This window comes from Natrinema sp. H-ect4, from assembly GCF_041894845.1.
GTDB lineage: Archaea > Halobacteriota > Halobacteria > Halobacteriales > Natrialbaceae > Natrinema.
Genome location: NZ_JBHDYC010000015.1, coordinates 1 through 105,630, shown reverse-complemented (window position 1 = coordinate 105,630; position 105,630 = coordinate 1). Strand labels below are relative to the sequence as shown.

Genomic DNA, 105,630 nt, shown 5'->3' with positions numbered 1-105,630 from the left:
CTCGGAAAGGAATTCTTCTTTCGTGATTTGCGTATCTGGATCATCTCGGATAGGAAGGCCGTATCCCAATTCGCGGTTCAGAACAGAAAACTCATCAGATTCTATCGGTTACTCTGTTGGCGGTGCATCTAGTGTACTGAGCGATGTGTATAGAGCAGGCTACGTGAAGCGAAGAGAAGTTGAGAACAAAGAGAACATAGATTGCGGATATCAATTGAAGTCAAACGTCAGTGTCCGATAAGTGAGACAGAGTCGGACGAAATCCTCATTGGCTACTCCTCAAGTAGCACCGAAAATACTAGATTTCAGCTGTCATTGTCCGAGACGCACCCGATCCGGACACTGTGAATCTAAACGAGAAGGAGATCACGACGGACAATATGAGTCAATTACAGATAGCTACGACCCTGGCATTAGTTCCTGTCGTGGTCGAATCCTATTCTCCGTTCTCGGTTGTCTCGTCGACAGAGGATTCCGTTGCATCCTCGCTCGTATCGAGTTCGCCGTCGAGATACGCTTCGCCGCGCTCCGTAATTACATAGACGCCGTTTCCGAGGTGTGTGAGCAAATCGTGCTCTGCCAGCGTCCGAAGACGCCGAGAGATGTGGGATTTTGAAACCCGCACGTAGCCGCTCTCCTCGAGTTTCTTCGGCGAACCGGAGTCCTCGTTTCTAATGTACTCGAGTATACGGTCGTCCCAGATCGTCATCCATGACCCAGATTTTCGCATTCCTGTCTCCCTTACACCGTTTGCTCCCCTATTTGCCTCGTATAGTGTCTTTTAGACACAAGAATGCATTTATGCAATATCAGGGCATTAGTGGCCAGTGTGGAGCGACCGACTTGGCGAGGATGACTCTCGTCAGTTAGTGAGACCGAACGGCGTTGCAGCGCCGTCCGGCAGAAGCTCCGTGATCCAGAATGAATCTCGAGCGTTCCGTGGGACAAAAAACCCACACACGGCAGGAGGTATCGCCAGCACAAAGATTTGGGGTTCCCGCTCGCTGTAACACTCGAGCCCCAACCCCCACTAGCACCACCTCAACAGCGCAGGAGGTGATCCCAATTGCTCCCTGACCCGCGACCGCCGACGTGGATCGAACTCACCGCCTTCCAGCGCGACTGTCTCGAGGCCGTCGCCCGCCGCGAGCGGACCGGACGGCCCTGCGACGAGCGCGGTATTATCCACGCCCTCGAGCGCCGATATCCCAGCGTCACCCGAACCAGACTCGAGCCGAACCTGCGGACCCTCGTCGGGCGCGGCCTCCTCGCGAAACGCGCGGGAGCCGACGACCGGCCGACCTACGCCCTGACCGACGAGGGGCGCGCCCTCCTTATCCAGCGCGCCGAGCGCTTCGCGGTCACCTGCGGGATCGGCGCGATCGATCGCGACGCCGGGGCCGGAGCCACCTCGAGCGGGCTCCGGAGACGAACTCTCGAGACTCGAGACGAGAAGCCGAAACGGTGTCCCGACTGCGGCGCAACGGTGCCCGAACGCGATCCGCTGGTCGGCTGGTGGTGCTGTGACGACTGCGGGATCCTCCTCGACGACGACGGCGAGCGGCTGACGTGACGATCGACTGCTGTCGCCCGACGCATTCGAACTCCGGCCGCCATCCGGGCGGTCGAACCCATCTCGGAAGCTGACTACCACGGACACCAACCTGTACGCCCTCGTTTCAGCGCCGGTCCGGCGGACAGTGCGTCCCTACTGCGGCGGAACGTTCTCGAGGAGACGACCGTCACACAACGCGATGGAGCGGCGCTGACGCTCGCATCTCGGAGTGGCTACCCGACCGTTGCCGTGACCGGGAACGGGGTTAACGGGTGTCTTTCAGGGGTAGCCGGGTCGAAACAATGTGTCGGTGCGCCGTCTGCTGGCAGTGAGACCCCTGTGAGGATGTTCAACCGATCAGTTCAGGATTCGCGATCGCCGGCGAGGGACCGAACGGACGAGCGCGAATCGACGACGGCCGTTCGCCTCGAGGGAGTTACCCACCGCTACGGCTCGAGCGGGGGCCGGTTCCGATCGGGTGACGAGCGCACGGTGACCGCGCTCCGCGACGTCTCCTTCGACGTCCCGACGGGGACCATCGTCGGACTCGAGGGCCCCAGCGGCAGCGGAAAGTCGACGATCCTGCACGCGGTCGCGGGGCTGCTGGTGCCGACGGAGGGCAGCGTGGAACTGCGCGACACCGACCTCGCGGCGCTGTCCGACGGGGAGCGAACCCGGATGCGGCGACACCACATCGGGATCGTGTTCCAGCGGTTCCACCTCCTGCCGTCGCTATCCGCCCGCGCGAACGTCGCATTGCCGCTCGTGCAGGCGGGCGTTCCCCGATCCGATCGGCGGGAGCGCGCGACCGACCTGCTCGAGGCGGTCGGCCTGGGCGACCGCACCACGCACCTGCCCGGCGAACTCAGCGGCGGCGAGCGACAGCGGGTCGCGATCGCGCGGGCGCTCTCGACGGATCCGGACGTGATCGTCGCCGACGAGCCGACGGGCGAACTCGACACGGCGACCGGCGGCGACGTCCTCGAGCTCCTGACCGATATCGGGCGTGACCGGGCGGTGCTGGTGGCCTCGCACGACGCGGCCACGCTGTCCGTTGCGGACCGCGTCATCACGCTTCGCGACGGGCGGGTGGACGATGTCCGATGAGACCGACGAGTTACCCGAGGGCGTCGAGACGCGGCGACGAACGCGGTGGTCGGGCCTCGTCGGAGTGACGCTCGCGAGGTGGCGCCAGCGGGCGACGGGAACGACGGCGGGCCGGATCGCGTCGACCGTCGGCGCCGTCGCACTGACGATCGCGTTCCTGCTCGTCGTGACGGGCATCGCGCTGGCGCTGGCCGACGGCGGCGCGACGAGCAGGGACGACGCGGACGTCCGTATTACGCCGACCGAGGGGAGCACGCTCTCGTCCGTCGACGGGGTCGAAGGCCCCCGACTCGGAGCGACGAACGAACGGGCCGGGACGATCCGCTCGCACGACGGCGTCGAGCACGCGTCGCCGGTACTCGTCGAGACGGCGCGACTCGAGTCGACCGACGGCGACCCGCGGACCGTCCGTCTCGTCGGCGTCGTTCCCGACGGCGAATCGCGGACCGTCGCGGGACTGCCGATGGACCGCCTCGAGCCGGGCGATTCCCACTACGCAAACGGATCGTACGACGGCCCGCGAAACGGTGAGATCGTGCTCTCTCACACCGCTGCCGACCGACTCGGCGCGTCCGACGGCGATGAGTTGGCCGTCTCGAGGGGACCGATGCAGTCGAACGAGACGGCAGTAACGGTGACGGTAGCGGCTGTCGGGGACGCTGGCGGCGAGGGCGGCGAGGGCGGTGCTCCGATCGCGCTCGTGCACGCGAGCGAACTCCAGTCGCTTTCCGGGGCCGCGGACGGCCAACTCGCCGATCGGGTGTTAGTCTGGGGCGAGACCGACGCCGCGCAGTCGGCCGCCACTGACGCGTATCCTGACGCGTCGGTCGAGGTCGCCGGACGTTCTGATCCCACCGCGTTATTCGAGGACGGCCTGGCGTTCGCGACCAGCGTGATCGCGCTGATCGTCGGCGTGACGATCTGTGCGTCGTTCGTCGCGACGACCATGGGCATGACCGTCGACGAGGACCGGCGGACGCTGGCCGTCCTCGAGTCGATCGGCGTCCCCACCCGCGGCCGACTCGCCGTCGTCGCGATCTCGACGGGGATCACCACGTTCGTCGGCTCGCTCGTGGGAATCGCCCTCGGCGCGGGGGGGATCATAGGCGTCAACGCGATCGCCAGCGCGACCATCGCGCCGGGGGCAGTCGCACAGTTTCATCCGTTGTTCGTCCCGTACGCAATCGCCGTTGCCCTTCTGTCGGGCCTCGTCGCCGTCCCCTATCCCCTCGCGGTGGCTGCGCGAACGTCCGTCCTCTCGGAGGTGGGACGATGAGCGTCGGCGGAGCAATCGTTCGAACGCGAGCCGTCATCGGACTCGCGCTCGCCCAGCTTCGGCGCTCGCCCGGTCGAACCGTCCTCACCGTGCTCGCGGTCACCCTGGCCGTCCTCTCGGTGACCGTTCTCGCGAGCCTCGGCGTGGGCGTCGTCGAGAAGGGAGAGCAGGGACTGGACAGCGCCGATCGGGACATCTGGATCTCTCGCTCCCCGGTCGATCCGGGGGCCAGCGGGACGGAGAACCCGATTTCCGGCGCTCACGGCACGGCAGCCGAGCTCACCGCGCGGGACGATATCGCCTCGGCCTCGCCGATCGCGATGTACGACGTCTACCTCGGAACGGACCCGTCGAACCTCCAGCGCAGACCCGCGGTCGGCGTCCAGGAGACCCACGACGGCTTCGACTTCGAGGCGGGCCAGGGGTTCGAGGTGGACAGGGAGACCGCCGCGAGTCCCCCGCCCGACGAGCCCCAGCGCGACGAGATAATCCTCGATCCACGGGTCGCCGACGAACTGGGCGTCTCGGTCGGCGACACGATCTACGTCGGGACCAGCCGACACACGGCGGAGACGAACGAGCTCACCGTTATCGGGATCTCGGGCTACTACTCGCAGTATCTCGGCTCGCCGGCGGTGACGGTCCCGCTGGGCGACCTGCAGGCCATCGCCGGCACATCGGGGACCGATCGGGCAACGTACCTCACCGCCGACGTGGCGGACGGCGCCGACCGCGACGCCGTCGCGGCCGACCTCGGCGAGGCGTATCCCGAGTACGACGTTCGGACCAGCGACAACCAGGTACAGTCGATGCTCGAGGAGCGCACGATGGTGCTCGCGAGCGGCGCGACGCTGGTCGGGCTCGCCGTCCTCGGCGGGATCGTCCTGACGGCCAACCTGTTCGCGCTCGTGGCCCACCAGCAGCGCGAGGAGCTGGCGGCGCTTCGCGCGATCGGCCTCTCTCGCCGGCTGCTCGCCGGCACGATCGGCACGCAGGGACTCGTCATCGGCCTGGTCGGCGGCCTGCTCGCCGTCGCGGTGACGCCGCTGGCCGTGCTCGGGTTGAACCGGTTCTCGGCGTCGGTGCTCGGCTTCGAGGGACTCCTCCGGACGCCACCCGAGATCTACGCCGGCGGGTTCGCGCTCGCGCTCGGTGCCGGAACGATCGTCGCGATCGTCGCCGGCTGGCGCGCCGGCCGCTACGCTCGTATCGAGCATCTCCAGGCCTGATACGGTCTGGTGTGACGATGTCCCGGAGCAACCGGTGACGGTTCGCGGTTGCTCCGGAACGGACTGACAACAGTCCGTATGAGCGCCTCGAGACCTGAACCCGAACCAGCGGTACCGACCGAGTCCCGTCGACGCTGCCGGCTTTCGCACGCCGAACCCACTTGCCGGCCGGTCCCGTACGTCTCGTGATGCGACTACGAACACCTGCTCGAGATCGATCGCCCTCGCCGGCGCGCGGATCCGAATCGACGGCTGACCACTCGCCGACGGCCGGCCTCGTCAAACACCTTCTCACCGCCGTCGGGATCCTCGCGTTCGCGTACGCCGTATCGCGGCTTCTGGACTCGAGGGAGTCGATCTCCACGGTCGACGAGGTTCGATGACGAGCCGCGGAGACCGTCCCGGACGAGGTCCGGAGCCGAACCGTCGACGCCGTCCCCGACGACCGGACCGAGCCGAAAGCGAAACGATAGTGTGAGGATAGCGAAACGGAAGCGGAACGAAAGTGAGGCGAAAGCGGAACGATAGTGTGAGGATAGCGAAACGGAAGCGGAACGAAAGTGAGGCGAAAGCGGAACGATAGCGTGAGGATAGCGAAGAGAAACCCACGGCGTCGATCGGGAGTAACTGACCGGAAACGTGGTCCTTATCCGCCGTTCGTCCCTAGCGCGTTTCGATGACTGACGGGGATGTCGCGGCGTTTACGCACCTCGGGGCGACGGTTCGGGGAGCGCTCTCCGAACGCGGCTTCTCGCAACCGACGGCGCCACAGCGACTGGCGATTCCGCCGCTGTCGGCCGGCGAGAACACGCTCGTGATCGCGCCCACCGGAAGCGGCAAGACCGAGACGGCGATGTTGCCCGTCTTCGACCACCTCGTGGCAGGCGACGGTGAGCCGAGCACACCGAGGCGATCCTCGTCGGAGAGTCCCGCCGACGGCGGTCCACCGGAGGGGTTCGGCGTACTCTATATTACCCCGCTACGGGCGCTCAACCGCGACATGCGCGAGCGACTCGAGTGGTGGGGCGACTACCTCGACCTCGAGGTCGACGTTCGCCACGGCGACACGACCCAGTACCAGCGCGGGAAACAGGCCGAGGACCCCCCGGACGTACTGATCACGACGCCCGAAACCGTGCAAGCGATGCTCACCGGCAAGCGGCTGCGGGAGGCGCTCGCGGACGTCTCTCACGTCGTGATCGACGAAGTGCACGAACTCGCCGCCTCGAAGCGGGGCGCGCAGTTGGCGATCGGTCTCGAGCGACTCCGGGACCTCGCCGGCCCGTTCCAGCGGATCGGGCTTTCGGCGACCGTCGGCGATCCGGGCGAGGTGGGGCAGTTCCTCACGGGCGGCCGCCCTTGCGAGATTCGCGAGATCGACGTCGGGAGCAACGTCGACGTGACGGTCCGCGAGCCCGCGGTGACCGAGGAAGACGAACGGCTGGCCGGCGAACTCATGACCGAGGCCGACACGGCCAGTCACGTCCGGCTGATCCGTGACCTGGTCGAGGATCACGAATCGACGCTCATTTTCGTCAACACGCGCCAGACCGCCGAAGCGCTGGGCTCGCGGTTCAAGGAACTCGACCTCCCGATCGGCGTCCACCACGGCTCGCTCTCGAAGGAGGCCCGGATCGACGTCGAGGACCGGTTCAAGGCCGGCGGGATCGACGGCCTCCTCTGTACGTCCTCGATGGAACTCGGGATCGACGTGGGGCAGGTCGATCACGTGATCCAGTACAAGAGTCCCCGACAGGTCACCCGCCTCCTCCAGCGGATCGGTCGCGCGGGCCACCGACAGGACGAGGTCTCGAGTGGCACGATCGTCACGACGCGGCCCGACGACACGTTCGAGGCGCTTTCAATCGCTCGCCGGGCCCGCGACGGCGAGGTCGAGCCGGCGGCGATCCACGAGGGGAGCCTGGACGTGGTCGCAAATCAGCTGCCGGCGATCATCCAGAGCCGCGGCGACACGTACGTCGACGACGCCGTCGAGACGGTCACGCGGTCGTACCCCTTCCGGACCGTCCCAGCGGAGACGATCCGCGAGATCATTTCCGAACTCCACCGGAATCGAATTCTCTGGTTCGACGAGGCCGAGGATCGCATCGAGACCACCGGCGGCACCTGGCAGTACGTCTACGCCAATCTCTCGATGATCCCGGACGAGGAGACCTACGAGGTCCACGACATCGCCTCTGGGAGCCAGATCGGGACCTTAGACGAGCGCTTCGTCGTCAACTTCGCCCAGCCGGGGGAGGTGTTCATCCAGCGCGGCGAGATGTGGCGGATCGCCGAGATCGACGACGAGGAGGCCCGAGTCAAGGTCAGTCCCATCGAGGATCCCGCGGGCGAGGTCCCCTCGTGGATCGGCCAGGAAATTCCCGTCCCCGCCGCAGTCGCGGGCGAGGTCGGCGAAATTCGCGCAGTCGCGGAACCACAACTCGAAAGCGGTGCCGACGCCGCCGCGGTCGGCCGCGAACTCGCTCACCGCTATCCCGCCGACGAGTACACCCTGACCGAGGCCTGCGCGCAACTCGAGGCCCAGATCGACGCCGACGCGCCGATGCCGACGGCGGATCGACTGGTCCTCGAGCGACAGGGTCGAACGATCGTGCTCAACGCCCCCTTCGGCCACATGGCAAACGAGACGCTCGGTCGGATCCTCTCTGCGCTGTTGGGACAGCGCGCGGGGTCCTCGGTCGGCCTCGAGACCGATCCCTACCGGATCGAACTCGAGGTACCGAACTCGATCGCGACGAGCGACGTGCTCGCGGTGCTCGAGGAGACCGATCCCGACCACGTCGAGGCGATCGTCGAACTCGGGCTCAAGCGCTCCGACGCGCTGGCCTTTCGGCTCGCGCAGGTCTCCGCGAAGTTCGGCGCGCTCAAGCGCTGGCAGAATCAAGGGTCGGGTCGCATCTCGAACGACCGCTTGCTTGCCGCGCTCGAGGAGACGCCGATGTACGAGGAGGCGATTCGAGAGGTGTTCCACGAGGACCTCGATATCGAACGCGCGAGTTCGGTGCTCGAGCGGGTCCAGTCGGGGGATCTCGAGCTGGTGACTCACCGCGGGCGCACGCCGGTCGGACTGGGCGGTCGTTCGTCGGGCGGCAAGGAACTCCTCGCACCCGAAAACGCCGACGCGAGCGTCATCAAGACGGTCAAGGAGCGGATTCAGGACGATCGGGTCATCCTGCTGTGTACCCACTGCACCGAGTGGAAGGTGAAAACGAAAGTCAAGCGAGTGCCCGACCAACCCGAGTGTCCCGAGTGCGGGTCGACGCGGATCGCCTCCCTGAACCCATGGGCTGACGAAGTCGTGCAGGCGGTCCGATCGCAAGAAAAAGACGACGAGCAACGAGAGATGACCGAACGCGCGTTCCGGGCCGCAGGCCTCGTCCAGAGCCACGGCAAACAGGCCGTCATCGCGATGGCCGCACGCGGCGTCGGACCGCACAACGCCGCCCAGATCATCAACAAACTTCGCGAGGACGAGGCCGAGTTCTATCGGGACATTCTCTCGAAGGAGCGCGAATACGCCCGGACGCAGGCGTTCTGGGACTAACGGGAGATTGACTGGAGATCTGGAACCGCTGTCGGCGCATCGTCGAGCGCCAGGGCGTCCGGCCGAACAGCGTGAAGCCGGGCTCGACAGACGAGCGACGTGAGTCTGTCGGCGGCCACAGCTGGGTCGACGCCGAACCCGGCGAAGGCTCGACGGTCACCGTCACGATTCCCGTCGACGGATCGCGGTAGCGACTCGAGGGAGGGCCGCCGTTCCGACCCGTCGATCCGTAACGGCCATACGCCTCGCTCACGTCATTTCGCCCATGAAATTCGCGCCGGGGGCCTGGAAGTACGCCATCGTTCCGCTGCTCGCCGCCCCGTTTGCTCTTCTCATTAGCGTGACGGCGAGCCTCGTCGCGCTCGCGGCCGGTGCCGGGACCCTCGCGTTCTTTCGCGATCCCGAGCGCTCCCCGCCGCCGACGGGCGTCGTCTCGCCGGCCGACGGAAACGTCTCCGTTCTCCGCGAGGAAGGCGATCGAGTTCGGCTGGGCGTCTTTATGAACGTCTGGCACGTCCACGTCGTCCGTTCTCCCTTCGCGGGCCGGGTCACTGACGTCGAACACGTCTCCGGTGCGAACCGCCCGGCCTTCTCGAAGGAGTCCGACCGAAACGAGCGCGTCCACGTCCGCCTCGAGACCGACTCCCCGAACCTGCCGTCCGACGCAGGCACCGACGGGGCTGCAGCGATCGCGGACGACGGCGGGGAGCCCATCGGAGACGAACCCGAAGAGTCAGCCGGCGACGACCCGAACGCACACCCCGACGAACCGGACCACGACGCCGACGTTACGCTCATCGCCGGCGCGTTCGCCCGCCGCATCCACCCCTACGCCGAGCGCGGCGACGACCTCGAGCGGGGCGAACGGATCGGTCACATCGCCTTCGGCAGCCGCGTCGACCTGCTTTTTCCGCCGACGGTCGACCTCGAGGACGTCGCCGTCGATATCGGGGACTCGATGACCGCCGGCGAGAGCGTCGTGCTCGAGTCGTCGGCCGGCACCCTGGCTGGCGAGTTCGACCTCGAGACCTGATTCGGCGATCCTTTATACGATATCGAGCGGCCAACACGACCGTGATCGAACTCGACTGGGTAATCGACCGGATCGAGGGAGTGACGCTGGTTTCCGCGACCGTCGTGACCACCGCGACGACGCCACAACGGGTTCGTATCGAGAGCCGACTCGACGGCCCCCTCTGGCATCCAGGTCGCGGACCGCATCCAGACCCCGAGTGGACCGACGCAGGCTGGGACGGGATCGTGGAACCGAACCAGCACCGCGGTATCGGCTTCGCGAGTCCCGCAGCGCCCGCTGAGCCACCGCTCGAAGTAGTTGCCGCTCGGCGGGCCTCGACCGATCGGTCGGCGAGCGAGGCCGAGGCGCTCGCGTCACTGACCGAGTGGAAACCGACGCCCGACGTTCTCGAACGGCAGCGATGATCGTCGCCGTCAGCGGCGGCAAAGGCGGCGTCGGTAAATCGACGATCGCGTTGAACCTCGGTCGCGAACTGGACGCGGTCGTCGTCGACGGCGACCTCACGACCGCCGACCTCCCGCGCGGTCACGGCCCGAACCTCCACGATGTGCTCGCCGGTCGCGCCGACCCACTCGAGGCGATCGACCGCCGCGATGCGGTGCGCGTCCTTCCGTGCGGGCGAACCCTCGCCGGCGCTCGCGCTGCGGACCTGACCGCGTTCGCGCGAGTGATCGACCGGATCGAACGCGCATTCGGTCGCGTCCTCGTCGACTGTCCCGCCGGGCTGGCGCGTGACGTGGGCCGACAACTCGCAAGCGCCCAGCTGACCGTCCTCGTGACGACGCCGACCGAGCCGGCCCTGACCGATGCGCTCCGGACGAAGCGGCTCGCCCTCGCTCTCGAGACGCCGGTCGCAGCCGTCGTCCTCAACAGGGCCGACACTGCGGCCATCGATCGGATCGGTGACCACGTCGAGCGGTACTTCGGCGCGCCGGCGATCGGGCTCGAGGAACTGCCGGCGGTCGCCGACGCGCAGGCCCACCGGCGTCCCGTTCGCGACGTCCATCCCGACTGTTCGGCCGTCGACGCCGTTCGGACGGTCGCCCGGCGGATCGAACGCTGCGAGAAACGGCTGACCGATCGAATCGGTGTCCACTGATCGGTACGATACCGGAGATCAGGTATGAGTCGGCTACGTCTCAGAGAGCGAGTCAGAACGCGTCACTAGTCGGGGCAACCGTCTCCTCTCCGAACTCGAGTTCGATCGCCTCCGTGGTCGCCCCGTCGGCTCTATACTTCGGAACCGACAGATAGTGTTCGACGTTCGCTCCTGTCTCGGGCGTGACCGCCGTTATCTCGAAAACCGCATCGGCTGCGTGCGTCGTCACTGTTCGATTCGACGGAATCGTATGACCCTTTAGACAGTGTAACAGGCCGATGCTCCCGGTTTCGACCAGTTGCTCTTTGAGGTCGTCGAGAAACGAGACGTACTCGTCACGACCGTCCCGCTCGAGTGCGTTCACGGGATCGACGATCAGCGTGGACGACGCCGGGAGTTTATCGGCCATCGATCTCGCCTCAGCGAGCCCGTTCTCAGCACTGAGACGGCGGACTGTCGGATTTCCAGTCGCCGTCGGAACGGACTCGAGCGCTCGCTGAACGTTGTCCGACGACCGTTCAGTCGACAGATAGAGCGTGCCGCGGACGGCAGTCGCCTCGGAGAGAAACCGTTCGGAGCGACTGGCCGGGGCCGCCACGACCGCAACCATGGATCCCGGTTCCAGCCCGCCACCGAGCGCCCGATCGAGTGGATCGTACCCGGTCCGCAGCAGATCGTCGTCGTACGGTGGAGCCGATCCATCCATCGCGGTTCTCGTCGCTATCGTCGCCGCAATCTCGTCGTAGGCCGCTCGAGTCGCCTCGTCCGTCAGCGGTGCCGTTCCGTCGGGCACCCGGCCCAGAACCGGCACGTCGGTCCACGACCTGACCGTCTTCGGGACGCTCTCGCATCTGTTTACCACCGTTCCGACAATCGGCACCTCGAGTCGGCGGGCCATCTCGATCGTCGTTTCCGCAGCGGAGATGCTGCGCTCGCTATCAGTCGTGACGACGATCACTCCCTTGGCCGCCGAGAGCGGTTCGACGACATCGATCCCCGCCCCCGACGGACAGTCCACGAACGTTCGGATGGTGTCGGACTCGAGCCGGTCGAGCGCCACCTCGAAGTTCACCTCGTTCGACGATTTGGGGGCCGACAACAGCCCAACGTTCGACGTTCGGGGACTCCGTTGGACGACCGATTCGACGTCGGCGTCAGACTCGAGTGCGGCGAGCGTCGGCGTCCGATCAACGCCGCCCACAACGTGCAAGTTCGGCAGTTGGCAATCGGCGTCGACCGCGATCGATGTCGTTCCACGTCTCCCGACGGCCTCCGCAAGTCCGATCGTCGTTACCGTCTTTCCACAGCCACCCTTCGCGCCGGCGATAGCGATCATACTGAGGGTGGTGCGTCATCCTTTTTGAACCTCCGTCCCGGTCCTGAAAGTCGGTCTCTCTGTTTGTCGGGATGACTGTCGCTCGAGGGGCGAATCCGATGATGGTCAACTACTACTCCGCGATTGATCCGATTCGATACCGGTGTTTCTGATCGAGACAGTATCCTAAGAATTATACTTTGCTGAAGTAAAGTAACCGTACATAACATGGGTCGGAAATCGATTCGGACGCGCCGGAACTGGTTGGCGAGTTGTGCGAGCGTTACTGCGGGGCTTGCAACGCTGGCTGGGTGTACGAATAGTGACGAGACGAGTGACGAACCTGAAAACAGCGAGGAACTCTCACCTACCAGATGGCCGATGTACGGCGTCGACCCACAGAATACTGGCCATCATCCGACGGCGACTGGACCGAGTGGTGAAGAGGTAGAACTGCGGACCGTCTTTGAATCGGAAGGAGTGATTAGTAACAGTCCGGCAATCGTTGACGGGACGTTGTACGTCGCTGCAGACAACCATCTCCACGCAGTCGACCTTGCGACTGAGGAGCTTGAATGGAAGAAACAAGTGAATGCATCTCCTAGTGCTCATCCTGCTGTTTCTGATAAAGCGGTGTACGCCGGAACGAAAGACGGGATTGTCGCAGTAGAGCGTGGGGGCGATTCGGTGATCTGGCGGAATGATGTAGGAATCAGTAGCGTAAACCCTGTGATCGCTGACAATGCAGTAGTCGGTACGCAGAATCTGATTCTCCATCGCTTTGATCCGGAATCTGGTGACGAAAAACCCCTGCATAATATGCGAAATTATCAGGGCGGAGGACCGCATACAAATGTTCCTGCCGTTGCTGGTGGAACTGTGTATTTTGCGGGTGAAAATACCCTATATGCGGTAGATCTCGAGACTGGCGAGGTCGAGTGGGAATTCGAAAATCCAGCAGGAGAACCATTAGGTGAGAGTAATCCAGCAGTCAAAGACGGGACGGTTTATGTTGGTGGCGAAGACCAACGCCTGTATGCGATCGATACTCAGAATGGATCTGAAGAGTGGTCAATAGAAATTAATGCAAGCGTAGAATGTAGTCCATCAATAGCAGATGGGACGATCTATTTCGGTGGAGCTGGTGCGGGTGCTCAGAAGTTTTTTGCTATTGATCGAGATTCTCAAGATCATGTTTGGGGACCGAAGGACCTTCGATACAGTGTACGCTCAAAGCCAATAGTTGCTAATGGGATTGTCTATGTTTCTAGTTATCATGATCTATTTGCTCTGAATTCAGGAAATGGATCCATCAAGTGGAAGTTTGAAAATCTTGGAGAAGATGAAGGTGAATCAATTAGAGCGTCACCTGCTGTCTCCGATGGCACTCTCTATATTCCAACAGCTGAAGGCAATATATACGCCATAAACTCTATGAATTAGAAATATAGTTAAAATATTGTTTAACTATTAGCTGGGAGATTCCCATTTGAGATACAATTTGTATTAGTAGTATCAGGATTAGGCCCAGTATTGTTCCACCCAACCGTACACTCTTCCTGTGGCGAGTTTGATTTTTTATATCGCCATGTATCTCCAACACCAGGAGATCCTTTAGCTATCAGTTGTGGACTGGGAACAACAATTGGAATTACAAGGGTATTATCGAATGAAATAGATTCAACAGATCCAACAGCAAGTTCGTCTGCCTTGGCCCAAGGTGGTGTATCAATCGCCACGTTCAAATTTTGTCGAACATAGGCCATTTCACCTGTGTTTGTTGGATCTCCACTATTTGAACGTACTTCGAACCGAGCATATTCTCCCTGTACCTCGAGATAATACGCATCGAGTTGCAGATAGAACAGTGACGGCCACGGCATGAGAGGAAAACCTGGGTGTCCGACGCTATTGAGATAGCCAGCACCCATTGGAGTATGTTTCGTTTCATTTATATTAGAAATGCCAAGAGTATTCCCATCTTTCGGCCTAACTGCAGGAATATCGGTCCGATTAACAGTCTCTAACGATAGATACGTTGGTGATGCTTCAACCTGATATTTTACGTCATCCATCAGTGGTGAATTCTTGAGTGATGCTTGTGCATCCTCAGGACGTGTTTCGGGGTCCATCATCTGATCAATGAAGTTCATGGGACCACCGAGGAGATCGTTACTGGTATCGAGAAAGCCACCAAGGAGATCATTAAGTACACCACTACTCTCGCCGAGTGTCTCGTCGTGCCAGCCGCTGATCAGATCAATATTATTGTAAGTGTTCTCGAAGTATCGTTTCCGAACCTCCGATCGGAGAAGGTCAGCTGTGTTTTCATAGGGTACAGAGGTATTTTGATATACTAATTGATATTCTTTCTGACGGATATTTCCTTCGACTCTATCGAGTGGACTCGGCTTTTCAACCATATTCCAGAGATCAGTCTGATGTGGCTCAACAGTTGTTATAATTTCATAATGGGTCTGATTGAGTTTGGATAATACCCACTCGTACAATTCTTTCTCATTCCGAGGCTTGACATGTATATCTGGATCTGAGGAGTATGGAATCGCCCTCTCGAAATCGTTCTCCGTGATTATCGAGTGGCTGGATTGTTCTATTTTACGCTCGAGTTCCTGTTCTTGTGACTGTACAGATGTTGAACTTAGATCGAATGTCTTTCTCACTGCTCTTGTTTCAACATCTTTGAAATTATCTACGACACTGTACCCTTCCTTCCAAGTATCCTCCTCAATAAGCGATTGAATACCACGAGACTCATGATCAACCGCGAGATCATCAGAAACGAAGTTTCCACTGATTTCATAGCTAGCACTATACGTCGCGTTCTCTTCCCAATCCCAGGATATGTATGACGACCTGTTTTCCTCCTCATGTTCCCATTCTGCTTCAACACCGATCGAATTCTTATATGATATACTGACTTCGGCGAGATCTCGATTATCAAACCCGGTATCGCCGTTATCGGATACTGTATGGATTGAGACTTCAGCTTCTGCCGGCGAGATACCAGCATGATAGGTAATATTAACCGGTCCAGACCAGTTGTTGGGATTCTGAGCCCATTCACTCGGAGGAGTTGGATCCGGCAATCCAGTATGTTTATTTGGTCCAATCTCTGCCGTTGTTATATCTGCGCTATACACATCTTCTATAGACTTTGATAATATATCTTGTTGAGGAGCACTACTCAGAAATTCCTCTTCTATATCCCCCATAACACCCCCATTATCATCACGAAGGTTGCCAACTCTGTCAGCGATATCTTGATTGTTTAAACTATCTGAATAATAGCTAATAAGGTAATCTTTGTCAAACCTATTGGTTTTCATGAGCGAGTCATTGAATTCCGATTCCACTTGCTCCATAGTCATTCCACTCGCCATCTGCATATACGCGACATCGGCGAACGGATGCGCTTGAATCTCGACATCAGTCTCGACATTGTCCTCGAGCATCGTCAGCACAATATCCTGTACAGTCGGCGGATCCGGAAGTTCCCCTTCCTGATCGATCAGATCGCATCACAGAGATTCGTCCGATTAGAGAGGGTACTCGCCTCGCCGTCCGGGAGGAAGTCCGAGGTTTCGATGTCGCCCGCGCTCGAGGCGAGATCACCGGCCATACAGAGCGTCGGCAAAAGCATAGCCCGGTCCTTGTACGGGTCAGTGGTACCGAAGGTTTTCTCCTGAAGCCCGAAGACGGCATCGTTGACCATGACTTCAGTGTGCTCGTTGGGTGTGAGATTGTGGAAGGCGCGATCACCGCTGGCGAGGCGGTCGTAGTAGGCTTTCCCCCACGCGTACGGGTACATCCGAGCGGCGAAGTATCGCCCGAAGCCGTCGTACTGGCCGTCGCTTTCGAAAAAGCCCGTGTTAAGCTGTGATTGGAACTCGTCGGTCCGGTTTTTGAGCTGGTAGAGCGGCGTGCCGACAGTCACCGACAGCTCCCGTCGCTCGGTAACTGGCTGACCCTCCGTTTCGTCGACGGTGAGTTCGATGCCGTCGACCGCAACGGTGAGAACGCCCGATTCGCCTTTCTCGAGCGAAACGCGATCGATCGCCGCTTCGAGGTCGTCGCTGTCGCTCCAGTCGATCCGTTCGACGGAGGCCTCCGCGGTCGTCTCCCCATCGAATTGCTGGTGGGCGCTCGCGAACGACTCCGAGACCTCTCGGTAGATGAGGAGTTTGAGATACTGGTCGAAGACGGCCTCGTCGTCGTCCATTGCGGCGCTGACGGGAGCATCTGCTCCGTCGGTCGACGTGACGGGGGCACCGGCGGCGTCTTCGGTCGCGCGGACGACCGCCTGCCGCAGTTCGGCGATCGCAACCGACTCGGCGCGATCCATGGCGAGCGCCTGATCGGTGTCGACATCCGGGGTTTCTCTAGACTCCAGCACGCCGACAATCGCGATGCTACTGACCAGTAGCAATACGGCGATCAGGGCGAACGGAATCCGGGCTCGGTCGTCGTCTGCGATCGAAACTGTGTGTGGTCTGCGTGTCATACGTACCAGGTTTGAATCGTAATCGTGACCTCGTCAGTCGAGACTTCGTCGGCGAGCAACGCCGCGATCTCCTCGTCGCGTCGCTCGCCGTCGTACTGCTCATCGATCGCCGCGATTTCGTCTGCCAGCGCCGTTTGCAGGTCCTCCCCGAGCCAGTGTCCCAGCCCGTTCCGGCCGAACGTGTCCGCGTCCGCGATCCCGCGAACCACCTGCGCGTTCGCTTCGACCGCGTCCGCCTCCTCGCGCTTGAGCGGGCCGTGGTGAGCCGGAGCCGTCGTCCCCGTGAACTCGTACTCGAGCGATTTCACCAGCCGCTCGTACTGTGAAACGGTGAGTTCGTGGGAGAGCCCCTGACTCTCGAGGGATCGTTGGGTTGCCGCGGGCGGGAAGTAGCCGTCGACGATCGCGTTCCCGATGACCATTCCGGCCGCTTCGAACGACGCGTTCTCCGGGCTCTCGACGAAGTCGGTTCGATCGCCAAGGTAGTCGTTCCAGTACGTATCGGCGTTCAGATACGCGGATTCGATCTCGTCCGAATCGACGGCAGGAATCCCGCTCGAGGCCGTCAGCGTGACGCTCGAGACATCCTCGTTCGGCGGCGGTCGTTCGCCGGCTGTCGCCGTGCCGTTGATCGCCGCGTCGTCGTAGGGTTCCCACTCGGCGGTGACGTAGAAATGGCGGTTCGACCCGATGAGGGCGCTTTCGACGGACGCACCGACGGCCGTTTCGAACTCGTCGCCTGTAGAGCGAATTCGAGTGCCGTCGACATGGACGTTCGCGACGGCCGCGTCCGCGAGGAGTCCGGTGGCCGAGCCGTACTCGGTTCGGTGGTACACTCCCTCCCGATCTGCGATCGGCTCGGCGTCTTCGAGGCTGTACTGAACGCTGATGGTCGATTCGCCGAGAAGTTCGGCCGTCCGGTCGGCTCGATTCTCGTCGAACTTGTCGTCCGAGTTGTGCAGGTGGATCCCGATCAGCAGGACGCTGGCGCTAATGAACAGGAGGGCCATCGCGACGTCCATGACCGTACTCACGGCGCGGTCGGCGCTCATCCGTTCCACACCCCAACGAGTAGCGTTCCACCGCGGACCGCACCGGGTCTCGTGGCGACGGCGATGGGACGGGTGGCAACGCCGGCTTCGGCCGGCGGCCCCTCTAGCTCGCCGCTCTCGATCGGATCGCGATTCGGTTGCCCGTCAGTTCCGAACAACGCGTCGGCGACGACGGTCTCACGGCCGTCATCGATGACCGTCACCTGCACGTAGACGTTCCGTCCGTGAGGGAGCGATTCCGTCTCGATCAGAGTCTCGAGTTCGTCGTGATCAGAACTGCGAACGACGCCATCGGTCTCGATGTCCCCTTTGATCCGAGTCACTGCCGTCTCTTCGGTCGTCCGGTCGGTGGTTCCTGGAAGCGTATCCGTCAGATAGAGACCGTAGAGTCCGATACCGACGATGAGCGCCGAGACGGCGACGAGCGCGGCGAGCGGCTCGGTCTGCCCGCGCTGTCCGTTAGACGGTGACGAGCGTGACATAGTACGACTCCGATTCGCGATTTCGGTTCACGTATCCGTGGGTCTCGACGGTTTCGTCCGAGACGTCGATTGTTTCTCCCCCGGACTCACAGATGGGTACCATCTCACTGCCGCGGTCTGCTCGGATAGTCTCCTCACAGAGTTCGGTGTTTTCGGCGGTAATATTGACGTGGATTGGGAATTCTAACCAGCTGTTCTTCTGGAAATCGTACGGTCCAGCGGGCGCGGTTTCTCTCGAGGGAGTCGCTTCGACGGTTTTCTCGATGTACGCGTCCTGTTCCTCACTTTGGATGTCAAAGGTCAGCTTCGTGTCAGTGTTTGCCTCGTACGCGAACGTGACGTCGTGGGTCGAGTGCCCCGCAGAGATCGCTTCGACAGACGCGCGTATCGTCGGAACTGGCGTCGTACTGACCGTTCGGACCCGTAACTGGTCGTCCGCGGTCCGCCATTCACCGGAGTTGTCCGCGTAGGCGTCTTCGACGTCCTCGAGAAATACCTCGAGCGCGTTCGTCTCCGTCTCATCGAGTTCCGCTTCATACTCCGCTTCGAAGGGGCGTCCTTCGGAGAGGTTCTCGAGGCGTTCGTGCCCCATCACGGGGACGACGTGGCCGTAGCTGAGACTCGCGCGGGAAGTACCGTGCTCGTTTCGCATCGCGATCGTTCGGCCATCGAACTTGATCTCGGTCGCGTCGTGATCGTACGTGGCACTCGCGTCGTACGAGCTCCCTGCGGTTCGCTCGATGGTGTTTACGGCTCGGTTCGTGTCCGGGGGTGGTCCGGTCGGTAGCCCGAGTGCGATACCGGCGACGGCGGCGCTGATAATCGAGACCGCCAGCCAGACGTACCACGCGTCGGCCGGGGCTTCCAGATCCATGCTGCTGGTGGCCGCGTATTCGTATTTAAATCTGAGTCCGAATCGAAACGAGGCCGGATCGAGAGCCGCGACGCGACGAGCGCGGGACCGAACTGATCAGAGCAAGACGCCGATGACGGCGACGGTCAGGACGTAGAGGATCATCGCCGAGACGAGCGTACGACCGACGTGATACCCGACGAGGGCCCGGTCGAGACCGTGACGAAGTCCGATCGAGAGCGGGGTAATGATGAAACAGAGCGCGATCAGGTAGAGACCGACGACGACCGCGAGCGATTCCGCGGGGAATGCAGCGGCTTCCACCTCTCCCGAAGCGATGATATCCTCGCTCGACATCATGGCGGCCATGCCGACGGTCGCGCCGGCGACGAGCGGAGCGAAATACGCCGCCGTGTTGTCGAGCGTCCCGGTAACCTGCTCGAGGTTTCGTTTCGTCTCGGCTTCGACGGCCTCGAGTTCCTCCAGATGGTCGGCCATGGAGACGATTGCTCGGCCGGCGGGTTTCCCCTCTTCCGAGGCGATCGCGAGCAACGCGGCGGTCCCTCGAGTCCGGGGACTCGGAACGTTTCGAAGGGCACCGTACCGACCGAGAAATGCCTCTCGAACGCCCGTATGGAGCCGCCGCTGAATCCCGGCGGCGTCTTCGAAGACGGCACCGGTCTCTGCGGGGACGCGGTCGCCAGCGAGTTCGACCGCCGACTCCACGGACTCGCCTTCGGCGACCTGCCGGCCGACGATGTAGAGCGCGTCGGTCAGGTGGGCTTCAACGTCGCGGACGTACTGCCGAACCGCGAGGACGGGACGATACGTTGCGACCAATGCGACGCCGACGCCGAGGCCGATTGCCGCGACCGGTGCGAGGTGGCCGGGGCCGATCGTAGCAATCGTTACGTACCCACAAACGCCAGCGAGGATTCCCCATAGCAGCCGCAATCGGAGTCGATCGGGAACATCCGGATGCCTGTGGTTGATCGCGGGGGGCGGAAACGCGACCGGTCGACGGACGAGCAGCCAGAGGCTCGCCGCGATCAGGGTTCCGGGGAGAACAACGTTGTACAGCAGCACGAACAGCCAGATGTTGACGGAATAGCCGACCATTGGCACCGTCGGAACGAGCGAGACGAGCGCGAGCGGAAGCATGATCCCGAAGGCGAACAGCCCGGTCGCCGGTGCGCGGATCGCCGACGTAAAATCCGCCATCTGGCTGCGAGTACCGTTGAGAACGGCCGAGAGCGATCGATCGAGCGTCCGGACACGTTCGGCATCGGGTGCGTCCTGGGCGGCAACGAGCAGATGCGAGGACCGCCGAAGCGCCGGGAACCACTCGGCCCATTCCTCGGCGAATGAGAGCAGACCCGTCCCGGACGTTCCAATCGATCGATCGATGTGGCCGGAGAGACTCGTGGACAACGGGCCGGAGCCGGTCTCGGCCGCAAACCGAACCGCGCTCTCCAGCGCCGGCTGTACCTGCATGCGCAACACCGCCCGTCCGACGAGGTTCGGCGTCTCGCCGAGCGCCTCGGTTCTGCGGAACGCCGCCTGCAAGTGCGGCATCGAATGGACGCTGTGAATCGCCGCGAGCGGGAACACGAGCACGAAAAACAGGACGAACGAAATCGGAGCCGACGTCAGCAACAACGGCAGCGGCATGACGGCGGCGACGATACCGGCTCCGTATCCCGCTCGGACGATCGTCTCGCCATCATAGCGAGAGTCGGTAAACGACAGCGACTCCGCGAGGGCATCACTGACGGCGACATCGGCCGGGTACAGTGCGGCGAGCGACTGAACGAGAAACGGTACCAACGGCATCTCGAGATCACCCGCCGCCCCAATCGGTAGCCGGTGGCTCACCGCCCTTATTGGGAGCTGGTGGCTCGTCGGTCCGATCGGTGTGAGCCGTCTCGTCGCTCCGAGAGAGATCTCCTCTCTCGTCTCCGCGACCGGTGTACGCTGTCGCGACCGCCTGTGGGCTCGTTCGGCCGTCGTTCACGAGCGTCGACAGGAGTTCGGTTCGCGAGGAAATCGCCCGCCGAACGGCAGCGTAGTCCTCGGTCGGCCCGGCGAGTCGGTTCACGATCCGACTCTCGCCACGATCGATCCGCCCCGTCGCGACGGCGCGGTCGCCCTCGAGTTCGTACAGCGGTTCGAATCGGATGTCATCGCCGTTCTCGATGACTTCCTCGACTCTGGCGAGTCGTCGATTTCGTCCATCGGGGGCCCGATAGGCCTGAACGGTGACGACGACGTCCGTTGCGCCGAACGACGACGGTTCGACGCCGAGGTCAGAAACGACCCGCTCGTAGACATCGTCGGCACCGTCGCCGTGTATCGTTCCCACCACTGCGTTGGCGTTCGCACCGACCCGCATGGCCTCATAAAGGACCTGTGCTTCCTCACCGCGGATTTCGCCGACAACGAGGGCTCCGTCGCCGAGCCGAAGCGCAGTCCTGAGCGCTTCCGCAGCCGATATTTCGGGACCGTCGCCGGTTCCGGTTCGAAGCGCCTGCACGTCGCGGCCGACCGACTGCAACGCCGCTACCGGGAGTTCGGGCGTATCTTCGATCAGGACCGTTCTCGTTTCGGGGGCGAGTTCGTACAGGAGCGTTCCCAGCAGCGTCGTCTTCCCCGATCCCCGGGTACCAGCGATGAGGGTCGCGGCGTTACGTTCGACAGCAACCGAGAGAAACGCCGCGACCGCTGCAGGGACGGTTCCGTTCGCGACGAGCGCCGGGAGTGTGAACTCGTCGGCGGGCTGCTCCCGGAAGGCGAAGGCGATTCCGTCCGCGACCGGATCGGTGACACCGGCGACCCGGATCCCGGTGCCATCCCCGAGCGAGGCCGTCGCGTCGACCGTCGGACTCGCCCGGGAGAACGCCCGCCCGCTGGTGCGGCGAACCCGCGAGGCGAGTGCTCGTGCACCATTTGGCGTGAGCTGGACGTTCGTCGGCATCGACTCTCCGTCGACGACGACGCGAATCGGGTTCGCTGCCACCGGTGACGTGACGTACACGTCGGTGACGCGCGGATCGGCGAACAGGTCCTCGAGAATCCCGTACCCGCTCGTGTGTTTCGTCAGAATATCCGTCAAGAGCCGGTCGGCCGGCCCGCCGCTGGCGTACTCGATCGCTCGAGAGGGCGCGCGGTCGCCCTCGACGACTCCCTCGGCGATCGCCTCGTATCCCTCGAGGAGCCGTCGCCGATCGGTGTCGGAGAGGGCCGTATCGACCACGTCGAGAGCATAGCGCGGAACGTCGCCAGATCGGCCGTAGATCCGCGCTTCGCTACCCGTCCGTAACGACTGGAGGTCTCTGAGATGCGCGCCGTCGTCGATCGTTCGGTCGATGAAGTACTGGCCAATAGTGAGCCCGACGGTGGCGGGCAGGACCGTCTCGTTGCGCTCGAGACCGGTCGCCGCCGCGATCAGCCCCGATTCGACGCCGATATCGGCGATCGGTCCGGCTCTCGTTCGGACCTCCGAAGCGACGGCGATCGGGTCCCGCGCAGCGGCCGCGGCCAGCCGCTCGTCGCGCTCGCCAAGAAGCGAGATGAACCGCCCGGCAGACTCGAGGAGGTCGACGCCGCGGTCGGCGTACCGGCGTTCGAGGCCGTTCGATCTGACGATAATCCGTGTGGCCGCTCGCTCGGCCAGCGCTTCGATCGCCGTTCGACGGCAGGCGGTCGCGTTCTCGAGGTCGCCATCGCAGTCGGTCGCGTCGAGAACGAGCGTCTCGTCGTCGAACGATGCGGTGCAGCCACACGACGAGGCAGTGTCGGTTCGATTTCCGAACACGCCGCCGAGGCCCAGGTCGTCGATGACCGATCGAAGGCGCGTGGTCCCGTGCGGAGACATACCGATGGTGGCAGCGGCATCCAATTTAAACTCGAGCACGGGTGGCGACGACGATCGGCGTTCGGTTCTCGTCAGTTCGGAGCGACAATACGAGTTGTACCTCACCAGCTCCGTCGAGTTCGACCGATTCGTTGCCATGTGGATCGTTCCAGACTACCGGTTCGTCGATCACTCCGGTCCGCGTCGTTCCGTCCGCGAGAACGTACCGAACGGAGCTATACCGTCCGGTTTCCGCCACAGTGATCTCGAAATGAGTGACGGCTTCGGTCGTGAGCGAGCCTCGAGGCAATCGCACGTCGACGACTCGCCTGGGGTTCGGATGGTCGTCGGGAGAGATCTCTTCCGTTTCTACGAGGGACGTCGCCGCATCGTCGATCGCCGTAATGCTTGTTTCGACCTGCCGTTGCGTGTTCAGCGATGCACCCCGCTCGATCGCCGGGATGGCGAGGACGATGAGGGCAATCGCGAGCAAAACGGCAACGACGATCCGGATCACGGGAGCTTCGACCGAAGTGACTCAAAGATGCCGCTTCCGGGTTCGTCGTCCTCGGTCGACGCCGATTCCTCGGTCGAGCGGTCGCCGTTCGCCGGGTCCGCGAGCCGACAATCGAGCGCGTCCTGCGTGGCTTGCCTTCCGCTCCAGGTGCTATCGGCGCTCGTTGCCGTCGAGTCCGCTCGATCGTCGGAACCGGGCCCGTCCTGTCGGTTCGGGCTCTCGCCTTCGCCGGTCGGTGCTGCGACGATTTCCGTGGCAGTCTGCTCGACGGAGAGCGAGCCATCGGTTTGCTCGTTCGCAGTGATTGGCGGTAGTGCCCCGCGACCGTCTCCACCGGTGGCCGAGTCGGGTGCCGCGGCCGTCTTCCCTCGGATCCCCGATCCGTCGCTATCGGACGGTTCCCCTCCGCCATCTGGTGTCTCAGTTCCACGTTCGAGCGCGACGCCCTCTCGGTCGTTGGGGGCAGCCCTCACACCGTCGGAATCGCCGGTATCGCGAGAGCCAAGGACGCGCTCGAGTTCGTCGAGACGGTACTCGAGCCGATCGACAGCTGCGACGGCCCCGTTAGCCCGCTTCTCGACGGTCTCGTTAACGGATTCGACGGAGCCGACGAGTCCGTCGAATGCGTCGATTCGTCCCTCGAGATCGGCGATCCGTCGCTCGTGTGCGTCGACCCGTTCGGTGAGAGCCGCGAGATCCTCGGTGAGGGACGCAGCGTCGCCGACGGCAGCCAGTTCGAGGTCGCCGTCGACGACCGCGCGTTCGACGGTCGACAGCCGCCGTTCGATGCGTTCGATATCGCTCATGGCGAGCGTTGCCGTCCCTTCCCATTTAAACACTGATCCGAATCGGGTTCGGATCGGTTGCCTAATTGCGGCTATCACTATCGTTTCGATCGGTAAACCGCTCGTTCACTGCGGACGATTCCGGTGAATCAGTCGCGATTGTTCGAAACGGTCGGACCGATATTTGCGTCGTCGCCGAGAATACACACCTCCCCCAATGGCGAGCCCACCCTCTGCCACCGACCGTCGATCCGCCGACTCGAGCCCGCCGAGCGAACGTCGTGACGATGAGGATGGCATGCTCGAGCGAGCGACACCGGGGCTCGCCACCCCGATCCGCGCCGCGGGATTCTGGGCGGCGATCGCAATGCCGATTCTGTACGTCCCCGTGCTCGCGACCGGGTTGTCGTCCTCGTTCGACGGCGTTCTGTTTCTCGGACTGATCGTCGGCAACCTCCTCGCGCTGTACGTCGGCCACGCCCATCGCCAGTAGCGGCGCGTGGACTACTCGCTCGAGCCTCGCGATCGAACGTGGCCGAACTCCCGTCGGATCGCCCGTCGTTTGACGAGGCAGAAGCTGACCGCGATGAGCCCGAATCCGATCAGCGTCGCGGTATCGACCACTTCGCCGAGATAGAGCCAGCCGACCACCGCGGTGACGATCGGTGCGACGTACGAGACCATGTTGATCTCGACGGCCCCCAGTCGCTCGAGCAGGTCGAAGTAGACGAGAAAGCCGATCGCGCTCGCGCCGAGCGATAGGTAGGCCAGCGCACCGATTGCCTCGGGGTGGGTCCACGCGGTCGGCTCGAGCGGCTCGCCGATCGCGACGCTGACGAGGTGTAACACGAGCGCGCCGCCGAGCATCGACCAGGCTTCCATCGTCTCGATCGGCAGCGAGGTATCGAAACGGCGGGTGAGGACGCTGCCGAGCGCGAACGCCGCCGCAGCACAGAAAACGAGCCCCTTCGCCACGATGCCGGTCGCGAGTAGGTTCGACGGATCCGGCCGAACGATGACCGCGACGCCGGCGAGGCCGACGACGACGCCGACGATGCCGACCGGGGAGAGGGCGTCTGCGGGGACGAGCGCTCGAGCGAACCCGGTGCTCAGAACCGGCGAGAGACTCACCAGGATAGCGGCGGCCGCCGCCGTGGTGTGCTGCTGGCCGACGAACAGGAAGGCGTGGTAGGCCGCGATCAGGAGCACGGCGCCGACGGCGACCTGCCGCCACTCGGCCCCGGTACGAGGCCGCCATCGATCGACGGCGACCGCGGCGTAGCCGAGCATCACGATACCGGCGATGTCGTAGCGCAACGCGGCGAACAGGATCGGCGGGATATATGAAAGCCCCGCACTGATCGCGACGAACGCCGCGCCCCACAGCGTTGCGAGCATCAGAAAGAGACCGAGATTTCGATACCGGGACACGGTGATCGTCTCGGGAGAAATCGCCTATGCGTTTCGGTTCGAAACGCCGAGAGCGGGCAGCCATTGAGCCGTCTCCGTCGTGGTCGAAAGAACCGAGATCCGTCGCTGCCGGATCGCAGCCTCGGCCAGCCGTGTTACAGCGGGCCAGTCGTGTTACAGCGGCTCAGAATATGCGCCCCTCAGAGCGGCGGCCGTTCGCGAATCTCGGGTTCGTCCTCGGTCTGCCGGAACTGCTCGAGGAGGGGTTTGACGTCCTCGAATCCCGTTGCCAGCACGATGTCGCCGCTTCGCAGGTCGTATTCGATGATGTCGTAATCCTCGAGTCGCGGCAAGTGATTGTGGACTAACGAGACGTACACTCGCTGTCTGCGCTCCTTGTCGACCGCGTCGGCGTGGACGTCGAGTTTCCAAGCCGCGACCTGCGCGACGAGATCCTCGAGGTTCGCAGTTCGGTCGTCCGCTAACTGGTAGAGAAGGTACCGTCGTTCGGATTCCGCGAGGAGAGAGCACGCCGCTTCCATCCGACTGGCGTTCGTCTGGTTCATACTTCGACCAAGTACCAAGTGGTATTACACCTACCGCCAACACAGATAGGGTCCGGACCGATCGGTCGAAACCGGGATCCCCCGCTGATCGGTAGTTCGACTGTCTCAGCCTCAAAATACTCGAAATAGTCACTTTTAACTGATGTTCACATGTAGTTAGTTTTTCCCGAGGGGGGGGGGCGTACCCATATAGCGTCGAACGGGTGACTCCCATGTGAAACAGTGCCATCTGTTACCACGGGCGGTATCGTTAAGTGTCCAAATAACCTACGCGTTTCTATGGCCGCTCACGGCCGGCCCGCACTGCGGGACTTGTTCGACGAGTCGCCCACGCCCCACATCGCCCACCCCCCGCGGACCCACCATCGTGATTTCTACGTCGCAACCGACGGGTCCTTCCGAGACTCCGGTGGCGGGCTGGGTGCCGTTATCGAAACGCGCGACGGCACGCGCGTCGCACGCGTCGCGACCGCGGATACGCCGCCGGACAACAACGTCGCCGAGTATCGGGCGTTGCATCTCGGACTTGACGTCCTCGCTGCAAGAGCGCCGCGAGACGCCGCCGTCGGCGTCCTCATCGATCACGACGCGCTCGCCAGCAACGTCAACAACGCCATCCTTGCGACCCGCCATCCCGACGGGAAATCGCCCCGTCCGGTCACCGTCCCGACCGCGACGCAGTATCACTGGCGCGGCATCCGGGCCCGACTCAACGGGTTCGACGAGGTCCGGGCCGCCCGTATCGACAGCGATCAGAACCCCGCACACCCCCTCGCGAACACGCCGGAACGGTACTATCACGTCAATCGGGAACCCGACCGCTGCGTCCTGCCCGAAACGCCGGAGGCAACCGCCACCGAGTTCCCGCCGCCGTCCCGAGCCGACCGCAACGGCGGCAGTGGTGGCAGCGGCGGCGGTCGCGCCTCGGACTGATCGCGGGCCGACGTGCAGTGGCGCGCGCTGTCCGCCGACCGTGATTTCGGAGACGAGCGCCGCCCGGAACCGCCATCGTTTTCTCACCGCTCGAGCAAGTCGTCTCCGATGAGCCTTCGCGTCGCGGTCGCCGCTCCGTTCATCCAGCACGGCGCGCGTCGCCTCAAGGAAAACGAGGTCGTCGTCGCCCTCTCGCTCGATCGGGACTGGTTCTCCCCCGATCAGGCCAAACGGTTGATCGACATTGCTACACAAGAAGGGCTCCTCGAGCGCGGTGACGACGGCCTCGAGATCACGTTCAACCCGTCGGAGGTGACGGTGCCGGAGGAGTTCGTCCCCGACGAGGACCTCCTGCGGGAACGCTCTGCGTTCGAACGCGTGCTCGATTCGCTGGTCGCCGAAGGGATGGAGAAACACGAGGCCGTCGGCGCGATCAATACGCTACAGCAGGAACTCGGCCTGACCATCGAGGCCGCCGCGGTCGTCTACGCCCGCCGTCAGGGGATCGACGTCGGTGACCTCGCCCCGATCGCCCGGGAGGCCGTGCTCGACACCGAAGACGGTTAATCCCGCCACCCCGACCGACCGGTATGGTCGAAAACCGGATCACCGACGGCCGCCGGATCGCCGAACTCCTCTCGAGCGAAATCGACGGCCGCGAGGACGGCGAACTCGCACACTTCGCCGTGACCAACGCCGATCGAGACGTCGAACCGACGGCCGACGGCGCTCGCGCCTACGACGTCACTCGCCACGACGAGCGGATCGCTCGCGTGTTCATTCACGAAGACAGGGCGCACCTCGAACTCGAGGCCGGGCAGGACGTCGCGGCTGAGGCGGCAGCCGACGTGGATCTTCGGGTGCGGCCGAAGGCGACGCAGCCGCCGAGAACGCTCGTGTTCGTCGAGAGCGGCGCCGAGGTTAAGCGAGCCACGGACGTGTTACAGGCAGTGAGCCGGCGGCTCGAGGAACCCGACGCGTAGAACGAATACCGCTAAATTGGGTGTACCACAAGCGGTGGCGCGCGCTGTCGCCCGACCGAGTGCGAGCGAGGGCGGCCGACACCATTGCACGAGGGATGAGCGAACGCAGTGAGTGAATCGGCCGGGGAGGGCGTGGCGATTCCGTGTGGCCACGATAGCAGGACACGTTGTCATACCCCATTCTATCAGAATACACGGTTCCATACACCTACCGGCGCATTGGTTGGTGAGAGTATAGTTGGTAAGACAACCGTCTGATAGTTCTATAACGACTTCACCTGGCAACTAGGAGGGCCGCACCCTCCCCAGCCGATTCGCTCGTTCGCTCTGCTCACTCGCTCATCCCTCGCGCAGCGTCGTGCCGCGGTTCATTGGCATTCACCGCGGCCCAGCGCGCGCCACCGCACGCCGGTCGACCAGTCTCGAGTGATACGCCCTTCTCCTGTACTGAACGATTCCGGGGAGAGCGCAATAGCTCACCGAAAGAAAACGTCCGTCGGGCTGAAAAGGTATCACAGGGGCCGTTTCACTCGAGCGTCGCAACGAGTTCCGGAATCGTCGCTGCGATCTCCCGCTGGTCGACGTGTGTGATCGCGCGCGAATCGGGCTCGGGACCGTCCTCGAGCAGCACCTGAATCGCTCGCATCCCCGCCTCAGTCGCGCCCCGAATATCGGCCTCGACCTCGTCGCCAATGTAGACCGCGTCGGCCGGGTCGACGCCGAGTTCGCCGGTGATCGCCTCGAACGCGCGCGGATCGGGCTTCCCGGCCTCGAGTTCGCCCGTCACGAGCGCGGCGTCGAAGGCATCCTCCCAGCCCAGCGTCTCGAGTTTGTCCCGCTGGGCGCGGACGGGGCCGTTGGTGAGCAGGCCGACCCGGTACTCGCCGCGCAGGTCCGCGAGCATGGCTTCGACCCCGGGGAGCGCCTCGAGGTCGTCGGCGATCGTCTCGCGGTAGGCCGTCGCGACCGCGGCCGGGTCGGCGTCGCTCTCGCTGTCCGCGAGCAGGTCGGCGAAGATTGGCTCGCGCGTCTCGGTGGTGAGGTTCCGGCGGTGGGCCGCGAGATACGCGTCACGAGTGAGCGACGGCGCACCGGTTGCGGTCGTGGCATCCTCGAGAATCGTCGCTCGATCCCGCTGGGGAACGGCGAGCGTGTAATCGAGATCGAAGACGACCGCCTGTGGCATAGGTGTGAAAGGGGACTCGAACGGGTTGAAGCTATCCCTTCGGAGACGGCATCACGCTCTCACTCCTGTACCGGTTCGGTAGCGCCGGAGCGCCGCCGCTCGAGCGCCGAGACGACGACGGGTTCGATCCGGCTCGAGTACTGCATGAGCGACGTGCCGAGGATGCTCATGACGAGGACGTAGCCGACGGTGAAGGCGTAGATCGTCTGTGCCGTTTCAGCGGCGATACCGCTGCCGGCCCCTGAGAGCGCGAGGCTTGCGATGATCAGGGAGAACTCGCCGCGGGTGGCCATCCCGAAGCCCACCCGGAGCGAGCGACGGTCGTCGAGACCGTAGATCCGGCCGCCCAGAAAACCGCTGACGAGTTTCGTCGGCGTCGTCACGACGACGGCGGCGACGATCATCCCGAGAATCGAGAGCGTGAACAGTCCCGGATCGGTGACGAGGCCGATCCAGAAGAAGAAGATCGCCGCGAAGGCGTCCCGGAGCGGCTCGAGCAGTCGCTCGAGGTCGTGGACGTGGTCGGTCGACGAGAAAGTCATGCCGACGAAGAACGCGGCAACGGCCTCGCTAACGCCCAGCGCGAGCGCGATTCCGGCGACGAGGATCGTGACGCCGAGCGCCCGGACGACGATGAACTCGTTGGTATCGGCGTCCAGAAAGCGCTGGAAGAAGCCGGTCCCGAAGGTGACGAGTGCGAGCAAGGCGAGGATGACGCCGATCGCGATGCCGATCTGGCCGGCGGCCGCTCCGACATCGCCGCCGCCCAGGACCAGCGCGGACGCGATCGTCAGGTAGACCGCGATGAACAGGTCCTCGTAGACGAGCGTCCCGAGCAGCGGTTCCGCCTCGTCGTTGGCAATCCAGCCCAGATCGATCAGCGACTTCGTGATGATCGCGCTCGAGGAGATGTAGACGATCCCGGCGGTGAGAAAGGCCGCGAGGAAACTCCCGAAGACGAGGTAGCCAAAGACCAGCCCGGTCCCAAAGTTGATCGCGAGATCGACGCTCCCCGCCTTGCCGATCCGGTCCCTGCTCGCGAGCAGTCGGTCCAGATTGAACTCGAGGCCCAGAAAGAACAACAGGAGGACGATCCCGATCTCGGCCCCGACGACGATGAAGTCCGTCTCACCGAGCGCGAGTCCGCCCAGCGCTGCCAGGAGGTCCATCCCGCCGATCGTCACCTCGGGAACGGTGACAGTGACACCGCCGATGCCGACATCGGTCCCGGCGAGCGCGGGGAGTTCACCCAGCACGTTCGATCCCAGCACCATCCCGATGATGATATAGAACGGGATCACCGACTGATCGATCCAACTCGAGAGAATGCCGGCGAACGCGACCGCGGTAAAAAGGATCCCGACGTCGACGAGCGCCGTTTCAGTCGCCACTACCGATCACCCCCGCGGCGGTACTCGTCCCGTTCACTCCTCGAACCCTGCTCCAAGCAGTTTCTCGAACTGGGCGCAGTCCTCGCGGTCGCCGATGACGACCAGCGTATCGCCGACCTCGAGGATCGTCTCCGGCGTCGGCGGCGAGATCAACGTCTCACCGCGCTGGATGGCGACGATCGAGACACCCGTCCGCTCGCGGATGTTCGCCTCGGCGAGACTCTGGCCGGCGACTTCGGCTTCCTCGGCGACGCCGTACCACTCGAGGTACGTATCATCGGAGAGCATCGTCTCCACCTGTTCGGCTTGCACCGGCTGGAAGTACGCCCCCTCCAGGATCGTGCCGATCTTCCGGGCGAGCCGGTCAGATGCTTCGAACATCTTCTCGCTGTCTGCATCCCCGTCCGCCTTCAGATAGACCTCTCGTTTCCCCGTATTGTGCGTCACGATGACGAGTCGCTCCCCGTTCTCGAGTTCGACCTCGAACTTCTTCCCGACGCCGGGGAGGTCGCTCTCGTAGACAGTCATACCAGTATGTACGAAGCCGACGCATTAAATAGCGTGTCCTCGCGGAGATGCGAGATCGGTGCTCCCTCCGCAGTGATCGCTCCTCGGAGCCGACGACGAACTACTCTGCGAGCACTCGAGAAACCTACTCCGCGAGCACCCGAGAAACCTACTCCGCGAGCACCCGATGAAACTACTCTGCGAGCCCCTCGATGAGGAACGCTGTGGAGGCGAGGTTCGTCGCGAGCGCCGTGTCGCGAACGTCACAGATCCGCAACAGCGCCGAGATATCGGGCTCGTGTGGCTGGGCTCCAGCGGATCCCGGAGGAGGACGATCCCGTCGAGTTTCCCCGCCGCGACCTCCGAACCGATCATCAGGTCCCCGCCGAGCGGTCCTGACTCCGTGCGTTCGACCTCGAGGTCGGTCTCGTCTACGAGCCGCTGCCCGGTGGTTCCGGTCGCGATCAGCTCGTCGGTTCGCAGTTGTTCCTCGTGCGCTCGAGCGAATTCGAGGAGGTCCGGCTTCTTCGCGTCGTGGGCGATCAGTGCAATCCGAGTCATACCCGGTCCGTCCACCCCGCGGAAAATAAGCGCTCGCTCGCGGAGGCCTTCGATTTCGGGTCAGAACTCCTCGACGTGGGGCCGAACGTCGAGCTCGAGCGTCCACGCCGACCGATCCTGCGTCACGAGGTGCCAGTAGGAGTCGGCGATGGCGTCCGGATCGAGGTATTCGTCCTCGTCGCGGTCGGGCTGTAATTCCCGAACCTCCGGGGTTTCGATCTGGCCGTCGATCACGACGTGGGCGACGTGGATCCCCGCGGGACCGAGCTCCCTTGCCATGGATTCCGCCATCCCGCGGACGGCGAACTTGGCCGCGCTGAATCCGAGCGCGCCGCCGCGGCCGCGAACCGCCGAGGTCGCACCGGTGAAAATGATCGTCCCGCCGTCCGCAGCGAGCATGTCGTCGACGGCCTCCTGCGAGCACAGCAGGGAGCCGTACGCCGACGTCCGCCACGCCCGTTCGAACTGGTCCGGTGAAATCTCCTGCAGTCCCGTCCACGAACCGCCGCTGGCGTGATTGACGAGGATATCGACGGAGCCGAACGCGTCGCGGACCTCCCGAAAGCCCGCCTCAACTGCGTCGGGATCCGTGACGTCCGTCGGAACGCCGAGCGCGTCGTCGCCGAGGTCGTCCGCGAGTTCCTCGAGGTAGTCTGCCGAACGGGCGAACAGCCCGACCTGACAGCCCTCGTCGACGAATTTTCGGGCGATCGATGCGCCGAGGCCGGGACCGACGCCGGCGATGACGGCCGTTTGCGTCATAGCGATAGCACGAGCGCGCGCCACAAAACAGTGGTCGTGGATCGGTTCGGAAGTCGCAGCGATCGACAGACGGCTCGAGGCGGCTATCGACTTTTGGCACTGGCGACCGACCGCCAACTATGGACGATCCCACCGAGCCCGACGATCGATCGGCGAGACACGTCTGGTCGGCCGGTCGGTATCCCGCGATGGCACCGAACATGCTGCCCGCCATCGCGCGACTGGTCAACACCGCGGGGATCGATCCGGGCAACCGCGTCCTCGACGTCGGCTGCGGGACCGGCAACGCTGCGTTGACAGCCCGTCGAGCGGGCGCGAACGTCGTCGGCCTCGATCTCGCTCACGGAATGCTCGAGTTGGCCCGTGACAACGCCTCGCTCGCCGCCGAAGCCGATATCGGCTGGCTCACCGGCGACGCCGAGGCCCTGCCCGTCCCGGACGACGCGTTCGACGTGGTCCTCTCGAACTTCGGTCACGTCTTCGCGCCGGACTCGACCCGCGCCGGCGCGGAACTCCGACGCGTGACGAAACCCGGCGGTCGAGTCTGTTTCACCGCGTGGTCGCCCAACGGCGTCGTCGGGGACCTCACGGAAGTCTTGACCGACCACGTCGCCGAAGCGCCGAGCGATCCGTGGTCGCACCTGCAGTGGGGCGAGCCTGCTTTCGTCCGCGACCAGTTTGCCGACGTCACCGACTGCTCGTTCCAGCGCCGACTGCTCGAGTTCCGATACGCCACGCCACATCACTTCTGGCGGGAGTTCGCCGAGGAGTCCGGCCCGCTTTCGCCCGTCCTCCGGCGCATGAACGACGACGACGCGCGCGCCGCGCTCCGCCGGGACGCGGTCGCCGCGCTCGAGGACTGGTTCGGTGACAACGCGATCCGCGTCGAGTACCTTCAGGTACGAGCCGTGATCGAGTAACACCGTCAGCGCGATCGCTCGCCGTCGGCGAGCGCCGAGACTCGCACGAAGTTCCTCGAGCTGACGGTCACGCATCGAGTACCGTTTCACTTTCCGGAACGGGCGTTTTTGGCGCTCACTCCTGTGGCAGTGACCATGGGCGTGTTCGACAGTTGGGACGGCAAGCGCGTCGCCTGGGTCGTGCTCGGAGCAGTCCTCGCGGCGCTGATCGGCCTCGCTCTCTTCAGGTACATCGGTCCGTTCCTCTTCGCGATCTTCCTGTACTACGCGACGCGGCCGCTCTACCGACAGCTCGATCGAGTCATCGACCATCCGAACGTGACCACGACGGCCACGATCCTATTCGTTATCCTGCCGATGATCGCCGTCGTCGCCTACGCGGCCGTCGTCGGGCTCAGGGAACTCGATCAGCTCCTCGCCGCGAGCGACCTCGAGGCCTACCGGTCGACCCTCGAACCGTATCTGCAGCCGATTCGTCAGGGAAACGTCGGCGAGCTTCGAGACGCGATCGGGAGCGGAGGCGGTGGCTCGTTCGCGGGCGCGCTTCGACAGGGCGTCCCAGGAGCCGTCGGTCGACTGCTGTCGGTCGCCGGCGAGGTGTTTTCGGTCCTCGCCCGGTTCTTTCTCATGCTCACGATTCTCTTCTACCTCCTGCGGGACGACGGGAAACTGCGTCGGTGGTTCTACGAGAGTATCGACCACGACGACGACATCGTCTCGTACACCCAGGCGGTCGACGACGACCTCGAGACGGTCTTCCTCAGCAATCTAGCGGTTATCCTGGTGGCAGCCACCGCCGCCGCCGTCACGTACTACGGGCTCAATTTCGTCGCCTCGGGCGGGACCGTCGTCGGGACGCCGGTGTTGCTCTCCCTGCTCATCGGGATCGGGACGCTGATCCCGGCCGTCGGGATGAAAATCGTCTACGTCCCCTACGGGTTGGTTCTCCTCGGCGTCGCGCTGACGACCCCGAAGCCGCTCTGGCATCCGATCGCGTTCTTCGCGCTCACGTTCGTCGTCGTCGACACCATCCCCGACTTCTTCGCGCGGTCGTTCCTCTCCGCGCGCAGCGGCGTCCACATGGGTCTCGTCCTCCTCGGCTACTTCCTCGGCACGCTCGCGTTCGGCTGGTGGGGGCTGTTCCTCGGTCCGATCGTCGTCGTCCTCGCGGTCCACTTCGGGGAGACGGTCTTCCCCGGACTCGCGAGCGATTTCCTCCGGGAGTGACGCTGCCGATGACTCAGCGAGGGCTCCGATACGACCGCTGGTTCAACGATGCGGATTGCAAGACATCATTAAAGACGGTTCGCGGCGAGAGGGACAATACATGAGTGACCAGGTCGTTCTCACCGCGGAAACCGCCCCGGACGCCGTCGACGAGACCCCGCCGAGTGCCAAACTCGTGCTGACGGTCCTCGCACACGAGGGAAGCCTCACCCAGTCTCGACTCGCCGAGGAGACGATGCTCCCCGCTCGAACGGTCCGTTACGCGTTACAGCAACTCGAGGAACACGACCTTGTCGACTCGCAGATATCGTTCGCGGACGCCAGACAGCACGTGTATTCTCTCAATGACGATCTGTTCCCGAAGGCGGACGCCCGAGACTAGCGTTCGTGAGACCCGAGGGCAGCCTCGACGAGCGCCCCGTTCGTTCCCGGGTGTATTGACACTGACTCGCATACGTCCGCGTATGCCCGAAGACATTCGCCACGAAGGAGTCGGGATACACCGTCGACGAGGGCCTCCAGGAACTCGGCGAGCGCCTCGTTTTCCCCGAGTGGCTGGAGGACCGACGCGACGAGATCGAGGCCGGCCTGCCGGAACTCCAGCCGGAGGAGTAACGGCTCGATCCCGTTCTCACGACCGGCTCACGCGACCGAACTATCCTCGTCGGATGCTGCCACGAGGTGTTCGCTCCCCCAGTCTCGCATCTCCACGATGACCGGCTCGAGCGATTCGCCGAGTTCGGTCAACGAGTACTCGACGCGGACGGGCTTTTCACTGACGATCTCGCGGGTCACGAGCCGCTTCTCCTCGAGGTCGTCCAGTGCGTCCGAAAGGACCTTGCTCGAGATGCCGTCGACCTCCTCCTCGAGCGCGTTGAACCCGAGCGGTCCGTTCTCGAGCAGTCGATGGATGATGACGGTGTGCCACTTTTTCCCGATCAGCGTTGCCGTGGAGGTGATCGGACACCAGTCCTCGCCCGAACACCAGACTTCGACTCCCCGTGTCGACTCATCCATAGTCGGCAGTGAGGGCCCGCCGCACCATATAGTTACATCTTGTAACCTACTTACATTCAGTTACCCCTGAGTGAACAGCCGAATGGCGCTCTCGCTACCGAACCGCCGTCACCGGGAGGCGCTTACCATCTCGTAACCGAGTAACGCCATCGTTAGCTGACGTTTATGGGTGAGGGAGCGTTACCGGGTTACTATGAGTAACTCCAAAGGAACGACTCCCGAGTCGAGTACGGACGATGACCGGTACGCCGTCGCCGTCGTCGGTGGCGGCCCGGCGGGGCTGACGACCGCACTGTACGCCGCGCGTCTCGGTCACAAGACCGTCGTCTTCGACCGCGGCGGCGGCCGCGCCGCGATGATGCAGGACACGCACAACGTCATCGGGACCCCCGAATCGGTGTCGGGGGCCGACTTCCTCTCTACGGCCGTCGACCAGCTCCGGTCGTACGGCGCCGACTACCGACGGGAGTTCGTGACGGGGATCGAACGAGTCGACGACTCGTTCGCGCTCGAGACGACCGACGGCTCGGCCGTCGCGGAGCGAGTCGTCCTCGCGACTGGCTTTACCGACGAGCGACCTGAGCCGCCGCTGCCCCGAACCGGGCGCGGGCTCCACTACTGTCTACACTGTGACGCGTACATGTTCGTCGGCGAGTCGGTTTACGTGATGGGCCACAGCGAGAGCGCGGCGCACGTCGCGATGATCATGCTCAACTTCACCGACGATGTTGATCTGTTGCTCCGCGGTGACGAGCCGACCTGGAGCGATGAGACGGCGACGCTGCTCGAGGGACACCCCGTCGATATCGTCCACGAGGACGTTACCGGTGTCCGAAACGGCGACGACGGCTGGCTCGAGGCACTGGAATTCGCCGACGAAACGGTGCGGGAGTACAGAGGTGGCTTCGCGATGTACGGCAGCGAGTACAACAACGGCCTCGCAGCGTCGCTCGGTGCGGATCTGAACGACGACGGCACGGTCGCGGTCGACGACCACGGCCGAACCTCGGTCGACGGCCTCTCTGCCGTCGGCGACCTGACTCCCGGCCACAACCAGATCCCCGTCGCGATGGGACAGGGGGCGAAGGCGGGGCTCGCGATTCACAAGGGGCTCCGCACGTTCCCAAAGTCCCTCGCCGAACTCGAGGCGGAGGGCCCCGTCTCGACGAGCGACGCGCCGACGATGGCCGCCGGTCCGGGAACGGAGACGAGCGAGCAGGCCTCGACCGGGGACGATTGACGGAGCCGCGTCGGCGATGCGGTTCGCGTCTCGAATCCGGCATCGGCTGCGTTCGACCGGTAGACATCATTGGACGGTCGTTCGGGAGAAACGTTGTCCTCGGAGATATCTCGGAAGCTATCGTAGTCACTGAAGGTCAATGCGTACCTGATCGCACGACTGCGTTGCGATCAGCGTGTAAATCGTTTCAGTGGCTACTATAGGATTCGGCTCGGCGACCCGGTCGGAACTCCCATGAATTGATTCGCATCCACCGCACGGTCCCGGCAGACCGCCGGACGTGACCGACCGCACAGACGGAAGCGTTTTTCGCTCGCGCTCACACGCCCTACACATGACAGCGCTCAGCGCACATCACGTCGGGATCACCGTCGCCAACCTCGAGGAGACGCTCGCGTTCTACCGCGACGTGCTCGATCTGCCGGTCGCCGACCGATTCAGCGTCGGCGGCGAGGCGTTCTCCGACGCCGTCGGCGTCGAGGGTGCGAGCGCGGAGTTCGCACATCTCGAGGCGGACGGTGCCCGGATCGAACTCGTCGAATACGAGCCCGAAGCGAGGGGGTCCCCGACGGCGGGGCTCAATCAACCGGGCGCTTCCCACGTCGGTCTCTCGGTCGACGACCTCGAGTCCTTCGCCGAAGCGCTCCCCGAGGACGTACCGACGCTCAGCGAGCCCCGAACGACCGAGAGCGGCACCACGATCATGTTTCTGCGAGATCCTGAAGGGAACCTGATCGAAGTGCTCGAGGCGTAACGAGTCGGAACCAGAATCGACGTTCGAACACGGCGCGAGAGGGTATCCGAGGTCGGTAGCGCCCCTTCAGGCCAGCGTCGATCGGACCTGTTCGACTTCCATGTCACATCCCGAGCAGATGCGTTTCTCGGTGGCGATATAGACGTCACCACATCGCGAGCAGTGAAAGAGATTTCCGAACGAACTCGAGACGTGATCCGCGTCCCCGTGTTCACTGTGTGGAGACTCGTCGTCCGCCGTCCCCGTCTCGTTCGTCAGCGTCGATCGGACCCGTTCGCGAAGCTGCCGCGAAAACGACATCGCGTTCTGTTGAATTCCCATACAGTGGCAAACGATTATAGGAACGAAGTAGCTGATGTCTAAAGTATTTGGAACGGTTCGGTGTAGCGTGGCACGCCACTGCTCGTCCGCTGTCGGGCCGATGGCACCAATACCGATCCCCTACCGGCCGTTGAACAGCGGATAGCAACCTTTTCGACTGTCGCGTGACCACTCTCGATATGAACTTCTTCGACCGCTTGCACGACCGCATCCGAACGGTCGACAGCGTCGTCTCGGTCGGCCTCGATCCCGACCAATCGCGCATTCCCGATCACCTGCACGAACACGACCTCCCCAGGTGGGCGTTCAACCGGCGCATCATCGACGCGACCCACGAGCACGCCGCGGTCTTCAAGCCGAACGCGGCCTTCTACGAGGACCCCGACGGCTGGCGCGCCCTCGAGGAGACCGTCGCCTACGCCCACGGGAAGGGCGTTCCCGTCCTGCTCGACGCCAAGCGCGCCGATATCGGGAACACGACGCGGCAGTACGCACGGCTGCTCGAAACCGTCGACGCGATCACCGTCAACCCCTACATGGGACGCGATTCGTTGCAGCCGTTCCTGGCGAACGAGGAGGCCGGCGTCTTCGTTCTCTGTCGGACCTCGAACCCGGGCGGCGCGGATCTACAGGACCTCGAACTCGAGACCGGCGAGTCCGTCTACGAGCGAGTGGCCGCGCTGGCGGATCTCTGGAACGAAAACGACAACGTCGGGCTCGTCGTCGGCGCGACCCAGCCCGAGGAACTCGAGGACCTCCGCGAGCAGGTGCCGGATCTCCCCTTCCTCGTCCCCGGAATCGGGGCACAGGGCGGCGACGCCGAAGCGGCGATCGAGTACGGGCTGGCCGACGGCGTCGGACTGGTCAACTCCTCGCGCGGAATCATTTTCGCCGGCGAGGATCGTGGTGAAGAGTTCGCTACTGCCAGCGGGCAAGCCGCGAAGCGACTCAAAAAGCGGCTCAATCAGTACCGAGACGAGTAGCAGTCCGTCGATATCGAGACGAGTAATAGTTCGTCGCCTGCTCGCTGGCGTTCTACCGGTGGTCCGAATCGGCATCGACTACCCGCCCCGCGATCCGACCGTCGACCACTCGAGCGACGACTTCCACCGTGACTGGCTCCGCCGGCGGCCGCTCCTCGAGTCCGTCCAACCCCTCGACGACGGCGATGTCCATCGGACTCGAGTCGTTCGGGTGGTCGGCGACGAGGGTTCCGTCGTGCTCCTCGAGTCGGAGCCGATACGTCTCGCCGACGCCGAGTGACTCGCCGAGCAGGTCGCGTATCGAGGTCACGAGATTGCTGTCTTCGGTTTCGTCGGTCGGGTCAGAGCTGGTTGATCTCTACGTCGTCGTTCCCGGGGCCCGGCTGTGCCTGCGAGGCGCAGTCGGCACACAACCCCATGCTGTCCTCGTAGTGAATCGCACACACGAGCGTCCCGCAGTTGGAACACCGCTCCTGGGCCGGACGTGATTCACAGATCTGACAGAGACCACTGACGCTCATGACTCGAGGGACGGACTCGAGGGGCTTGAAAGCGGCCCCGGCACGTTCGGCTCGGGCGCGCGGCCACGCGACGATATCGGACACTGCAGGGCGCTTTCGCGGCGCTCGAGTCCCTACCGGCGTAGTTTTCTTCGGTTCAGGAGTTGTACCATGTCAAACATTGTCAATACACGGGAAGGCTTTTGCCATGTGCCCCGCTACCAGGGGGTATGAGCCGTGACCGGGCTCTCCTCGAGCGAGCCCTGGACCGTGGCGAACAGGACGGTGGCAACGTCGAGTTCAAGGAACGACTGTCACGAGACGTCCACCTCGAGGGTGGACGACGGGAGAGCCTGGCCGCGCAACTCCGACACCGACTCCTTTCGGGCGACGGCGAGGCGACGTACGTCGTCGGCGTTACCGACGACGGCGGCCTCGCCGGGATCGATCCCGACACCTTCTCCGAGACGATGGACGTCCTCTCCCTGCTGGCCGAGGAGGCCGACGCACACATCGAAGACGTGCAGACCTGGGGGATTAACGAGGGTATCGTCGGCGTCGCTCAGGTTCAGGAGGGCGGCGTCCTCGAGACGGACGACGAACACGTCGTCGTCGGGACGGCGGGCCACGTCGATCACGGAAAGAGTACCCTGGTAGGCTCGCTCGTAACGGGCAAACCCGACGATGGGGACGGTGCGACGCGCGCATTCCTCGACGTACAGCCCCACGAGGTCGAACGCGGCCTTTCGGCCGATCTCTCCTACGCCGTCTACGGCTTCGACGACGACGGACCCGTTCGAGTGCGGAATCCGAACCGAAAGGCCGACCGCGCCGAAGTCGTCCAAGAGGCCGATCGACTCGTCTCCTTCGTCGACACCGTCGGCCACGAGCCGTGGCTTCGGACGACGATCCGCGGCCTCGTCGGGCAGAAACTCGACTACGGCCTGCTGGTCGTCGATGCCGACGACGGGCCGACCCGGACGACCCGCGAACATCTCGGCGTCCTGCTCGCCACGGACCTCCCGACGATCGTCGCGATCACGAAAACCGACACCGTCGACGAGGAGCGCATCGAGGAAGTCGAACGCGAGGTCGAGCGACTCCTCCGGGAGGTCGACAAATCGCCGCTACGGGTCGCCCGCCACGGCATCGACGCCGCCGTCGAGGAGGTTAGCGAGCGCGTCGTTCCCATCGTCGAAACCAGTGCGATCACGATGGACGGCCTCGAGACGCTGGACGAACTGTTCGATCGGCTCCCGAAAACGTCCCAGGACACCGGCGAGTTCCGGATGTACGTCGACCGAAGCTACTCGGTGACTGGCGTCGGTGCGGTCGCCTCGGGGACGGTCATGGCCGGCGAGGTCGAGGCCGGCGACGAACTCCTGCTCGGCCCGATGGCCGACGGCCGGTTCCAGGAGGTCGAGGTTCGCTCGATCGAGATGCACTATCACCGGGTCGACAAGGCCCAGGCCGGCCGGATCGTCGGGATCGCACTCAAGGGAATCACGGAGAGCGCGGTCGAGCGCGGCATGGTCCTCCTGCCCCGCGACGCTGATCCGGACCCCGTCCGGGAGTTCGAGGCCGAAGTCATGGTGCTCAATCACCCCACCCGAATCGGCGAGGGGTACGAACCGGTCGTCCACCTCGAGACGATCGGCGAGGCCGCGGCCTTCTACCCCGAAAACGGCCGACTCCTGCCGGGTGATACGGGCGAGACCACCGTCCGGTTCAAGTTCCGCCCGTACCTCGTCGAGGAGGGCCAGAAGTTCGTCTTCCGCGAGGGCCGCAGCAAGGGCGTGGGGACGGTAACCGACGTCCATCCCGCTGACTGACAGTCACTGCACACCCGATCACACGAGAGGAGCGCGGTTCGAAGCGATTGTTCCGAATTACAGAGCGTCGAGTCCGAGCAGGTCGTCCTGTTCCCGCTCTCCGACCCGGATCTCGCTGTCCGCTCGCGGGTACGAACAACACAGCAACACGTAGCCGTCGTCCGCCTGTTCGGGGGTGAGCGCCGTCCACTCGCGCCCGTCGAGGTCACCCTCGAGTAACTCGCCCGCACAGGAGGTACACATCCCGTTTCGACAGGAGTGGGGTAGCTCGAGGCCGGCACGCTCGGCCGCGTCGAGGACGTACTCGTCCGAGCCGACCGCGACGGTCTCCGAGCCGACCGCGACGGTCTCCGTCCCGTCCTCGAGGTGGAACGTGATCTCGTACATCTATATCCGCTGGCGGAGCTTGTACAGTTCCAGCGCTTCCAGACGGGGGTCGCCGGTGCCGACCTCGTCGTGCTCGAGGCTGGCACCGCTAATGCTCTCGTTGAACGAGGTGCTGACGCCCTCCTCCTCGAACGTCGAGTCCATGATGTAGGCGACGTTACCGCGCACCGTCTCGAAGCTCTGGCCGAGTTCGTCGGCGGCGTCCTCGATCGCGTCGATTACCCCGTCCTCCGAGGCGGTGAACTCCGCACCGCGGGACAGTTCCTGCAGTACTCCGACGCGGCGGTCGACCTCGCCGAAATTTCGGCCGACGTCGACTCCCGGTTCATCTTCTGATTCCGCTCGACGGCGGGCGGTCTTCCAGCCACCGATCGGCGGCGATCCGGTGGCATTTCGCTGTGATCGCTCGTAACCGCTCGAGTTCTACAACCTGAGTCAGCCCTCTCCTTCATCAGCGCCGTCGAGACCGTATCCTCGCGGTATCGCGACTGGTGCGTCTTTGCACAGTTCGACCAGACGGGGGAGTCAGTTTGCGGCTCGCGATGAGGTCGGGGGTAGTGAACGGCTACCGGGACAGGTAACTGATGAGCAAAAAGGCTGCCGCCACTCCGAAGACGCCCGGAAGCGCCCAGACGAACTCCGTGACGACCCGTTCCGGATCGAGGAAGGCGTTGAGAGTGAGATTCGCCCACCCCACTACCATGAAAATGAGTAGTGCCAGTAGACTCACCTGGAGAACGAGAAGGAGGTAGGACATGTCACCCTCCAGATTGTCCGTGCGAGACTCACTGTCCGTCTGGTTCGTAGACATACCTGTTCGAAGGTGAATGATCCATTTAACAGTTGTCGTGCTAACGTACCACATGGTATGGGTTCCATATGCACACCGACAGACCGAGTAATTCTGCCAGATTTTCCCGAAAACACCCGTCGCGACCCACTGTATGGGACGGCTGTCAGACGCTGGCTGGCTGTAATATCCGCTGACCAGTGCGAATCAGTACTCGAGGATCAGTCCGTACACCAGCCCGAGCGTCCCGCCGTAGAGGGCCCACGCGACGACGCCGACGAGGCCGCCGACCGTGACGTTGGGAATCGCCATCGGCACACCCATCGCGACCGTCAACCAGACGGGCACCAGAAAGAGGGAGAGGATCACGCCCACGACGACCCCGTAGCCGTTGCCGAGCGCGAGCGTCGTCGTCGTGAGCGCGGACCGCTTGAGCAGCGGGACGAGGACTTTCCGTAGGAGTCGGTTGCGACTCGAGAGCAGCATGACCGTCGAGACGAACGCGTCGATCGAACTCGAGACGAAGACGCTGAACGGCAGCGCGAACAGCACCCCGAGCGCGAACATCGCGAGCCAGCCGCCGTTCAGGGTCGGGACGCCGAAGATCGCACCGACCCGCCTGATCGCGTCGGTATCGTACAGCTGGATCACCAGCGCGGCCTGAAAGCCGCCGGCGAGCCCGCCCGCGACGGCGGCTTCGGTCTCTCGAGCGTCGAACTCGAGGGACTCGATCGTCTCGATGAGCGAGGCCGGCGCGAGGCGAGACGACGGCTCGTCGGGGTCGGCGTTCGAGCCAGCGTCGGGCCCGGTGCTGGCGTTGGAATCTGCCATCGTCGATGCCTATCCATCGGTCATCGGTGACGTGCCTCAGCCTTGTTCCGCGTATCCGCGGTGGTTTATACCGTCACGCGCGGTTGCCGGACATGATATCTAAACTAAGTTTATCGACTGGGAGACCAAAATCATTTACTACGGGATGTGGGCCGAAACCATATGAGCGAATTATTCGCGCGACGTCTCAGCGGCAAACCGATCGTCGGAATCGACGGCACCGACTACGGGACGCTCGCTACCATCACGATGGATCCCAAATCCGGCTCCCTCCGCGACCTCGTCGTCGACTCCGACAGCGGCCCGTCGTCCGTGATCACCAGCCTCTCTGACGATGACGGTCGACTGCGGATCCCCGTCAGCAACATCGAAACGGTGAACGATCGGATCGTCGTTCGATCCGACGGCTGACACGGTCTGTTGGAACGATGTCCCCGGAGCAACCGCAGGACGGTTCGCGATCGCTCCGGAAATGACTTACAACGGTCCGTGTGAGGGTCCAAGCAGCTCGCGGCATCGCAGCCGACGGGGCCGATGAAACCGAGAAAACCGATCGGAACCGAATCGCGAGCGAGCCGACCGCTCAGTAGGCGCTCATTCCGGTCAGCTCCTTGCCGACGATGAGCTTCTGGATTTCGGTGGTTCCGTCCGGGATCGTCATCACGCGGGCGTCCCGATAGTAGCGCTCCATGCGGTTCTCGAGGTCCAGCCCCGACGCGCCCAGCACCTGCAGCGCGTCGCTGGTCGCGTCGATCGACTGTTCGCAGGCGTACCCCTTCGCGAGCGAGGAGCGGAGTCGAGCGTCCGGATCCCCGTCGACGAGCGCTTCGGCGGCGCTGCGGGAGAGGCCGCGCGAGGTCTCGATCGCCGTCCGAACGTCGTAGAGCTTCTCCTGAACCAGCTGGTGCTGGCCGATCGGTTCGCCGAACGTCTCGCGCTCTTGGGCGTACGCCAGCGCGTCCTCGAACGCCGCCTCCATGATCCCGACCGCCATGAACGCCATCCCCGTTCGCATGAACGAGAACATGACGACTCGCTCGACCGGACCGAAGAGACGGTCAGCGATACCGTCGACCACACCGACGGAACGGTCAACGAAACGGTTGACCACGTCGAGAACACCACCGGAGACGTGACGGAGACGGTCACCAGCGAACCGAGCGAGTCAGACGAACGGCTCGTCGAATCGACCGAAGAGACGGGCGATCAGACGGCGGAGACCGTCAATGAGACCGGTGATCAAGTCGAAGAGACGGCCACCGAAACCGGTGATCACCTCGAGGAAACGACTGTGGAATCGACCGACTTCCTTCGAGAAACGACCGAGCCGCTGAGCTATAGTAGTCGTTGAAACGATTTACTCACCGCTTGCACTCGAGCGGCCAGCACCGTTCGTGCTGGCCGCTGATTCGCGAGCGGGGGTGCTGTTTCGTTAAGCGTGAAAAGTGAGGCGGTACGATTTTGTGGTGCTCTATGCCAAAAATCCACCGCCTCAGTGGATGTAGCGACTGGATCGATTTGAGTTTTGTGGAGCGAGAGCGGACACCGCGTCAGCTGATGGAGCTCGGTATTCGGCTCCATCTTGCAGGTCTCTCGCTTTCGAATACAGTTCGAGAATTAGAGAAGTTTGGTGTCGAACGGAGTCGCAAGGCAGTCCACGATTGGGTTCATAAGTGCGATCTACAGCCGGCAGAGGATGAGAAGCCGAATCACGTTGCGCTCGACGAGACAGTGATTCAACTCAACGAACATCGGTATTGGCTGTACACTGCTGTTGATCCGGAAACGAACAATATCCTTCATACACGGCTGTATTCGACGACTACGACCGCGTTGACAGAGCGATTCCTGCAGGAACTCACTGAGAAACATGACCTCGACGATGCCATGTTTCTCGTCGATGGAGCAAAACACCTCCAGACTGCACTCCGTCGATCTGGGCTCCGATTTCGATACGAAAAACATGGAAACCGGAACGCTGCTGAACGTGTCTTTCGTGAGATAAAACGACGTACCTCTTCGTTCTCAAACTGCTTCAGTCACACAAAACCATCAACAGCAGAGTCATGGCTCCAAGCCTTCGCCGTCTGGTACAATGCTACAAACTAAACACGACCCGAGCGGGAGTGCAATGACTTTCAACGACTACTATAGTATGCAGACGCACGCAATCGGAAGCGACGTTCAGAAACGTGGTGAGAGTGTGAGATGAGCGAATACGAGACGGTCGGCGTCGAAGCGAACGACACATCGATCGAGGCGGTCGACACGTGGATCGTCGTCGGTACCGCCACAGTCGGCGTTCTCGTCAATCTCACCGGACTGATGGTCCCGCTACTCACTCGTATCAGTGGGGGTGTCGTCGCCGGGTTCATCGCCGCGTACGCCGTCGGTCGAATCGTCCCCGGCATCGGTCACGCGGTGATCGCGAGCGCGATCGTCGGCGGAGTCGCTGGAACGGTGACGGCGTTCCTCGGGACGCTTCTCGGACTGTACAACGAACTGCCGCTGCTGGTACTCACGTCGATCGGCCCGATCAGCCCGATGCTCACGGGACTCGGACTGCCGAGCGTCGTTCTGATCGTGCTCGCCTTCTCGGTGCTGACCGCCATCGACGGGTTCGTCGGCGGACTGGTCGGTAGCGGGCTGCGAGCGCTTCTCCCCTGGTGAGACGGATCACAACGCGTCCATCGCTACCGCTCGACTCCCGTGTCGAAACCGGACTAGGCGACCCGCCCGACGGTGACGAAAAACGGGACCGTTTCCGCGCGACGATACTCCTTCGCCCCCATCTGCTCGACGACGGTTCGCCCCATCTCCCGCCACGAACTGCGGAGGTCGTCGTACTCCGACTCGGTCACCGCCCCCGAGAGGATGGTCTCCCGGTCGTCGGCCAGCCCGTCGCCGGTCGCCTTCCGGCGGGCCGCCATCAGCGCGCCGTCGCTGTACGGCGGTTCGACCGTTCGAACGTGGTCGTACCGGCGAGTTTCGAGCACCTCGAGCCCCGCCGTCTCGAACGCGTCGCGAGCGCCGGCCCCGAGCGCCACGTCCGTGTCCACGCCCTCGAGGTAGGCCCGCCGCGCCCGTCGCTCGAGTCGGCCTTCCGCGTCGACGCTCGAGTCGATCTCGACCGCGGCGTTGTCGGGTTCGACGGCCGCGACGAGGTCGGTGGAGACGCGTACGAACTCCTCGAGCGCGGCCGCGGGATCGGGGAGGTTGATCAGGAGTGCCTGACAGACCACGAGATCGAAGGTATCGTCGGGAAACGGTAGCTGAACGGCGTCGCCGGCAACGGTGGGAACGTGCTCGCTCGCGACCGCGAGCAGGTCGGAATCCGCGTCACAGCCGATCACCTCGCCCGGCGACTCTGTCGCGAGGACGCGGCTCAACTCGCCGGTTCCACAGCCCACGTCCAGAACCCGGTCGCGAGAGTCGAGGGCGAGCGGCTCGAGCGCGTCGCGGGAATCGGCCCACATCCCCTCGCGGGTCCGACTGAGATAGGATTCGGAGAACTCGCGCACGGACGGCGTTTCGAGCGTCTCGAGTAAAAACGGGTCGATTTCTCGGATCCGCTGCAAGTCTGTGACGTTCGGCGCTACCCTGGCGATTTTGGCTACTCGTCGTCGCGAAGCTCTTTGACCCGCTGAATGTTCCACGCGAAGCCGCGGCCGTCCTCCGTCGGCGTCTCGAGCGCGAAGGGGAGCTCCCGAAGATCCGGATGGTTCACGATGGCCTTCATCCCGTCCTCGCCGATGTAGCCCTCGCCGATGTGGGCGTGCTCGTCCTTGTGCGTGCCCACGTCGTGTTTCGAGTCGTTGAGGTGGATGTACTCGAGGTGCTCGAGTCCGACTACGTCGTCGAAGCGGCCGATGGTCTCGTCGACAGCCTCGGGCGTCGTCAGGTCGTTGCCCGCGACGAGCGTGTGGGCGGTGTCGATGCAGATGCCAATATCGGTCTCGGTGCGGTCGATGATCCCCGCGAGGTGCGCGAACTCGCCGCCCAGCTTGGTCCCGCTGCCCGCGTCGGACTCGATGAGGATCCGAACGTCGTCGGGCACCTCGAGGTCGTCGATGACGCTCGCGGCGTTGTCCAGTCCGCCCTCGACGCCCGCGCCGGTGTGGGCTCCGAGGTGGACGTTGACGTACGGAATCCCGAGTCGTTCGGCGGCGTCGAGTTCCGCCTGCATGCTCTCCATGGATTTCCGGCGGAGGTCGTCTTTCGGCGTGCAGAGATTGACGAGGTAAGCCGAGTGGATGACCCACGGCCCCTCGAGTCGGTCGTCGCTCGCTTCCCGGAAGCCCGCGGCCGCCTCGTCGCTGATCTCGGGCTGTGCCCAGACCTGCGGCGAGGTGGTAAACACCTGCCCACAGTTGCCGCCAAAGGCGGTCTGGCGGTGGACCGCGTTGCGGAGATCGTCATAGGGCGGTGTTTCCTCGTCGGACGAGACGCGCGAACCGGAGATCGAAACGTGTGCGCCGACCTTCATCGTCATGGATTCCCGTCAGTACCGGGTCGTGATAGGTATAACGGAGCGCCTCGAGTTCGGACGGCATCTCCATATCGGCCAATAGACGTGCGGTGGCGCGTGCCGCGCTACGGTTCGCCACTGGCGAACCGTCGATCGAATCCGCGCGAGGTCTTCGTGAACGAGTGAACGAAGGCGTGGAAGACGGAAGCGTCTTCCTGTGGATGAGCGAGGGATGTATGACCGAGCGAATCGGCTGGGGAGGGTGTGGAAATACCTATAGTAGTCGTTGAAAGTCATTGCACTCCCGCTCGCGAATCAGCGGCCAGCACGAACGGTGCTGGCCGCTCGAGTGCAAGCGGTGAGTAAATCGTTTCAACGACTACTATAGCTGCCAGTATGAGAACCGGTGATCGATTCCGAACTGCCTGGTTAAATCATACCGGAGTAACGGCTGTCACCTGCTTCTGGCAACTAGGGATACCACGTCCACCCCAGCCGATTCGCTCACTCCGTTCGCTCATCCCTCGCGCGGTGTTCTCCTGCGATTCACTGATCGTTCATCGCAGGACAGCACGCGCCACCGCAGCAATCGTTCGAGCCCGTCTACGAGACGCCGGTCGATCGCCGACGGTCACTGGTTGTCCACCTCGAGCACCTCCCGATTCCGAACCCACGCATCAGAACCGAACTTCCGGTCGGCGAGGTCCCGAGCAGCCTCGAGTTCGCCGTCGTTCCAAGTCGACTCCCCGGCGTCACACCAGTCCTGCAGTGCCCCGGCGATCGTCGCAACCGCGTCGTCGCGATCAATCCCCACTTCGTCATGAATGCTCATCACCCGATCGGTGAACGTCGATTCCGCGAGTTCGGTATCGAAGACACCGACGTGTTTCCGGGGCTCGAGATCGTAGCTGATCGACCCGTGCTGGATGACGACATCGCGCTGGCGGTACTGGGCGTTGCCGCTGATCTTTCCCGCGCTCGCGTTTGCGCCCGCCCCCGCGGGCGCGACGATGTCGTGTGCCGGATTGATGTCCCGCAGATAGCACGAGGGCTGATAGATCGCGTCCTGTTCGGCCGACGCGAAGGCGGCGTCGACGCCCATCCGGTCGAACGCCTCGAGAATGGGTTTGCAGAACAGTTCGTAACAGTCCATCAGGTTCCCCGGAACCTCGTCGGCGGGAGCCACGATCGTGTACGAAATATCGGCGTCCCGATCATGATAGATGCCGCCGCCACCGGTCTGGCGACGGGTAACGTCGATCCCCTCCCGTTCGCAGAACGCCCAGTCGACCGTGTCGGCATCCTGCCGGTACCCCAACGAGAGCGTGCTCGGCTCCCACGAGTACGTGCGGACGGTTCGAACGTCGTCCTCGAGAGCCGTTCGTGCGGCGATCTCCTCGAGGGCCATCTGCGTCGCTCCATTCCGGGGTTCATCCCGGATCAGTCGCCAGTCCCGATCCGCGAGGTCCGTATCGGTCGAACGGTCTGTGGCGTCGCTCATACCTCCCAGTCGCACTCGAGGGGGTTAGAGGTAGGGTTCGGACGGCCCGTGGACCTGGCTCCGGAACGGAACTGTGTCCGCAGACGGGTCACCTGCGTGTTCGATTCCCAGTTCCCAAGAACAGCTCGAGGTGTTTATTTTCTGCCGTGAATTCGGTCAGCGTATCGATGGCGATGATCTCGGAACGCGTTGCGGACGGCGTCTACCGGTGCGGAAGCAAGCGAGTGAACTGGTACCTCCTGGAGACGGCCGACGGCATCACGGTCGTCGATACCGGCTTTCCGGCACACTGGGAACAGTTCGACAGTCAACTCGAGACGATGGGCTACGGCGTGGCGGACGTCGACGCCTGCATACTGACGCACGCCCATCCCGATCACGCGGGGTTCGCCGAGCGACTCCACAGGGAAGCCGGGGTCCCGGTGTGGGTCCACGAAGCCGACGTCGCACACGCTCGAGGCGACGCCGAGGTGCCCCTCACCGAGGGACTCGTTCGCCTCTGGCGGCCGGAACTCGCCCGATACGCGGTCGAATTCGTGCGCTCGGGTGGCCTCTCTGTCCCGCCACTGACGACGTTTCGGACGGTCGTGGACGGCGAGACGCTCGACGTGCCGGGTTCGCCGCGAGTCGTTCACACCCCCGGTCACAGCGAGGGACACGTCGCGTACCACTTCCCGGAGCAGGAGGCCCTCTTCTGCGGCGATGAACTCGTCACGACCGATTTCGTCGCCGGTCGCGGCCACCGGCCGCAACTGCTCGCCGACTGGTTCAACCCGGATCACGACCGCGCGTATGAGTCGCTGTCCCGACTCGAGTCGATCGGCGAGGTCCTTATCCTGCCGGGCCATGGCGAGCCGTGGCACGGTCACACCGAGACGGCCGTCGAACTCGCTCGAGAGCGAGAAAAACGGAAGTAACGATTCATCCGCGAACAGCGATACCCGTCAAACCGACGCCCGTTCGTCGAGAGCACGCTGAAATCCGACACGAACACGCACAGTGAACGGACTGCCATCCGGAGGAAGGAGGACGGTAGGTGGCTGATTTGGTATACCGGTATATGATTTATAGTATGATGGCGTGTCAGTAGCCCAGCCGACGAGAGCGATGGACACGACTCCCTCGCCGACTGTGACGCACTCGGGCGCTCGTCACGCCGTTTTTACGTACCCGGCGGCTATCCACCCGTATGGTGCGCAACGTCGCCGGGTTACTCCCGGAACTCGAGGCGGAGGACTTCTATCTCCTCTCGGGGGTCGAACAGGGGATGCGGTTCTCCGAGTGGGTCCAGCGGGAGAAGCTCCCGAAGTTCTCCGATCTGAGCGAGGAGGAAGTCGAGTATCGACTCGGGCGCTGTCTCGAGCGCGGACTGATCGAGAAGAAGACGATCCAGTACGAGGGGTACACCCTCCAGTTCGAGGGCTACGATACCCTGGCCCTGCGAGCGCTCGTCGAACAGGACATCATTTCCGAGTTCGGCTCGCCGCTGGGCGTCGGCAAGGAGAGCGACGTCTACGAGGTCAAGTCGTACAAGCCACTGGCGCTGAAGTATCACCGCGAGGGCTATACGAACTTCCGGAAGGTCCACAAGGAGCGCGATTACACATCGGAGAACGACCACGTCTCCTGGATGTACACCGCCCGAAAGGCCGCCGAGCGCGAACACGGCATCCTCGAGGAACTCTATCCCGATGTCGCGGTGCCACAGCCGATCGGCCAGAACCGCCACGCCATCGTGATGGAGAAGATGGACGGCGTCGAGCTTTCCCAGACCCGACTCGAGGACGAGCAAGTCCTGGGCGTCCTCGATCTCCTGCTCTCTGAGGTCTCGCGCGCGTACGCGAAGGGGTATGTCCACGCCGACATGAGCGAGTACAACGTCTTCGTCAACGAAGAGGGCGTGACGGTCTTCGACTGGCCCCAGGCAGTTCCGACGGACCACGAGAACGCCGACGAGTTCCTCCGGCGCGATCTGACCAACATCGTCGGTTACTTCCGGCGCAAGTACCCCCAGCACGTCCCCGACGAACTCGAGAGCGACGAACTCGCCGAAGCAATCGACGACGACTCGTTCGAGACAGTCGCCGAATTCGTCTGAGACCCCTGATTTTCTGCAAGTGGCGGTTCGAGCTGATTCCCCCCGATACCGGAGCCGTGCGTCTCGACTCCGTCTACGGGGTGTCGGAGTCGGGGTATCGGACGGATACCGCCGGAAACGACAGTGAGTGGACGATCGCCGCGAAAAGCGCTCTCCGCCCCAATCAGTACACGGCTCGCCCACCCGACGGCTTCGAGCAGCGTTTCGAAATCGGTCGCGCAGCGTGAATCGACGGAATTCGGCTCTCCATTCGGGCCAATAAATTTCATATCGCTATATGAAATCCGGAAACGGGTGATACTCGCCCGTTCGAGCAGCGGGCGTTCGAAACGCTCGAGTACCGTCTCAGGCTGCCATCCCGGCGGACCCCGGTCGTGGCTCCGGATTAGCGGGGTGCTCGAGACCGCGAAGCTGGTCGGACGCGCGGGCGGTAGTCGCGATGGTGTACACTGTGACGACTGCAGCGATTCCGAGGCCGAACAGGCGAAGGCGACTTCCCCGGGTCAGCGTCCAGCTGCTTCACGCCCGGACGACGTTCTGATCTTCGATCGTGACGAACGCGCTCCAGTAGCAGCGGCTGACGAAAGACACGTGAGAAATACGCACCAGCCCGTATATAGTGGCTACTACACAAACCCCGAATATCGGCGCCCCAACCGCTTTATCAGTCCAAAACAAGATATAGAGAGCTGTACTGTCGGATCGGTTTTGGGTAAATAGTAACAACTGCAACTAGTTACACACTGATCGCACAGCTGTCGTGCGATCAGGTGTGCATTGACTTGCAGTGGCTACTATAATTAGCGGCACTATCGCTATGAGAGACGCCCGACTACACGTTCGTCCGCGGCGGCGGTTTACGCGACACTCACACGGAAGACAGGACGATCAGACGGAACCGCTTCCGTGTGCATCCGTGTAAGAAGTCCGCTCTCGGTTCCTGGCAGCCGGTCACTTCCAGTGTGTGTCTCGAAACCCGATGAATGGAGACCTTGATCAGGATCAGCTCCGTAGCCCAACATATGAGTGGCACTCACAAGCAAGATATCGACAGCATCGGTATCTGGGGCGGTGGCGTCACGAGTGGACTCATCGCCGGTATCGCTATGGGGCTGGTCCTTCACCTGGGCGGGAACCAGATCGAACTACTCGGCGGACTCGCAACGGAGCCCAGCACGGCGATCGGCGTCGGCTGGACGATTCACCTGATGATCAGCGTCGTTTTCGGGCTGCTGTTCGCCGCCGTCGCCTCGAGGTCGTTCGTCCGGCAGCAGATCGGCTCGTTCGGCGATTACATCATCATGGGGCTCGTCTTCGGTGCGGTCATCGGGCTCTTCGCCGGCGGCGTCGTGTTTCCACTGGCGATGGAACGGGCCGGCGTCGCGGCATTGCCGCTGCCGTTCCTCCCCGTTTCGGGAGCCACAGGAGAACTCGTCAGCGCGCTCGTGTTCGGCCTCGGCCATCTCGTCTACGGGCTGGTCCTTGGAGTCGTCTTCGCGACGATCAACGGGATTACGCCCGGCGGCGTTCGCGAGCGCGTCCCGGTGCGGTAATCCGTCGGCGCGATAGGCGGGCGTTCGCCCGTCTCGCTGGAACCATTCCGGATCGGAGTTCGAAGCCCTTATACTCGAGAGTTGGGTAGGTTCGGTAGACTCGCTGGTTCGCGCGGGCATCAGCGGGCACCTGTACGACGTCACGTCACAGGTCGGGATGTGATCCGCGGGGCGCGCGCCCCGGTCAGGATTGAACCACGCAACGCCCGCGGGTGAATACAATGGCAAAAAGCTTCTATTCCCACATCAAGGACGCATGGAAGGACCCCGACGACGGCAAGCTCGGGGAACTGCAGTGGCAGCGCAAGCAGGAGTGGCGCGATCAGGGCGCGATCGAACGGATCGATCGCCCGACGCGACTCGACAAGGCGCGCGAACTCGGCTACAAGGCGAAACAGGGCATCATCGTGACCCGGGTCTCGGTCCGCAAAGGGACCGCCCGGAAACAGCGACATAAGGCCGGTCGGCGCTCGAAGCGCCAGGGTGTCAACCGCATCGGGCGGCGCAAGAACATCCAGCGCATCGGTGAAGAGCGCGTCTCCCGGAAATATCCCAACCTGCGCGTACTCAACAGTTACTGGGTCGGGGAAGACGGCTCGCAGAAGTGGTTCGAGATGATCCTCGTGGATCCGAACCACCCCGCGATCGAGAACGACGACGATCTCAACTGGATCTGCGACGACGACCACACGAACCGCGCGTTCCGCGGACTCACCAACGCCGGCAAATCGAACCGAGGCCTCAACAACCGCGGTAAAGGCGCAGAGAAGGTCCGCCCGTCCAACAACGGCGGCAAAGGCCGCGCGAAGTAACGCGGACAGTCATCGCAGCCGATTTCACGTCGATTTTTCTGCGCTTCGACTCGAGCGCGATCGCACAGTCACCAGTTCGCCGACCCCGACAGCATCGCCGAGCGCCGGCCACGCGATGGTCGAGACGGGCACTACGTGACCCACTGTCGTGCCAGCAATATGCCGTGTTCTCAGGTCGCCGCGTTCTCGATCGATCGCGTCCAGGTGCTCGATCAGGAGGGCCGGGTCGACGAGTCCGTTGGGGCACCCATCGAACGGGTAACGGGGATCGAATTTGGACGGCAATCGAATGCGTACTCGCTCCGTCGGAGTATCCGATTCCCAACTCGCCGGGTCCAGAGGTGGACTTATTCCATCAGCGCGCGTACCATCTCGTATGGCACAACACGTTCTCGTGGCGGTCGACGACTCGAATCAGTCTACTGAAGCGCTCGAGTTCGCCTGTACGGAGTATCCGGAGGCAACGATCACCGCGCTCTACGTCCTCGATCCGGGCGATTTCTACGCGGTCAGCGGCATCGAAGGGACCGCGATGGCGAACTACGACGAGGTACAGGGCCACCACGAGGAGCGAGCCGAAAACATCCTCGAGACGGCGCGCGAACAGGCGGCCGAACACGGCGTCGAACTCGAGACGGAGCACATCCTCGGGGGCGTTTCGCGATCGATCGTGGATTACGCCGCCGAACACGACATCGACCACATCGTCGTCGGCAGCCACGGCCGGACGGGCGCGAGTCGAATCCTCCTCGGCAGCGTCGCGGAGACGGTCGCCCGCCGGTCGCCGGTGCCAGTGACGATCGTTCGGTGATCGTTCGTCGCCGTCGGAGTCCGTACTGCAAACACTGACAGCGAATATACGGCGTAGCGGGCGCAGCAACTGCTGGTCAAGTAGTGTGACGTGAAACGGAACGATAAGAGACGGGGCCGATTAGACCGAGACGGTCTGGCCTTCCTGTTCGGATTCGGTCGAGCGCATGTCCAGATCGGCCTTCAGGGCCTCGATGGCCTCCTCGGGGTCGGTTTCGGAGTCAAAGACCCGATCGAAGCCCATCTTCCGGAAGAACGACCGCGTCTCGTCGAAGTCGTCCTGTCCGACGGCGAGATTGCCGCCGATGTAGGTCGTGACATCGATGTCGGATTCGGCAATTCGCTGGTGGAAGCCCTCGCAGTCCTGTTTGGCGTGGCCGTAGAGCGATGAGACGAGTACAGCCTCGGCGTCGTTGGCGGACGCGGCTTCGACGAACTCCTCCTGGGAGCTCTGCACGCCCAGGTTGACAACGTCAAATCCGGCTGCCTCCAGCGCCTGTTCCAGGATGGTAATCCCGACGACGTGTGCGTCGGACCCGATCACGCCGAGGATAACTGTCTTCGTCATGTGCGTACCTCCACTAACTGGCGGCACCACTATAAACCTAATGATTAATAATGTGCTAACCGTTCGCACGGTTCCCCTCGGGCGATTACTCGGCAGCTGTTGACGAACGAATCGATCGACGAGCCGTCCGTTCGGTCTCGAGGATGATCGCCGTCCGATCGTCACGTCGGGGATCGAAACTCGAGTCACTCGGGCACCCGGTCGGGCGGATTGCCGTACCGGGTTCCTGGCGCAACTGCGGCCGTCCGACTGCGGCTTCCGACTGCGGCCGTCCAACGACTGAACTGAACACGATGGACAGCAGTCCGTATCAGACGCTGACGAGCGAGCCGATCGGGGCGTCGGTGCGTTCGCGGGCGCGCCGAATGCCGTCCTCGCCGGCAGCGATGAGCGCGAAGACGCCGGCGACCTCGGCCTCGGCGGTGTGGGCGATGTCCAAGAGGAGTTCCTGAGTCTCGCCCGAGCGAATGAGGTCGTCGACGACCAGTACCGATTCGCCCGGATCGATCGCGGAGGCGGGCAGATAGTAGGTGAGTTCGATTCCGGACTGGAGTCGCTGGCGGGCCTCGATGAACTCCTCGACGGCGGTCTCCTTTTGCTTTTTCGCGTAGGCACACCGGACGCCGTAGTAGCTCGCGAGCGCGGCCGCGAGCGTGATCCCGTCGGTCGCGGCGGTGAGGACGACGTCGGGTCGCTCGAAGTCGAAACCGTTGGCCACGACCGGGGCGGCCAGATCGAGGAAGGGCTGATCGAAGACGGTCGCCGAATTGTCCACGTATCCCTCGTCGTCGACGCGGATGCGCGCGTCGAGCTCCTCGGCTAACGCCTCCCGGCCGAGCTCGTCGACGACCTCGCGCGCGCGATCGGTACCGGGAAGGACGTGCCCGTTGACGTATCGGTTGAGATCGCCCGCAGGCAGCCCCGTCGTCTCGGCGAGTTCGTCGTAGGTCCGCGTCTCCTTCAACATCCGCAACACGTCGACGGCCCGCAACTGGAGGGCTGCCTTCTCGGCTCTGTTCATACGGATATGCACGATTCCGCAACTATGGGTATTACGATCGAATTCCACTCGTGAAATCAGCACGAATGTGGTTCGTACTCAGGCGGGGAGTGTCTCACTCGAGTGATTCCGAACGAGCGACCGAGAGGGCCGAACGAACCGCCGATGCTTCAGAACGAGCGGCTACTGTGGTACCACACTGGGAGACAAAAACCGAAAAACGGGGTAGTGGTCGTTACTGCAGGAAGTCCGGTTCGGTCCGCTGTTCCTCGATTTCGTCCTCGAGATGGCTCTGGAACGCCTCGATCGCAACATCGTACTCCTGGTCCTCGAAGCGGTCCCGGACCGAGATATTACCGTCGTCTTCCTCGTTGTCGCCGACGATGATCTGATAGGGCACTCGATCGTCGTGGGCGGCGCGGATCTTCCGCTCTAGGGTGCTGTCGCGGCCGTCGACCTCGACGCGGAAGTCGTCGAACTCGTTGGCGACGCGGTGGGCGTAACCAAGATTGTCGTCGGAGATGGGCAGCACGCGGACCTGTTCGGGCGCGAGCCAGAGCGGGAACCGACCCTCGTAGTGCTCGATGAGCATCATGAAGAACCGCTCGTAGCTGCCGTACAGCGCGCGGTGGATCATGACGGGGCGGTGTTCCTCGTTGTCCTCGCCGACGTAGTTCAGGTCGAAGCGCTCGGGCATGTTGAAGTCCAACTGGACCGTCGGGCCGTCCCACGAGCGGCCGATCGCATCCTCGAACGCGAAGTCGATCTTCGGCCCGTAGAACGCCCCGTCACCCTCCTCGATCTCGTACTCGTGGCCGTGAGAGTCGAGGACGCTCTCGAGTTGCTCCTCGGCGCGGTCCCAGATTTCGTCGCTCCCGACCGACTTCTCGGGGCGCGTGGCCAGTGCCATCTCGTACTCGAGGTCGAACGTATCCAGTACGTCCGTGATCATGTCCATGATCTGTTCGACTTCCGACTTGATCTGCTCGGGGCGGACGAAGAGGTGGCCGTCGTCGATCGTGAAGGCCCAGACCCGCGAGAGCCCGGAGAGTTCGCCGCGTTGCTCTTTGCGATAGACCTTCCCGTTTTCCGCATAGCGGATCGGCAGGTCGCGGTAGCTCCAGGAGTGATCCTGAAAGATGGCGGCGTGGCCGGGACAGTTCATCGGCTTCAGGCCGAACTCGTCGTCGCCGACGTCGAAGATGAACATGTCGTCCTGATAGTTCTCGTAGTGACCCGAGCGGTGCCAGAGGTCCGTCTTGAAGACGTGGGGCGTCTCAACGTAATCGTAGCCTGCGTCTTCGTTGAGATCCTCGACGAATCCCTCGAGTTCCTTGAGCACGGTCTTCCCGGCGGGATGATAGAGCGGCAGGCCGGGCCCCGTCACGTCCTGAATCGAGAAGAGATCCATTTCGTTTCCGATCCGGCGGTGATCGCGCTTCTCGGCTTCTTGCTTGCGATTGAGGAAGTCTTCGAGGTCGCTCTCGTCCTCGAAGGCGGTGCCGTAGATGCGCGTCTGCATCGTGTTCTCCTCGTCGCCGCGCCAGTAGGCGCCCGCGATCTCGAGCAGTTCGACGGCACCGATCTCGCCCGTCGACTCGACGTGTGGGCCGGCACAGAGGTCCTCCCACTCGCCCTGCCTGTAAAACGTGACCGTGTCTCCCTCCTCGGCGAACTCAGCGAGGAGTTCGAGCTTGTAGGACTCGTCGGCCAGTCGTTCCTCGGCCTCCTCGATCGAGACGACCTCACGCTCGATCTCGAAGTCCTCGGCGATGATCTCTTCCATTTCGTCCTCGAGGTCGGCGAGATCTTCCTCGTCGATATCGAGGTTGTCGAAGTCGTAGTAGAAGCCCTCGTCCGTCGGCGGGCCGATGGCGAGGTCGACGTCGTCGTAGTGGCGTTCGACGGCCTGGGCGAGACAGTGCGAGGCGGAGTGGCGCATGACCTGCAGGTACTCCTCGGATTGGTCCGTGACGATCTCGAGTTCGGCGCCGTCGTAGACCGGTTGCTCCTTGGCGACGAGTTCGCCGTCGAGTTTGCCGGCGACCGTGTCGCTGCCGAGTCCGGGGCCGATCTCGTAGGCGCAGTCCTCGACCGTCGCGTCTTCGGCGACCTCGAGTTCCGATCCGTCGGGTAGTACGACCGCTATCTGCCGCTGTGAATCTGATTCTGACATGACTGTGGATGTGGTGAAAATCCCGGTGGCGTGTCCGCGCCGTCCCGCACATGGTCGGCCGTGGCCGACACAATACGCGGTAGGTGGGAATTAGAAACGGGCAAACGCCCCTGTAAAGCGGACACCTACCATCGTGGCTACGGCTACTCTCGAACGGAATAAAAGCGTTGTGATGGGGCTTGGACGGCGATGTGGTTGCCGTCGCTCGAATGGGAGTCGGCGGCGAACTACCGCACTCGACCGCAGACTGTCAGTACGCAATCGAATTCCAACGGAGGCGAAGCGGGCGAGCGAACGAGAACGCAACTCGGAGTGTGCGGTCACCGGTCATCGACGGAGAGACGTATCCGGTTCCGTTCCGGTATCGGACGCTCGTTCCGATGCTCGTCTATCAGTTCGAGAAGCGGCCTCATGTCCTCGAATCGCTGGCCTCGCGTGACGACGTGATCGTCCCGATCCCACTCGATAAAGCCGTCCGAAGCCAGTTTCGGCAGGTGAACGTGGTGCTTCCGGAGCAGTTCCACGTCCGCGTCCACGTTCTCGCCGGATCCGGAGAGATACGTGCGGAGCAATCCCCCGTCTGCTTCGGCGATCTGTCGAGAAATGCCAGTCAGTTTGGAGATGCGGAGCCGATCTCGGTCCAGTAACTCGACTAATAGCTCACGCCGGCGAACGTCCGCCAACGCCTCGAACATCTCGTCATCGTCGATCATCAAGTATCCCCTCGAGTTCCGTTTAGAGCCGGCGTTATCTTAAAAATATGATGTTTTCACGAACCCACGTCGTTTTGATTAACAGAGTAACAGAACCGCGGCGACCAGTTCCCGCTGAACGTGCCAGTCCGGACGTCTGCCGATCCGATTCGGCCGTGGAATCGCCTTCGCGCCCCCTCATCGCCGCATCGCTCTCGGGACCGGTACTCGTTTTTCGCGTCCCGTCGATAGGCCGGTATGAGCGTCAACGCCGTTCTCTTCGACTTCGACGATACGTTCTATCCCTACTCGCCGTGTAACGAGGCGGGAAAGGACGCCGCTCGAGCGACCGCACGGGACCGCGGCTACGAGTTCGACCGCGAGTCGTTCGAAGCGTTCTACCAGATGGGACGCCGCGCGACGAAGCGCGAGTTCCCCGGGACGGCGGCCTCCCACGAGCGCGTCCTCTACTTCAAACGCGCCCTCGAGCGCCGCGTCGGTCGCCCGAGACCGGCGGACGCGCTCGCGCTCGGTGAGGCCTACTGGGGGGCGTATATCGACGAAATGGCGCTCTATCCCGGGGTCGAGCGAACCCTCGAGACGCTGCGCGAAAACGGGATCGACGTCGCCGTCGTCACGAATCTCACGACGCGCGTCCAACTCGAGAAGCTCGCCGCGCTGGGACTCGAGTCCTCCATCGACCTGTTGCTCACCTCCGAAGAGACCGGCCGGGAGAAGCCGGGGTCGGTCATGTTCACGCTGTCCCTGTCGCGACTCGAGCGGCGGCCGTCGGAGGCGGTGATGGTGGGCGACGATATCGAGGCGGACATCGCGGGCGGGAACGCCGTCGGACTGGAGACGGTGCTGTTCGACCCCGACGGCGACCGCGACGGCGAGGCGCTCGAGGGGAATCGCCGGCCGGATCACAGGATAGATTCGTTCGCGGCGCTACCGGAGGTGATACTGTGATCCTCGAGTCCCAGCGGCGAGCGGTGGTCGAGCACGCGACGGAACTCGCCGCGCTGACGCCCGGCCGGACGGGGAATCTGAGCGTCCGCGACGGTGCCGACGGCGACGCCTTCGCGGTCACGCCCACCGGCGTCCCCTACGACAGTTTCGACGTCGACGACGTCCCGGTCGTCGGCGTCGACGGCGACCGGCGCGGCGGCGAGATGGCCCCGAGCAGCGAGGTCCCGATGCACGCCGCGATCTACCGGCGCGAAGACGTCGGCGCGATCGTCCACACCCACTCGCCGTGGTCGACCGCGATGGCCGTCGCACACGAGCCGCTGCCGCCGATTCACTATATGATCGTCGCGGTCGGCAAGCGCGTCCCGGTCGCCGAGTACGCGCCGTACGGCACCGACGAACTGGCCGAACGTATCGTCCGCGCGATGGACGAGGCCGACGCGACGGCGACGTTCGTCGAGAACCACGGCCTCGTCGTCACCGCGTCGGACGTCGAGACCGCCCTCGAGAACACCCACCACGTCGAGAGCCTCGCTCGACTCTACCTCGAGACCCGAGCGGCCGGACTCGAGCCCCAGACGCTGTCGGACGAGCAGTTGGAGACGGTGCTCGAGCAGTTCGAATCCTACGGGCAGTGAACGGCCGTTCCGCTCGCCGCCGGGACGCCGGTCGGTCAGTCGCGGTCGGCGAGTAGCTCGCTCGCGGTCACCAGCGCTTCCATCTCGACGCTGGCGTCCGCGATGTTCTCGCGGCCGCCCTCCTCGCGGTCGACGACGACCAGCGCGCGCTCGACGGTCGCGCCCGCCTCGCGGAGCGCCTCGACGGCCTCGACGACGCTCGTGCCCGTGGTCACGATGTCCTCGACGATGACGACCTCCTCGCCCTCGGCGAGTCGTCCCTCGATCAGGTTGCCGGTGCCGTACTCCTTGCGCTGTTTGCGCGCGATGACGTAGGGGACGCCGGCCGCGACGCTCGTCGCGGCGGCGAGGGGCACCCCACCGAGCGCGACGCCGCCGAGTTTGTCGTCGGCCGACACGCGGTCCGCGAAGGCCTCGGCGACCAGCTCGAGGCAGTCCGGATCGGTCTCGAAGAGGTATTTGTCGACGTAATACTCGCTGGTGCCGCCGTGGGAGAGCTCGAACTCGCCGAACTGGACGGCCTCGGCCGCGCGAAGGGCGTCGATGAGGTCCTGATTCGTCATTGCTCGAGAGAGCGCGCCGAACCGAAATAAGCGGTGTGGAACGGGACTGGGAGGGAACGAGCGGAGAGTGCCAGTACATATACATTTTTATAGCTGCCAGCGCGTGTGTTCCCTGATGACACCATCCAGTGCAGCCGAGCCGCATCCGGACGTGCAGGGGTTTCTCGAACTCTACGAATCGCTCGACACCCCGGAGTTCAGCGAGATCACGCCCGAGGAGGCCCGACGGATGTTCGAGGAGATGCGCGTCGTCGAGGAGCCCGACATCGAACTCGCATCCGTCGAGGACCACACCATCGACGGGCCACACGGCGACCTCGCGGTGCGGAGCTACGACCCCGGGACCGAGGGCGAGGACCGGCCGCTGCTCCTGTACTTTCACGGGGGTGGATGGGTCGTCGGCAGCATCGACACCCACGACGGTGTCTGTCGAAAGCTGGCCGACGACACCGGCTATCCCGTCGTCAGCGTCGACTACGGGCTCGCGCCGGACCACCCCTTCCCCGAGGGATTACAGGACTGTTACGCCGCCCTCGAGTGGGCGGCTGCGGAAGCCGACGAACTGAACGCGGATCCCGACAAGATCGTCGTGGGTGGCGACAGCGCCGGTGGCGGCCTCGCGTCGGGACTGTCGCTGCTCGCTCGAGACCGGGGCGGCCCCGAGATCGCGTATCAGCTGTTGCTCTACCCCAGCGTCGGCGACGCGACCGTGACCGAGGCCTACGAGGAGAACAAGGAGGGCTACTTCCTCACGGAAGACGACATGGAGTGGTTCCGCGGCCACCTCTACGAAACCGATATCGACCTCGGAAACGTCTACGCGCTGCCGTTGCGCGCGAACGACCTCTCGGAACTCCCGCCGGCGACGATCATCACCGCCGGCTTCGATCCGCTGCGCGACATCGGTGCGAACTACGCCGACCGACTCGCGGACGCCGGCGTCCCCGTCGAGTACCACAACTACGACGACATGATCCACGGCTTCTTCAGCATGATCTCGGATCCGATCGATCTGGATCGAGCGCACGAAGCCCACGAGGACGCAGTCGCGGACATGGACGCGGCGCTCGAGTGAGTAGCGATATCGCTCGAGACTGTGTTCAGCAGCGGACCCGTTCAGTAGAGGAACGATCGGACCGGTACCGGCACACAGCGATCGATCGACGAGTTAGCCGTCAGGGACGAACTGCTCTGCCGCCGTGAGCCGGTCGGCGAGGGTCGCCAGAAATCGGGCCGCGTCGGCACCGTCGACGATTCGATGGTCGAAGCTCAGATCGACGTTCATCCGGTTCCGGAACTCGATGCCGTCGTCGCCTCGCTGCGGGCGTTCCCGGATCCGATTCACGCCGAGAATCGCGATCTCGGGCGGATTGATGATCGGCGTGAACGAGTCGATACCGAGCACGCCGAGGTTCGTGACGGTAAACGTACCGCCGCGGAGGTCGCTCATCGAATGCTCGCCCGACTGGACGGACTCCGTGACCCGCCGCCGTTCGGCTGCGATCTCGTCGAGGGGTTTCGACCCGATATCGCGGAGCACGGGAGCCACGAGCCCCGCTTCGGTATCGACTGCGATGCCGACGTTGTGCTCCTCGTAGAGCCGATGCGTTTCGTCTTCGAACGTCGCGTTGAACGCGGGGTGTTCCTCGAGGGTCGCCGAGACCGCACAGAGCACGAGATCGATGACCGAAACGTCTCTCTCGAGTTGCGCGTCGGCGGTCTCGGTCGCTCGCACCAGCGCCTCCGCGTCGACATCTCGACTCGCGGTCACGTGGACCGCGTTCCGATAGCTCTCCTGTAGGCGGTTCGCGATCGTCCGTCGCGTTCGAGAGAGCGATCGCGCTTCGCGGACGGTACGACCCGATCCGCCGTCGGTCTCGGACGACTGTTCCTCGCTCCGGTCGGACTCCGTATCGGTGGGTGGCATAGATGTGAGAGGGTATTCCGTGTGCGCGTTCGAGGGGCCGGACGCCGCTACTCCGGGCGAATCCAGGCGAGGACGTCGCCCCGCTCGAACTCGTCGTCTTCCTCGAGGACGATCTCGTCGAGCGTGCCCGTCACCGGTGCGGGGACGTCGACGCTCACCTTTTCGACCTGGTATTCACAGAGGGCGTCGCCTTCCTCGACGCGACTCCCGTCGCTGAGGAACCAATTGACGACGACTCCCTCGTCTTCGTCCGCATCGTCGGGCCAGACGTCGGCCGTATCGACGGCGACGCGCTCGTCGTTCGCGCTCATTCGTTCGATCGAACGGTTCGAATCGCGTTCGTAATGTCGTCCGCGTCGGGAACGACCTCGTCCTCCATCGACCGCGCGTACGGGATCGGGACGTCGGGAACGGCGACCCGCTCGACGGCCTCGAGGTCGTCGAGGCCGCCTTCGGCCACGCGCGCGATGATCTCACCGGTGACGCCGTAGGACTGGTAGTCCTCGTCGACGACGACCAGATGGCCGGTCTTGGCCACTGATTCACGGACGGTCTCGGTGTCGAGGGGAACGAGCGTTCGGAGGTCGACTACCTCGACGTCGATCCCGTCGTCGGCGAGCGATTCGGCGGCCTCGAGCGCACGGTGGACGTGTAGTCCGAGCGTGACGACGGTCACGTCAGCTCCCTCGCGTTTGACGTCGGCGCTGCCGAAGGGAATCGTGTACTCGTCTTCGGGAACACCGGTCTTCGGGCCGTCCGGTGCGGGGAGCCAGCCGATCCCCATCAGCCGCTTGTGGAACAGGTAGACGACCGGATCGTCGTCGCGGATGGCGTTGTGCATCAGCCCCTTCGCGTCGTAGGCGGTCGACGGCACGATGACTTTCATTCCCGGGAGGTGCGCGAAGGTTCCGTACAGGGTCTGGGAGTGCTGGGCGGCGTCGTTATACGTTCCCCCGACGGCGGCGGTCAGCACCATCGGGACGTTCACGTTCCCGCCGCTCATGTAGGTGTTCTTGGCCAGCTGGTTGTAGATCTGATCCATGCCGACGCCGAAGAAGTCGACGAACATGAGCTCCGCAATCGGCCGCATTCCCGCCTGCGCCGCCCCGACGGCGGCGCCGATGTAGGCCGTCTCGCTGATGGGGACGTCCATGATGCGGTCGCGGCCGAACTCCTCGAGCAGGCCCTCGGTGCTGTCGAAGATCCCGCCGTAGTCCGCGACGTCCTCGCCCATGTAGAAGACCTCGTCGTCGTCGCGCATCTCGTGGGCGATCGCCTCGACCATCGCCCGGCTCATCGTGAGCGATCGATCCGTCTGCCGTCCTCGTCGTTCCGGTTCCTCTTGCGCCATCAGTCGTCACCTCCGGTCTCCGCGGCGGACGGTTCGCTCTCGGTCGCGCCCGACGGCGGGTTCACGAACACGTCCTCGTAGGCCGCGTCCGGCTCGGGTTCGGGCTGGTCTTTCGCCCACTCGATCGCCTCCTCGACGCGCTCGCGGGCGCTCGAGCGAAGGTCGTCGATCGTCTCGTCGGATACGTCGTGGGCCCGAAGCTCGCTCGCCAGTCGCTCGATCGAGTCCCGCTGCTCGGCCGCCGCCTTGTCCTCGTCGGGACGGTACCCCTCCGCGTCGCCCATGAAGTGACCCATGCGTCGGTGAACCTGGACCTCGAGCAGCGTCGGTCCGTTTCCGTCGCGGGCGCGGCCGATAGCCTTCCCGGCGGCCTCGTAGATCGCGACGGCGTCGTCGACGTCGACGCGAGCGCCAGGGAGGTCGAACCCGCCAGCGCGCTGTGCACCGTTCTCGACGTCGGTGACGCGCTCTTTTGGCATGCTGATGGCCCAGTCGTTGTCCTCGATTACGAAGACGACGGGGAGGTTTTGAACGCTCGCCAGGTTCAGCGACTCGAGGAACGCGCCCTGATCGATCGCGCCCTCGCCGAGGAACGCGACGGCGACGCTGTCGGTGTTGCGCTTCTTCGCGGCCAGTCCGGCGCCGACCGCTGGCGGACAACCCTCGGCGATGATCCCGCTGCACGCGAAGTTGACGTCGGGATCGAAGAGATGCATGTGGCCGCCTTTCCCCTTGCTGAGGCCGGTCTCGCGGCCGAAGATCTCGGCGGTCATCCGCTCCAAGTCGACGCCCTTCGCGATGGCGATGTGGTGGGGTCGGTGGGGAGCCGTGACCGTGTCGTCGTCCCGCAAGTGCTGGCAGACGCCCGCGCCGGACGCCTCGTGACCCGCGGCGAGGTGCAACTCGCCGGGAATCGGCCCGGCGGAGATGTCGAACGCGGGCTGTTTCCCCTCGAGATACTCCTCCTGAAGGCGCTCTTCGTAGTGACGCGCTGTCACCATCTCCTCGTACATCCCTTGTAGTTTGCTAACAGCTACCATGTGGCTCTGTAGAGGTGTCGTCACGAACCGATATATAGCTATTCACGCCTCGAGTCACCGATAGAACCGTTTTATGATTTTTCATACATGTCTCTAAATTCACTGTTCCGAAGGGGGTTCGAGAAACTCCTCGAGGAAACCCTGGTCAGTACCAAACTCGACAACTACGAGACGAGCGTGAATCGACGGACAGAAAGTCGAACGATCGCCGTTCCTCGCTGATCGGATACTGTCGGAACGCGTTCGAGAGAAACAGACGGGATCGCGTGCGTTCTCCGAGCCGTTCGTGGCGACTACCAGGGCTCGTTCTTCAGCCCCAGTTTGTACGCGATCATGTTTGTCGTCACGTGGAGGATCGGCGTGAGCACCACGACGACGAGGATGACCTCGAGCGTGAACCACTCGCTGAACCACTCGAAATCGAGCAGGGCGACCAGCGGGAGGGAGACGACGACGAAATCCAGTTGATCGAGACCCGGAAACATCGCGCCGCGCTGGCGGCCGCTTCGGCGTTTGAGGAACGACGCGAGGATGTCCCCGAGCATCGCGCCGCCGGCGAGTCCGAGCGCCGCGAGCGGCGTGAACTCGGGAACTGCGAAGCCGAGCGCGTCGCTGACGGCCGGCTTGACGAGGGTGAGCACGGCGGCGAGCGCGAGACCCGCGAGAATGCCCATCGCCGTCCCGCGCCAGGTCTTCCCGTCGCCCAGTACGCGCTTGTCGCCCCACGTCCGGCCGCCGTCGATCGGCCGGCCGCCGCCGGCCAGCACCGCGGCGTTGTTGGGGACGTAGGCGGGCAACATCGCCCAGAACGCGATCACGATTGTCTCGAGGATTGCCATATCCGCCGGGACGAACCGACGTGTCTTAACCGGCGGTGGTTTGGCGGAAACGATTCGGTGGGACTCGAGTCGAACGGTCCCAGATGGCGCTCGACGCGTACCGATCGGTCACAATCGCATCAAAACAGCATTGTAAACAGTATCTGTATCTTCTGTACACGAAAAGCTTTTAGTTCTCCTGATTGATGCTCCTCGTAGAAGCCCTGTTATCATGCCACGAGAGCATATCTTCGACGAGGCCGAGTACGAGCGCCGGGTCGCTCGGACCAAAGAGCGGGTGCGCGAGGAAGACCTCGACGCGATCGTTGTCGCCGATCCGGCGAACATGAACTACCTGACGGGGTACGACGGCTGGTCGTTCTACGTCCATCAGGCAGTGGTGGTCACCCCCGATCGCGACGAACCCGTCTGGATCGGCCGGGATATGGACGGCGGGGGCGCGCGCGCAACGACCCATCTCGGCGAGGAGAGCATCCGCGCGTACAGCGACGATCACGTCCACTCGCCCCACGACCTCCACCCGATGGACTACGTCGCGGGCGTCCTCGAGGAACTCGAGGTCGCAGACGGCCGAATCGGCCTCGAGATGGACGCCGCCTACTTCACCGCGAAATCCTACACGCGCCTGCAGGAGAACCTCCCCGAAGCGGAGTTCGAGGACGCGACGCTGCTAGTCGGCTGGGTCCGGATCAAAAAGTCCGAGCAAGAACTCGAGTACATGCGCGAGGCCGCGCGAATCTCCGAGAACGCGATGCAGGTCGGACTCGACGTCATCGAGGAAGGGGTCCCGGAGTACGAGGCTGCGGCCGCGATCTACGAGCAACTGATCACCGGGACCGAGGAGTACGGCGGCGACTACCCCTCGATCGTCCCGCTGATGCCGTCGGGCGATCACACCGGGACGCCCCACCTGACCTGGACCGATCGCGAGTTCGAGGACGGCGACCCGGTCATCATCGAACTCTCGGGCTGTCGCCACCGGTATCACTCCCCGCTGGCCCGCACCACGTTCGTCGGCGACCCGCCCGACGAACTCCAGGAAACCGCCGACATCGTCGTCGAGGGGCTCGAGGCCGCGCTCGACGCCGCCGAACCCGGCGTCACCTGCGAGTCGGTCGAGAAAGCGTGGCGCGACACCATCGCGCAGTACGGCCTCGAGAAGGAAGACCGAATCGGCTACTCGATGGGACTGGGCTACCCGCCGGACTGGGGCGAGCACACCGCGAGCATTCGACCGGGCGACGAGACTATCCTCGAGGAGGACATGACGTTCCATATGATCCCCGGGATCTGGACCGACGAGATCGGCATGGAGATCAGCGAGACGTTCCACGTCACGAGTAACGGCGCCGAAACCTTGGCCGACTTCCCGCGACGACTGTTCACGGCCTGACGCCGCCGGCCGCCACGACTTCCCACCACTGCAAACAGATACTCATGAGCACGACACCATCCGCGGACGAGACTGTATCGGACGACGACCTCGACTCGGCATTAATCACCGCCCGCAGGCAACTCGAGCGAGCCGCGACACACGTCGACGTCGATCCCGGCGTCGTCGAGCGGCTGAAACACCCGACGCGGGTTCAGCAGGTTTCGGTGCCCCTCGAGCGCGAGGACGGCAACGTCGAGGTCTTCACCGGCTACCGAGCCCAGCACGACGACGTTCGCGGGCCCTACAAGGGCGGTCTGCGCTACCATCCCGAGGTCAGCGCGGAGGAGTGTACCGGGCTCTCGATGTGGATGACCTGGAAGTGCGCGGTGATGGACCTCCCCTTCGGCGGCGGGAAGGGCGGCATCGCCGTCGACCCGAAATCGTTGACCGACGACGAGACGGAACGGCTCACCCGCCGGTTCGCCGAGGAACTGCGCGACGCCGTCGGGCCGACGAAGGACGTTCCCGCGCCGGACATGGGCACCGACGCCCAGACGATGGCCTGGTTCATGGACGCCTACTCGATGCAACAGGGCGAGACGATCCCCGGCGTCGTCACCGGCAAGCCGCCGGTCATCGGCGGCTCCTACGGCCGCGAGGAGGCCCCCGGCCGCTCGACGGCGATCGCCGCACGAGAAGCCATCCAGTACTACGATCGCGAGATTTCGGACACGACAGTCGCCGTCCAGGGCTTCGGCAGTGTCGGTGCCAACGCCGCGCGCCTGCTCGAGGACTGGGGCGCGACCGTCGTCGCCGTGAGCGACGTCAACGGCGCGATCTACGATCCCGAGGGGATCGACGTCGATGCGATCCCATCGCACGACGAGGAGCCGGAAGCGGTCACCAGCTTCGCGAAGGAACTCGACGACGGTGACAGCGTCCGTCGGCTCTCGAACGCCGAACTGCTCGAGTTGGATGTCGACGTCCTGATCCCGGCGGCCGTCGGCAACGTCATCACGGCAGACAACGCCGACGCGATCTCGGCCGACATCGTCGTCGAAGGCGCGAACGGCCCGACGACGTTCGCCGCCGACACAATCCTCGAGGAGCGAGACGTCCCGGTGATCCCGGACATCCTGGCGAACGCGGGCGGCGTGACGGTGAGCTACTTCGAGTGGCTGCAAGACATCAACCGCCGCCAGTGGACGCTCGAACGGGTCAACGAGGAACTCGAGGAGCACATGCTCGACGCCTGGGACGATGTCCGCGCAGAGGTCGACGCCGAAGGACTGACGTGGCGGGACGCAGCCTACGTCGTGGCGCTGTCACGGATCGCAGAGGCAAAGGAGACGCGCGGACTCTGGCCGTAGCGGACGGGCCGGCCGTCACGATCGGAGCGCGACGCAACGCGGCCGCCGTCGACGCCGCTCTCCTCATCGCCCGCGTTCGAACGAAAGGAAGGTATCATGTCCCAGCAGTTGTACGCTAGAGACATGAGGTCGTGGAAGCGTGTCTTTGCGAGCGGACTGATCGTTATCGGTCCGATACTCGTCACGCTGTACGTCGTCTATCGGGTTTACGCGATCATCGCGGGGGTCGTGCCAGTGTTCGTCTTCGATAGCGAACTGTTAGGCGGCCTGATCGGTCACGAGCCGACACGCGAGTTCGCGGTCTATCTTCTTCGCGTCGTTGTTCCGCTCGGAGTGTTCGTCCTGATAGCGACCGTCGTCGGCTCGTTCACCCGAACGACGGTCGGCGACGTGTTCTCGCGGAGCGTCGACGGCGTCGTGAACCGCGTTCCGGGGCTTCGCGTCCTCTACAACGCGTCGAAGGTCGCCGCCGAGACCACGTTCGGCGAGGAACAGGCGCTGCAGGAATCGGTCAGCGTCGAGAGCTGGGATGGGACCCAGATGCCGGCGTTCAAGACCGGACACACCACGAGTGACGGACGAGTCGTCCTGTTCATCCCGACGGCGCCGAACATCTCTTCGGGGTTCACGGTCGAGGCCGACCCAGACCAGGTCACCGAAACCGACGAGTCCGTCGAAGAGACGCTCGCACGTGTCTTGAGCGGCGGGTTCGGGGAGTCAAAACATCCGAAAACGGAGCGGCCGCGAGCACCGCTCGACACGTCCGACGAACGGTCGACGAACGGCGAGCGGTCGACGGACGACGAGCGGTCGACGAGCAACGAGTGACCGCATGCCGGTAGATGGACGACGAGTAACTGCGCCCCGCTCGACGGACAAAGAGTAACTGCACCCTGCTCGAGGGCGTGACAGCGCGTTACCGCGAGAGGCTGGCCGCGACGCTCTCGATCGGATGGGGCGGATCGTCACAGCCATCGTACTCCGAGAGCTGCGTCCGACAGGACGCGCCCGGCGCGACGACGGTCTCGCCCTCGCTGTCGTCGACCTGATCGAAGAGGATCTGCCCGATCGATCGGCTCAGCGAGTAGTGCTCGGCCTCGTAGCCGAAGGAGCCCGCCATCCCACAGCAGCCCGAATCAAGCGCGTCGACCTCGTAGCCGACCGTCCGAAGGACCGCGGCCGCGTGACCGTCCTTCTTCGTCGCTTTCTGGTGACAGTGGCCGTGATAGGTCAGCCGTTCGTCGAGTTCGGCGGTCGGGAGTCCGGCCGCCAGGTCGAACCGATCGAGATACTCCATGACGCCGTAGGTGTTCGCCGCGACCCGCTCGGCGTCGCGTCCGGAGAGGAGGTCGAGGTAGTCCGACTGGAGCATCACCGCGTCCGAGGGCTCGACCAGGACGACCTCCCAGCCGTCCTCGACTCGCGGAGCCAGCGCCTCGACGTTGGTTCGGGCGCGCTCGCGCGAGCGGTCGAGGAACCCCTTCGAGTGGGCCGGCCGGCCGGTCGAGGTGACGCCATCGGGGATTTCGACGTGAATCCCCGCCGTCTCGAGCACCTGCACGGCCGCCTTCCCCGCTCGCGGGTGGTTGTAGTTCGTGTACGTGTCGGGGAAGAGCAGGACTTTCCGGGTGGCTTCCTCGAGCGGAATCCGAGAGCCGCCTCGCGCTGCTCGCGGCTTCGCCGCTCGCTTGTCCGAGGCGATTTCCTCGCCTCGCGCCTCGAACCAGTCCTCGAAGCTCTCGCCGGCGAAGGTCGGGAGGTCGCGCTCGCGGGCGATGCCGACCGTCTTTTCGGCGATCGTCCCGGCACCGGGCAGCGACGCGGCCCAGTTCGAGAGCGGGGCGAGCGCGGAGCCGACGGCGTTCAGCCGGTCGACGTTCGCGAACAGCTTGTCGCGGAGGCTCGAGCCGTTTTCCTGATGGTTCGCGTGCTCGACTTCCGCTTTGAGTTTCGCCATGTCGACCTCGCTCGGGCAGTCCCGCGCACAGCCCTTGCAGCCGATGCAGAGATCCATTACTTCGGCCAGAAACTCCGGATCGGTCGACTCGGCGTCGAGTTCGCCGTTCATTGCCCCGCGGAGCATGTTCGCCCGGCCGCGGGTGCTCAGGCTCTCTTCCTCGGCCGCGCGATACGTCGGGCACATGACGCCGCCGGTCGTCTCCTGCGAGCCGCGACAGCCACCGCAGCCGTGACAGAGTTCGACCATCCCCTGCATGCCGTTGTCGTTTGCCCACTCGAGGGCGGGCTCGAAGCCCGCATCGAACTCGTACTCCGGCGAGAACCGCAGGTGTTCGGTCATGTCGTGGTCGCCACAGACGGTGCCGGGATTCAGGAGCCAGTCGGGGTCGAACGCGGTCTTCACGTCGCGGAAGAGCGACCAGACGTCCTCGCCGTAGAGTTTGCGGTTCCACTGGGTTCGGGCGCGGCCGTCGCCGTGCTCGCCCGAGACCGAGCCACCGTACTCGACGACAAGATCGGTCACGGCGTCGGAAATCGCCTCGAACTGGTTCAGCCCCGCCGGGCTCTTGGTGTCGACCAGCGGCCGCATGTGCATGCAGCCCGGTCCCGCGTGGGCGTAGAAGCTCGCGAACGTGTCCTGTTCCTCGAGCACGTCCTGAAAGTCAGCCACGTAGTCCGCGAGGTTCTCGGTCGGGACGGCCGTATCCTCGATGAAGGAGATGTGCTTGGCGTCCGAGGTTCGGGAGAGCAGGATCGGTGCCGCGCTCTTGCGGAGCTTCCAGAGTTCGGCGCGGTCGTCGGGCGCGTAGGCCTCGAGGGCGTCGAACGCGCGGACGGGGTCCGAATCGGGAGTCGACTCAGTTGCAGTCGCGCCGCCGTCGGATTCCGGCGCGCTCGAGTCGGGCAATCGATCCGCGAGCATCGCCGCCACTTTCTCGCGAGCGTCGTCCTCGCTCTCGGCGTAGAACTCGACGAGCAGCGCCGTCTCGGTTCCCTCGGGAAGGTTCGCCGCGACGTCGGCAAACTCCTCGGTATTCCGGGCGAGCTCGAGCAACACGTCGTCGATCGCCTCGATCGCCGCGGGGTCGAAGTGCCGGACGATGGTGTCGACGTCGGCCATCGCCTCGAGCAGATCCTCGTAGGTCAACAGGACGACGCCCGTCGTCTCGGGGACCGGCTCGAGCGAGACGGTCGCCTCCGTCACCACGCCGAGCGTTCCCTCGCTCCCGGCGAAGACGCGGGCGAGGTTGACCGTCGCGTTGGGGTCGGGTTCGCCGTCGATTGCAACCGTCTCGTCCGTGTTTTCGTCGAACGCCTCCGGGTCGCCGTAGGCTTCCGCAACGAGTCGGTCGAGGTTGTAGCCGGAGACGTTCCGCTTGAGTTGCGGGAAGACCTCGCTGATCGCCGCGGCTTCCTCGTCGACGACCCGGCGCAATGCGTCGTAGATCCGCTCGAGCAGCTCTCCCTCCGGATCGGCCCGCTCGCGGAGTTCGGCCACTGTCACCTCGCCGAAGCACTCGACGGAGCCGTCGGCGAGGACGACTTCGACGTCCTCCACGTAAGCGTCGGTCTTGCCGTACTGTAGCGAGTGTGCGCCGGTGGAGTTGTTGCCGATCGCGCCGCCGATCGTGCTGCGGTTTCCGGCCGCCGGATCGGGCGCGAACTTCAGGTCGTGTGGCTCGAGCGCGCCGTTCAGGTCCGCGAGGACGGTCCCCGCCTGCACCGTCGCGTGGCGATCGTCGGCCGACAGCTCGCGTAGCCCGTCCATGTGCGTCGTGAGATCGAGCACGACGGCTTCGTTGACTGCCTGTCCGGCGAGGCTGGTGCCGCCGCCGCGCGGGAGGACCGGAATCCCGTTATCTGCGCAGTAGTCGACGACTGCAGCGACGTCGTCGGTCGAACGCGGGAGGACGACGCCGACCGGCGTCACCTCGTAGGCGCTCGCGTCGGTCGCGTAGAGTCGTCGGGAGTACTCGTCGAAGCGGACCTCGCCGTCGATGCGTTCCTCGAGCGCCGAGACGAGTTCGGGGCGATCGATATCGCCGCCGACGTAGTCGTACTCGGCGCGGGGATCCGCTGCGGGATCGTCCGCTCGCGGATCCGACTGCGGCCCGAGAGCGCTCTCGTCCGAGGTCGCGGTCTGGTCGCTGTGGTCGGTCGTGGAACGCGAGTTATCAGCTGCCATCTTACGCTCCGCTCGAGTCGGGCTGATAGACGGCGTTTTCGAGGTCGCCGCCGGTCTCGAGCGCGTCGACGTTGCCCGCGACGATGTCGGCCAGTCGGTCCCAGTGTTTCGGCGTGTGACCGCCCGTGTGGGGCGTAATGAGACAGTTCTCGAGGTCCCAGAGCGGGTGATCGGCGGGGAGCGGTTCGGGATCGGTAACGTCGAGTGCGGCCCCGCGGATGCCCTCGAACTGCAGCGCCGAAACGAGCGCGTCGGTGTCGACGATGCCGCCGCGAGCGGCGTTGACGACGACCGCATTCGGCGGGAGCGTGGCGAGTTCGTCTTCGCCGACGAGCCCGCGGGTCAGGTCGTTGAGCGGGCACGCGAGGACGACATAGTCGCTCCGGGAGAACGCCTCGTGGATATCGTCCTCGTCGAACCCCAGTACCTCGTCGGTCGGACCGCCCTTCGAGGGCGTGTAGCGGATGCCGATCGTCTCGACCTCGAACCCCTCGAGGCGCTGGACGATCGCCTGACCGATCGAGCCGAGGCCGACGATCGTGACGGTGCTGTCGGTGAACTCGTGTGACTGGAAGTGCCGCCACTCGTCGTTTTCCTTCCGCCGCCAGCCCTCGTGGAGCCGGCGCGCGAAGACGAGCATGTTGCCGATCGACTGCTCGGCGATGCCGGGCGCGTGGATGCCGCCCGCGTTGGTGACGGCGACGCCGTGGTCGGCCAGCGCGTCCATCGGCACGTGGTCGGTGCCGGCGAAGGTACACGCGAACAGCTCGAGCCGATCGGCGCGCTCGAGGAGATTTTCATCGATCGTGATGCCTGTCACGACCCGCGCCTGCGGAACGAGTTCACGCTCTTCTTTCGGCGTTCGCGCGAGCGCAACGGTGTGATCGGGCACCCGTTCGCGCAAGGTTTCGGCGTACGACGCCATCGGCAGCCCTTCCGTCCCCTCTCGGAGAACGACGATGTCTGGATCCGTGCTCATGGAGAGTTCCGTGTTGGCCTACCATTGTCACGCGCTCTCTTATCCTTTTTGTGTACCCGTCGTAAACACTGATTGTGTATAATTAAGTTCCTGGGGCGCGTCAGTACCCCGCATGACCGAGCCGATACGGGACCGTCTCGTCAGCCTCCGGCGCAGCTTCCACCGCCACCCCGAGCCGGCGTGGCGCGAATTCCTCACCACGGCACGGCTCGTCGATGAAATCCGAGCCATCGGCGTCGACGAACTGGCCGTCGGACCGGACGCCTACGACCCCGCCGATCGAATGGCCGTCACCGACGACGACCTCGAGCCCTGGATCGAACGCGCCCGCGAGCGCGGCGCGGACGAGGACCTCCTCGAGCGGATGACCGGCGGTAACACGGGTGCAGTCGCGGTCCTCGAGCGCGGCGAGGGACCCACGATCGGTTTGCGGGTCGACATCGACGGGCTGTTCATCGAGGAATCGACCGATTCGGAGCACCACCCTGCGAACGAGGGGTTTCGCTCGAAGATCGACGGGACGATGCACGCCTGCGGCCACGACGCTCACATGACCTGGGGGCTGGCCGTCCTCGAGACGATCGCCGAGAGCGACTTCTCGGGGCGGCTGGTCGTCTTCTTCCAGCCCGCGGAGGAAACCGGTGGCGGGGGCTGCCCGATGGCGAAAAGCGAGTTCGCGGATAACCTGGACTACCTGCTCGCGATCCACGTCGGCCTCGACCATCCCACAGGCGAAGTGGTTGCGGGGATCGAGAAGCCCCTCGCGATGTCCCACGTCGACGCGACAATAACCGGGACCTCCGCACACGCGGGGAAGGCACCGAACGAGGGAGCCAACGCCATGCACGCGATGGGAGCCGCGATCGTGAACGCCTACGGGATCCCCCGGCACAGCGACGGCATGACTCGAGTGAATATCGGCAAGGCCGAAGCGGGAACCGCGAGCAACGTCATCGCCGAGCACGCGTACATGGAAGCCGAGGCCCGCGGCGAGACGACCGCGCTGATGGAGTTCATGGAACGGCGACTCGAGCGCACGATCAAATCGGCGGCCAAGATGCACGGCTGTCGGGCCGAGGTCGACGTGGTCAGCAAGTCGCCGCGGGCCGACAGCGACCCCGAACTGCAGGCCCTGGTCAGCGAGATCGCGAACGGCGTCGAGGGGATCGACCACGTGCTACCGGCCGCCGACTTCGGCGCGAGCGAGGACGCGACCTTCCTGATGGAGCGCGTCCAGGACGAGGGCGGGCTGGCGACCTACATGATCGTCGGTACCGACCACCCGACGAGCCACCACACGCCGACCTTCGACGTCGACGAGGCGAGCCTCCAGCACGGCGTCGACGTACTGGTCGGGACGATCCGGGACCTCGAGCGCCGACATCCGGTTCCGCGTGTCGATGACGGGGCGACCGTGGAGCACGGGGAAAGCGGGCCACTCGGGGAGAGCGGAGCGCTCGGCGAGACCGGAACGCGCACTGAGGACGACGGATGAGCAGGGACCGCGACTCCGACGAGGCGCTCGTCGCACTCGAGGACGTCGAAGCGGCCCGAGAACGCATCGCGGATGTCGTTCACCGAACCCCGCTCGACACCTCGCGGACGTTCTCCCACATGAGCGATGCAGCCTCGGTCGGGCTCAAACTCGAGAACGTCCAACGGACCGGCTCGTTCAAGATTCGCGGCGCGTACAACACGATGGCCCAGTTGTCACCCGAGGAGCACGAGGTGGGCGTCATCGCCTCGAGCGCGGGCAATCACGCACAGGGCGTGGCGCTGGCCGGCGATCTGCTCGACATCGACACGACGATCGTCGTCCCCGAGGTGACGCCGGCCGCGAAGATCGAGGCCACCCGCGGCTACGGGGCCGAGGTCGTCGTCGAAGGCGACATCTACGAACGCTCCTACGAGTACGCCCTCGAACGGGCCGCAGAGACCGGGGAAACGTTCGTCCATCCCTTCGACGACGCGGACGTCGTTGCGGGGCAGGGAACGATCGGCCTCGAACTGCTCGAGCAGTATCCCGAGATCGACACCGTGTTGGTCGCGATCGGCGGCGGCGGGCTCATTTCGGGCATCGGAACGGTCCTGAAGGCCGCTGAGCGCGATGTTCGCGTGATCGGCGTCCAGCCCGAGGGAGCCGCCCACGCGAAGCCGTCGCTCGAGGCCGGCGAAATCCGCCAGCTCCCGGATGTCGACACCGTCGCGGAGGGGATCGCGGATACGCGACTGCTCGAGACGACGTTCGAAATCGCCCGCGAGGTCGTCGACGACGTGGTCAGCGTGAGCGATCGGGAGATCGCCGCCGCGGTCACCCTGCTGGCCGAGCGCGCGAAGACGGTCGCCGAGAGCGCCGGTGCCGCCCCGCTGGCGGCCGCACTGTCGGACGATCTGGACCTCGAGGGTGAGCACGTCGGCATCATAATCTCGGGCGGAAACGTGAACCTCACCGAGCACGCCGAACTGACCAGAACCGGGCTGCACGAACTCGAGCGCTACACCGAAGCGAGACTCGCGCTCGCGGGCTGGCCGACGAGCGTCGGCGCGGTAGTTGAGACGGTGGAAGCCGAGGGTGCCGAGCTGGATGTCCTCGAGCGGGCCCGTCGCACCGCGGTCGACCACCCGAATCGGACGCCCGTAACGATCGGGGTCGAGGGGAGCGGCCCTGGGCATCTCGAGGGGGTACTCGAAGCGCTGTCGGCGCTCGAGGGGGTGTCGGTCGTGGAGCGCACGCTCGAGTAGCCGCCGGCCGTGTTCCGGTTCGTCCGGCGATGGGTGCCGATAGCGATCGAACGAATGTCAGCGAAGTATTTTTTATATCTCACAGATAAATACGGATGTGAATCGGACGCTCTTCTATTACGTCTCGCAGATGGTCGTCGGCGGCGGCCTCACCCTAATCGGGGTTTCGAACATCGTATCCAGTGATTCCGACGGGTTCGTACTCTCGATAAGTTCGGCGTTGATGATCATAGGCGGCGTCGGGATCCTTCTCGGTAACGGATACCACATTCTGAACGGAAACACCGATCGCATCGATATCGGTCGTGTGAGCTTCTGGCTCTCGATAGTCGGCGCGGTACTCATCCTGCTTGCGGGAGTAGTGTCGCTCGCGATCTGAGGGATGGTTCGGCCATCACGTTTCCGCTGGCGTCCGGTTCCAGCCGCCGGCCCCGTGAGGGCGGAGCCGAAATCCGATCGTTCAACGCCGGATCGTCAGGCTACTTTCGCGTTCGGGCTAACGGCCTCGATCGCCTCGCAGAAAATCTCGATCCCGAGTTCGATCTCGCGCTCGCTCGAGTCCAGCGGCGGGAGCAGCCGGATGGTCTTCGTCCCGCAACCGAGGGTGAGCAGGCCGCGCTCGAGGGCCGCCTCGACGACGCTCGTCCGGCGCTCGGGGGTATCGAACTCGACGGCCAGCATCAGACCCTTGCCGCGGACGTCCACGACGGAGTCGGGCGCGTCGTCGCGCAGGAGTTCTTTTGCCTGCTCGCCGCGGCGAGTGGCGTTCTCGAGCAGGTCGTGTTCCTGGATTGCCTCGAGCGTAAAGGCACCCATCATCGACCCGAGCATGTCGCCGCCGCCGAAGGTCGATCCGAGACGGTTCTTCTCGCTGGGGAAGACCTCCGAGCGAGAGATGGTCGCGCCGACGCGCAAGGCCTTCGCGCTGGCGATGACGTCGGGTTCGATCGCATAGTGGTCGGAGGCCCAGATCTCGCCGGTGCGACCGACGCCGGCCTGGATCTCGTCGACGACCAGCGGGATGTCGTAGGTGTCGGTGACGTCGGCGACCTCCTGCATGAAGGTCTCGCTGGGGAATCGGTAGCCGCCGACGCCCTGAATCGGCTCGAGCGTGAGAAACGCGATCTCGTCGGGGTCGATGTGACCACCCTCGGGCGCGAGCATACTGCGAAGCTGTGAGCCGCCGCCGGCGAAGAAGCCACAGTCGCAGCTCTCGGCGTCACAGCCCCGATCGTCGCAGAACGGGACCGTCTCGATCCCGCTGATTTCGGGGTAGTGGCGCGTGTAGACCTCCTTGGACTTCGTCAGCGAGAGGGTGCCGAGCGTGCGGCCGTGAAAGCTCCCCGAAAACGCGACGCCGTACTTCGACGGCGCGCGGTAATCGTTCGTGATCTTCATCGCGTTCTCCATGGCCTCCGCGCCGGAGTTCGAGAGAAAGACGGTGTCCATTCCGTATTGACTCGAGACCTCAGTGAGTTTCTTCATGAGGTGACTCGAGCCGGGGAAGTCGGCCTCGTCGGGGCTCGGGCCGGAGCCGAAGTACATGTCCTGGCCCGCGATCTTCATCGGTTCGACGAGGTCGAACTCGCGGACCTTCGAGAGGACCTTCTCGTTGTTGTAGCCGAGCGGTGCCGCGCCGATATGACAGGTGAAATCGAGGAGAACGTTGCCGTCGACATCGGTGACGAAGGGGCCGTCGGCCTCGCGGGTCACGTCCCAGACGAACTCGTGGGAGTACTCGCTGGGGGCGGAGTACTCCTGATGGAACTCGACCCACTGCTGGGCGTTCGGCCCCGGAAGCGCGTCCGCGTCGGGTTCCGCCGTGTCCCTATCCATACACAATTTATGTGTACCTCATACATTAAAACTTGTTATCGATTGGCGAGGCGGTCGTCGCAAGAGAGGGGGCGGGCATCGACGGCGCGAAAAAACGGACAGCATGACGGCCGAAGCGGATCGGCCGGAGAGGTGGCGGGTCGCGGGCGGTTCAAACGGACTACCGCCAGTCCGTCTCAGTCGTCGTCCGATTCGACGGGACCCCCTGGCCCGGGTGACTCCGGCTCGGGTTCGGCCTTCGTACTCGAGCCGATGAGGACGGTTTCGTCCTGCAGGAGGACCCGGCCGAAGTTCGAGCCGAAGTCCGTGATCAGCGAGCACATCGCGAGGAAGCAGACGAAGGCGAAGGGGGTCCCGGTGATGATCGCCGCCTGCTGGAGCGTGTTCGCGCTGCCGGTACCGCCGAGGATCATCAGGATCGCGGCGGTCATCCCGAGGACGACGCCCCAGAAGACCCGATTGATAGTCGACGGACGCGCCTTACCGCCGGTCGTCATCATCGAGACGGCCAGCGTCGAGGAGTCCGCGGACGTGACGAAGAACGTCGTCACGAGTATCATGAAGGCTAACATGAATATCGATCCCAAGGGGAACGTCTCGAACAGGATGAAACCGGAGACTTCCGCGCCCTGTTCACCGGCGATCACAGCGCTGAAGTCAGCGACACCGTTGTGGTGAGCCCAGACCGAGGTACCGCCGACGAACGTGAACCATGGGATGGTAGCCGCGGATGTCGCGACGATACCGGTAAACGCGACCTCACGGACGGTTCGCCCCTTGGAGATGCGGGCGATGAACAGACCCGCGAACGGGGACCACGAGAGCGCCCACGCCCAGTAGAAGACGGTCCAGGCGTTCATCCAGTTCGTGGCTTCCGGGTCACCCGCACCGAAGGTACCGGCACCGGTAAAGAGACTCATCGAAACGAAGTCAGAGACCATTCCGCCAACGGCCTGCGTGCCGAGCAGGATCAGGAATAGCGTCGGACCGACGATGAACGTCCCCACCATGAGGACGACGAAGAGGATCATGTTGAAGTTCGACAGTCGGCGGATCCCCTTGTCGACTCCCAGCACCATCGAAGTTGTAAACAGCAGCGTCATGAAGGTCACCACGAGGAGGATGCCGATGTTCCCCATACTGATACCCCACTGGTAGTCTAGACCCGTGATGAACTGACTCCCGATGAAGCCGAGCGACGTGGCCACGCCGCCGATCGTCGCGAAGACGGCGAGGATGTCGACGACTTTCGCGGCCGGGCCGTCGAGATTTTCTTTCCCGAGAATCGGGGTCAACGCCGAGGATACCCGCAGCGGGACGTTATCGTAATTGTACGCGAAATACCCGATCGCGATCCCCATTATCGTGAACACCGCGAGCTGGGGCAGCGCCCAGTGGAACAGCGTCTGCTGTATCGCGACGGCCATCGCCTCGGCCGAGCTGCCCTCGACGCCGCCGAACAGGGGCGATGGACTGTCGTAGTAGAACAGCGCCTCGGTTGGCCCCCAGAACACGACGCCGGCGGCGAACCCCGCGGAGTACAGCATCGCGAAGAACGACAGGAAACTGTACTCCGGATCCTCATCACCCATCTTGATCTTCCCCCACGGGCCGATGATCAGGAACAGGAGGAAGACCACGATCAGGAACACGATCAACAGCAGCGCCCAGTTGAACGCACCGAGCATCTGATCGTTGAGCGTCGAGATACCGTTTTCGACCGTACTCGGACTGATGAAGAACGCCGCGATCACACCGACGGTCAACAGCGCTCCGAACGCGAAGACGACCAGGTCGATCTCCTCGAGGAACTCGTCGACCATCCCCTGATCAGCGTCGGCACCACTCATCGTCTCACCCCCCGAACCAGGCGACAGGTCGATGATTTCCTGTGACTCCACCTACCGTTCGCCATGCTGCATGATGGCATACCGCTACCATTGACGCCGTATACAATAAGTGTTTCTCACTCGTGCAGTTTATCAACAGTTTGTGTTTATTGTGTATTTGGACGATATCTGGGCCTACTCAGAGAGATTGGCAACATTCGGCCATAAAATAGAGAGTTAAAGGCAGGAGTGCTGCTAAGAACAGATCAGTAGTAAAACTTGCCGTACTCTTCTCGAGGTCAGTAACTGAGAGTAAACGGGCGTTCGGTGGGTGTTGGAGCCGGCGAGACCCGCGCGAGGATCGATGACTCGTCGGCGAAAACGATAATCGAAGGCGGCCGGGCTAGACGGATTGCCGTCACCGCGTCCCGGCGCAGCCCCGACTCGCATGGGGCTGCGCCGGAACTGACTGACACTACCGTTTCAGTTCGTCAGTTCCTCGAGCGTCTGCTCGCGAGTCTCGGTGCTCTCGGCAACGCGCTCGGCGAACTCGTCGACCCGGTCTTTGATCTCCGCGCGAGTGTCCTCCGGCGAGAAGCCATCGGACATCGTCAGCAGGCGCACGAACGCGCGGAGTTCCTCGTCGGTGAGCTGGGCGAACTCCTCGTTCTCGAGTTTGTCGACGACCTCGTCGACGTCGATCTGGCCGACCGGTTCGACGTTGAACTCGACGTTGACCATCCGGTAGTTCGAGCCGGCGAGACGCTGTTCGGCCTTGCCGACGCCCTCCGAAAGCATGTCCTTGAACGGGGTGTGATAGCCGATCGTCCCGAGGTGGAGAAAGGCGAGCATATCGGTGATTCCCTGGGTGTAAGCGTCGCGATCCTCGGCGTCGGGATCGAAGACCGTCTCTCGGTCGCGTTCCTCCATGTACTCGAAGAGGATGCTGAAGTCGAGCATCGCGTTGCGCACCCGGCGTCGGATCCGGTTTCGCTTCTGCTTCTTCGAGTGGTCGGTGTAGTCCGTCTTTCGACCGAGCAAGAAATCGCGGTCGGAAGGCGTGAGAATGCCGCGCGGGCGATCCGAGTCCGCCGCCGTCCGCAACGACTCCGGAACGTCGTCTTGGCTCATAGGGGATACACGGAGAGCCCGCGAATTAACGTTTCCCATTCAGCGAACGTGATTCTCGACGGACAGAAGCGTCCGTTCGACTGTCAGTCAGTATTGCGGTTTTCGACGAGAGTTACGGCGAACCGTCCGCCCGGTGAGCGCCATCAGATGGTTACAAGGGGCGTCTCAGCCCCGATCGAGAGCCAACCGCTACGGCCGCCGACGGGAGAGTTCGGTCGCCGTCTCGGTGAGCAACGTCACCCCGACCTCGAGGCTGTCCTCGTCGATGTCGAACGTCGGCGTGTGGTGGCTGGTCGGATGGTCGGTCCCGACGAGGACATACGAGGCCAGCCCGCCGTTTTCTTGGACGCGCTCCATCAGGTAGGTCACGTCCTCGCTGACGCCGAACTCCTCGGTCGGCACCACGCGCTCGACGCCGTCGATCTCCCAGGCGACGTTGCCCACGAGGTCCCGCAGGGCGGGGTGGCTGTCGACGCGGGGGGACTCGCTGATCACCCGCGGCGTGACGTCGCAGTCGTGCATCTCGGCGGCGGCGTAGCAGACGCGCTCGAGTTCCGTGCGCGTGTACTCCATCAGCGCGGTGGTCTCGCCGCGGACCTCGGCTTCGATCGTGACCTCCTCGGCGATGACGTTGCTCGCGGTACCGCCTTCGATTCGGCCGACGTTGATCCGCGTGAGCCCGTCGCTGTGTCGCGGAATCCCGTAGGCGTTCTGAATCGCGGTCGCCGCCGCCTGCATGGCGTTGGCCCCCTCGTTCGGCGCTTTGCCGGCGTGGGCGCTCGCCCCCTCGAACGTCGCGGTCAGGTGTGCCATCGCCAGCGGCTTCTCGATGCCGGCGACGATCTCGCCCGTCGGATGATCGAGGCCGATGTGAAGGGCGAGGAGGTAGTCGATGTCGTCGAGATAGCCGCTCTCGGCCATCGCCTTCCCGCCGCCGGAGATCTCCTCGGCGGGCTGGAAGAACACCGTCAGCGTTCCGTCGAACTCGCTCTCTTTGACCCTCTCGAGCGTCCCCAGCGCCATCGCGAGGTGGGCGTCGTGGCCGCAGGCGTGCATGTAGCCGTCGTGTTCGGACCGGAATCCCTCGGCGGCCGGCCGGTGCTCGCTCTCGTCGGATTCCCGCATCGAAATCGCGTCGAGATCGACGCGCAACCCGATGCAGGGACCCTCCCCCTGCTCGAGGGTCGCGATAACGCCAGTGTGACCGTCGGCCGTGCGCTCGAGAATATCCGACCGAACGCCCGCCTCGCGGGCGCGCTCGATCCACGGCTCGAGTTCCGCCGCCGGCGGCACGGCCATGCGCTCGTCCGTCGCCAGCGCGTCGCGGCCGACGGCGATCTCGTCGACGCCGATCCGCTCGAGTTCCTCGACGACCCGTCCGGTGGTCCGAAACTCGCGCCAGCCCGGTTCGGGATGACGGTGGAACTCCCGCCGTAATTCGCGCAATCTGTTTCGCGCTTCGTAGGACATTCTTGCCGGTTCTACGCGCGGGAGATACTTAATCGTAGTCGATAATCGTATACTGATTACGTACGATCGATGTAGATAGTCGGGGGTCGACGCAGATTCGAGCGGTTTACACGAGCAACCGACGCGAAGACCGCGACGGTCCCAGCGCAGAGACGGTCGAGGGGAACGGCGGTCAGAGAGGCGTGCGGAAGACAAGACTGGCCGCCGCGTGGAGCCCGCTCTTGCGCTGCGTCGTGATTCGCGTCGCCGAACGAATCGTTCACGGGTCCGCTCGAGACGAGATCACTCCTGAACCGAACTCGCGGGGTTTGCAGACGCGTTACCGCTCGCTTACTTCGAGCCAGCCGCACGTTCGAGCGATCGACGCACCGTTTTGCGGCCGCACATTCGCGTTTGGTGCCCGCCAAATCCATCACGGGATTTACTTTACAACCACTCGATGGATGGACCATCGATGCCGCCCCTCCCAACGTGGATCGACGATCGGATCGATCCCGCACTCGACAAGAAACTCACGCAGCAACACGTCGTCGAGGTCATGCTCGAGTCCGAGCGGCCGTTCTTTTCGATCCAGCAGCTCCGTGCTCGGGTCAAGCCGACGGTCAGTAAAGAGACGGTCCGAAACCGGCTCGACGAACTCCGCGAAATCGACGTCGTCGCCGCGGAAACGTATCCGGACACCATTACGCTGTACTACGTCAACCATCCCGAATCGCAGTGGCCGCTCTCGCCGGACGGGAAACGGGCGCTCGCTCACGATTCACCCCTCGAAACGCTGTCGGCGCGTGACTTCCTCCGACTCCGGAACCCGGCCGGGATCAGGACGCTGGTCCTGGCGGGCTTCCAGCTTAGCCTGGTGCTGTTCTGCGTCGGCGTCGGGATGATCGTGCTATCGATAGAGGCCCCCGTCGACGCGAGTCACGGGCTCTGGGCGGCCGCCGGCAATCTCTTCGTCGTCTGTCTGGTCCTCCTCTTCGCCGAACGCGCCGTTCGCAACCGTCGCGACGACGGCGCCAACGGATCGATTCCGACGCCTGAACGGACCAGTCCGAAGTAACGCGACGCAACTGACTGTCACCCAACTGACACCCCAGAACACGTACCCATGTCGACTGACTCCACCCCGAACGAATCGCCGTCTCCCGAATCGACTTCGACCGAACCCGGCCCGTCGATCCTCACGGAGCGGACGCTCCTGGGGATATTCGTCCACTTCATCGCGATCCTCCCGTTTCTCGGGTTCGTCACCGCCGGGATCATCTACGCGGTATCGGAACACGAATTCACGCGGGCCAACGCGCGGAACGCGCTCAACTGGCAGCTGCTGGTCAGCGGATCGTTCCTCGCGGTGTTCGTCCTCGTGTTCGGACTGGACGCGCTGTTCGAGTACGTCGCGCTTCCGGGGGTGATCGAAACGGTCGTCTTCGTCCCCGTCTTCGCGCTGGCGCTAGTCTCGATCCTCCTCGGATTCCTCAATTTCTTCGTCTGGATCGTCGCGATGGCAAAAGCCATCTTCGGCGACGCGTGGCGCTACCCGTTCGCGCCCGAATTCGTGTGATCGAGCCGGCGATTCCCGGACGTCGGACCCTCACCCGAGGAACGCCGTGGCGTCCAGCTCCACGCGAACGTCCCCGGGGAGTCGCGAGACCTCCACGCAGACTCGAGCCGGCGGCTCCTCGCCGAATCGGCTCCCGTAGGCCTCGTTGACCCGCTCGTAGTCCGCGAGATCGGTCAGGTAGACGGTGACTTTGACGACGTCCGCGAGGCCGTCGCCGCCGGCTTCGTCGACGACAGCGGCGATATTATCGAGCACCCGGTCGGTTTGGGCCTCGATATCGCCGTCGACGACCTCGCCGGTTTCGGGGTCGACGGGGCCGTAGCCGGACACGTACAGCGTGTCGCCAGCGCGAACCCCCTGCGAGTAGGGGTTGTCGTTGCTCGGTGCATCGTCGGTTTCGATGGAATCGGTGTCGGACATGGAATCGGTGTCGGACATAAAATCGATGTCGGACGTGGTGTGGGTAGTCTCGTCGCGCTTTCGCACCGCTCGAGTCAGGCGGTCTGGGTCGCTTCGGCGGTCACGTCGTCGATCGCCTCGACGATGACGTCGAGTGCCGTCTCAGCCAGGTCGTGCGTGAGCACCAGCGGCGGCAGGAATCGGAGGACGTTGCCGTGGCGGCCGGCCGTCCAGATCAGGACCCCGCGCTCGAAGCAGTACTGCTGGATCGCGTCGACAAGGTCGCCGTCCGGGTTACCGTCGCTATCGACGAACTCCGCGCCGATGAACAGCCCCTTGCCGCGGATGTCGGCGAGGTGCTCGTTGTCGTTGGCAGCCTCGCGAAGCCGGCCCCGAATGTACTCGCCGAGATCGCGAGCGTGCGCGAGGAGGTCGTGTTCTTGAATGTACTCGATGGCGCGGGTCCCAGCCCGCATCCCGACGACGTGGCCGCGGTAGGTGCCGGCGTGGTCGCCCGGCCCCCACGTGTCCAGATCCTCGTGGTAGATGGTCGCCGAGAGTGGGAAGCCCACGCCGCCCAGCGCTTTCGCGGAGGTCATCACGTCGGGAGCGACACCCTCCCAGTCGCTGGCCCACCACTTTCCGGTGCGGCCCAGCCCGCTCTGAATTTCGTCGAAGACGAGGACGACGTCGTTGTCGTCTGCGATGTCGCGCAGTCCCTGCAGGAAGCCCTTCGGCGGCGTGACGATGCCGCCCTCGCCCTGGATCGGTTCGACGATCATGCCGGCTGGATTGGCCAGCCCGCCGTAGGGATCCTCGACGATGGCCCGGACCTCCTCGAGCGCGTGATCGACCGCTTCCTCGGGCGTTTTCCCCTGTCGGAACGGGTGCGGATAGGGGGCATGAACGACGTCGGCGAGCAGCGGCGTGTAGTCGGCCTTGAACTTCTTGTTCGACGTGACGCTCATCGCCCCGGTCGTTGCACCGTGGTAGGCACCGCGGAACGCGATGAGGCCGTCGCCGCCGGTGTTGTACTTGGCGAGTTTGATCGACGCTTCGATGGCGTCGCTGCCGGTCGGGCCGCCGAAGACGACCTTGTTCTGGCCCTGCAAACCAGCAGGAACGATTTCGTCGAGTTTCTCGATCAGCTCGAGGCGTGCCTCGGTCGGAAAGTCGACCGTGTGGACGAACTTGTCGGCCTGCTCGTGGACCGCCTCGAGGACGTATGGGTTCGAGTGGCCGACGTTGAGCACGCCGATGCCCGCGAAGAGATCGATGTAGGTGTTGCCGTCGGCGTCACGGACCGTCGCGCCCTTCCCCTCCTCGAAGGCGATGGGGATGTCGTCCGGATAGGCGACCGCGCTACTGTCGATCTCGCGCTGTTTCTCGAGCAGCGCCCTGGTGTTTGGGCCGGGGACGGAGTCGACGTCCGGTGCGTCATCGAAATGGAGTTCGTCTATCGGCGGACCTGCCGTCATACGTAACGGCAGGTGAAACAGTTATAAATAACTTGTCCACAGTATCCATGAAGAACGTATACAGATACTGACCACGTGGCTCGTTTCGAAACCCGATACGGATGACACCGGTGACGAAAGTCGTAGACGAGGTAGAACGATCTGTACAGGGAACCTCTGTATCGCTCAGTCTGATCAACCGACGTGCGGTGGCGCGCGCTGTCCGCCGACCGAGCGTCGCGAGATGCGAACACAGTGAGCACCTCGGAGAGCGAACGGTGACCGAAGGGAACCGTGAGCCAAGCGAGGGCGTCGGACGACACTGCGCGAGGTCGTCGCGAGTGGAACGAGGGACTGCTCGGAAGACGCGGGGTGTCTTCCGTTGGATGAGTGAGCGAGTGCAGCGAGCGAACGTTAGCGCGGAACCTTTGGTTCCGCGAACCATGCTCACGGGCGCATAGCGCCCGTGAGCAGAAATCGGCTGGAGAGGGTGTGGCCTCTCCGTGTTGCCACGATAGCAGGACACTTCTTTCACTATAGTGCCAACTGAAAGTCAATGCACACCCGATCGCACGACAGCTTCGCGATCGGTGTATAAATCGTTTCAGTTGATACTATAGATTCCTTTCAGAACCCACCGTTCCATTTCCCGTCTATAGTGAACGGTCGTTCAAATCGTCGCTTTCGCATACAGAACGACGATCGGGCACGTTCGAAGATGCCGAATCGAGATCGAACGCTCACCGGCAAACTGAGCCGAGCCAACGCCTACGGAGGTCAACAGCTATTTGCCCCCCACGACCGAAATTACATATAAATCGGTCTCTGTACGCGACACCCGCGTCACCGCCCCTCCCGGGGACAGATCTCCAATGGAAGACACCTCGAAATATCTTATCCACGCAGACGTGACGGCTGACGGGATCGTCGAGCGAAGCGACGTCGTCGGCGCGATCTTCGGCCAGACCGAAGGACTGCTCGGCGACGACCTCGACCTCCGCGACCTCCGCCAGTCGAGCAAAGTCGGTCGTATCGACGTCGAAATCACGAGCACCGCCGGTCAGTCACACGGACAGGTGACGATCGCGACCAGTCTGGACAAGGTCGAAACCGCCACCCTCGCCGCCGCCCTCGAGACCATCACCCGGGTCGGTCCCTGCCGGGCCGACCTCGAGGTACGGGAGATCGAGGACGTGCGCGCAGCGAAGCGAAAAGAAGTCGTCGACCGCGCGAAGGAACTGCTCCGGACGGGGTTCGACGATACGATCATGTCCTCCGACGAGATCCTCGCGGAGGTGCGCCAGCAGGTCCGCGTCGAAGACATCACCGAGTACGAGGGACTCCCCGCCGGCCCCCGAGTGACGGACAGCGACGCGATCATCGTCGTCGAGGGTCGGGCCGACGTCCTCTCCCTGCTCAAGTACGGCATCAAAAACGCCATCGCGGTCGAGGGGACGAGCGTCCCCGACGCCGTGGCCGAACTCACTCGTCACCGCACCGTCACGGCCTTCCTCGACGGCGACCGCGGTGGCGACCTCATCCTCGAGGAACTCGCTCAGGTCGGCGACCTCGACTACGTCGCCTTCGCGCCCACCGAGAGCTCCGTCGAGGACCTGAACCACCACGAACTGTTCGCCGCGCTCCGGAACAAGGTGCCCTACGAGACCGTCTCGGAGCTGAACGAGCCCCGGGACGCGATCGCCGCGACCGACGGGAGTACGACGCCGGCACCGCCGCCGTCCGAACTGTCGACCGCGTCACCGACGACCACGGAGCCCGACGACGAGGGTGATCTCGAGTCGAGCGAGCGAGCTCCCGACTCGAGCGCCGCCCTCGAGACGCCGTCGGCGGTCGATCCGGAACGAGCGGCGACGAGTCGGGCGCAGTCGGGCGCGTCCGCCGAGGAGGCGGAGACGGAGTCGGAACGGACGCGCCAGGACGAGGCCGCGACCGACGCCGAGTCAGATACCGATCGCGCCCCCGAGACGGTCTACGGGCACGCGACCGCGGTCATTCGGGCGGGAACCGACAGCGTCCGCTTTCTCGACGCCGAGGCCGACCCGATCGACGACGCTGACGCGAGCGAGACCTACGAGACGCTCGAGGCCCTCGAGACCGCGCCGACGACGGTCGTCCTCGACGGGATCCTCGACCAGCGGCTCCTCGATCTGGCGGCCGACCGCGGCGTCGATCGAATCATCGCGCGCTCGCTCGGCCAGTTCACCAAGCGGCCGACCGACGTTCGGATCCACGCGGTCGACGACGTTGCCGAGCAGCGGCCGGACGCGGAGTGAGTGGCGATTTTTCGCAACTGAATCCGGCCGTCGAACGGAGAATGGGTAGCCAGTACGGTACCCCACGAGCCGTGTCCACGGACCGAACGGTTGTCGGCATCGTTGGACGCTTCGAAGCCGGGATCGGTTCTGCCCCTCAGGAAACGGCGATCGAGAGCACCAGGAGGGCGCTGACGATCGCGCCGGAGAGCGTCGCCAGGAAGTTCACGCCCTGGTTCCCCAGAATCGTTCCCTCGAGCGTCGCCCCGAGCAGGCTATCGACGGTCATGCCGGCGATACCCGCGGCGACGATTATCGCCGCGCCGACGAGTTCGATGTCGGGGAAGAGCCCGTACGCGATCGCGGCGACGACCGCTGCGCCGACCACGCCGGCGAGTTCTCCCTGCCAGGTGACGCCGCCGTCCGTGCCGGGATCGACCGGCTCGAGGGTGGTGATCAGCCGCGGCCGGTCGAAGACGCTGCCGATCTCGCTCGAGAGGGTGTCGCTCATCGCAGTCGCGATCGAGCCCGCGAAGGCGAAGAGGAACAGTTCGGGCTCTCGAGGGAGGAAGCCGGCGTCGCTGGCCGCGTAGCCGAGCACCGCGACGAGCGCGACGGCGGCGTTGCCGAGGACGTTCCCGCTCCCCCGAGCCCCGTTGTTGTCCTCGGCGACGCCGAGTTCCGTCTTCCGCTCGTAGCGGAACTTCGTTGAGAGGCCGCCGATGGCGAAAAAGGAGATGAGGACGGTGAACCAGCCGTAGCCGCCGAGAACGATCGTTAGCAGCCCCAGCAAGATTCCGGTGAGCATCCCCGCGATGGACGCCGTCTCGAGGGCGTAGGATGCGTAGCCGAAGGCGACCGTAACGGCGAGTGCGATGACGATTTCGCCCGTCCCGATAGTCGGCTCGAGTTCCGCGAGCAACCAGAGCAGGAGGCCGACCGAGAGAACGATGATCGGGTCGTCGGAGGGGAGGAGTACGTCGCGAAGGAGTGCGGCGAAGAACGCACCGCTGGCGGCCAGGAAGACGACCAGCGGCAGTGCTGATGCGACGGCGTCACCGGTGAGCGAGTGGGTGAGCGCCTGTCCGGCGACAGCGGCTGCGAGTGCCGCGAGACAGAAGCCGCCCACGCGAACGACATCGGTGTCCGTTCGTAGCCTGACGAGTTGCGCGCCGAGGTTGCCGTAGCCGACCAGCAGTATCGTCCCGACGAAGACGGCGATCGGCATCGACGCCGCGGTCGCCATGAGACCGAGCGCGACCGCCGCGAGAACGAACGTGATGAGACCGTAGAGTCGTGAATCCTCGTAATCGCCCGGATACGCCAGCAGGTCAAAGAGCGGGCCGTCGGTGATCACGTAGGCCCCCAGGAGGACGACACCGGCGACCGCGGCTGCCACCCGCGGTTCGACGAGCGGAACGGCCAGCGAGAGCGTACAGAGAGCCGCGAACACGCCGGCTCGCCGAACGGGTGCTGTCACGATATCGGTCCATTTCTGTGGCGATTACTTCAAGGTTCGTGAACGCTGCTCGAGTCGGTTTTCACCGCGTTTAACGGCTCATTCGGGCTGTACGTATCGTCGCTGGGCGTCCGTTAGAAACCCGAAACTCGTATCACAGTCGCCGGGAAACTCACGCGTGTGGGATTGTACGAACGGTACCTCGCCCTCCGGATCGCCCGTCACGACGGCGACCCCCCAGACCACGTCGCGCTCGTGATTACCGAACGCGATCTGTTAGAGCGAGGCGCCTACGAGACGCTCACGGACTTCTTCGAGTGGGCTGTCGAGTACGCCTCGCAGGTGACCGTCTACGTGAGCGTCCTCGACGCGGCGGCGGTGCCGGCCTTACAGCGCGAACTCGAGACGATCGACGCGCCGCGGCCGGTCGCCGTTCGCGGCCCGGAGGACAGGGCGCGTGCGGACGCGCCGATCCGGATTGGGATCGGCCTTGGCGGGAAACACGAGTTCACCAGCGCGGTGCGAACCCTCGCGGAGCGGGTCGAGTCGGGCGACCTCGATCCCGACGAGATCGACGACGAACACGTCGAAGACCACCTCGTGTTCCCGTCGGAGCCGGATCTAGTGATCAAGACCGGCGCGGAGCGGCTCTCCGATTTCATGATCTGGCAGTCGGTCTACTCGGAACTGTACTTCACCGACGTCAACTGGCGGGACTTCCGCAAGCGAGACTTTCTCCGGGCGGTCCGTGAGTACTGCAACCGGTCGCGACGGTACGGCCGTTAGTCGGCAGAGTCGCGCCGCTGTGAGGTGTTCGTCCCCGTTGACTCGATCGTACCGGCGAGTTCCGCGACCCGATCGTCCGCGACCACGACGGGACGTTCCAGATGGACCGTGTCCGTCTCGCGGTCGTACTCGAGGACGTCGCGCGCCTCGAGTTTCGGCAGGACGACATGGATGAGCGAGACGCGAACGGTGCGTTCGTCGGCGTCGTCCCGACCGGCGACGGCGTCGGTCAGCCTATCGACCGGGAGCGGTGGTTCACACGTCGAGAGCACGTGGAGGGTGAGACGCGTCCTGGGGTTCGCGAGGAGCGCGTACGCCTCGTCGAGCGGGACGTTCGTGAGCCGAACGAATCGCTCGACATCGACGACGGGCGCACTGTTTGGAGCCGGCATCGCAAATTGTGTTGTCATACTGATGGATAAATGTCTTGCGGTGAGGGTAGTTAGCAACCCACAGGGACCGGTGCCGCCCGATCGCCCGGCAGCTCTGCGATCGATGGATACGCGGGGAGGCAGTGGCGGACGGCGGCGGGCAGTAGCTGACGGCAGGACGATAGTGGCCGTTCAGCGGGGTCAGTCCGCAACCTGACTGCTCGAGTCCCCGCTCTCGAGTTCCCCGGTGTCGGGCTGTTCGCCCGATGGGAGCGAGTCGCGAAACCGGTCGACGATCGAACGGGCTTCGGCGAGTTCCGGCTCGCTGACCGCGCCGAGCAGGGCCAGTGCACGGCGAGCGCGGGTTCGCCGCCAGGATTCCTCACGATGTTCGTAGGTTCGAATCCCGCGGAGGAAGTCCGTCTTGGAGAACTCCGGCCAGAAGGGCGTACAAAAGAAGACGGCCGCCTCGTTGCCGTTGGCGTGCCACGGGAGGAAGTTCGACGTTCGCTCGTCGCCGCCCGGTCTGATGATGAGGTCGACGTCTCGAACCGGCTGATCGTACAGTCGGCGCTCGATGTCTTCGACGTCGATCTCGTCGGGCTCGAGGTTGCCCGTTTCGACGCCCGCCGCGACCCCGCGGGCGGCCTCGAGCAGTCGCGAGCGACCGCCGTAGGCGAGCGCGATGTTGAGGACAAACCGATCGTAGCCACACGTGCGCCGTTCGGCGTACTCGACGGCGTTTTGAACCCGCTCGGGAAGCATCTCCGTTTCGCCGATGGCGCGGATGCAGACGTCGTTCTCGTGGACGCGGTCGGCGTCCGCAAACTCGTGGAGTTTCTCACAGAGGAGGTCGAACAGCGCCTCGTTTTCCTCCGCCGGCCGCTCGAAGTTCTCCGTCGAGAACGTGTACAGCGTCAGCTCTTCGACGCCGATGTCCTGACACCACTCGAGGACGCGTTCGGTCGTTTCGGCACCGGCCCGGTGGCCCTCGTGGGCGTCGCCGCCCCGGCGGCGGGCGTACCGCCGGTTCCCGTCCTGAATCACTGCGACGTGTGTCGGCGCGCCGGAGATTTCCCTGGAGAGTAGCCGCTCGTAGGCCGAATCAACACGTTGGCGGAGCCACCGCTTCATTACTCGGGTAAAAGTCACCGAGACCTATGGTTCTTGCGTGTCACCCTCCCTCAGCGAGACGGAGCGACACCCTCACACTCCTGGGCGTGAGGACAGGGTCGCTCTCTCCGGGATGAGTCACTCGCGCCGTCGGAATCGTGACGGCTATCAGGCCGGCCCCGTACGATTCCGATAATGACAAACACCAACTCCGACGCGCTCGACGAGGATCTCTATCAGCGGACCAAGGCGCTGCTCGAGCCCGGCGACATCGCCCTCAACGGGGCGATCGTCCACACCGACTACGACGGCAGCGAGGACGTGCAGATGATGCAGGCGACGATCGACGTCGGCGACATCATCGCCGAACAGTCGGGATACGACCCGCAGGACTGCTACGTCTACTCGGGCAACGACGACACCGACTTCTCCTCGAACCAGCACCAGGGGCTGACCCTCGAGGACGAGGAATTCGTCTGGGAATGCCAGCAACTGCTGCGCGAGGGCAGTTTCGACATCGTCATCTACTACGAGGCGAGCGCGGACCACGAGGCGATCCTCGAGGGGATTCGAGCGCTCGGTTTCGACGTGACGGGCGTCGAAGGGGAGTAAGCTCTTCCGTCGGTTACTCGCTCAGAAGGCGAGCGAGACGAGCCTCCAGTTCCAATTCGCTTATACACCGCCAGTCCCGAGCATTCCGTATGACCACGGACGTCGACCTCACGAAGCGCGAGCGGGCGGTCGTCAACGCCTTTCAGGGCGGCTTTCCCGTCGTGGAACGGCCGTTCGAGCCCGCCGCGGCCGCCATGCGCGAGCGCGGGGTCGACATCGACGCAGCGGAGTTACTCGAGACGATTCAGGACTTGGACGAGCGCGGTGTTCTCTCGCGGTTCGGTGCGCTCGTCAACGCACAGGAGATCGGCGGCGCGGCGACGCTGGTCGCCATGCACGCCCCCGAGGACCGGTTCGACGAGATCGTCGAGCGGGTTAACGACCACCGCGAGGTGGCTCACAACTACGAGCGCGAGCATCCACACCTGAACGTCTGGTTCGTCGTCAGTGTCGCCGACGAGGACCGCGTGGCGGACGTTCTATCCGAAATCGAAGCGGGGACGGGCCAGGAGACGTACAACCTCCCCAAACAACAGGAGTTCCGCGTCGAGGCCAAGTTCTACGTCGACGGACCGTTCGACGGCGATGGAAACACCGACGCAGCCGGTATCGACTGTTCTGCTCTCGGCCCGGATATCGCGCCAACCGACGAATCCACGCTTACCCCGGCCGAACGCGACCTCGTCCTCGAGATACAGGACGGCGTGCCGCTCACCGAGACGCCGTACGCGGACGTGGCCGATGCGATCGATCAGGATCTCGAGTGGGTGCTCGAGACGGTCAAACGATTCGAGCGCGACGGAAAGATTCGGCGGATCGGCGTCGTACCGAATCACTACGCGCTTGGCTACACGGAAAACGGAATGACGGTCTGGAACGTGCCGGACGAGGTCGTCCCCGAGGTCGGCCCCGAAGTCGCCGCGTTGCCCTTCGTCACCCACTGTTATCAGCGCCCGCGTCACGAGGGAGTCTGGCCGTACAACTTCTTTGCGATGACTCACGGCCGCAGCGAGTCCGAGAGCCAACGGCGCATCGAGCAGGTCCGCGAGACCATGGCCGAGTACTGGGACGTGACCGACGACGACTGGGACTCCCTGTTTTCGACGCAAATATTGAAGAAAACTGGCATTCGGATGGCGGAGCGTGCCGATGCCAACACCAGAGAGCGGTAACGGCGAACAGACGGACCCCTTCAGACACGATGATTCCACTCTTACACGATTTCACGGATGCGACGGTGCTCGTCTTCGGCGGCGGCCCCGTCGGTGCCCGGAAGGCCCGGCGGTTCGCCCGCGAGGCGCGGGTGCTCGTCGTCAGCCCGGCATTCGCCGATCGGGACTTCGGCGGAGCCGAGCTGATCCGCACCGCGCCCGATCCCGACGATATCGCGGGGTGGCTCGAGCGCGCCACGCCCGCGCTGGTCGTCGCCGCGACGGACGACGAGGGGATCAACGAGGCCGTCGCCGACGCGGCCCACGAGCGAGGGTGTCTCGTCAACCGGGCGGATCGATCGGGCGAACGCGATCCCGGTAGCGTCGTTGTTCCCGCGACAGTCCGCGAGGAGCCGGTAACCGTCGCGGTCGCGACCGGTGGCACGGCACCCGCGCTGAGCAAGTACCTTCGGCAGGAACTCGAGGAGACTCTCGACGGGGCCGGCGAGATGGCCCGAGTCTGTGCGGGGTTGCGCGAGGAACTCAAAGCGCGCGACGTGCCGGCCGACCGACGGCGACGGGTCGTCACCGACGTCGTCAATTCTCCGGATCTTTGGACAGCTTTACGTACGGGTACTTCCAACTGTCCGCAAGTGATCGAGGACGTGCTCGGCGAACAACCGTCTACCGGGAGTGATCAGCCGTGATTTCGACCGGGGTCGTTACGGCAGCGCGGGTGACACACGACAGCGGTAGTGTCGACCAACTCGCCGCCGCCAGCCCCGAGAATCAGGAGGCCGCCGTGACGGAGCTGCTGACCGTGCCCGACATCGAAGAGGCGTACGTCCTCTCGACGTGTAACAGAGTAGAGGCGTACGTCGTCGGGTCGGACCACACTGTCGGCCGGGCCGCACTCGCGGAATTTTTCGCCGCGATCGACAACGAGGCCGTCGTCACCACCGACCACGACGAGAGCCTGCGGCACCTGCTGCGAGTCGCCGCCGGCCTCGAGTCGGTGATCCTCGGCGAGGACCAGATTATCGGCCAGGTCCGGACCGCCTACGAGGACGCCCGCGACGCCGGCGGCATCGGCTCGATGCTCGAGGCCGCCGTCACGAAGGCCATCCACGTCGGCGAGCGCGCCCGCACCGAGACGGCGATCAACGAGGGCGTCGTCTCGCTGGGCTCGGCCGCGACGCGACGGGCCGCCCGGGAGATTCCGCTCGAGGGAGCGACCGCGCTGGTCGTCGGAGCCGGCGAGATGGGACAACTCGCCGCTCGCAGTCTCGCGACCGCCAGCGTCGACGAACTCATCGTCGCCAACCGGACCGTCGCCCACGCCGCCCACCTCGTCGACGATATCGCGGATGAGACCGATGCCACCGCCGCGTCGCTGGAGGCGCTCGATACCGTCGCGACCCGCGCCGACGTCGTCGTCACGGCGACCGGCAGCGAGGAGCCGATACTCGAACCCCAACATTTCGAGGGGCAGGCAAGTGAACAGGTGATCGTCGATCTCGGGCAGCCTCGCGATGTCGCACCGGCGACCGCCACGCTGCCCGCGGTGCGGATCTTCGATCTGGACGACCTCGAGTCGATCACCGCAGAGACCCGCGACCAGCGAGCCGACGCGGCTCGCGAGGTCGAATCGATGATCGACCGGGAGTTCGACCTGCTCACGGAGCAGTACAAGCGCGCCCGCGCCGACGAGGCCATCGCCGCCATGTACGAGTCCGCCGAGCGGATCAAGGAACGAGAGGTCGAGACGGCCCTCTCGCACCTCGAGGGCGACGAGGGGTCCGACGAACACCGCGAAGTCGTCGAGGCGATGGCCGACTCGCTGGTCAATCAGTTGCTCGCACCGCCGACCAAGAGCCTGCGGGAGGCGGCGGCGGAAGACGACTGGAGCACCATCCATACCGCGCTCCAACTGTTCGATCCGGAGTTCGGCGCGAACGACGGGCCGATCGCGCCGCCATCGATGGCTGCCGCCGTCACCGGTGACACGACGACCGGTGACGCGAGTCTCGGCGCGACCGACGACGACTGACGACGCGGCGGAGTTCTATCGCTCTCGAGTGCGTTTTGTGAGTTCGTTCGGTAGCGTCCGCTCCCGTCGGACAGAACGCCATCGCTCGGTCGCAACTGCGACCGGAAAACCCCTACCCGGATCGTCTCCCGTCGGGAGACGCGACCCCGCTACCGATTCGGCGCGCCGTACTCGACGTGGACCGTCGGGACGCTCGCGGAGTCGGGCGCTTCGTTGCCGTTCCAGTCGACGAGTCGGACGTTCGCCATCTCGCCGGAGAAGCGAAACCGCTGGACGCCGACATCGATTGCCCCCTCCGCGACGCTCCCCGAGAGGACGGTTCCCTCAGCCATCGGATCACCCGCTAGCATCTCGAGGTCACCGTCGACGGCGATCTCGTAGTTCGAGGGGACTCCTCGACCGACGATCGTGACGAGGTTCGGCAATTGTGTGTCATTCGCAGCGTTGGTAGTCCGGTTTTGTACCGGCGTGTCGCGTGCCATGCACCGATAACCAGAGCATCCCGGCATAAGCTTTCCTGTCGATTAAATGGTAAGAATACATGAATGCGGCTCCGAGACTCGCCGACGATTCGTCAGTGGCTGCGCGGCCAACGTGTACGGAGAGCGGTGGTGTGGTCGCCGTACGCAGGATGCTCGCGCTCTATCAGGCGGAGGACTGTCCACACAGCGCGGATGTCCGCGAGAAGCTGACGGCTCTCGGCGGTTCGTACGTGACTCACACCCCCCGCTGACCCGACGGCAACCGCGAGGTGCTCAACGAGTGGCGTCACGGGGCGATGATCGATCTGGGCGGCGAGGACGCGATTCCGTTCCTCGTCGACACCGACCGCGAGGAATCGCGCTACGAGAGCGACGAGATCGTCGACTACCTCGAGAAACATTACGGGTGAGCCACGACGAGACGCCGACCGCTCGGTTCTCAGTCGCTCGAGGGAACGAGGTCGCGAACGAATATCTCGCCGGTGACGTCGGGAATCGTCGGGCGGACAACCGATTCGCTCGAGTCGATCGCGTGTCCCGTCTCGACGTGATGCTCGATCGCCGCCCGCGAGCGGTCGCGCTGTGACGGTTCGCTGGCGGCGTTTAGATGCCAGTCGCAGTCGAGGCAGTACTTCATCGTAACTCCGTCTCCGACTGGACCGTTGAATTCTTTGTGGTCTTAGCGATATCCTCACTATCGGTCCCGAGCGAGATCCGGCCGTCGCTCTCGACGTGCGTGAAATCTGCCCCGATTCGTCGCCTGCAGGAGAGAGAGAGGATCTCGTGATCCGTGCTCTCAATTTTCACACGTTCTCTCAGACGCCCACCGGAACGGGTGCTCGCCGTGAAACGTCAGTCGGTCGCCGATCGATGCGGTCCATTGAACCCCAGTTCGTCGAACGAGCGGACGCGGTGATCACCGAGCACGCACCGGCCCCGCCGCTCGTGGCCGACGCGTTCGACGTGAATCGCGTCGAGTCCGGCGTTCCACGCCGCACCGATGTCGCAAGCACCATCGCCGGCGAGCACACCCCGGTGGCCGTTGTGAGCGACACCGAGATCGGTCATGACGCGCTCGACAGGGTCCGGGTCGGGCTTCCAGCCCGTCTCCTCGGTACAGCACAGACGCGCGTCGAACCAGTCACGGATCCCGACGTGTTCCAACACCGGCTCGGTGAGGAACTCCTGACAGTGTGTGACGAGCCCGACCGGTGCCTCGAGGTCGGCGACGAACGCGGCGTCCTCGTGGAGGTAGGTCTGTTCGGCTCGCACCAGCGGTTCTTCCTCGTCGTGGAAGACCTCCCAGAACGCCTGCGGGTCGACCCCCCACTCCTCGAGCTGGCGATCTCGGGAGCCAGTCAGGCCGCTCCAGAGGATGTCGGCCTCCCGGTCGGTGAACTCCCGCCCCAGCCGGTCGCCGACCCGGTCGAACACCTCGCGGGTGTAAGACCACTCGACGTCGACGAGGGTCCCATCGAGGTCCAGCAGCCAGAAGTCGTACTCGGATTGCTCGAGGGCCATTCGGACACAGATGTACGGGGTTCTCCAGTAAATGCCTGTCGACCGTCGCGGAACGGCCACTGATGGAGAACACGGCCGATCGCGGCGGAAATCGGAGACGCGATCACTCCGCCGTCGGCCGGACCCGGTCGGCGTACTCGGCGACGATCGGCTCGTCGGCGGGCCGAAACTCGTCGGTCCACACGGCGTCCGGATCGATCGCACCCTCGAGCAGCGCCGTCTCCGAGAGCGTCTCCCCGAGTCGCCGCCAGCGGGCCGGATCCTGCACACCCCAGCCGTGATCCTGAGTATACGGCGTGAACTGCAGTCGGTTCGCGGCGGTTTCGAACTTGCGCCGTTCGATCTCTCGATTGCGCTCGAGCGTGGCGTTCCGGTCGACGAGCACGTCGATCGCGCGCTCGGGGTCGCGAGTCGCGGCAGCCCAGCCGTGCGCGGTCGCCCGCAGGAACGACCGAATCGTCTCCGGGTTCTCGTCCGCGAACTCGGGGCCGGTGACGAGCGTCATCCCGTAGATATCCAGATAGTCGCCGATCGGGAGTTCGTCGGCCGTCCGATCGTGTTCCCGGCCGATTTCGATCCCGTTCGTGACGACGCCGACCGCCGCGTCGACCGTCCCGTCGACCACCTTGTGCTGGACGCGGTGGTGCGTGTGCGGGTCGACTTCGAGGAGTTCGACCTCGTCGCGGATGCCCGCGTTCGCGAGCAACTGAGCGGTGAGGATCCGCGTCTTCGTGGCGGAGGGCGCAACCGTTTGGCCCGCGAGCTGTTCGGGTTCGGTGAGTTCCTCGCCAAAGACGTCCCGCAGGGTGTAGACGGCCGCTGGCGTCTTCTGGGTCACCGCCGCGACCGCGAGCGGCTCGAAGCCTTCGCTTTGTTTCGCTAACACGGCGCTCGCGCCGGCGAGCGCGATATCGCTCTCGCCGCGAGCGGCGCGTTCGACCGCAAACGGCGAGCCGTGTCCCTCGACGAACTCGACCTCGAGGCCCTCCGCCTCGTAGAACCCCGCTTCGCGGGCGAGGAAGTACGGCGACTGGAAGCCGTTGGGTTCCCAGTTGAGCTGGAACGAGATGGGCTCGCTGTCCGTCGCGGTCATGCGTCCACCTCGAGGGTCGGCCGGAACAGTCCGTCCGGGAGTTCGTCGACACCGAGCGCGTCCGCGCCGGCGACCGCGCGCAGGTCGTCGAACAGCCGCTCCATCCCCTCGACCGTCGACTCGTCCCAGTCGGGAACGACCATCTCCCGCCACCGATCGCGGACGGCTCGGATGACCGCGGGGTCGTCCTCGTACATGAGTTGTGCGCCGATCTCGGTCCAAAGTTCGTCGTCGCGTTGCAGTCGCTCGACGGCGTCCTGAAACGCGCTCTGAAACCCGCGGACAGCATCGGGATGGTTGGCGAGATATCCCTCACTCGTCAGGAACGTCGAGACCGGAATCGGGCGATCGCCGTCGGTGTCAGTGTCGATGTCGGTGTCGGTACCGCCGTCCGCGAGGCGGTCTACCAGCCGCGACATCGGCAGCACCTCGCGGTAGGGTCCGGTCTCGACGATCTCCGGGATAATCTGCCAGAACTGGAGGATCGCGTCGACCTCGCTCTCCTCGAGCAGCCGAGTGAGTTCGACCTTCGAACCGGCCTCGACCGGCGTCGCCGTCTCGTCCGGATCGAAGCCATGGAACTCTCGACAGGCCGCCCGGACGAGGATCCAGTTCTTGTCGAGGCGTCTGACGACGCCGATTCGGTGGCCCGAGAGATCCGCGAGCCCGTCGATCGGCGAGTCGTCGGGGACGACCAGCCCGCCGACGGTCTGGCCGTAGGGGTGGAAGGCGACGATCGGCGCGCCGTCGGCGCGCTCGCGGGCCGTCGAGATGTAGTCGATGTCGATCAGGTCGGCGTCGCCGTCCTGGAGTTTCGCCTCGACGGTCTCGCGGCCCGCCTCGAGTTCGTCGGAGACGAGTTGCAGGTCGAGGTGAAAGCCGTGGTCGTGGTCGTAGCCGAACCGTTTGATCGTATAGAGCATGTACCGCGGGCTGCCGTTGTGTTCGAACCGCGCCCGCAGAACGGGACGGTCGTCGGGGTCGCTCTGGAACTCGTCGATCGCGGCCTGTTGGGAACTGATGTCGATATCGGTCATGGTGGGGTTTGGATGGAGGTGGCGCTTGGGGCGTCTCGATGCGTGATCACAGCGGCGCGACGATGTCGTCGATCGTCGCGTCCTCGCCGATCAATCCGCGGGCCTGCATCCACTCGAGGTGGTCGTCGAGTTCCCCGCGGTCGGCGGGCTCGGGGACCTCGTACTCGGGCACGTCGATCTCTTCGCGGACGGCGTCGACGTCGATCTCGTCGAACAGGTCTGGCGCGACCGCCGCGTCGGCCTCGAGTAACTCGAGATACGTCCCGCGGAAGGCGTCGGGATCGGCGTTGATGTCGTCGACCGCGCGGCCGTAGGCCCGCAGGAACGCCTCGAGCAGGTCACGATCGATTTCGGCGCTGCCGACGATGCCCATGTGGTTGTCGTACTCGAGGAGTCGTCGGAAACCGAGGTGGTCGGCGAGGGTACTGTGGGGGTCGATGAGCGTCACGGCGTCGACGCGCCCCTCGCGAAGGGCCTGCAGCCTGTCGGTCGGCATTCCGCAGCCGACGAGGTCGATCTCGTCGGGCGGGACGTGTTCCTCGAGCGCCTTTCGCGCGGTATACTCCTGCCCGGTTCGCAAGTTGACACCGACAGGGACCTCCGCGAGGTCGGCCGGGGTCTCGATTGCGGAGTCGGGACGGGTAAAGACGGTGTACGGCAGGTTCGCGAAGGTGCCGTTTGCGACGATGCGGCCGTCGCCCATCTCCCACGTCCGGCGGATGCTCTCCCACTTGCAGATCGGGTAGAGGTCTACGTCGTAATCGTCCGTCAGCGTTTCCTCTGCGGGGATATACTTGACTTCGACGTCGCGTCTGTCCCGTTCGACCAGTTCGACCGTGAGCCCCTCATCGCGGAAGTAGCCCTCTTCGGCCGCCACCCGCTGGGGCAGCATGAACGAGAACGGGAGGTGAAACAGCCGGACGGATTGGTGTGTCAACATGTATCAACCGACACCGCTGAGGTGCTTAAAGCGTTTTCACGATACGTTTATCAGTGATGGCGTGGGGAGTGTTTCCTGCTCACATGGAGAAACGATCGACGGACCGGGCGGCGTTCGAGGAGGTCGCTGACGGCGTCCACCTCGCGGCGCTCCCCACCGGAGACCGAGCGGGCATGGTCTACTGGCGGATCGAAGCCGGAGCGACGCTACCGGTCCACGCGCACGACAACGAACAGATCGGGTTCGTCCTTGAGGGGGAACTCACCGCAATCGTCGAGGGCGAGGAGTACCCGCTCACGGCTGGCGACGCGTATCGATTCGCGAGCAGCGAACGCCACGGCGCGGAAAATCGGGCTCGCGAGGATGCGTTCGGTCTCGGGGTCCTCGCGCCGCCGCGGGAGGAACCGGAGTGGCGGCAGACGCCGTCGCCCTCGCGGGTCGATAGTTCCTGAGGGGCGTCCGCTCGTTACAAACTCGCTCGAGGCCGAACGGTGCGGACCGCTGCAGTCGATACTCGCTCGAGGCCGGTCGACGCTGCTGCCACGGCTAGCCTCATGTCCCTTCCCGTGGTACTTCCCGACATGGACGCTGTCGATCACATCAACGTCGATGTCGACGCGCTCGAGCCCTGTTACGAGTTTTACCGCGATGTCCTCGATCTCGAACTGGTCAGACCGCCCGACGATTTCCAGGGTGCACACGCGATGTTTCGGGCCGGCGAGACGGTCGTGACGCTGGCCGAAACCGGCCGCGCCGAGAACTGGGATGAGCGTGGGCTCGATCACCCGCTCGACAAGGCCCACCTCGCGTTCGCAACCGATCGCGGGCCCTACGAGTCGCTGATGGCCGACCTCGAGGGACAGTTCCCGAAGCAAGGACCCTACGACTGGGGGGAGTTCGAGGGCTTTTACTTCCTCGACCCGGACGGCAACCTCCTCGAGGTCATCACGTACGATTCACCCGAGGACGAACGAACGCGCCCGTTGCTGACGCACGACGATGTCGAGTAACGAGTGGCTGTACCCCTCGAGTGACTGCGGATTTCGAGTCTCGCGCGCCGGACGGAACGCGGTCAACTCGCGGCGCGGTCACGACGCATCCGTCACACGAACGCTCGAGCCCAGATACTTCGACAACACCTCGGAGACATCATCGGCGTTGAACGCCTCGAGATCCGCCTCGATCTCCGATTTCAGCGCCTCGAGATAGTCCTCGTCGGCCTGCAGTTCGCGGAAGTCGACCGATTCGACGGTCCGCTCGGGAACGCCGAGCCACTCCGCGGCGAGCCGGCGGGCGTAGTCCTCGTCGGATACCTCGCCGCGCCACAGCGTATTCCGGAAAAACAGCCAGCCCTCGGTACCCGGCTCCGGGGCCCCGCGAAAGAGCGTGACCGTCGTCTCGGCGCTGCTCGGCTCGAGGGAGACGTTCTCCTGAGCGGGCTCGAGTCGGACACGCACGCGGAAGACGTAGCGGGCGTCCATCGTGTGGGTACTGTGATTTCAGTCGCCGCGTTCGGACTCGATCAGTTCGGCCATCTCGATGTCATCGTCGGTGATGCCGCCTTCCTCGTGGGATGTCAACCGGATCTCGACGCCGGCGTAGCGAATGATGATCTCGGGGTGGTGAAACTGCGCTTCGGCGATCTCGCCGACCATCTGTGCGAAGTTGACGCCGCGAAGATAGTCGTCGAACTCGTACACACGAACGATCTCGTCGCCCTCGCGGTTCCAGTCGTCGGGGAGTTGCGTCTCGATCTCATCGTCGGAAAGCAGGTTAGTCATGTGGTGGCGAACGTAAGCCACCCAAATAACGATTGTGCCGGGTTCCCATTCGGCCGCCGCCTCGCGATCACAATCCGTCGCGGCCGGTCGACTGGCGCTCACTCGAGCTGTGACTCCTCTCCCGCGGGCTGGAGTTCGGCGTCGACCAGCGTCTCGTAGGCCCGCCGGAACCGCTCGGAGAGCGCCTGATGGGAGATTCCGAGCTCCTCGGCCAACTCCTCCATCGACACCCCGCGCGGAATCTCGAAGTAGCCATACTCGAGTGCGGCCTCGAGGGCTTCCTGCTGTTCGGGCGTCAACCGAGTCTCACAGCCGTCGGCGTCGGTCACGTCGGTCACGCGCCGGAGATCGGCGTTGATCCCGCGGCCGACCAGCCGCTCGTAGGCCTCGGTGAGCAGGTCGCGGTCGCGGTACCGAACCGTCACCTGCCACCAGCCGTCGGTCGCCCGCGCCTCGAGCAGCGAGCCGCCGTCGAGAAGCAGGTCGTTCCAGAGGATCTCGGTCCCCGTCTCATCCGCGAAGGTCACGTCGTACAGCAGTCTCGAGTCCGTCTCGACGAGGAGTTCCGCTGCCTCGACCGAGGGGTCGGCCGCGAACGCGTCGTCGACCGTCTCGCGATCGACGCCGGCGACCCACAGCGACGGGCGCGTCTTCGACACCGAGGACTCGAGTTCGAACGTGGCCGCCGGCGCGCGCTCGAAGGCGGTTGCCAACGCCGTTTCCGCCGCCGGCAGTCGAAGGTCGGCTATCGTCGACATCGGGCTTCGTACACCACCGTCGCGTAAAAACTGCTGTTGTGGCGCAACTGACTGTCTAATTCGATGATATCGATCCGAGGAAGACGTGACTCGAGGCGAGACCGCTCAGCCCCATCGATCTACACGATACTCCGGACTGGGGAACCGGCGTGCGGTGGCGCGCGCTACGTCGGTAGTGTTAACTTAGACATAATTCCACCAAACGGCGTGGGCCTGAAGCTATAGTAGCCACTGAAAGTCATTGCACACCTGATCGAACGACAGCTATACGATCAGTGTGTGAATCGTTTCAGTGGCTACTATAGGTGTCTGCGGTAGCTGGATCGACGTGGCTGAAACAGTTTGAGAACGAAGCGGCTCGTCGTTCTACCACACGAAAGAGACGTTCGACCTGATTTCGATAGCCGTGTAGTTGAATGCGGTAGCTGAGCCCTTCTCGGCGAAGTCCACCGATGAGATCGTCGGCGTCATCGACGGGAGAAACATTTAAATAGTTGTTGCTACTATATAGTGGCAAGGTGAAGCCAATGTCCGAATACGAGGAGTTTGAGTTCCCAATGTACATCCAGGACCAGCAGGCTGTCTTCATAGGACGAGTTACTGACGAGGAGTCCGAAATGGAAGGGATGCCTGCGTACTATATCCATTGGCGAGGTGGACTATTCGTGGGTACGTACAACGAAAAGGACGAACGATTTAGTCCACGGTACTCACCTAATATCGAGGGGGGAGCAATGTCTGAGCAAGTCCATGAATTCAAAACCTCTACTCCCGAGGTAGAACTCTCTCGTGTTGGACGTGCACTTCACAACGCATGGTCATTACATGAGTCCGGCATGATTGGGGTGAAACAAGCCCACGTATTAGCGTTACATAGAGCTGGATTCAGTCGAAGTGAAATCGCCCAGATATTGAATATTGAGCCAAGTACGGTTGACTCGCACCGGTACGATGCGACAGGGAAGGCCGATGCGGCGAAGACTTTCGTCGCACGTGTAAAAGAGATTGAAGAGAAGGGTGATGCTGATATTACCCAAAGAGAAGACGAAACTGCCCCGAACACACATTAATTTGGATGTATGTCTTCCAGAAACCATTTTCAGCACTCGACACTGCACGCGGCTTTGAGCAATTAGGGGATAACCCATCGCCGTACACACTACGAGGGGGTGGAGAAAGTAAGGCAAAAGCAAACGCAATCCATGAGAACAGACCAAATGCCGACCAACAAGAGGACGAGAACTCAAACGAGCCGATTACTCTTGAGGTAGATACATGGGAAGAGAATGTCTGGGAAATGGACTTTCCTCATGTAGATACCATCCCACATGCAAAGCTGTTTGGCCGAGCAACTCGGGTGCTTGAGTTCGCAGAACGAAGTGGATATGTAAATAATTCTGAACTGGATGGCAGCATAGATGAGAATGACGTATTGGGGTATTTCGATCCGGTACCAAGACGTATCGTTGTAGATACTGACCCAGATGACTTTCTGGGTGCGAGAAAAGGGCCGACAGTAGCACACGAGCTTGGACACGCCTTTGATATCGATATTGGG

110 protein-coding genes and 3 pseudogenes are annotated in these 105,630 nt (G+C 64.0%); 53 read left to right on the top strand and 60 right to left on the bottom strand.

All coding sequences use genetic code 11. The annotated features are described in order from the left end of the window. Positions 1-436 precede the first annotated feature (436 nt). A complete protein-coding gene (locus tag ACEWFR_RS18140) occupies positions 437-730 on the bottom strand; it encodes an ArsR family transcriptional regulator (RefSeq protein ID WP_374062376.1) in 294 nt (97 codons plus the stop codon). Positions 731-1,066: 336 nt separating this feature from the next. On the opposite strand from ACEWFR_RS18140, the gene ACEWFR_RS18135 reads away from it, so the two are divergent. The 9 genes from ACEWFR_RS18135 to ACEWFR_RS18095 all read left to right on the top strand — a co-directional run bounded on the left by ACEWFR_RS18135 (position 1,067) and on the right by ACEWFR_RS18095 (position 10,870). Next, on the top strand, positions 1,067-1,573 hold the full coding sequence (locus tag ACEWFR_RS18135; protein WP_374062375.1) for a PadR family transcriptional regulator: 507 nt from the start codon (positions 1,067-1,069) through the stop codon (positions 1,571-1,573). 327 nt (positions 1,574-1,900) lie between these two features. Beyond that, positions 1,901-2,662 carry an ABC transporter ATP-binding protein gene (locus ACEWFR_RS18130; RefSeq protein ID WP_098725798.1) on the top strand — a complete coding sequence of 254 codons (762 nt, stop codon included), beginning with the start codon at positions 1,901-1,903 and terminating at the stop codon, positions 2,660-2,662. Continuing rightward, entirely contained in the window at positions 2,652-3,938 is a 1,287-nt protein-coding gene (locus tag ACEWFR_RS18125) for an ABC transporter permease (protein WP_374062374.1), read from the top strand. The genes ACEWFR_RS18130 and ACEWFR_RS18125 overlap by 11 nt, the downstream gene beginning before the upstream one ends. Beyond that, positions 3,935-5,167, top strand: a complete 1,233-nt coding sequence (locus tag ACEWFR_RS18120) for an ABC transporter permease (protein WP_374062373.1) — start codon at positions 3,935-3,937, stop codon at positions 5,165-5,167. The genes ACEWFR_RS18125 and ACEWFR_RS18120 overlap by 4 nt, the downstream gene beginning before the upstream one ends. Before the next feature lie 188 nt (positions 5,168-5,355). After that, positions 5,356-5,550 (top strand): hypothetical protein, encoded by a 195-nt coding sequence (locus ACEWFR_RS18115; RefSeq protein ID WP_374062372.1) that lies wholly within the window; start codon positions 5,356-5,358, stop codon positions 5,548-5,550. Between the two features lie 293 nt (positions 5,551-5,843). After that, on the top strand, positions 5,844-8,735 hold the full coding sequence (locus ACEWFR_RS18110) for a DEAD/DEAH box helicase (protein ID WP_374062371.1): 2,892 nt from the start codon (positions 5,844-5,846) through the stop codon (positions 8,733-8,735). 265 nt (positions 8,736-9,000) lie between these two features. Further along, positions 9,001-9,768 carry a protein sorting system archaetidylserine decarboxylase gene (locus ACEWFR_RS18105; protein WP_374062370.1) on the top strand — a complete coding sequence of 256 codons (768 nt, stop codon included), beginning with the start codon at positions 9,001-9,003 and terminating at the stop codon, positions 9,766-9,768. Positions 9,769-9,809: 41 nt separating this feature from the next. Next, on the top strand, positions 9,810-10,175 hold the full coding sequence (locus ACEWFR_RS18100) for a hypothetical protein (protein ID WP_374062369.1): 366 nt from the start codon (positions 9,810-9,812) through the stop codon (positions 10,173-10,175). Beyond that, positions 10,172-10,870, top strand: coding sequence for a MinD/ParA family protein (locus ACEWFR_RS18095; RefSeq protein ID WP_374062368.1), 699 nt, complete (start codon positions 10,172-10,174; stop codon positions 10,868-10,870). The genes ACEWFR_RS18100 and ACEWFR_RS18095 overlap by 4 nt, the downstream gene beginning before the upstream one ends. Before the next feature lie 52 nt (positions 10,871-10,922). Here the strand turns inward: ACEWFR_RS18095 and ACEWFR_RS18090 are convergent, their stop codons facing one another. After that, positions 10,923-12,206, bottom strand: coding sequence for a P-loop NTPase (locus ACEWFR_RS18090; RefSeq protein WP_374062367.1), 1,284 nt, complete (start codon positions 12,204-12,206; stop codon positions 10,923-10,925). A 360-nt stretch (positions 12,207-12,566) separates the two neighbouring features. On the opposite strand from ACEWFR_RS18090, the gene ACEWFR_RS18085 reads away from it, so the two are divergent. Continuing rightward, positions 12,567-13,628 carry a PQQ-binding-like beta-propeller repeat protein gene (locus ACEWFR_RS18085; RefSeq protein ID WP_374062366.1) on the top strand — a complete coding sequence of 354 codons (1,062 nt, stop codon included), beginning with the start codon at positions 12,567-12,569 and terminating at the stop codon, positions 13,626-13,628. A gap of 20 nt (positions 13,629-13,648) precedes the next feature. Here the strand turns inward: ACEWFR_RS18085 and ACEWFR_RS18080 are convergent, their stop codons facing one another. The 9 genes from ACEWFR_RS18080 to ACEWFR_RS18040 all read right to left on the bottom strand — a co-directional run bounded on the left by ACEWFR_RS18080 (position 13,649) and on the right by ACEWFR_RS18040 (position 24,270). Then, a complete protein-coding gene (locus tag ACEWFR_RS18080; protein ID WP_374062365.1) occupies positions 13,649-15,568 on the bottom strand; it encodes a hypothetical protein in 1,920 nt (639 codons plus the stop codon). A 146-nt stretch (positions 15,569-15,714) separates the two neighbouring features. After that, positions 15,715-16,707, bottom strand: coding sequence for a hypothetical protein (locus tag ACEWFR_RS18075; protein WP_374062364.1), 993 nt, complete (start codon positions 16,705-16,707; stop codon positions 15,715-15,717). Continuing rightward, the gene (locus ACEWFR_RS18070; protein WP_374062363.1) at positions 16,704-17,759 is read right to left on the bottom strand and encodes a hypothetical protein; all 1,056 of its coding nucleotides are present in this window, start codon (positions 17,757-17,759) and stop codon (positions 16,704-16,706) included. Before ACEWFR_RS18070 ends, ACEWFR_RS18075 begins: the two co-directional genes overlap by 4 nt. Continuing rightward, a complete protein-coding gene (locus tag ACEWFR_RS18065; RefSeq protein WP_374062362.1) occupies positions 17,756-18,241 on the bottom strand; it encodes a hypothetical protein in 486 nt (161 codons plus the stop codon). Before ACEWFR_RS18065 ends, ACEWFR_RS18070 begins: the two co-directional genes overlap by 4 nt. Further along, on the bottom strand, positions 18,219-19,115 hold the full coding sequence (locus ACEWFR_RS18060; RefSeq protein ID WP_374062361.1) for a hypothetical protein: 897 nt from the start codon (positions 19,113-19,115) through the stop codon (positions 18,219-18,221). Before ACEWFR_RS18060 ends, ACEWFR_RS18065 begins: the two co-directional genes overlap by 23 nt. A 96-nt stretch (positions 19,116-19,211) precedes the next feature. Continuing rightward, entirely contained in the window at positions 19,212-20,927 is a 1,716-nt protein-coding gene (locus tag ACEWFR_RS18055; RefSeq protein WP_374062360.1) for a secretion system protein, read from the bottom strand. A 7-nt stretch (positions 20,928-20,934) separates the two neighbouring features. Further along, positions 20,935-22,968 (bottom strand): ATPase, T2SS/T4P/T4SS family, encoded by a 2,034-nt coding sequence (locus ACEWFR_RS18050; RefSeq protein WP_374062359.1) that lies wholly within the window; start codon positions 22,966-22,968, stop codon positions 20,935-20,937. Positions 22,969-22,993: 25 nt separating this feature from the next. Then, positions 22,994-23,464: a hypothetical protein gene (locus tag ACEWFR_RS18045; RefSeq protein ID WP_374062358.1), complete on the bottom strand. Its 471-nt coding sequence runs from the start codon at positions 23,462-23,464 to the stop codon at positions 22,994-22,996. After that, complete coding sequence (locus ACEWFR_RS18040) at positions 23,461-24,270, bottom strand: hypothetical protein (protein WP_374062357.1); 810 nt, start codon at positions 24,268-24,270, stop codon at positions 23,461-23,463. Before ACEWFR_RS18040 ends, ACEWFR_RS18045 begins: the two co-directional genes overlap by 4 nt. Before the next feature lie 196 nt (positions 24,271-24,466). Here ACEWFR_RS18040 and ACEWFR_RS18035 point away from each other — a divergent pair, with 196 nt between their 5' ends. Beyond that, a complete protein-coding gene (locus ACEWFR_RS18035; protein WP_374062356.1) occupies positions 24,467-24,742 on the top strand; it encodes a hypothetical protein in 276 nt (91 codons plus the stop codon). Positions 24,743-24,753: 11 nt separating this feature from the next. On the opposite strand, the gene ACEWFR_RS18030 is transcribed toward ACEWFR_RS18035, so the two are convergent. Together ACEWFR_RS18030 and ACEWFR_RS18025 are read right to left on the bottom strand one after the other, a co-directional pair. Next, the gene (locus tag ACEWFR_RS18030; protein WP_374062355.1) at positions 24,754-25,680 is read right to left on the bottom strand and encodes a DMT family transporter; all 927 of its coding nucleotides are present in this window, start codon (positions 25,678-25,680) and stop codon (positions 24,754-24,756) included. 179 nt (positions 25,681-25,859) lie between these two features. Then, positions 25,860-26,225: a hypothetical protein gene (locus tag ACEWFR_RS18025; RefSeq protein ID WP_374062354.1), complete on the bottom strand. Its 366-nt coding sequence runs from the start codon at positions 26,223-26,225 to the stop codon at positions 25,860-25,862. A 279-nt stretch (positions 26,226-26,504) separates the two neighbouring features. Here ACEWFR_RS18025 and ACEWFR_RS18020 point away from each other — a divergent pair, with 279 nt between their 5' ends. The 3 genes from ACEWFR_RS18020 to ACEWFR_RS18010 all read left to right on the top strand — a co-directional run bounded on the left by ACEWFR_RS18020 (position 26,505) and on the right by ACEWFR_RS18010 (position 28,141). Then, entirely contained in the window at positions 26,505-27,158 is a 654-nt protein-coding gene (locus ACEWFR_RS18020) for a reverse transcriptase-like protein (RefSeq protein ID WP_098725778.1), read from the top strand. Between the two features lie 108 nt (positions 27,159-27,266). After that, positions 27,267-27,725, top strand: a complete 459-nt coding sequence (locus ACEWFR_RS18015) for a DUF2240 family protein (protein ID WP_374062353.1) — start codon at positions 27,267-27,269, stop codon at positions 27,723-27,725. A gap of 23 nt (positions 27,726-27,748) precedes the next feature. After that, complete coding sequence (locus ACEWFR_RS18010) at positions 27,749-28,141, top strand: hypothetical protein (RefSeq protein ID WP_374062352.1); 393 nt, start codon at positions 27,749-27,751, stop codon at positions 28,139-28,141. A gap of 526 nt (positions 28,142-28,667) precedes the next feature. On the opposite strand, the gene ACEWFR_RS18005 is transcribed toward ACEWFR_RS18010, so the two are convergent. From ACEWFR_RS18005 to ACEWFR_RS17985, 5 genes and pseudogenes are all read right to left on the bottom strand, one after another. Further along, complete coding sequence (locus ACEWFR_RS18005; RefSeq protein ID WP_374062351.1) at positions 28,668-29,327, bottom strand: HAD family hydrolase; 660 nt, start codon at positions 29,325-29,327, stop codon at positions 28,668-28,670. 59 nt (positions 29,328-29,386) lie between these two features. Then, positions 29,387-30,718, bottom strand: a complete 1,332-nt coding sequence (locus ACEWFR_RS18000) for a cation:proton antiporter (RefSeq protein WP_374062350.1) — start codon at positions 30,716-30,718, stop codon at positions 29,387-29,389. A gap of 33 nt (positions 30,719-30,751) precedes the next feature. After that, positions 30,752-31,246 carry a cation:proton antiporter regulatory subunit gene (locus tag ACEWFR_RS17995; protein WP_374062349.1) on the bottom strand — a complete coding sequence of 165 codons (495 nt, stop codon included), beginning with the start codon at positions 31,244-31,246 and terminating at the stop codon, positions 30,752-30,754. A 172-nt stretch (positions 31,247-31,418) separates the two neighbouring features. Further along, a pseudogene (locus ACEWFR_RS17990) lies at positions 31,419-31,786 on the bottom strand (methylglyoxal synthase). Between the two features lie 60 nt (positions 31,787-31,846). Beyond that, entirely contained in the window at positions 31,847-32,548 is a 702-nt protein-coding gene (locus ACEWFR_RS17985) for an SDR family NAD(P)-dependent oxidoreductase (protein WP_374062348.1), read from the bottom strand. Between the two features lie 119 nt (positions 32,549-32,667). On the opposite strand from ACEWFR_RS17985, the gene ACEWFR_RS17980 reads away from it, so the two are divergent. From ACEWFR_RS17980 to ACEWFR_RS17965, 4 genes and pseudogenes are all read left to right on the top strand, one after another. Then, on the top strand, positions 32,668-33,468 hold the full coding sequence (locus ACEWFR_RS17980) for a class I SAM-dependent methyltransferase (RefSeq protein ID WP_374062347.1): 801 nt from the start codon (positions 32,668-32,670) through the stop codon (positions 33,466-33,468). A gap of 135 nt (positions 33,469-33,603) precedes the next feature. After that, positions 33,604-34,695 (top strand): AI-2E family transporter, encoded by a 1,092-nt coding sequence (locus ACEWFR_RS17975; protein WP_374062346.1) that lies wholly within the window; start codon positions 33,604-33,606, stop codon positions 34,693-34,695. A 100-nt stretch (positions 34,696-34,795) separates the two neighbouring features. Next, positions 34,796-35,077, top strand: coding sequence for a MarR family transcriptional regulator (locus ACEWFR_RS17970; RefSeq protein ID WP_374062345.1), 282 nt, complete (start codon positions 34,796-34,798; stop codon positions 35,075-35,077). 95 nt (positions 35,078-35,172) lie between these two features. Further along, positions 35,173-35,310 (top strand): annotated as a pseudogene (locus ACEWFR_RS17965) (ring-cleaving dioxygenase); the annotation flags it as partial. Between the two features lie 27 nt (positions 35,311-35,337). Here ACEWFR_RS17965 and ACEWFR_RS17960 read toward each other — a convergent pair. Beyond that, positions 35,338-35,712, bottom strand: a complete 375-nt coding sequence (locus tag ACEWFR_RS17960) for a winged helix-turn-helix transcriptional regulator (protein ID WP_374062344.1) — start codon at positions 35,710-35,712, stop codon at positions 35,338-35,340. 193 nt (positions 35,713-35,905) lie between these two features. On the opposite strand from ACEWFR_RS17960, the gene ACEWFR_RS17955 reads away from it, so the two are divergent. Next, on the top strand, positions 35,906-36,952 hold the full coding sequence (locus tag ACEWFR_RS17955; protein WP_374062343.1) for an NAD(P)/FAD-dependent oxidoreductase: 1,047 nt from the start codon (positions 35,906-35,908) through the stop codon (positions 36,950-36,952). Between the two features lie 334 nt (positions 36,953-37,286). Further along, the gene (locus tag ACEWFR_RS17950; protein ID WP_374062342.1) at positions 37,287-37,706 is read left to right on the top strand and encodes a VOC family protein; all 420 of its coding nucleotides are present in this window, start codon (positions 37,287-37,289) and stop codon (positions 37,704-37,706) included. A 66-nt stretch (positions 37,707-37,772) separates the two neighbouring features. Here the strand turns inward: ACEWFR_RS17950 and ACEWFR_RS17945 are convergent, their stop codons facing one another. Continuing rightward, positions 37,773-38,027, bottom strand: coding sequence for a hypothetical protein (locus ACEWFR_RS17945; RefSeq protein ID WP_374062341.1), 255 nt, complete (start codon positions 38,025-38,027; stop codon positions 37,773-37,775). 179 nt (positions 38,028-38,206) lie between these two features. Here ACEWFR_RS17945 and pyrF point away from each other — a divergent pair, with 179 nt between their 5' ends. Next, on the top strand, positions 38,207-39,010 hold the full coding sequence (gene pyrF, locus ACEWFR_RS17940) for an orotidine-5'-phosphate decarboxylase (protein ID WP_374062340.1): 804 nt from the start codon (positions 38,207-38,209) through the stop codon (positions 39,008-39,010). Positions 39,011-39,062: 52 nt separating this feature from the next. On the opposite strand, the gene ACEWFR_RS17935 is transcribed toward pyrF, so the two are convergent. Then, on the bottom strand, positions 39,063-39,320 hold the full coding sequence (locus tag ACEWFR_RS17935) for a hypothetical protein (RefSeq protein ID WP_374062339.1): 258 nt from the start codon (positions 39,318-39,320) through the stop codon (positions 39,063-39,065). 31 nt (positions 39,321-39,351) lie between these two features. Next, entirely contained in the window at positions 39,352-39,531 is a 180-nt protein-coding gene (locus ACEWFR_RS17930) for a hypothetical protein (RefSeq protein ID WP_374062382.1), read from the bottom strand. 209 nt (positions 39,532-39,740) lie between these two features. Here ACEWFR_RS17930 and ACEWFR_RS17925 point away from each other — a divergent pair, with 209 nt between their 5' ends. After that, entirely contained in the window at positions 39,741-41,342 is a 1,602-nt protein-coding gene (locus ACEWFR_RS17925; protein ID WP_374062337.1) for a GTPBP1 family GTP-binding protein, read from the top strand. A gap of 57 nt (positions 41,343-41,399) precedes the next feature. On the opposite strand, the gene ACEWFR_RS17920 is transcribed toward ACEWFR_RS17925, so the two are convergent. The 4 genes from ACEWFR_RS17920 to ACEWFR_RS17905 all read right to left on the bottom strand — a co-directional run bounded on the left by ACEWFR_RS17920 (position 41,400) and on the right by ACEWFR_RS17905 (position 43,350). Continuing rightward, a complete protein-coding gene (locus ACEWFR_RS17920; protein WP_374062336.1) occupies positions 41,400-41,729 on the bottom strand; it encodes a 2Fe-2S iron-sulfur cluster-binding protein in 330 nt (109 codons plus the stop codon). Continuing rightward, positions 41,730-41,897 (bottom strand): hypothetical protein, encoded by a 168-nt coding sequence (locus ACEWFR_RS17915; RefSeq protein WP_374062335.1) that lies wholly within the window; start codon positions 41,895-41,897, stop codon positions 41,730-41,732. A gap of 397 nt (positions 41,898-42,294) precedes the next feature. Beyond that, positions 42,295-42,540 (bottom strand): hypothetical protein, encoded by a 246-nt coding sequence (locus tag ACEWFR_RS17910; RefSeq protein ID WP_374062334.1) that lies wholly within the window; start codon positions 42,538-42,540, stop codon positions 42,295-42,297. A gap of 186 nt (positions 42,541-42,726) precedes the next feature. Further along, complete coding sequence (locus ACEWFR_RS17905) at positions 42,727-43,350, bottom strand: hypothetical protein (RefSeq protein WP_374062333.1); 624 nt, start codon at positions 43,348-43,350, stop codon at positions 42,727-42,729. Between the two features lie 162 nt (positions 43,351-43,512). Between ACEWFR_RS17905 and ACEWFR_RS17900 the strand changes: the two genes are divergently transcribed. After that, a complete protein-coding gene (locus ACEWFR_RS17900; RefSeq protein ID WP_374062332.1) occupies positions 43,513-43,761 on the top strand; it encodes a PRC-barrel domain-containing protein in 249 nt (82 codons plus the stop codon). 172 nt (positions 43,762-43,933) lie between these two features. Here ACEWFR_RS17900 and ACEWFR_RS17895 read toward each other — a convergent pair whose 3' ends face one another. Further along, the gene (locus ACEWFR_RS17895; protein ID WP_374062331.1) at positions 43,934-44,428 is read right to left on the bottom strand and encodes an acyl-CoA dehydrogenase family protein; all 495 of its coding nucleotides are present in this window, start codon (positions 44,426-44,428) and stop codon (positions 43,934-43,936) included. 54 nt (positions 44,429-44,482) lie between these two features. Here ACEWFR_RS17895 and ACEWFR_RS17890 point away from each other — a divergent pair, with 54 nt between their 5' ends. The 3 genes from ACEWFR_RS17890 to ACEWFR_RS17880 all read left to right on the top strand — a co-directional run bounded on the left by ACEWFR_RS17890 (position 44,483) and on the right by ACEWFR_RS17880 (position 46,020). Continuing rightward, a complete protein-coding gene (locus ACEWFR_RS17890) occupies positions 44,483-44,701 on the top strand; it encodes a hypothetical protein (RefSeq protein WP_374062330.1) in 219 nt (72 codons plus the stop codon). Positions 44,702-44,823: 122 nt separating this feature from the next. Further along, complete coding sequence (locus ACEWFR_RS17885; protein WP_374062329.1) at positions 44,824-45,459, top strand: IS6 family transposase; 636 nt, start codon at positions 44,824-44,826, stop codon at positions 45,457-45,459. A 99-nt stretch (positions 45,460-45,558) separates the two neighbouring features. Then, positions 45,559-46,020, top strand: coding sequence for a hypothetical protein (locus tag ACEWFR_RS17880; protein ID WP_374062328.1), 462 nt, complete (start codon positions 45,559-45,561; stop codon positions 46,018-46,020). 53 nt (positions 46,021-46,073) lie between these two features. On the opposite strand, the gene ACEWFR_RS17875 is transcribed toward ACEWFR_RS17880, so the two are convergent. The 3 genes from ACEWFR_RS17875 to ACEWFR_RS17865 all read right to left on the bottom strand — a co-directional run bounded on the left by ACEWFR_RS17875 (position 46,074) and on the right by ACEWFR_RS17865 (position 49,319). After that, the gene (locus ACEWFR_RS17875) at positions 46,074-46,871 is read right to left on the bottom strand and encodes a class I SAM-dependent methyltransferase (protein ID WP_374062327.1); all 798 of its coding nucleotides are present in this window, start codon (positions 46,869-46,871) and stop codon (positions 46,074-46,076) included. Positions 46,872-46,963: 92 nt separating this feature from the next. Next, on the bottom strand, positions 46,964-47,836 hold the full coding sequence (locus ACEWFR_RS17870; RefSeq protein WP_374062381.1) for a deoxyribonuclease IV: 873 nt from the start codon (positions 47,834-47,836) through the stop codon (positions 46,964-46,966). A gap of 613 nt (positions 47,837-48,449) precedes the next feature. Continuing rightward, a complete protein-coding gene (locus tag ACEWFR_RS17865) occupies positions 48,450-49,319 on the bottom strand; it encodes a biotin/lipoate A/B protein ligase family protein (RefSeq protein ID WP_374062326.1) in 870 nt (289 codons plus the stop codon). Between the two features lie 167 nt (positions 49,320-49,486). On the opposite strand from ACEWFR_RS17865, the gene ACEWFR_RS17860 reads away from it, so the two are divergent. The 5 genes from ACEWFR_RS17860 to ACEWFR_RS17840 all read left to right on the top strand — a co-directional run bounded on the left by ACEWFR_RS17860 (position 49,487) and on the right by ACEWFR_RS17840 (position 54,593). Next, positions 49,487-50,236 (top strand): MBL fold metallo-hydrolase, encoded by a 750-nt coding sequence (locus ACEWFR_RS17860; RefSeq protein WP_374062325.1) that lies wholly within the window; start codon positions 49,487-49,489, stop codon positions 50,234-50,236. Positions 50,237-50,508: 272 nt separating this feature from the next. Continuing rightward, the gene (locus tag ACEWFR_RS17855) at positions 50,509-51,417 is read left to right on the top strand and encodes a serine/threonine-protein kinase RIO2 (protein ID WP_374062324.1); all 909 of its coding nucleotides are present in this window, start codon (positions 50,509-50,511) and stop codon (positions 51,415-51,417) included. Between the two features lie 1,022 nt (positions 51,418-52,439). Further along, positions 52,440-52,970 (top strand): hypothetical protein, encoded by a 531-nt coding sequence (locus ACEWFR_RS17850; RefSeq protein WP_374062323.1) that lies wholly within the window; start codon positions 52,440-52,442, stop codon positions 52,968-52,970. Positions 52,971-53,191: 221 nt separating this feature from the next. Then, positions 53,192-53,782, top strand: a complete 591-nt coding sequence (locus ACEWFR_RS17845) for a 50S ribosomal protein L15e (RefSeq protein WP_098725738.1) — start codon at positions 53,192-53,194, stop codon at positions 53,780-53,782. A gap of 376 nt (positions 53,783-54,158) precedes the next feature. Further along, positions 54,159-54,593, top strand: coding sequence for a universal stress protein (locus ACEWFR_RS17840; protein WP_374062322.1), 435 nt, complete (start codon positions 54,159-54,161; stop codon positions 54,591-54,593). Between the two features lie 120 nt (positions 54,594-54,713). Here the strand turns inward: ACEWFR_RS17840 and glmS are convergent, their stop codons facing one another. The 4 genes from glmS to ACEWFR_RS17820 all read right to left on the bottom strand — a co-directional run bounded on the left by glmS (position 54,714) and on the right by ACEWFR_RS17820 (position 59,049). Then, positions 54,714-55,160 (bottom strand): methylaspartate mutase subunit S, encoded by a 447-nt coding sequence (gene glmS, locus ACEWFR_RS17835; RefSeq protein ID WP_374062321.1) that lies wholly within the window; start codon positions 55,158-55,160, stop codon positions 54,714-54,716. Positions 55,161-55,470: 310 nt separating this feature from the next. Continuing rightward, positions 55,471-56,181 (bottom strand): phosphoribosyltransferase family protein, encoded by a 711-nt coding sequence (locus ACEWFR_RS17830; RefSeq protein ID WP_374062320.1) that lies wholly within the window; start codon positions 56,179-56,181, stop codon positions 55,471-55,473. 214 nt (positions 56,182-56,395) lie between these two features. Beyond that, positions 56,396-58,336, bottom strand: coding sequence for a threonine--tRNA ligase (gene thrS / locus ACEWFR_RS17825; protein WP_374062319.1), 1,941 nt, complete (start codon positions 58,334-58,336; stop codon positions 56,396-56,398). A 320-nt stretch (positions 58,337-58,656) separates the two neighbouring features. Continuing rightward, positions 58,657-59,049 (bottom strand): hypothetical protein, encoded by a 393-nt coding sequence (locus ACEWFR_RS17820; RefSeq protein WP_374062318.1) that lies wholly within the window; start codon positions 59,047-59,049, stop codon positions 58,657-58,659. A gap of 237 nt (positions 59,050-59,286) precedes the next feature. Here ACEWFR_RS17820 and ACEWFR_RS17815 point away from each other — a divergent pair, with 237 nt between their 5' ends. Then, complete coding sequence (locus ACEWFR_RS17815) at positions 59,287-59,997, top strand: HAD family hydrolase (protein WP_374062317.1); 711 nt, start codon at positions 59,287-59,289, stop codon at positions 59,995-59,997. Continuing rightward, positions 59,994-60,635, top strand: a complete 642-nt coding sequence (locus tag ACEWFR_RS17810; protein WP_374062316.1) for a class II aldolase/adducin family protein — start codon at positions 59,994-59,996, stop codon at positions 60,633-60,635. Before ACEWFR_RS17815 ends, ACEWFR_RS17810 begins: the two co-directional genes overlap by 4 nt. 35 nt (positions 60,636-60,670) lie before the next feature. Here ACEWFR_RS17810 and pyrE read toward each other — a convergent pair whose 3' ends face one another. Continuing rightward, a complete protein-coding gene (pyrE, locus tag ACEWFR_RS17805; protein ID WP_374062315.1) occupies positions 60,671-61,198 on the bottom strand; it encodes an orotate phosphoribosyltransferase in 528 nt (175 codons plus the stop codon). 115 nt (positions 61,199-61,313) lie between these two features. Between pyrE and ACEWFR_RS17800 the strand changes: the two genes are divergently transcribed. Next, the gene (locus tag ACEWFR_RS17800; RefSeq protein ID WP_374062314.1) at positions 61,314-62,273 is read left to right on the top strand and encodes an alpha/beta hydrolase; all 960 of its coding nucleotides are present in this window, start codon (positions 61,314-61,316) and stop codon (positions 62,271-62,273) included. A 93-nt stretch (positions 62,274-62,366) separates the two neighbouring features. Here ACEWFR_RS17800 and ACEWFR_RS17795 read toward each other — a convergent pair whose 3' ends face one another. The 5 genes from ACEWFR_RS17795 to ACEWFR_RS17775 all read right to left on the bottom strand — a co-directional run bounded on the left by ACEWFR_RS17795 (position 62,367) and on the right by ACEWFR_RS17775 (position 66,355). After that, positions 62,367-63,125: a 2-oxo acid dehydrogenase subunit E2 gene (locus ACEWFR_RS17795; protein WP_374062313.1), complete on the bottom strand. Its 759-nt coding sequence runs from the start codon at positions 63,123-63,125 to the stop codon at positions 62,367-62,369. Positions 63,126-63,172: 47 nt separating this feature from the next. After that, positions 63,173-63,436: a lipoyl domain-containing protein gene (locus ACEWFR_RS17790; RefSeq protein ID WP_374062312.1), complete on the bottom strand. Its 264-nt coding sequence runs from the start codon at positions 63,434-63,436 to the stop codon at positions 63,173-63,175. Continuing rightward, complete coding sequence (locus tag ACEWFR_RS17785; RefSeq protein WP_374062311.1) at positions 63,433-64,476, bottom strand: alpha-ketoacid dehydrogenase subunit beta; 1,044 nt, start codon at positions 64,474-64,476, stop codon at positions 63,433-63,435. Before ACEWFR_RS17785 ends, ACEWFR_RS17790 begins: the two co-directional genes overlap by 4 nt. Beyond that, the gene (locus ACEWFR_RS17780; RefSeq protein WP_374062380.1) at positions 64,476-65,489 is read right to left on the bottom strand and encodes a thiamine pyrophosphate-dependent dehydrogenase E1 component subunit alpha; all 1,014 of its coding nucleotides are present in this window, start codon (positions 65,487-65,489) and stop codon (positions 64,476-64,478) included. The genes ACEWFR_RS17785 and ACEWFR_RS17780 overlap by 1 nt, the downstream gene beginning before the upstream one ends. A gap of 320 nt (positions 65,490-65,809) precedes the next feature. Next, positions 65,810-66,355: a CDP-2,3-bis-(O-geranylgeranyl)-sn-glycerol synthase gene (locus tag ACEWFR_RS17775; RefSeq protein ID WP_374062310.1), complete on the bottom strand. Its 546-nt coding sequence runs from the start codon at positions 66,353-66,355 to the stop codon at positions 65,810-65,812. 211 nt (positions 66,356-66,566) lie between these two features. On the opposite strand from ACEWFR_RS17775, the gene ACEWFR_RS17770 reads away from it, so the two are divergent. The 3 genes from ACEWFR_RS17770 to ACEWFR_RS17760 all read left to right on the top strand — a co-directional run bounded on the left by ACEWFR_RS17770 (position 66,567) and on the right by ACEWFR_RS17760 (position 69,928). Next, entirely contained in the window at positions 66,567-67,748 is a 1,182-nt protein-coding gene (locus tag ACEWFR_RS17770; protein ID WP_374062309.1) for a M24 family metallopeptidase, read from the top strand. Between the two features lie 44 nt (positions 67,749-67,792). Next, positions 67,793-69,100 (top strand): glutamate dehydrogenase GdhB, encoded by a 1,308-nt coding sequence (gene gdhB / locus ACEWFR_RS17765; RefSeq protein ID WP_374062308.1) that lies wholly within the window; start codon positions 67,793-67,795, stop codon positions 69,098-69,100. Positions 69,101-69,223: 123 nt separating this feature from the next. Then, positions 69,224-69,928, top strand: coding sequence for a DUF502 domain-containing protein (locus tag ACEWFR_RS17760; protein ID WP_374062307.1), 705 nt, complete (start codon positions 69,224-69,226; stop codon positions 69,926-69,928). Positions 69,929-70,016: 88 nt separating this feature from the next. Here ACEWFR_RS17760 and ACEWFR_RS17755 read toward each other — a convergent pair whose 3' ends face one another. Further along, positions 70,017-73,244, bottom strand: coding sequence for an FAD-binding and (Fe-S)-binding domain-containing protein (locus ACEWFR_RS17755; RefSeq protein ID WP_374062306.1), 3,228 nt, complete (start codon positions 73,242-73,244; stop codon positions 70,017-70,019). Between the two features lies 1 nt (position 73,245). Further along, positions 73,246-74,223, bottom strand: a complete 978-nt coding sequence (locus tag ACEWFR_RS17750; protein WP_374062305.1) for an NAD(P)-dependent oxidoreductase — start codon at positions 74,221-74,223, stop codon at positions 73,246-73,248. Between the two features lie 112 nt (positions 74,224-74,335). Here ACEWFR_RS17750 and ACEWFR_RS17745 point away from each other — a divergent pair, with 112 nt between their 5' ends. The 3 genes from ACEWFR_RS17745 (at position 74,336) to ACEWFR_RS17735 (ending at position 77,344) form a co-directional block, all read left to right on the top strand. Continuing rightward, positions 74,336-75,718, top strand: a complete 1,383-nt coding sequence (locus tag ACEWFR_RS17745) for an amidohydrolase (RefSeq protein ID WP_374062304.1) — start codon at positions 74,336-74,338, stop codon at positions 75,716-75,718. Beyond that, a complete protein-coding gene (gene ilvA / locus ACEWFR_RS17740; protein WP_374062303.1) occupies positions 75,715-76,965 on the top strand; it encodes a threonine ammonia-lyase in 1,251 nt (416 codons plus the stop codon). The genes ACEWFR_RS17745 and ilvA overlap by 4 nt, the downstream gene beginning before the upstream one ends. A gap of 97 nt (positions 76,966-77,062) precedes the next feature. Then, positions 77,063-77,344, top strand: a complete 282-nt coding sequence (locus ACEWFR_RS17735; RefSeq protein ID WP_374062302.1) for a hypothetical protein — start codon at positions 77,063-77,065, stop codon at positions 77,342-77,344. A gap of 95 nt (positions 77,345-77,439) precedes the next feature. Here the strand turns inward: ACEWFR_RS17735 and ACEWFR_RS17730 are convergent, their stop codons facing one another. The 4 genes from ACEWFR_RS17730 to ACEWFR_RS17715 all read right to left on the bottom strand — a co-directional run bounded on the left by ACEWFR_RS17730 (position 77,440) and on the right by ACEWFR_RS17715 (position 83,231). After that, positions 77,440-78,801, bottom strand: a complete 1,362-nt coding sequence (locus ACEWFR_RS17730; RefSeq protein ID WP_374062301.1) for an aminotransferase class III-fold pyridoxal phosphate-dependent enzyme — start codon at positions 78,799-78,801, stop codon at positions 77,440-77,442. 176 nt (positions 78,802-78,977) lie between these two features. Then, entirely contained in the window at positions 78,978-80,651 is a 1,674-nt protein-coding gene (locus ACEWFR_RS17725) for a BCCT family transporter (protein WP_374062300.1), read from the bottom strand. Between the two features lie 462 nt (positions 80,652-81,113). Continuing rightward, positions 81,114-81,761 carry a hypothetical protein gene (locus ACEWFR_RS17720; protein WP_374062299.1) on the bottom strand — a complete coding sequence of 216 codons (648 nt, stop codon included), beginning with the start codon at positions 81,759-81,761 and terminating at the stop codon, positions 81,114-81,116. 189 nt (positions 81,762-81,950) lie between these two features. Beyond that, entirely contained in the window at positions 81,951-83,231 is a 1,281-nt protein-coding gene (locus ACEWFR_RS17715; RefSeq protein ID WP_374062298.1) for an amidohydrolase, read from the bottom strand. Positions 83,232-83,685: 454 nt separating this feature from the next. Between ACEWFR_RS17715 and ACEWFR_RS17710 the strand changes: the two genes are divergently transcribed. Continuing rightward, positions 83,686-84,288 (top strand): hypothetical protein, encoded by a 603-nt coding sequence (locus tag ACEWFR_RS17710; RefSeq protein ID WP_374062379.1) that lies wholly within the window; start codon positions 83,686-83,688, stop codon positions 84,286-84,288. Positions 84,289-84,336: 48 nt separating this feature from the next. After that, positions 84,337-84,789: a DUF4870 domain-containing protein gene (locus ACEWFR_RS17705; protein ID WP_374062297.1), complete on the top strand. Its 453-nt coding sequence runs from the start codon at positions 84,337-84,339 to the stop codon at positions 84,787-84,789. A 30-nt stretch (positions 84,790-84,819) separates the two neighbouring features. Here ACEWFR_RS17705 and ACEWFR_RS17700 read toward each other — a convergent pair whose 3' ends face one another. Both ACEWFR_RS17700 and ACEWFR_RS17695 read right to left on the bottom strand, forming a co-directional pair. Beyond that, on the bottom strand, positions 84,820-85,209 hold the full coding sequence (locus ACEWFR_RS17700; protein ID WP_374062378.1) for a Rid family detoxifying hydrolase: 390 nt from the start codon (positions 85,207-85,209) through the stop codon (positions 84,820-84,822). A 74-nt stretch (positions 85,210-85,283) separates the two neighbouring features. Continuing rightward, positions 85,284-86,666: an aspartate aminotransferase family protein gene (locus ACEWFR_RS17695; RefSeq protein ID WP_374062296.1), complete on the bottom strand. Its 1,383-nt coding sequence runs from the start codon at positions 86,664-86,666 to the stop codon at positions 85,284-85,286. 851 nt (positions 86,667-87,517) lie between these two features. Between ACEWFR_RS17695 and dnaG the strand changes: the two genes are divergently transcribed. Next, positions 87,518-88,939 (top strand): DNA primase DnaG, encoded by a 1,422-nt coding sequence (gene dnaG, locus ACEWFR_RS17690; RefSeq protein WP_374062295.1) that lies wholly within the window; start codon positions 87,518-87,520, stop codon positions 88,937-88,939. Between the two features lie 136 nt (positions 88,940-89,075). Here the strand turns inward: dnaG and ACEWFR_RS17685 are convergent, their stop codons facing one another. After that, the gene (locus ACEWFR_RS17685) at positions 89,076-90,398 is read right to left on the bottom strand and encodes a TIGR00297 family protein (protein ID WP_374062294.1); all 1,323 of its coding nucleotides are present in this window, start codon (positions 90,396-90,398) and stop codon (positions 89,076-89,078) included. Between the two features lie 159 nt (positions 90,399-90,557). Here ACEWFR_RS17685 and ACEWFR_RS17680 point away from each other — a divergent pair, with 159 nt between their 5' ends. Further along, positions 90,558-91,163 carry an undecaprenyl diphosphate synthase family protein gene (locus ACEWFR_RS17680; protein ID WP_374062293.1) on the top strand — a complete coding sequence of 202 codons (606 nt, stop codon included), beginning with the start codon at positions 90,558-90,560 and terminating at the stop codon, positions 91,161-91,163. Here ACEWFR_RS17680 and ACEWFR_RS17675 read toward each other — a convergent pair. After that, entirely contained in the window at positions 91,160-91,555 is a 396-nt protein-coding gene (locus ACEWFR_RS17675; protein ID WP_374062292.1) for a hypothetical protein, read from the bottom strand. The genes ACEWFR_RS17680 and ACEWFR_RS17675 overlap by 4 nt on opposite strands. A gap of 180 nt (positions 91,556-91,735) precedes the next feature. After that, positions 91,736-92,668 (bottom strand): polyprenyl diphosphate synthase, encoded by a 933-nt coding sequence (uppS, locus tag ACEWFR_RS17670; RefSeq protein WP_374062291.1) that lies wholly within the window; start codon positions 92,666-92,668, stop codon positions 91,736-91,738. A 174-nt stretch (positions 92,669-92,842) separates the two neighbouring features. Here uppS and ACEWFR_RS17665 point away from each other — a divergent pair, with 174 nt between their 5' ends. The 4 genes from ACEWFR_RS17665 to hemA all read left to right on the top strand — a co-directional run bounded on the left by ACEWFR_RS17665 (position 92,843) and on the right by hemA (position 96,460). Continuing rightward, entirely contained in the window at positions 92,843-93,259 is a 417-nt protein-coding gene (locus tag ACEWFR_RS17665; RefSeq protein WP_374062290.1) for a DUF5778 family protein, read from the top strand. Positions 93,260-93,348: 89 nt separating this feature from the next. Continuing rightward, positions 93,349-94,431 carry an Lrp/AsnC family transcriptional regulator gene (locus tag ACEWFR_RS17660; protein WP_374062289.1) on the top strand — a complete coding sequence of 361 codons (1,083 nt, stop codon included), beginning with the start codon at positions 93,349-93,351 and terminating at the stop codon, positions 94,429-94,431. A gap of 29 nt (positions 94,432-94,460) precedes the next feature. Then, on the top strand, positions 94,461-95,117 hold the full coding sequence (locus tag ACEWFR_RS17655) for a bifunctional precorrin-2 dehydrogenase/sirohydrochlorin ferrochelatase (protein ID WP_374062288.1): 657 nt from the start codon (positions 94,461-94,463) through the stop codon (positions 95,115-95,117). Next, positions 95,117-96,460: a glutamyl-tRNA reductase gene (gene hemA, locus ACEWFR_RS17650; RefSeq protein WP_374062377.1), complete on the top strand. Its 1,344-nt coding sequence runs from the start codon at positions 95,117-95,119 to the stop codon at positions 96,458-96,460. Before ACEWFR_RS17655 ends, hemA begins: the two co-directional genes overlap by 1 nt. Before the next feature lie 149 nt (positions 96,461-96,609). Here the strand turns inward: hemA and ACEWFR_RS17645 are convergent, their stop codons facing one another. Beyond that, complete coding sequence (locus tag ACEWFR_RS17645; protein ID WP_374062287.1) at positions 96,610-96,942, bottom strand: hypothetical protein; 333 nt, start codon at positions 96,940-96,942, stop codon at positions 96,610-96,612. Between the two features lie 149 nt (positions 96,943-97,091). Here ACEWFR_RS17645 and ACEWFR_RS17640 point away from each other — a divergent pair. Further along, a pseudogene (locus ACEWFR_RS17640) lies at positions 97,092-97,352 on the top strand (glutathione S-transferase N-terminal domain-containing protein). 29 nt (positions 97,353-97,381) lie between these two features. Here ACEWFR_RS17640 and ACEWFR_RS17635 read toward each other — a convergent pair. The 5 genes from ACEWFR_RS17635 to ACEWFR_RS17615 form a co-directional block, all read right to left on the bottom strand. Beyond that, positions 97,382-97,579: a hypothetical protein gene (locus ACEWFR_RS17635; protein ID WP_374062286.1), complete on the bottom strand. Its 198-nt coding sequence runs from the start codon at positions 97,577-97,579 to the stop codon at positions 97,382-97,384. A 215-nt stretch (positions 97,580-97,794) separates the two neighbouring features. Beyond that, positions 97,795-98,463 (bottom strand): HAD family hydrolase, encoded by a 669-nt coding sequence (locus ACEWFR_RS17630; protein WP_374062285.1) that lies wholly within the window; start codon positions 98,461-98,463, stop codon positions 97,795-97,797. Positions 98,464-98,566: 103 nt separating this feature from the next. After that, a complete protein-coding gene (locus ACEWFR_RS17625) occupies positions 98,567-99,556 on the bottom strand; it encodes an ABC transporter substrate-binding protein (protein ID WP_374062284.1) in 990 nt (329 codons plus the stop codon). Further along, positions 99,553-100,593, bottom strand: a complete 1,041-nt coding sequence (locus ACEWFR_RS17620) for an ABC transporter substrate-binding protein (RefSeq protein ID WP_374062283.1) — start codon at positions 100,591-100,593, stop codon at positions 99,553-99,555. The genes ACEWFR_RS17625 and ACEWFR_RS17620 overlap by 4 nt, the downstream gene beginning before the upstream one ends. Positions 100,594-100,639: 46 nt before the next feature. Next, positions 100,640-101,533, bottom strand: coding sequence for an ABC transporter substrate-binding protein (locus ACEWFR_RS17615; RefSeq protein WP_374062282.1), 894 nt, complete (start codon positions 101,531-101,533; stop codon positions 100,640-100,642). A gap of 83 nt (positions 101,534-101,616) precedes the next feature. Here ACEWFR_RS17615 and ACEWFR_RS17610 point away from each other — a divergent pair, with 83 nt between their 5' ends. Both ACEWFR_RS17610 and ACEWFR_RS17605 read left to right on the top strand, forming a co-directional pair. Continuing rightward, positions 101,617-101,985: a cupin domain-containing protein gene (locus tag ACEWFR_RS17610; protein WP_374062281.1), complete on the top strand. Its 369-nt coding sequence runs from the start codon at positions 101,617-101,619 to the stop codon at positions 101,983-101,985. A 129-nt stretch (positions 101,986-102,114) separates the two neighbouring features. Then, the gene (locus ACEWFR_RS17605) at positions 102,115-102,543 is read left to right on the top strand and encodes a VOC family protein (RefSeq protein ID WP_374062280.1); all 429 of its coding nucleotides are present in this window, start codon (positions 102,115-102,117) and stop codon (positions 102,541-102,543) included. A gap of 78 nt (positions 102,544-102,621) precedes the next feature. On the opposite strand, the gene lwrS is transcribed toward ACEWFR_RS17605, so the two are convergent. The 3 genes from lwrS to ACEWFR_RS17590 form a co-directional block, all read right to left on the bottom strand. Further along, positions 102,622-103,014, bottom strand: coding sequence for an LWR-salt protein (gene lwrS, locus ACEWFR_RS17600; RefSeq protein ID WP_374062279.1), 393 nt, complete (start codon positions 103,012-103,014; stop codon positions 102,622-102,624). An 18-nt stretch (positions 103,015-103,032) separates the two neighbouring features. Further along, positions 103,033-103,314, bottom strand: a complete 282-nt coding sequence (locus tag ACEWFR_RS17595) for a 4a-hydroxytetrahydrobiopterin dehydratase (RefSeq protein WP_374062278.1) — start codon at positions 103,312-103,314, stop codon at positions 103,033-103,035. Positions 103,315-103,412: 98 nt separating this feature from the next. Continuing rightward, complete coding sequence (locus ACEWFR_RS17590; RefSeq protein WP_374062277.1) at positions 103,413-104,072, bottom strand: helix-turn-helix domain-containing protein; 660 nt, start codon at positions 104,070-104,072, stop codon at positions 103,413-103,415. A 527-nt stretch (positions 104,073-104,599) separates the two neighbouring features. On the opposite strand from ACEWFR_RS17590, the gene ACEWFR_RS17585 reads away from it, so the two are divergent. Next, positions 104,600-105,142 (top strand): helix-turn-helix transcriptional regulator, encoded by a 543-nt coding sequence (locus ACEWFR_RS17585; protein ID WP_374062276.1) that lies wholly within the window; start codon positions 104,600-104,602, stop codon positions 105,140-105,142. Between the two features lie 5 nt (positions 105,143-105,147). Further along, positions 105,148-105,630: hypothetical protein (locus tag ACEWFR_RS17580; protein WP_374062275.1), on the top strand; the 483-nt coding region annotated here is incomplete at its 3' end.

Excerpts from the sequence above, each read along its gene's own strand:
- ACEWFR_RS18140 (WP_374062376.1), bottom strand. The coding sequence starts at position 730 with ATGCGAAAATCTGGGTCATGGATGACGATCTGGGACGACCGTATACTC.
- ACEWFR_RS18130 (WP_098725798.1), top strand. The coding sequence starts at position 1,901 with ATGTTCAACCGATCAGTTCAGGATTCGCGATCGCCGGCGAGGGACCGA.
- ACEWFR_RS18125 (WP_374062374.1), top strand. The coding sequence starts at position 2,652 with ATGTCCGATGAGACCGACGAGTTACCCGAGGGCGTCGAGACGCGGCGA.
- ACEWFR_RS18120 (WP_374062373.1), top strand. The coding sequence starts at position 3,935 with ATGAGCGTCGGCGGAGCAATCGTTCGAACGCGAGCCGTCATCGGACTC.
- ACEWFR_RS18115 (WP_374062372.1), top strand. The coding sequence starts at position 5,356 with ATGCGACTACGAACACCTGCTCGAGATCGATCGCCCTCGCCGGCGCGC.
- ACEWFR_RS18110 (WP_374062371.1), top strand. The coding sequence starts at position 5,844 with ATGACTGACGGGGATGTCGCGGCGTTTACGCACCTCGGGGCGACGGTT.
- ACEWFR_RS18105 (WP_374062370.1), top strand. The coding sequence starts at position 9,001 with ATGAAATTCGCGCCGGGGGCCTGGAAGTACGCCATCGTTCCGCTGCTC.
- ACEWFR_RS18095 (WP_374062368.1), top strand. The coding sequence starts at position 10,172 with ATGATCGTCGCCGTCAGCGGCGGCAAAGGCGGCGTCGGTAAATCGACG.
- ACEWFR_RS18090 (WP_374062367.1), bottom strand. The coding sequence starts at position 12,206 with ATGATCGCTATCGCCGGCGCGAAGGGTGGCTGTGGAAAGACGGTAACG.
- ACEWFR_RS18085 (WP_374062366.1), top strand. The coding sequence starts at position 12,567 with ATGTACGGCGTCGACCCACAGAATACTGGCCATCATCCGACGGCGACT.
- ACEWFR_RS18080 (WP_374062365.1), bottom strand. The coding sequence starts at position 15,568 with ATGGAGCAAGTGGAATCGGAATTCAATGACTCGCTCATGAAAACCAAT.
- ACEWFR_RS18075 (WP_374062364.1), bottom strand. The coding sequence starts at position 16,707 with ATGACACGCAGACCACACACAGTTTCGATCGCAGACGACGACCGAGCC.
- ACEWFR_RS18070 (WP_374062363.1), bottom strand. The coding sequence starts at position 17,759 with ATGAGCGCCGACCGCGCCGTGAGTACGGTCATGGACGTCGCGATGGCC.
- ACEWFR_RS18065 (WP_374062362.1), bottom strand. The coding sequence starts at position 18,241 with ATGTCACGCTCGTCACCGTCTAACGGACAGCGCGGGCAGACCGAGCCG.
- ACEWFR_RS18060 (WP_374062361.1), bottom strand. The coding sequence starts at position 19,115 with ATGGATCTGGAAGCCCCGGCCGACGCGTGGTACGTCTGGCTGGCGGTC.
- ACEWFR_RS18055 (WP_374062360.1), bottom strand. The coding sequence starts at position 20,927 with ATGCCGTTGGTACCGTTTCTCGTTCAGTCGCTCGCCGCACTGTACCCG.
- ACEWFR_RS18050 (WP_374062359.1), bottom strand. The coding sequence starts at position 22,968 with ATGTCTCCGCACGGGACCACGCGCCTTCGATCGGTCATCGACGACCTG.
- ACEWFR_RS18040 (WP_374062357.1), bottom strand. The coding sequence starts at position 24,270 with ATGAGCGATATCGAACGCATCGAACGGCGGCTGTCGACCGTCGAACGC.
- ACEWFR_RS18035 (WP_374062356.1), top strand. The coding sequence starts at position 24,467 with ATGGCGAGCCCACCCTCTGCCACCGACCGTCGATCCGCCGACTCGAGC.
- ACEWFR_RS18025 (WP_374062354.1), bottom strand. The coding sequence starts at position 26,225 with ATGAACCAGACGAACGCCAGTCGGATGGAAGCGGCGTGCTCTCTCCTC.
- ACEWFR_RS18020 (WP_098725778.1), top strand. The coding sequence starts at position 26,505 with ATGGCCGCTCACGGCCGGCCCGCACTGCGGGACTTGTTCGACGAGTCG.
- ACEWFR_RS18015 (WP_374062353.1), top strand. The coding sequence starts at position 27,267 with ATGAGCCTTCGCGTCGCGGTCGCCGCTCCGTTCATCCAGCACGGCGCG.
- ACEWFR_RS18010 (WP_374062352.1), top strand. The coding sequence starts at position 27,749 with ATGGTCGAAAACCGGATCACCGACGGCCGCCGGATCGCCGAACTCCTC.
- ACEWFR_RS18005 (WP_374062351.1), bottom strand. The coding sequence starts at position 29,327 with ATGCCACAGGCGGTCGTCTTCGATCTCGATTACACGCTCGCCGTTCCC.
- ACEWFR_RS17995 (WP_374062349.1), bottom strand. The coding sequence starts at position 31,246 with ATGACTGTCTACGAGAGCGACCTCCCCGGCGTCGGGAAGAAGTTCGAG.
- ACEWFR_RS17985 (WP_374062348.1), bottom strand. The coding sequence starts at position 32,548 with ATGACGCAAACGGCCGTCATCGCCGGCGTCGGTCCCGGCCTCGGCGCA.
- ACEWFR_RS17980 (WP_374062347.1), top strand. The coding sequence starts at position 32,668 with ATGGACGATCCCACCGAGCCCGACGATCGATCGGCGAGACACGTCTGG.
- ACEWFR_RS17975 (WP_374062346.1), top strand. The coding sequence starts at position 33,604 with ATGGGCGTGTTCGACAGTTGGGACGGCAAGCGCGTCGCCTGGGTCGTG.
- ACEWFR_RS17970 (WP_374062345.1), top strand. The coding sequence starts at position 34,796 with ATGAGTGACCAGGTCGTTCTCACCGCGGAAACCGCCCCGGACGCCGTC.
- ACEWFR_RS17960 (WP_374062344.1), bottom strand. The coding sequence starts at position 35,712 with ATGGATGAGTCGACACGGGGAGTCGAAGTCTGGTGTTCGGGCGAGGAC.
- ACEWFR_RS17955 (WP_374062343.1), top strand. The coding sequence starts at position 35,906 with ATGAGTAACTCCAAAGGAACGACTCCCGAGTCGAGTACGGACGATGAC.
- ACEWFR_RS17950 (WP_374062342.1), top strand. The coding sequence starts at position 37,287 with ATGACAGCGCTCAGCGCACATCACGTCGGGATCACCGTCGCCAACCTC.
- ACEWFR_RS17945 (WP_374062341.1), bottom strand. The coding sequence starts at position 38,027 with ATGGGAATTCAACAGAACGCGATGTCGTTTTCGCGGCAGCTTCGCGAA.
- pyrF (WP_374062340.1), top strand. The coding sequence starts at position 38,207 with ATGAACTTCTTCGACCGCTTGCACGACCGCATCCGAACGGTCGACAGC.
- ACEWFR_RS17930 (WP_374062382.1), bottom strand. The coding sequence starts at position 39,531 with ATGAGCGTCAGTGGTCTCTGTCAGATCTGTGAATCACGTCCGGCCCAG.
- ACEWFR_RS17925 (WP_374062337.1), top strand. The coding sequence starts at position 39,741 with ATGAGCCGTGACCGGGCTCTCCTCGAGCGAGCCCTGGACCGTGGCGAA.
- ACEWFR_RS17920 (WP_374062336.1), bottom strand. The coding sequence starts at position 41,729 with ATGTACGAGATCACGTTCCACCTCGAGGACGGGACGGAGACCGTCGCG.
- ACEWFR_RS17910 (WP_374062334.1), bottom strand. The coding sequence starts at position 42,540 with ATGTCTACGAACCAGACGGACAGTGAGTCTCGCACGGACAATCTGGAG.
- ACEWFR_RS17905 (WP_374062333.1), bottom strand. The coding sequence starts at position 43,350 with ATGGCAGATTCCAACGCCAGCACCGGGCCCGACGCTGGCTCGAACGCC.
- ACEWFR_RS17900 (WP_374062332.1), top strand. The coding sequence starts at position 43,513 with ATGAGCGAATTATTCGCGCGACGTCTCAGCGGCAAACCGATCGTCGGA.
- ACEWFR_RS17885 (WP_374062329.1), top strand. The coding sequence starts at position 44,824 with ATGCCAAAAATCCACCGCCTCAGTGGATGTAGCGACTGGATCGATTTG.
- ACEWFR_RS17880 (WP_374062328.1), top strand. The coding sequence starts at position 45,559 with ATGAGCGAATACGAGACGGTCGGCGTCGAAGCGAACGACACATCGATC.
- ACEWFR_RS17870 (WP_374062381.1), bottom strand. The coding sequence starts at position 47,836 with ATGAAGGTCGGCGCACACGTTTCGATCTCCGGTTCGCGCGTCTCGTCC.
- ACEWFR_RS17865 (WP_374062326.1), bottom strand. The coding sequence starts at position 49,319 with ATGAGCGACGCCACAGACCGTTCGACCGATACGGACCTCGCGGATCGG.
- ACEWFR_RS17860 (WP_374062325.1), top strand. The coding sequence starts at position 49,487 with ATGGCGATGATCTCGGAACGCGTTGCGGACGGCGTCTACCGGTGCGGA.
- ACEWFR_RS17855 (WP_374062324.1), top strand. The coding sequence starts at position 50,509 with ATGGTGCGCAACGTCGCCGGGTTACTCCCGGAACTCGAGGCGGAGGAC.
- ACEWFR_RS17850 (WP_374062323.1), top strand. The coding sequence starts at position 52,440 with ATGAGTGGCACTCACAAGCAAGATATCGACAGCATCGGTATCTGGGGC.
- ACEWFR_RS17845 (WP_098725738.1), top strand. The coding sequence starts at position 53,192 with ATGGCAAAAAGCTTCTATTCCCACATCAAGGACGCATGGAAGGACCCC.
- ACEWFR_RS17840 (WP_374062322.1), top strand. The coding sequence starts at position 54,159 with ATGGCACAACACGTTCTCGTGGCGGTCGACGACTCGAATCAGTCTACT.
- glmS (WP_374062321.1), bottom strand. The coding sequence starts at position 55,160 with ATGACGAAGACAGTTATCCTCGGCGTGATCGGGTCCGACGCACACGTC.
- ACEWFR_RS17830 (WP_374062320.1), bottom strand. The coding sequence starts at position 56,181 with ATGAACAGAGCCGAGAAGGCAGCCCTCCAGTTGCGGGCCGTCGACGTG.
- thrS (WP_374062319.1), bottom strand. The coding sequence starts at position 58,336 with ATGTCAGAATCAGATTCACAGCGGCAGATAGCGGTCGTACTACCCGAC.
- ACEWFR_RS17820 (WP_374062318.1), bottom strand. The coding sequence starts at position 59,049 with ATGATCGACGATGACGAGATGTTCGAGGCGTTGGCGGACGTTCGCCGG.
- ACEWFR_RS17815 (WP_374062317.1), top strand. The coding sequence starts at position 59,287 with ATGAGCGTCAACGCCGTTCTCTTCGACTTCGACGATACGTTCTATCCC.
- pyrE (WP_374062315.1), bottom strand. The coding sequence starts at position 61,198 with ATGACGAATCAGGACCTCATCGACGCCCTTCGCGCGGCCGAGGCCGTC.
- ACEWFR_RS17800 (WP_374062314.1), top strand. The coding sequence starts at position 61,314 with ATGACACCATCCAGTGCAGCCGAGCCGCATCCGGACGTGCAGGGGTTT.
- ACEWFR_RS17795 (WP_374062313.1), bottom strand. The coding sequence starts at position 63,125 with ATGCCACCCACCGATACGGAGTCCGACCGGAGCGAGGAACAGTCGTCC.
- ACEWFR_RS17790 (WP_374062312.1), bottom strand. The coding sequence starts at position 63,436 with ATGAGCGCGAACGACGAGCGCGTCGCCGTCGATACGGCCGACGTCTGG.
- ACEWFR_RS17785 (WP_374062311.1), bottom strand. The coding sequence starts at position 64,476 with ATGGCGCAAGAGGAACCGGAACGACGAGGACGGCAGACGGATCGATCG.
- ACEWFR_RS17780 (WP_374062380.1), bottom strand. The coding sequence starts at position 65,489 with ATGTACGAGGAGATGGTGACAGCGCGTCACTACGAAGAGCGCCTTCAG.
- ACEWFR_RS17775 (WP_374062310.1), bottom strand. The coding sequence starts at position 66,355 with ATGGCAATCCTCGAGACAATCGTGATCGCGTTCTGGGCGATGTTGCCC.
- ACEWFR_RS17770 (WP_374062309.1), top strand. The coding sequence starts at position 66,567 with ATGCCACGAGAGCATATCTTCGACGAGGCCGAGTACGAGCGCCGGGTC.
- gdhB (WP_374062308.1), top strand. The coding sequence starts at position 67,793 with ATGAGCACGACACCATCCGCGGACGAGACTGTATCGGACGACGACCTC.
- ACEWFR_RS17760 (WP_374062307.1), top strand. The coding sequence starts at position 69,224 with ATGAGGTCGTGGAAGCGTGTCTTTGCGAGCGGACTGATCGTTATCGGT.
- ACEWFR_RS17755 (WP_374062306.1), bottom strand. The coding sequence starts at position 73,244 with ATGGCAGCTGATAACTCGCGTTCCACGACCGACCACAGCGACCAGACC.
- ACEWFR_RS17750 (WP_374062305.1), bottom strand. The coding sequence starts at position 74,223 with ATGAGCACGGATCCAGACATCGTCGTTCTCCGAGAGGGGACGGAAGGG.
- ACEWFR_RS17745 (WP_374062304.1), top strand. The coding sequence starts at position 74,336 with ATGACCGAGCCGATACGGGACCGTCTCGTCAGCCTCCGGCGCAGCTTC.
- ilvA (WP_374062303.1), top strand. The coding sequence starts at position 75,715 with ATGAGCAGGGACCGCGACTCCGACGAGGCGCTCGTCGCACTCGAGGAC.
- ACEWFR_RS17730 (WP_374062301.1), bottom strand. The coding sequence starts at position 78,801 with ATGGATAGGGACACGGCGGAACCCGACGCGGACGCGCTTCCGGGGCCG.
- ACEWFR_RS17725 (WP_374062300.1), bottom strand. The coding sequence starts at position 80,651 with ATGAGTGGTGCCGACGCTGATCAGGGGATGGTCGACGAGTTCCTCGAG.
- ACEWFR_RS17720 (WP_374062299.1), bottom strand. The coding sequence starts at position 81,761 with ATGAGCCAAGACGACGTTCCGGAGTCGTTGCGGACGGCGGCGGACTCG.
- ACEWFR_RS17715 (WP_374062298.1), bottom strand. The coding sequence starts at position 83,231 with ATGTCCTACGAAGCGCGAAACAGATTGCGCGAATTACGGCGGGAGTTC.
- ACEWFR_RS17710 (WP_374062379.1), top strand. The coding sequence starts at position 83,686 with ATGCCGCCCCTCCCAACGTGGATCGACGATCGGATCGATCCCGCACTC.
- ACEWFR_RS17705 (WP_374062297.1), top strand. The coding sequence starts at position 84,337 with ATGTCGACTGACTCCACCCCGAACGAATCGCCGTCTCCCGAATCGACT.
- ACEWFR_RS17700 (WP_374062378.1), bottom strand. The coding sequence starts at position 85,209 with ATGTCCGACACCGATTCCATCGAAACCGACGATGCACCGAGCAACGAC.
- ACEWFR_RS17695 (WP_374062296.1), bottom strand. The coding sequence starts at position 86,666 with ATGACGGCAGGTCCGCCGATAGACGAACTCCATTTCGATGACGCACCG.
- dnaG (WP_374062295.1), top strand. The coding sequence starts at position 87,518 with ATGGAAGACACCTCGAAATATCTTATCCACGCAGACGTGACGGCTGAC.
- ACEWFR_RS17675 (WP_374062292.1), bottom strand. The coding sequence starts at position 91,555 with ATGCCGGCTCCAAACAGTGCGCCCGTCGTCGATGTCGAGCGATTCGTT.
- uppS (WP_374062291.1), bottom strand. The coding sequence starts at position 92,668 with ATGAAGCGGTGGCTCCGCCAACGTGTTGATTCGGCCTACGAGCGGCTA.
- ACEWFR_RS17665 (WP_374062290.1), top strand. The coding sequence starts at position 92,843 with ATGACAAACACCAACTCCGACGCGCTCGACGAGGATCTCTATCAGCGG.
- ACEWFR_RS17660 (WP_374062289.1), top strand. The coding sequence starts at position 93,349 with ATGACCACGGACGTCGACCTCACGAAGCGCGAGCGGGCGGTCGTCAAC.
- ACEWFR_RS17655 (WP_374062288.1), top strand. The coding sequence starts at position 94,461 with ATGATTCCACTCTTACACGATTTCACGGATGCGACGGTGCTCGTCTTC.
- ACEWFR_RS17645 (WP_374062287.1), bottom strand. The coding sequence starts at position 96,942 with ATGGCACGCGACACGCCGGTACAAAACCGGACTACCAACGCTGCGAAT.
- ACEWFR_RS17635 (WP_374062286.1), bottom strand. The coding sequence starts at position 97,579 with ATGAAGTACTGCCTCGACTGCGACTGGCATCTAAACGCCGCCAGCGAA.
- ACEWFR_RS17630 (WP_374062285.1), bottom strand. The coding sequence starts at position 98,463 with ATGGCCCTCGAGCAATCCGAGTACGACTTCTGGCTGCTGGACCTCGAT.
- ACEWFR_RS17625 (WP_374062284.1), bottom strand. The coding sequence starts at position 99,556 with ATGACCGCGACGGACAGCGAGCCCATCTCGTTCCAGCTCAACTGGGAA.
- ACEWFR_RS17620 (WP_374062283.1), bottom strand. The coding sequence starts at position 100,593 with ATGACCGATATCGACATCAGTTCCCAACAGGCCGCGATCGACGAGTTC.
- ACEWFR_RS17615 (WP_374062282.1), bottom strand. The coding sequence starts at position 101,533 with ATGTTGACACACCAATCCGTCCGGCTGTTTCACCTCCCGTTCTCGTTC.
- ACEWFR_RS17610 (WP_374062281.1), top strand. The coding sequence starts at position 101,617 with ATGGAGAAACGATCGACGGACCGGGCGGCGTTCGAGGAGGTCGCTGAC.
- ACEWFR_RS17605 (WP_374062280.1), top strand. The coding sequence starts at position 102,115 with ATGGACGCTGTCGATCACATCAACGTCGATGTCGACGCGCTCGAGCCC.
- lwrS (WP_374062279.1), bottom strand. The coding sequence starts at position 103,014 with ATGGACGCCCGCTACGTCTTCCGCGTGCGTGTCCGACTCGAGCCCGCT.
- ACEWFR_RS17595 (WP_374062278.1), bottom strand. The coding sequence starts at position 103,314 with ATGACTAACCTGCTTTCCGACGATGAGATCGAGACGCAACTCCCCGAC.
- ACEWFR_RS17590 (WP_374062277.1), bottom strand. The coding sequence starts at position 104,072 with ATGTCGACGATAGCCGACCTTCGACTGCCGGCGGCGGAAACGGCGTTG.
- ACEWFR_RS17585 (WP_374062276.1), top strand. The coding sequence starts at position 104,600 with ATGTCCGAATACGAGGAGTTTGAGTTCCCAATGTACATCCAGGACCAG.